Raw genomic sequence first — 113,722 nt, 5'->3', positions numbered from 1 at the left:
ACGCCCAGCCAGCTCTGACCGTTGATCGGACGGCTGACCGCCAACTCGACCAATTGGTAAAACACGTTGCGATGCACCAGGGCTTCAAGGTTGGTACGCACTCGCAGGTAAGGCGCGGGCTCCTGGGTGATCGGGTCGATCACCACCCGCAAGGGGTGTTCAAGGCCCGCGTCAATGTCTTCGTCAACATTGGTGGTAAAGCGCAGCACCTGGCTTTCGCCCTGCCCCTGGACTTCCAGCGTCACCGCGACAAACGGCGCATCATCGACGCTGATGCCGACCTTTTCCACGGGAGTGACCAGGAAATACTCATCGCCATCGCGGCGGATGATGTTGGAGAACAGCTTGACCATCGGCTTACGCCCGATCGGCGTGCCCTGGTAAAACCAGGTGCCGTCACGGGCGATGCGCATGTCGATGTTGCCGCAGAAATCCGGGTTCCATAGATGTACCGGCGCCGGCCCCTTGCCCTTGGGCAGTTGGGCCAATAGATCATTGGCCTTGGCGGAATCGGTCATAGGGTTCTCCTCTGGATTTTATTGATCACCCATCCCCAACAGGCCGCGGGCGTACTGGGCCAGCGGGCGGGCAATCAAGTCTTCTGGCTTGTTGTCGTGGAACGTCAGTAAACCGCCACGACTGCGAATGCGTGCAGTATCAATCAAATATTGGGTGCTGGTCTCGATCAACATGATCTGGATTACGCCGTTGTCCAGGCCGACACGGTCCAACGCTTGCTGGTCGGTCCACTCATCGGCATTGCCGATACGGTCATCGGCTGCCGCAAAACGGCAATACAGCAGGTAGTGAGCGCCCGCCGCACGGGCTTCGGCCATGGCCTGTTCAAGGCCTTCCGGCTTACGGGCGCGGCGCACCATCGGGAAATATTCGACAAAGCCGTTGAAGGCTTCTTCGGCCACCACATTGGGACGCGGATAGGCGCTGCCGGGCGGCACAAAGGCGCCCTGGGCGATAAACACAAAGGAGTCCGGCTGTATGCGCACCGAGGCGGTACGGCGGGTGTCACTGTGGTCCAGCAGCCCGGCGTCGCTCATCTGATAGCGGGTGCCTTCGGCCATATCGCTGACGGTCATGCAGCCACTCAGCGCCACTGACGCCAGCAACAAAACCAGACTACGCATCCTAATCCTCCAGAAGCCGGTGACGGAAAACCGGCGAATGGGCACAAGATGCAGAATCCGCGCCACTCAAGTGCAATGCAAAGCAAATGTGGGAGCTGGCTTGCCTGCGATGGCATCAACTCTGTGTGCCTGATGTACCGAGGTGCCTGCATCGCAGGCAAGCCGGCTCCCACAAAAAGCCTGCTCCCACATTCGATTGCACGCGGTTTTAGCCGCCGATGATCTTCATGACCGTGGCGCCGCCGGAGAAGGCCACTTCCTGCTTGTCGCCCAGGGCCTTCATCAACAGACCTTGCAGGGCCGGCAGTGCCTGATGGCGCGGTTGGTCCAGCAGGTCGCCCACATAGTGGCGGTTGCTCGACGACAAGCAGCCATGCAACCAACCAGTAGACGACAAGCGCAGGCGCGAACAGGTGCGGCAGAACGGCACGCTTTCGTTGGCGATCACGCCAAAGAAGCCTTTGCCGGGCACTTCATAGCGCACCGCCGTGGCATCAATCGGCGCGTTGGCTTGCAGGTATTCGTGATGTTCGCCGATCAGGCTGAGCAGTTGCTGCAGGCTGACGAACTGCTGCAGGAACGCATTGGAATCCTTGGCCAGATGGCCCATGCGCATCAGTTCGATAAACCGCAGCTCATAGCCACGCTCCAGGCAGTAGTCGAGCAGCGGCATCACCTGGTCAAGGTTCTGCCCGCGCAACGGCACCATATTGACCTTGATCTTGATGCCGGCAGCGCGGGCCTGGTCCATGCCATCGAGCACGGTGGCCAGGTCGCCACCCCGGGCGATGCTGCGGAAGGCGTCAGCATCCAGGGTATCGAGGGACACGTTGATTCGCCGAATACCCGCGTCGACCAACAGTGGCAACTTGCGCGCGAGCAGTTGGCCATTTGTCGTCAGGCTGATGTCACTCAGGCCCATGCCGCCCACAGCCCCCATGAAAGCTTCCAGCTTGGGGCTGACCAACGGTTCGCCGCCGGTGATACGCAAACGCTCGATGCCGGCCGCTTCGATCAGATAGGCAACGCCGCGCGCCATGGCCTCGGCCGAGAGTTCGTCCTGGGCAGCCACCAGCCGCTTGCCGTTTGGCACGCAGTAGGTACACGCGTAATTGCAGGCTGAGGTCAGGCTGATCCGCAAATTGCGAAATCGCCTGCCTTGACGATCAACGATCATGGAACACTCCGGCAGAGGATGGTTCAGGCGCGCTAAAAGCTGACTGAAAAATCAGCTTTTAGCAAGCGTCCTTGCCTGAGTATATTCCTGGGGTACTGCAAGCGGCAGCAAATCATTGCGCCATCACTGTCGGGAATAGCTTAAACAGCGGGAGCGTCGCCGCTCTTAGGCTCAGCGCTCGGCAGTTCAGTGCTGTGCTTGCGCTTGTTGCCCATGCGCACGCCGATGTCCATCAGGAACTGGAAGAAACCTTCCTGATCTTCCAGCACATTGCTCCAGAACGGAGAGTGGTACAGCGCAACGGCGCCATGTACCAATGCCCAGGCGGCGCAGTAATGGAAATACGGCGGCACGTCTTCCAGCTTGCCTTCGCTGATGCGACCCTTGATCAGCAGCGTGAGGCGCTCGAAGTTCGAAGCGCGGATCTTGTGCAGCTCCTCGACCATTTCCGGCACTTGATGGCCCTTGACCACCTTTTCTTCCAGGCGGTCGAACAGGCGGTAGCGTTGCGGGTCACGCATGCGGAATTCGAAATAGGCGCGTGACAGCGCCTCCTTGTCCTTGTCCACATCAGCCGAATGCAACAGCTCGTTCAAGTCGCGCTCGTAGTCGAGCATCAGCCGCAGGTAGATCTCGGCCTTGGATTTGAAGTGTTTATAGATCGTGCCTTTGCCGATACCCACGGCATCCGCAATCATCTCGACGGTGACGCTGTCTTCACCTTGTTCGAGGAATAACTTGAGTGCAGTGTCGAGAATTTCCTGCTCACGGCGGCGAAACTCACGGACCTTACGGGGTTCTTTGTGCATGAGGAAGAGGTCTGCAGAGGTCGGAATGAGGGAGGGTTACGCAGGGCCACGGATACGTGGCGATACGATTTACCCGATGCGAGGGATTATCCCGACTGAACGGTCGTTGGGCAACGCCTATGTGAACCCAGCGTGCGTTTTAGTTTCAGCGCGCCAACGATTGAGGCGTTATCAGTCAGAAATAATACGCAACAACTGCAGCCGTGCTTGCGCTCAATGAGAACTCAAGCGAAGCGCGCGTATTCCAAATCTGTTTAAAAAACGACCAATCGCGACTGGACTGAATCGGATACTGATCAATACTTGAATTGTCGGCGCGACATCTCCCCCAAGTGACGCGTCGACCTGGGTACCGACGGACTGTGTGCCCTTGTTTTACTCCTAATGGTCTTAACCCGGATTCACCCCCCAGAACCCGGGTTTTTTTTGCCTGCGATTTGACCGCCTCAGCCGGCCACGTGGGCCAGCGGGAACAGACGCTTGAAGTTCTCGGTGGTCTGCTCGGCAAAGCGCTCAAAGGATTCACCGCGCAGCATCGCCAGGTAATCGGCCACATCACGCACGTATTCCGGCAGGTTCGGCTTGCCGCGATGGGGGATCGGCGCCAGGTACGGCGAATCGGTTTCCACCAGCAGGCGGTCGGCCGGCACCTGACGCGCCACGTCGCGCAAGGCGTCGGCGTTGCGGAAGGTGACGATACCTGACAGGGAAATGTAAAAGCCCAGGTCCAGCGCGGCCTTGGCCATGTCCCAGTCTTCGGTGAAGCAATGCAGCACGCCGGCCTGGGGCAAGGCCGCTTCGCGCAATAGCGTCAAGGTGTCAGCGCGGGCGCCTCGGGTGTGGACGATCACCGGTTTGCCGGTCTGCCGGGCGGCTTGCAGGTGCAGGCGGAAGGAGGCTTGCTGCAACTCGGCGGCTTCAGGTTCGTAATGGTAATCCAGGCCGGTTTCGCCAATCGCCACCACGCGTGGGTGATTGAGCTCGCTCAATAGCCAATCCAGAGCCGGCGCTTCACCCGGCTTGAGGTCCAGCGGGTGGATGCCGACCGAACAATCGACATCGGCATAGCGATCAGCCAAGGCTTTGACGTCGGCGGCGTTGTCGGCGCTCACGCCGATGCACAGGAAGTGCCCTACCCCACGCTGGCGGGCCGCTTCCAGGGCGGCATCGAGGGAGCCGCCGTGCTGGGCAAGGTCGAGGCGATCAAGGTGGCAGTGGGAATCTACGAGCATAGGAAAGTACGACTTAATTCATGGGAAGTGTCTGGCCGACGATACACCCGTCGGCCACGAAAATTAACGCCGGCCGAGCAAACCAACCCATTGCACCAGCAGTGCTTCGAGCAACAGCACGCGGTTGAGGTTGGCTTTGCCGAGGACTTTCTGGCGCTGGGCCAGGATCCAGTCCTGAATGTTCAGCACCTTGTCCTGGGCGCTTTTTTGCGCCAGGTACTGCACCACCTTGCGCATATCCGGCAGGCCCAGGCCGTTTTCGTCCTGGGTCAGCTGGTAGCGCAGGATCAGGCTCGACCAGTCACAGAACCAGTCGAACAGCAGCAGCAACGGAATATCCTTCCAGACGCCTTCGGCCAGTTGCGTGGCGGACTGTTCCTGCTTGAGTAGCTTTTTGACGCCATCCACCACGAGTGCGCGTTGCTCACGCACGCCTTGGGCCTGCAGCTTTACCGCCGCCAAGGGTGAACCGGCAGCCAGGGTCAGCAACTCGACCCGTTCGTCGGCAGAGCATTCCGGCAGCGCCTGCGCCAGCCATTGCAGGCTCATGGCCTCGCTCGGCAGCGGGCAGGCCTGCTGCACGCAACGGCTGCGGATAGTCGGCAGCAAACGGCTGGACTGATGGCTGACCAGCAACAGCACGGTGTCGCCCGACGGCTCTTCCAGACTCTTGAGCAAAGCGTTGGCGGCGTTGATGTTCATCGCCTCCACCGGCTCGATCAGCACCACCTTGCGCCCGCCCATCTGCGCGGTCTGCACCACGAAGCTGACAAGGTCACGCACCTGGTCGACCTTGATCGCCTTGTCGGCCTCTTCAGGTTCGAGCAGGTAGTTGTCGGGGTGGCTGCCAGCCTTGAGCAGCAGGCAGGATTTGCACTCACCGCACGCTTGCAGGTTGACCGGTTGCTTGCACAGCAGGCTGGCCATCAGGCGCTCGGCCAGGGCGCGCTTGCCGATGCCAATGGGGCCGTGCAGCAAATAGGCGTGGGCATGCTGGGCGCGCCCGGCCAATTGCTGCCAGAGGCTGTCTTGCCACGGGTAGGCTTCAGCCACGGGCGCGCTCCAGAAGTTCAGGCAGCAGAGCATCGATGGCCTGCTGTACCTGCGCCAGTGGCTGGGCTGCGTCCAGTAAGGAGTAACGCGCAGGCTCAGCCTTGGCGCGCTGCAGGAACGCGCTACGGACCGCATTGAAGAATGTCGAACCTTCCAGCTCGAACCGATCCAGGCGGCCACGGGCACTGGCGCGAGCCATGCCGACTTCGATCGGCAGGTCGAACAGCAGGGTCAGGTCGGGGCGCAAGTCGCCCTGGACGAAAGCCTCCAGACTGGCGATGCGCTCAAGGGACAAGCCGCGCCCGCCGCCCTGGTAAGCATAAGTGGAATCGGTAAAACGGTCGCAAATCACCACAGCACCCCGTGCCAGGGCCGGGCGAATCACTTCGGCCAAATGCTGGGCGCGGGCGGCAAACACCAACAGCAGCTCAGTGTCCGGGTTCATCTGTTCTTCACCTGGTGCCAGCAACACTTCACGAATACGCTCGGCCAGCGGCGTACCGCCGGGCTCACGGGTCAGCAGCACCTCGATGCCTTCAGCGCGCAAACGCTCGGCCAGGTAATCGCGGTTGGTGCTTTTGCCGGCGCCTTCCGGGCCTTCCAGGGTAATAAACAAGCCAGTCACAGGCAGTCCTTAGTCAGAGTCATTGCGGGCTTTGCGGCGCAGCGGCGTCCGGCGCAGGCTCGGCGGTTTTTTCAACCGGCGCGGCATCGGTCGGTGGCGTCGCATCTTCCGGCGGTTTTACCGCCGGTGCCGGGCTGGAGCGATAATCGGCGCGGCGCTTGAGTTGGAACTCACGCACGGCGGCATTATGCGCATCCAGGTCATCGGAGAAAATATGGCTGCCATCGCCTCGGGCGACGAAGTACAGGCTACTGCCGGCCACCGGGTTCAACGCCGCATGGATCGCCTCGCGGCCGACCATGGCGATTGGCGTCGGCGGCAGGCCGGCAATCATGTAGGTGTTATAGGGATTGGCTTCCTTGAGGTGCGCGCGGGTCAGCTTGCCGGTGTAACGCTCGCCCAGGCCGTAGATCACCGTCGGGTCGGTCTGGAGCAGCATGCCGATTTTCAAGCGACGCACGAACACTCCGGCGATCTGCCCGCGCTCTTGCGGCACACCGGTTTCCTTTTCTACCAGGGAGGCCATGATCAGCGCCTGGTAAGGGTCGGTGTACGGCGCATCGGCGGCGCGCTGGCTCCATTCCTGGGCCAGTACCTCGTCCAGGCGGTTGTAGGCTTTTTTCAGGAATTCGACATCGGTCATGCCGCGCACGAAGCGATAGGTGTCAGGAAAGAACCGCCCTTCGGGAAATACGCCAGGGTGGCCGAGCTTATCCATCACTTCGCTGTCGCTCAGGCCCGACAGGGTCTGCACGATCTTTTCGTGTTTGGCCAACGCTGAACGCACCTGGCGGAAGTTCCAGCCTTCCACCAATGTCAGGCTGTATTGCACCACTTCGCCGCGCTGCCACAGGCCGATCAGGCCTTCGGCCGTCAGGCCTGGGGTCATGCGGTATTCGCCGCTGTGCAGCGGCTGGCCGTCGAGGTTGAAGCGCCAGTAGAGGCGCAACCAGAAGGCGCCCTCCAGCACGCCTTCGGTTTCAAGGCGATTGAAGGTGCCCGTCGGGGTCGCCCCAGCGGGAACATCGAGCAATTGTTCCTGGGTCAGATTCAGGGGCTGCTTCAGCGCAGAGTCGAGCTTCCAGGCCGAAAAGCCCAGTAGCAAGCCTGCCGAGACCAGGCCGATCTGCAGCAGTAAAACCAGTTTTCGTATCAACTCAAATTTCCAATAGCGCGCGAACAATGCCCTGCAGTTTACGGGTGAGCGGCCCAACCGACCAGCTCATCCCGGCGCAACCACGTACGGGCCAAATGCCATAAACGCTGTTGCACACGAAAACTTCGTCGGCCTGTTGCAACTGGTCCATGCTGATGTCGGCCACGGCCACCGGGATGCCCAGGGTTTGCGCCTGGGCCAGAATCTCAGCGCGCATGACGCCGGCAACCCCGCAACGATTCAGATCAGCGGTTACTAACAAGCCATTGCGCACCACGAACAGGTTGCTGAACACGCCTTCGATGACCCGACCGGACCTGTCCAGCATCAAGCCCTCGGCATGTTCGGCATCCTGCCATTCGGCGCGGGCGATCACTTGTTCAAGACGATTCAGGTGCTTGAGGCCCGCCAGCAACGGCTGCTCGGCCAAGCGCGTGGCGCACGCAAACAGGCGGATGCCATCGGTTGCATGGGCCAGAGGATAAGCAGCGGGCGGATTGCCCTGCAAGATACGGCGCACGGGGACGCCAGGGTTGATGCCATAACCGCGCAGGCTGTCGCCACGGGTGAGGATCAATTTGAGTACGCCATTGCCCATGGCAGCGGCGTAAGCCAGCACTTCGCTGCGGATCAGGGTTTGATCCGCAATCAAGGCGAGGCGCCTGCACCCCTCTTCAAGGCGTTGCAGGTGACGGTCGAGCAGCACCGGCTGCCCGGCCTTGACGGCGATGGTCTCAAACAGGCCATCGCCGTACGCCAGGCCACGATCTTTCAGGGGCACGCTGCCCGCTGGCTGACCGTCGACCCAGCTGTGCATCACTCGGCGAACCGGCGGAACACCAGGGAACCGTTGGTGCCACCGAAACCGAACGAGTTGGAGATCACCACGTCGATCGGCATAGGTTGCGCTTCGTGAGGCACGAAGTTGAGGTCGCAGCCCTCGTCCGGCTCATCAAGGTTGATGGTCGGCGGAGCGACCTGATCCTTGATGGCCATGACGCTGAAGATCGCCTCGACCGCGCCCGCCGCACCCAACAGGTGGCCGGTCATGGACTTGGTGGAACTGACCGCCAGCTTGTAGGCGTGCTCACCGAACACCGACTTGATGGCTTCGGCTTCCGCCAGGTCGCCCGTCGGGGTCGATGTGCCGTGTGCATTGATGTACTGCACCTGGTTGGCGTTGACCTTCGCATCGCGCAAGGCGTTGGTGATGCAACGTGCAGCACCGGCACCGTCGGACGGCGGCGAGGTCATGTGGTAGGCGTCGCCGCTCATGCCGAAGCCGATCAGCTCGGCGTAAATAGTGGCACCACGCGCCTTGGCGTGCTCCAGCTCTTCGAGTACCAGCGCACCGGCACCGTCAGCCAGTACAAAGCCATCACGGCCCTTGTCCCACGGACGGCTGGCGCGAGTCGGCTCGTCATTGCGCGTCGACAGCGCACGGGACGCGCCGAAGCCGCCCATGCCGAGGCCGCAGGCGGCCATTTCGGCGCCACCGGCGATCATCACATCGGCTTCGTCATAGGCGATATTACGCGCCGCCATGCCGATGCAGTGCGTGCCGGTGGTGCACGCCGTGGCAATGGCGTAGTTGGGGCCCTGTGCGCCCAGATGGATCGACAGGAAACCGGAAATCATATTGATGATCGAGCCCGGCACGAAGAACGGCGAAATTCGACGGGGGCCGGAATCGTGCAGCGTGCGGCTGGTTTCTTCGATATTGGTCAAACCGCCAATACCCGAACCCATGGCCACGCCGATGCGCTCACGGTTGGCGTCGGTGACTTCCAGGCCGGCATTACGCACCGCCTGAAAACCGGCTGCCAGGCCGTATTGAATGAACAGGTCGAGCTTGCGGGATTCTTTGACCGAGAGATATTCCTCGACATTGAAGCCCTTTACCGAGCCGCCAAAACGGGTGGAATAGGCAGAAAGGTCCGTGTGTTCGATCAGACCAATACCACTGTGGCCAGCCAGAATGCCCTGCCAACTGCTCGGCACATCTGTACCCAGTGGCGACAACATACCCATACCGGTGACTACGACGCGTCTACGCGACACAGCACTCTCCTTTTTCTAATGACGACACTTTGCTTCGCAGCTTATTTTTCATCACCGCTTAAAGAAAAAACCGCACGCCGTTACAGCAGTGCGGTTTTTCCCTGACAGCAAGCGACGACTACAAACTATTACGCCTGGTGGGCAGTAACGTAGTCGATAGCAGCTTGAACAGTAGTGATTTTTTCAGCTTCTTCGTCCGGGATTTCGGTCTCGAATTCCTCTTCCAGAGCCATCACCAGCTCAACGGTGTCAAGGGAATCGGCACCCAGGTCTTCAACGAAGGAAGCGGAGTTGGTCACTTCTTCTTCTTTAACGCCCAGTTGCTCGGCAACGATTTTCTTGACGCGCTCTTCGATGGTGCTCATACCTTGTTTAACTCCTAATGGACAAATTCAGGCAGCTGGCCAGTGGGTAAGTGTATAGAAAGCCTTTTCAGCTTTTCAACTGAAAGCTTCACCCTCGTACCCGACCGGCCACCTGCCTATAAATTAAGTTGCAGCTTTATAACGGATTTTAGACAGCTCGTATGACATTTTTTTGAAGCGATCCGTCACAATTTAACTCATGTACATCCCGCCGTTCACCGGGATTGTAGCCCCAGTCACGTATGCCGCACCGTCGGATGCCAGGAAAGTGACCACATTTGCGATCTCTTGAGCCTGGCCCAGACGGCCCAGCGGAATCTGGGTCAGCAACGCTTCACGCTGTGCTTCCGGCAGTTCGCGGGTCATATCGGTGTCGATGAACCCTGGGGCCACCGAGTTGACCGTAATCGAACGCGAACCGACTTCACGGGCCAATGCACGGCTGAAACCTTCCAGACCGGCCTTGGCCGCTGCATAGTTTACTTGGCCTGCGTTGCCCATGGCACCCACTACGGAGCCAATATTGATAATTCGGCCCCAACGCGCCTTGGTCATGCCGCGCAAAACACCCTTGGACAGGCGAAACAGACTGTTCAAGTTGGTATCGACCACGTCGTACCACTCGTCGTCTTTCATGCGCATCATCAGGTTGTCACGGGTGATACCGGCGTTGTTCACCAGAATAGCCGGTGCGCCGAACTGTGCAGTGATCTCGGCCAGCACAGCAGCAACAGACTCGTCGCTGGTCACATTCAGCTCAAGACCGGTGCCTTGCACGCCGTTTTCCTTCAAGGTCGCGGCAATACGCTCAGCGCCCGAAGCGGAAGTGGCGGTGCCGATCACAACGGCGCCTTGACGGCCCAGTTCCAGGGCGATCGCCTGGCCAATGCCACGGCTTGCGCCAGTAACCAGTGCAACTTTACCTTGCAGACTCATGCAGGCTTCTCCTAAAGGGGTTCAGGCCAGTGCCGCGCGCGCGGCAGCGAAGGCATCCGGGGTATTGAGGTTGGCAGTCGACACGCCATCGGCGCAACGCTTGTTCAGGCCGGCCAGGACTTTGCCCGGGCCGCACTCGACCAACTCAGTGGCACCATTGGCAGCCAGGGTCTGTACCGACTCAACCCAGCGTACCGGCTTGTAGAGCTGCTCCAGCAGGTCGCGCTTGAGGGTGTCGAGGTCGGCGGCAACAGCCGCGCTGACGTTCTGCACCAGCGGAATCTGCGGCGCCTGCCAATTGATGGCGGCAATGGACTCGGCAAAGCGCTCGGCAGCCGGGCGCATCAGCTCGCAGTGCGACGGCACGCTCACCGGCAACGGCAAGGCGCGCTTGGCACCACGGGCCTTGCAGCCCTCAATGGCGCGCTCGACAGCGGCCTTGGCGCCGGCGATGACCACCTGGCCAGGGGAGTTGAAGTTCACTGCGCTGACCACTTCGCCCTGGGCCGCTTCGGCGCAGGCTTCGATCACCACAGCGTCGTCCAGGCCGAGGATAGCGGCCATGCCGCCCTGCCCGGCTGGAACAGCTTCTTGCATCAACTGACCACGGCGCTCGACCAGCTTGACCGCTTCAGCGAGGGTCAGGCTGCCGGCGGCCACCAAGGCGCTGTACTCGCCCAGGCTGTGACCGGCCACGTAAGCCGGGCGTACACCGCCTTCGGCCAACCACAAGCGCCACAGGGCGATCGAGGCGGTCAGGATCGCCGGCTGGGTTTTATCGGTTTGATTGAGTTGCTCTTCCGGCCCTTGCTGGGTCAGTGCCCACAGGTCGTAACCCAGGGCATCGGAAGCTTCCTTGAAGGTTTCCAGGATCAGCGGATGGTGCGCGCCCAGCTCGGCCAACATGCCGAGGGACTGCGAACCCTGCCCTGGAAAGACGAATGCGAGGGATGTAGACATGTAACAAGCCCCTAATGATCTGGTCGTCAAAAATGCCCGCACCGAAGGTGGGCGCGAACGAAACTGACAGATTGGATGGTCAATTGAACTGGCCGGTCACATTTAAGCACTCCCGGGCCGATTCGCCTAAGGCAACAGATCCTCAAGACGCCCGTGCAAACGTTGCGGTAGGTTTTCCTGGATCTCGATCAACGCTCGCGCAATCGCACTTTGAAAGCCCTGCACACCGGCCGAGCCGTGGCTTTTTACCACAATGCCCTGCAGCCCCAGAAAACTCGCGCCATTATGCCGTGCCGGCGCAAGGTCGGCCTGCAGACGGCGCATCAACGGCAACGCCAGCGCGCCGACCATGCGTGAGGCCAGGTTGTGCTTGAACAAGGCTTCGATACGCGTGGCGATCATGGTCGCCAGGCCTTCGCTGGACTTGAGCAGGATATTACCGACAAACCCGTCGCACACCACCACATCCGCCTCGCCGCGGTACAAGCCGTCACCTTCGACAAAACCGATGTAGTTCAAGCCCCGCGCACCTTGCAACAAGGTGGCAGCCAGCTTGACCTGCTGGTTTCCCTTGATGTCCTCGGTGCCGATATTGAGCAACGCCACGCGTGGCCGGGCCACACCCAACGCCTCAGCGGCCACCGAGCCCATCACGGCGAACTGGAGCAGGTGTTCGGCACTGCAATCGACGTTTGCACCCAGGTCCAGCAGTTGGCAATAGCCTTTTTGCGTCGGAATCGCCGCAACCATGGCCGGCCGATCAATACCCGGCAACGTCTTGAGCACATGACGCGACAACGCCATCAACGCCCCGGTATTGCCGGCACTGACACAGGCTTGCACCTTGCCATCACGCAACAACTCAAGGGCTACCCGCATTGAAGAGTCGGGCTTGCCACGCAAGGCTGCCGCGGGCTTCTCATCCATGCCGATGGTTTCGCTGGCCGCAGTAACGGTCAGGCGCGCGCGATCCACCGCCGGATGGCCGGCAATCAGTTCTTCAAGTAGGGAATGTTGACCGACGAGGGTCAGGTGCAGCGAGGGCGTAGCAGACAGGCTGGCAACGCAAGCCTGAACAATGCTGCGGGGACCGAAGTCCCCGCCCATTGCGTCAATCGCGATGACTTGAGCAGACAAGTGATTACTCGTCAGCGCCCTTGTCGATCACTTTACGGCCACGGTATACGCCTTCTGGCGATACGTGGTGACGCAGGTGAATTTCACCGGTGGTTTTTTCTACAGACAGAGTGCTTGCCGTCAGGGCATCGTGCGAACGACGCATGTCACGGGCAGAGCGGGATTTTTTGTTCTGCTGAACAGCCATAATTGATTAACTCCTAAACGTTTGGGTCACGCTTTAACTGCGCCAATACACTGAACGGGTTGGACCGCGTTACCTCGTCCTCGCTCGGCTCGGCCTCGTCATCAAGGCCCTCCGGCTGCTGGCATTCTTCCGGATGATGAGCAGGCACAATGGGCAAGGCGAGCAAAAGCTCCTCCTCGATCAGTGCATGCAGATCCAATGGATCTTCGCCCAGTTCCAGCACGTCATAACCTTTCGGCAACGACTGGGTATTCGCACCCTCTTTCACCACAGCATAACTGCATTCGCTGTGGATCGGCAGGGTGACCAGCTCAAGACAACGCTGGCAAACCATTTTGACTTCGGTGTCGATAAAGCTGTGGATTACCACAGACTTACGTTCATCTCGTTCAAAAACGAATTTAGCCTGCACCGTACCGACAGTGTCGGAAAGCGGGTCGCAGAGTCTCTCCAAATCGGCCAGCAGCACTTCACCTTGAAGGGTGGTGCCACGATCAGCCAATTTGCGCGGGTCAACGTGAGGTGGAATCGGGTCATTCAACATAGGCGCAGCATTATAGGGATGCACCCAGCCATGTCAAAGGAAATTCAGCCCTGTGCGTCAGCTGGTCGCCCCGCTAGAATCGGCGGCTGCCTCGAGGAGACACCCATGCTGCCTTTATTACTCGCTTCCAGCTCGGTTTATCGCCGGGAATTGCTGGCCCGCCTGCACCTACCGTTCATCTGCAGCTCGCCGGATATCGACGAAAGCCATCGCGCAAATGAATCGGCCATTGAGCTGGTCAAGCGCCTGGCGCAAGAGAAAGCCCGCGCCCTCGCCGCCCGTCACCCAGGGCATTTGATTATCGGCTCCGATCAGGTGGCCGCACTCGATGGCCGCATTATCGGCAAACCCCACACCTTTGAAAACGCCCGCGAGCAATTACTGGCTGCCAGCGGCAAACGCGTGAGCTTTTTGACCGGCCTGGCGCTGCTCAACAGTGAGACGGGCCACTGCCAGGTAGACTGCGTGCCATTTACCGTGCAGATGCGCGAACTGAGTGTGGAGCGCATCGAGCGTTATTTGCGCGCGGAACAGCCTTATGACTGCGCAGGCAGCTTCAAGGCCGAAGGGCTGGGTGTGAGCCTGTTTCAGAGCACCGAAGGGCCGGATGCGACCAGCCTGGTCGGCCTGCCGCTGATTCGACTGGTGGACATGCTGCTGGCTGAAGGCGTGCAAATCCCCTAGGCCCTACTCCAAAACCAAATGTGGGAGCTGGCTTGCCTGCGATAGCGGTGGGCCAGTCACTTTCAATGTCGACTGACCGGGCGCTATCGCGGGCAAGCCCGCTCCCACATGTTGAACTGCGACAAAGCCGATATTTCAGCGCAGTGTCGGACCCTGGAAGCCCATGTAGTAGGCCAGCTTCTCCGCCACACTGGCACCCAGCTTCTTGGAGAAGCGATCAAACGGCGATTCCTGAACAGTGAAGTCCACCAGTTCCTTCTCGCCAATCACATCGCGCGCCACCGAACTGGCACTGCCCAGGCCGTCGATCAAACCCAACGGCAATGCCTGCTCACCGGACCACACCAGGCCGGAGAACAGCTCAGGATGGTCCTTGTCCTTCAGACGATCGCCACGCCCCTGTTTAACGCTGGCAATGAACTGACGATGGGTGGTGTCGAGCACGCCCTGCCAGAACTGGGTTTCATCGGCCTTTTGTGGCTGGAACGGATCGAGGAACGACTTGTGCTCACCCGAGGTGTAGGTGCGACGCTCCACCCCCAACTTCTCCATGGTACCCACAAAGCCGTAACCGGCCGCTGTCACACCAATGGAGCCGACCAGGCTGGCCTTGTCGGCATAGATCTGGTCAGCGGCGCTGGCGATGTAATAGGCCCCCGAGGCGCCCAGGTCGGAAATCACCGCGTACAACTTGATGTCAGGGTGCAGGCCGCGCAGGCGGCGAATCTCGTCATACACGTAGCCCGACTGCACAGGGCTGCCACCTGGGCTGTTGATGCGCAGGATCACGCCCTTGACCTTGGGGTCCTCGAACGCCGCACGCAGGCCGCCGACGATATTATCGGCGCTGGCGGACTCCTTGTCGGCAATCACCCCGTTCACGTCGATAAAGGCGGTGTAGTTGTTGCTACGGGTGGCGCTTTTTTCCATGTCCATCAGCGGGCTGAACAACGCCAGCATGGCGATAAGCCAGATAAACGTCAGCAACTTGAAGAAAATCCCCCAACGCCGTGCACGGCGCTGCTCCTGGACACTGGCCAGCAGGGTCTTCTCCAACAGCTTCCAGCTTTTATCATCACCGCTTTCGGCCTTTTCGGGCGCTTTCCACTCGTCACTCATGCCATTAACCCCAGCAAAGACTTATCAGGCCCGGCTGAGCCAGGCGTGCAGTTCAGAAAAATGATCAATCGTCAGCCTGGGCTCGTATGCCTGCAAGGCTTCGGCAGCCTGGGCGCCGTAGCTGACCGCCACGCTGTCCATGCCGGCATTGCGCGCCATCATCAGGTCGAAGGAAGCGTCACCCACCATCAACGCCTGACGCGGCGCTACGCCGCAATGCGCCAGGATCTGCTCCAGCATCAGAGGGTGAGGTTTGCTGGCGGTTTCATCCGCTGCACGGGTGATATCGAAATAATCTTCAAACCCGTGGGCCTTGAGCACCCGATCCAGCCCGCGACGGGCCTTGCCGGTGGCCACAGCCAAGTGATAACCCTCGGCGCGAAACGCCTCCAGGGATTGCCTTACGCCGTCAAACAGCGGCGAAGGCGTGGCCTCCAGCCCTATGTAGTGATCGGCGTAATGGTCACGAAAAGTCACCAGCTCTGTGTCGCTGATCCGGGGGTACAAGGTACGGATCGCCTCGGGCAGGCCCAGACCGATAATGCCTTTTACCGCCAGATCCGTGCACAACTCGAAACCGGAACGGGTCGAGGCCGCGTGCATTGAGTCGACGATGCGCCCAACGGAATTGCACAGCGTGCCGTCCCAATCAAAAATCAGCAGCTTGTAGTCAGGGTGCGACACTCAAACGCTCCACGGTCTTGGCCCACATCTCATCGACCGGCGCCTGCAACTTCAGCTCGCCGCCATCGGGCAGCGGCACGGTGAGCATGTAGGCGTGCAGGAACAGGCGCTTGCCGCCCAGGTCGCGAATTTCCCTGGAGAAATCCTCATCGCCGTATTTGGTGTCGCCGGCGATGCAGTGGCCCGCATGCAGGGTGTGCACACGAATCTGGTGGGTACGCCCGGTCACAGGCTTGGCCTCGACCATCGTGGCGAAGTCACCGAAGCGGCGTAGCACCTTGAACAGGGTCAGGGCTTCTTTGCCCTCCTCGTCCACTTCGACCATGCGCTCGCCGGAGCGCAGGTTGCTCTTCTGCAACGGCGCACGCACGCTCTTGATGGAGCTGGCCCAGTTGCCCCGTACCAGTGCCATGTAGCGCTTGTCCACGCCATCGCCACGCAAGGCGGTGTGCAGGTGACGCAACATGCTGCGTTTTTTGGCGATCATCAGCAGGCCGGAGGTGTCACGGTCCAAGCGGTGGACCAGCTCCAGCTCCTTGGCATCGGGGCGCAACTGACGAAAGGCTTCGATCACCCCGAACGTCAGGCCACTGCCGCCGTGAACCGCAATGCCGCAAGGCTTGTTGATCACGATCAGCTTGTTGTCTTCGAAGACAATCGACGCTTCCAGGCGCTGCAACAGGCCCTGGGCCAATGGCACCGGCTCGTCACGCTCAGGCACGCGCACTGGCGGCACACGGACGATATCGCCCGCCTGCAGCTTGTACTCGGGCTTGATCCGGCCTTTGTTCACGCGCACTTCACCTTTACGCAAGATGCGGTAAATCAAGGTCTTGGGCACGCCTTTGAGCCTGGCCAGGAGAAAATTGTCGATGCGTTGGCCGGCATATTCCGGCGAGACCTCGAGCAGCTGGACGCTGGGGGTCTGGGGGGCGGTAGTCGTCATGGCGGCGATGATAACAATTTTTTATGGAATTGAAGCACTTAATCATTGCTGCTATAGTCGCGAACGCCGCCAAAAGCGGCCTGGACAGAGGACTTGCGGCAAACTGCCGGCCCTGACCATCGCAATTCATCAGGACGCGAGGCCGTCCTACGGGGCTTTCGCCACCTTGGGAGGCTCAGGATTGTAACAAGCGCAGGTGACATGAGGCCTGAAGCGAGTGCAGAAAGCAGAGTGAATACTCGCGTTCTGCGCCGATATTTACGGCCAGTTCACAAAGTGCAGTCAGTCTTGAGCCAGACCACGGCGAATGCTTCGGAAACAACGCCTGTTAAGAGCTGAGTGAGAGCGCAGTCGCCCACACCTAGTCTTGTTTAGCCATGAGCGTGGACTCCCCATTGGAGTACACGGTAAATGCCAACCCGCTGCGGATTCTGCGCGCGGCAGCACCCGAATTATCAGGGATACGTGTAGGGTGGAGATGCACAACCGTCGGACCGTGTAGCATTAGGCTTATAAGACGCTTCATCTCGTCCACAGTCGCCGGTTGATTCCTCCTCCTGACCTTAGCTTTTGTTGAAGTGGTGCCTTTGTCACCACCGCTAACAAGCAGGACGCGTCCGTCGCGATACCGGCCCAATTGGCTCGTTATTGCTGGACACTGGAGTGGCCAACCACTCTTGACGCACCTGACACCGACCGTGAGAAGTCGTGTGTGCCGAACGCCGTTTCCGGCAGCCCGGAAACCGACGGTACAACATGAAAAGAATGCTGATTAACGCAACTCAACCCGAAGAGTTGCGTGTTGCACTGGTAGATGGCCAACGCCTCTATGACCTGGACATCGAATCCGGTGCGCGCGAGCAAAAGAAGGCCAACATCTATAAAGGCCGTATTACTCGCATCGAACCAAGCCTTGAGGCTGCCTTTGTCGATTTCGGCTCCGAGCGCCACGGCTTCCTGCCCCTCAAAGAAATCTCCCGCGAATACTTCAAGAAAGCCCCCGAAGGCCGCGTGAACATCAAGGACGTCCTGAGCGAAGGCCAGGAAGTCATCGTTCAGGTCGAAAAAGAAGAACGTGGCAACAAGGGCGCTGCCCTGACCACTTTCATCTCCCTGGCCGGCCGTTACCTGGTGCTGATGCCGAACAACCCGCGTGCCGGCGGCATTTCCCGTCGCATCGAAGGCGAAGAACGCAACGAACTGCGTGAAGCGCTGAACGGCCTGATCGCCCCTGCCGACATGGGCCTGATCGTGCGCACTGCAGGCCTGGGCCGCAGCAGCGAAGAAATGCAGTGGGACCTCGACTACCTGCTGCAACTGTGGACCGCCATCAAAGAAGCCTCCCTGGATCGTTCCGCGCCGTTCCTGATCTACCAGGAAAGCAACGTGATCATCCGCGCCATCCGCGATTACCTGCGCCAGGACATCGGCGAAGTGCTGATCGACAGCGTTGAAGCCCAGGACGAAGCCCTGACCTTCATTCGCCAGGTGATGCCGCAGTACGCCAGCAAGATCAAGCTCTACGAAGACAGCGTTCCGCTGTTCAACCGTTTCCAGATCGAAAGCCAGATCGAGACCGCCTTCCAGCGCGTGGTCGAACTGCCTTCCGGCGGCTCCATCGTGATCGACCCGACCGAAGCCCTGGTGTCCATCGACATCAACTCGGCGCGCGCCACCAAAGGCAGCGACATCGAAGAGACCGCGCTGCAGACCAACCTGGAAGCAGCCGAAGAAATCGCCCGCCAGCTGCGCCTGCGCGACATCGGCGGCCTGATCGTGATCGACTTCATCGACATGACCCCGGCCAAGAACCAGCGCGCCGTGGAAGAAAAAGTCCGCGAATGCCTGGAAGCTGACCGTGCCCGCGTACAGGTCGGCCGCATCTCGCGCTTCGGCCTGCTGGAAATGTCCCGTCAGCGCCTGCGCCCCTCCCTGGGCGAGAGCAGCGGCATCGTCTGCCCGCGTTGCAACGGCACCGGCATCATCCGTGACGTTGAATCGCTGTCCCTGGCGATCCTGCGCCTGATCGAAGAAGAAGCCCTGAAAGACCGCACCGCCGAAGTCCGCGCGCAAGTGCCGATCCCGGTGGCCGCGTTCCTGCTTAACGAAAAACGCAACTCGATCACCAAGATCGAACTGCGCACCCGTGCCCGCATCGTCATCCTGCCGAACGATCACCTCGAGACGCCGCACTTCGAAGTGCAACGCCTGCGTGATGACAGCCCCGAAGCCCACAGCGGCCAGTCCAGCTACGAAATCGCCGCTGCCGCTGCCGAAGTGGAAGAAGTCCAGCCAGCCGCTGCGACCCGTACTCTGGTTCGCCAGGAAGCCGCCGTGAAGACCGCACCGGCGCGTGCGAACGCACCGGTCCCGGCTGAAGTCGCTGCACCGGTTGCCGCACCGGCCGCCCTGCCTGAGCCAAGCCTGTTCAAAGGCCTGGTGAAGTCGCTGGTCAGCCTGTTCGCCAGCAAAGAAGAGCCTGCTGCGCCGGTTGTGGTTGAAAAGCCTGCTACCGAACGCCCGGCCCGTAACGAAGAACGTCGCAACGGCCGTCAACAGAGCCGTAACCGCAACGGTCGCCGTGACGAGGAGCGCAAGCCGCGCGAAGAACGTGCACCGCGTGAGGAACGCGCGCCACGTGAAGAGCGTGCACCTCGTGAAGAACGTGCACCTCGCGAAGCCCGTGAAGAGACCCCAACCGTAGCCCGTGAAGAACGCGCACCACGCGAAGAGCGCGCCCCCCGTACTCCGCGTGCCCCGCGTGAAGATCGCAAGCCACGTGGCGAGCGTGAAGAACGTGTGCGTGAACTGCGCGAGCCGCTGGACGCTGCACCGGCAGTAGCCGCCGTTGCTGCCGAAGCTGTCAGCGAAGAACGCCCGGCTCGCCAGCCGCGTGAAGAACGCGCCCCACGTGAAGAGCGCCAGCCGCGCCCACCGCGTGAAGAGCGTCAACCACGTGCCGAGCAAGCCGCTGCCACCAGCGAAGAAGAAGTGCTGACCGGTGAAGAGCAACTGCAGGAAGACGGTCAGGACAACGCCGAAGGCGATCGTCCACGCCGCCGCTCCCGTGGCCAGCGTCGTCGCAGCAACCGTCGTGAGCGTCAGCGTGATGCCAACGGCAATGTGATCGAAGGCTCGGAAGAGACCGGCGAGAACGGCGAAGCGGCCACCGCAGAGCCAACGGGCGCCGAACTGGCTGCCGGCCTGGCGGTGACCGCCGCCGTTGCCAGCAGCGTGATCAGCGCACCGGCTGAAGCCCAGGCGCATGAGCAAGCTGAACGCGCTACCGCTGCTGTTGAAGAAACAGCGGCTGTAGAAGCACCGGTTGCCGGGACCCCAGTGGTTGAAGCGCCGGTTGTTGAAACGCCAGTCGTCGAAGCCACTACCCCGATCGAAGCCCCAGTGGTTCCGGAAGTGGAAGTTGCCTCGCCAGTGCGTGAAGTGCGCGACGTTCAACCAGAAGTCGAAGTGGCTGCTGTCGAGCCTGCACCGGTTGCCGAGCCTCAGCCAGTGGTTGAAGCCGTGGCTGAAGCGCCGGTTGTCGAAGAAGCTGCTCCGGCAGTGCGTGAAGTTCGCGAAGAACAGACCGCCTTCCAGTGGACTGCCGAACCCGCTGCACCGGTTGAAGCGCCAGCACCTGCCCCAGTGGTAGAAGAAGCGCCTGCACCGGTTGCCGAGGTGGTTGCCGAGCCAGCCCCGGTGGTTGAGCCTGCACCCGTGGTTGAAGCGCCCGTAGTTGCTGAAGCACCAGTGGTTGCCGAAGTCGCAGCCCCCGTGGTTGAAGCGGCGCCTGCCAGCGCCCTGACCGAAAACGGCCGTGCGCCGAACGACCCACGTGAAGTGCGTCGTCGTCGCAGGGAAGCTGAAGCCGCCGCGGCTGCAGCCGCTGCCGCACCGGCTGCCGACGCGGTCGAGGCACCAGCCCCGGTTGTTGAAGCCGTGGTTGAGCACAAGGCCCTGGAAGCAGAGCACGAGCCTAAACCCCTCGTCTGATTCCATCAGCCACTAAAAAGCCCCGCCTGAGTGATCAGGCGGGGCTTTTTTATGGGCGTTCAACTTAAGCCTTGTGGAGATCAAGCCTTGTGGAGATCAACGGTGGGAGCTGGCTTGCCTGCGATAGCATCACCGCAGCGTGACTGACACACCGAGGTGCCTGCATCGCGGGCAAGCCCGGCTCCCACCGTTAGTCTGTGCTGAAACTTAGCATCTGCGGTACGTCCACATCCCACAGCACACCGGGATCCTCCACGTGCACTTGCCGCACCACCGCCTGGGAAAATAACGGCTTTGCGCCACGATCACCGCTCAATGCCATCAGTTGCGGCCCCAGCGCCCGACCAAAAGCCACCGGATGCCCGTACTTACCCGCCTGTACCGGCACACTGACGCCATCGTCCTGGACCGCGTCAATCACTCGCTCAAGGGTCGACGACTGAATAAACGGCATGTCCCCCAACACCACCAACCAACCATCGGCTTCACCACTGGCTGCGACGGCTGCCGCGATGCTGTCGCCCATACCTGGCGAGTCCAGCAACAAGACTTCACAGCCATACGCCTTGGCCAAACGAATAACGGCCAGGCGGTCCGGCGAGGTGACGAGCCAGCGCTCTACGATGCACTCTGGCAAGCTCACCAATACCTGTTCGATCACGGGGCGTGTCACACCATCGACGCCTACGCAATCGGCCAGCAACTTGTCTTGATCAGCGCCGGCCTCAGCGCGAAAACGACTGCCCTGCCCGGCTGCCAGCACAATCGCCGTGACCACTACTCAGCCACCACGGGCATTGGTTTCTTCTGCATTGGCGCAACACCGTTCTTGATCGCGACAATTTCCGCCATCAGCGACAGAGCAATTTCCGCCGGTGTATGACTACCGATATGCAACCCGATCGGCCCATGCAGACGTGCAATCGCCTCAGCCGACAACCCCAGCGCCGCCAGGGTTTCCCGGCGCTTTTGCGTATTGACCCGCGAACCGAGGGCGCCAATGTAGAACGCCGATGAGTCGAGCGCCGTCAGCAGCGCCATATCGTCCAATCGAGGGTCGTGCGTCAGGCAGACGATAGCCGTGCGCTCATCCGTCTGGATATTCAGCACCGCCTCATCCGGCATGCCGGGCACAAAGCGGCCATGCTGCTCTTCCCAGCCGTAGACGAATTCTTCGCGCGGGTCGCAGATCAGCACTTCGAAATCCAGCAGGCGCGCCATTTCAGCCACGTAGCGCGACAACTGCCCCGCACCGATGAGCAGCAACCGCCAACGCGGGCCGTAGATGGCCCGCAGGCGCTCGCCATCAAAGGTCACGACATCGGTCTTGGCCGCGCCGCTCAAGGTGACCTTGCCACTGCTCAGGTCAAGCTCACGCGCAACAATCTGGTGGTCTTCACAGCGCGCCAGCAATTGCGAGACCCAGCCGAATTCATCCACGCGTTCCTCAGTCAGGCGCAACGTGCCGCCGCACGGCAAGCCGAAACGCGCCGCCTCATCGCGGGTGACGCCGTAGGTCACCAACTGCACCGGCGGGCCACCCTCCGGCAAGCGACCATCCTGCAAGCGCGCGATCAAGTCGTCCTCGATGCAACCGCCCGACACCGAGCCGATCACCACACCATCGCCACGCAAAGCCAGCATTGCCCCCGGCGGGCGTGGCGCGCTGCCCCAGGTCTGAACCACGCTGTACAACACCACTCGGTGCCCGGCACGGCGCCATTCGAGCACGCTGCGCAGGACATTCAGATCCACACTGTCCATCAGGTCTCCTACAGCGGATAAAGTATTCACTTACTGTAAAGCAAGCAAAACCCAAAGCGCCACGTCAGAAACGCAAACGCCCCGAACCAGTCGGGGCGTTTGCAGGCTTTGGGTGTTGTTCACACCCTGGGCATTTTACTTGATGGCAGGCGCCGGGCCTTCGGCCACGCCCAGGTCATCTTCCGGACGGGTATCGGAGATACCGGTGCCGCCGGATGCCAACTCGCTGTGCAGCTTGTCGGTGTCCAGTTCTTTAACCCACTTGGCCACAACGATGGTGGCAACCGCGTTGCCCACCAGGTTGGTCAGTGCGCGGGCTTCGGACATGAAGCGGTCAATACCCAGGATCAGCGCCAGGCCGGCAACCGGCAGGTGGCCTACGGCCGACAGGGTGGCGGCCAGTACGATGAAGCCCGAACCGGTCACGCCTGCAGCGCCTTTGGAGGACAGCAGCAGCACCAGCAGCAGGGTGATCTGGTGGGTGATGTCCATGTGGGTGTCAGTCGCCTGGGCGATGAACACGGCAGCCATGGTCAGGTAGATCGAAGTACCGTCAAGGTTGAAGGAGTAGCCGGTCGGAATCACCAGGCCTACTACGGATTTCTTCGCGCCCAGACGCTCCATCTTGATCAGCATGCGTGGCAGTGCGGATTCGGAGGAGGAAGTACCCAGTACGATCAACAGCTCTTCACGGATGTAGCGAACCAGCTTCAACACGCTGAAACCGTGGGCGCGGCAGATGGCGCCCAGCACCACCACCACAAACAGGATGCAAGTGATGTAGAAGCAGATCATCAGCTGGCCCAGCTGCACCAGGGAACCTACACCGTAGGCGCCGATGGTGAACGCCATGGCGCCCAGGGCACCGATTGGCGCGAGCTTCATAATCATGTTGATGATGTTGAACATCACGTGGGCGAAGCGATCGATGAAGTCCAGCACCGGCTTGCCGTAGGCACCCAGGCGATGCAGGGCAAAACCGAAGATCACCGAGAACATCAGTACTTGCAGGATGTCGCCGTTGGCGAAAGCGCCGACGATGGTGTTCGGGATCACATTGAGGATAAAGCCAACCACGCTCTGGTCTGCACCGGCGGTCACGTAGGCCGCGACTTTGGAGGCGTCCAGGGTCGCTACGTCGATGTGCATGCCGGCGCCCGGTTGCACAACGTTGACCACGATCAGGCCGATCAGCAGGGCGATGGTGGAAACAACTTCGAAGTACAGCAGCGCGTAGCCGCCGGTTTTGCCCACCGATTTCATGCTTTGCATGCCGGCGATGCCGCTGACAACGGTGCAGAAGATGATCGGGGCAATGACCATTTTGATCAGCTTGATAAAGCCGTCACCCAGTGGCTTGAGGGCCACGCCGGTCTGCGGGTAGAAGTGACCGAGCAAAATACCGATAACGATTGCGACGATCACCTGGAAATACAGGGATTTGTAGATTGGCTGACGAGTCGTCATTGCAAAGTTCCTCAATCGCACCGTGTGGCAAAGATCCGCCATTGCCCACGACACTTCAATTGCGAACCCTCCTGCACTGGAGGGATTTGTTGTTTGCGAGGTCTGTAGGAACATTCCTGCGCTGTAATCCCTATCGCAAACGCCGTGCCACTTTGCTCTAATCGCCTGAAGGCCTTTAGACATCAGGGCCTAGGACAAACATCACGCCCTCGCCACTGTGGATGAGGTGGCGGAATTCCGCCCACTCACCCCATCTCGTCCTACAATTTGGCGGATATCCGCCTTGTCGCCCTACCCGGTGATGGCTAACATCCGCCACTCCATGGACGAGGCCCTCACATGCGTGAACGTACCATCGCCAGTCACTACGCCCGCGCCGCTCTGGGCGGTGCGCGCCGCGCGGGTTACGACTATTCGGGCCTGCTGCTGCAAGTGGGCATCACCCCGGAACTGCTGAGCGAACCCCGCGCCCGCATCGCCCCTGAGCAATTTACCCGGTTGTTACAAATGCTATGGCTGGGGCTGGACGACGAATACCTGGGGTTTGCCGAAGGCCCGAGCAAGCGCGGCACCTTCGCCATGATGTGCCACGCGCTGATTCACTGCCGCACCCTGGAGAAGGCTCTGGAACGCGGCTTATTATTTTATAGCCTATTCCCGCAGGGGCCGCGCTGGCAGTTGACCAGAGAAGGCGACTTGGCCCGTTTGAGCCTGGACGATTCGCAGCTGTGGGACCCGGACCACTTTCTCAGCGAGTGCCTGCTGGTGATCTGGCATCGCCTGGGCAGTTGGTTGATCGGCCAGCGTATCCGGCTGCAGCAGGCCACGTTCAGCTACCCGATGCCGGCCCATGCGGGCGAATACGACCTGCTGTTCCCGTGCCCTCAGGTATTTGGCGCACCGAACAGCAGCCTGGTGTTTCCCGCCCGATACCTGAGCCTGCCGTTGTTGCAGGACGAGCGCACCCTCAAGCACTTTCTCGAGCGCTCGCCCGCTGACCTGTTGTCGCGGCCCGATGAAGGCGACAGCTTAAGCAGCCAGCTGCGCCGCCTGCTCAGCCGCGACCGCACGCCCTGGCCCGACCTGGAGGCCGTCGCCCAGCACCTGCACATCAGCCCGCAAACCCTGCGCCGGCATTTGCGCGAGGAAGGCACCAGCTTTCAGGCGCTCAAGGATGAGTTGCGGCGGGACATCGCCATTTATCACTTGGGGCGTGCGGATTTGTCGTTGCAGGAGATTGCCGAGCAGTTGGGGTTTTCGGAGCCTTCGGCGTTTCATCGGGCGTTCAAGAAGTGGACCGGGCTGACGCCGGGGGCGTATCGGGCGCAAGAAAGCTAGAGGTGGATTGCCTGGGCGTGCCTCATCGCGGGCAAGCCCGGCTCCCACCGTTGATCGGGTTCACACAATCAAAGAGGTGGGAGCTGGCTTGCCTGCGATGGGGCCAGTAAGGGCAACAAGGATCAAGCCGCCGGAAAGTGAATCTTGAACGCCGCGCCACCCAACGGCGAATCCCCAAGGGTCAGCCGCGCGCTGTAGCTTTCAATGATGTCCTTGACCACCGCCAAGCCGATACCCTGCCCCGGATGCTGACGGTCCAGCCGCTCGCCCCTTTGCAGAATCCGCGCACGCTGATCGGGCGGCACGCCAGGGCCGTCATCTTCGATGCACAGCTCAGTGCCTTCAAGGTTCTCCGTCAGGCTGATGCGCACTTCACTCAGGCACAGGCGATAAGCGTTTTCCAGCAGGTTGCCGAGCATTTCAAGCAGTGCGCCCTTCTCGATCGGCACATCACACTCGGGCGGCAACTCAAGGGTCACGGTCACGCGTTTGTCGCGGTAAACCTTGTCCAGCGTGTCACACAGGCTTTGCAACACCGGTTCCAGGCGCACCTGGTGACGCACCAGGCCACTTTTACGCAGGCTGGCGCGCTGCAATTGGTAGCCGATCTGCTGGCTCATGCGTTCGATCTGCGATTGCAGCACCCAGGCCTGACCGCGCTCTTCCGGGCGCTGGGCCATGTCCTCACTCACGCCCTGCAACACCGCCAGCGGGGTTTTCAGGCTGTGGGCCAGGTCGTCGAGGGAGTCGCGGTAGCGCGCGCGCTGCTCGCGCTCGCTGTGCAGCAAACGGTTGAGCGAGCCGGTCAGGCGCAGCAGTTCGCGCGGGTGTTCTTCGGTGAGGCTTTCGCGGGTGCCGCCTTCGATCTGGTCAAGTTCCTGACTCAAGCGTCGCAAGGCTTGCAGGCCCCAGGTCAGGCCCAGCCACAACAGCGTCAGCAATACCAGCAAGGCCGCGCCGAAACCCAGGTAGAGGTTTTCCTGCAGGCCTTCGAGGGTCAGTTGGTATTCACGCACCGGTTGCAGCGCGACGATACTGAACGCCGCGCTCTTGCCGCCCAGCAGCTTGACCTCGACGTCATACACGAAGAACTCCTGGCCATTGGCTTCGCGAATCCGCGCAAATTCATTACCGCGCCCGTCGTAGCGCGGCTTGTAGTTGATGTTTTCTTCCTGGGTCGCCCGCGAGCGCCAGACCAGATGGCCTTCACGGTCGTAGATGTAACCGAGCAGGCGGCTGTCAGTGAGGTTGAAGCGTTCGTCCGGCAACTGCGCCGGCATCAACAGACGGTTGTTTTCGACCCGCGCGGCGGAAATCAGCGTAGTCACATCCGAGGCCAGGCGCTGCTCGATGGAATCCTGCAGCGCCAGGCTGAACGCGCCTTGCATGGCGGGCAACAAGCCCAGCATAAACAGCACGGCCAGGGTGGTGGCCGCGAGCATCAAGCGCACACGTAGCGAGCGAATCAACGGCAGCGCTCATTGAACAGGTAGCCCAGGCCACGCACGGTGTCGATCGGTTTGAACCCGGCCGGGCCTTCCAGCTTGCGGCGCAGGCGACCCACCAGCACTTCGATCACGTTCGGATCACGCTCGTCGTCATCGGGGTAGAGCTGTTCCATCAGGCGGTCCTTGGCGACCACTTGCTGATGATGGCGCATCAGGTATTCGAGAATCCGGTACTCGTAGGCCGTCAGCGCCAGCGGCTGCTCATCCAGCGAGGCTTGTTTGCGATTGAGGTCCAGCAGCAACGGCCCGGCGACGATGGTCGATTGGGTGAACCCGCTGGAGCGGCGCAGCAAGGCGTTCATCCGCGCCTCCAGTTCTTCGAACTGGAACGGCTTGACCACGTAATCGTCGGCACCGGCGGCCAGGCCTTCGACCTTGTCCTGCCAGTTGCCGCGCGCGGTGAGGATCAGGATAGGAAAGGTCTTGGCCTGGCTGCGCAGTTGGCGGATCAGGTCCAGGCCGCCCATGCCGGGCAGGCCCAGGTCGATAATCGCCAGGTCATGGTTGAATTGGCCGGTCTGGTACAGGGCTTCCTCGGCATTGGCCACGGCTTCGACCACATGGCCGCTGTCGGTCAGGCGGGTGAACAGGTGATGGCGCAGCAGCGCCTCATCTTCCACGACCAGCAATTTCATAAGGCTCTCCAAGGCGATTCAACTGTCCGACAGGGGGATATCATAGCGGCCCTGCAAGTCTTGCGGGCGCAGTTTAATGCCATTGTATTGGCCCGTCAGGTGTTCGTAGCCGGTACGGTAGGCAGGTTGCGGCGTGGTCATGCCCAAAGATTGGCCCCAAGGCGCGGCCTGGCCGCCTACCTCTTCGAGGCTCACACGTTGGATCAGGTTGCTGGATTTCCTGGTTTTCTCGCTGCCGAACCCGGCAAAAGCACCGTCCGAAGCCTGAACCCCAGCAGTGGCACCGAGCATGCTTAAGGCCAGAATCAGCTTTTTGATCGCAGTCATTGGGCTTACCTCTACGCGTTTTGGCTGTTAAAGCCAGACTACGCAGGCGCCCCTGAACTCCCCCTGAACGGGCTCTGAACCTGGCCTGAACCGCTGCGGGCTATGCACTGGCGTACCAACTGACGCAAAATACAGCGCATGACGCCTCTACCCGCTTGCTGCACCCCACTCGATGCCCATTGGCCACTGCCCATCCCGCTGCCGGGCACGGTGTTCTTGAGCACGCGATTCGACCCGGCCTTGTTGCTCGCCGATGACTTCCAGCGCAGCGCGGTGCCGCCGCCGGCCAGCATCCAGCGCTCGGTGGCCAAACGCCAGGCGGAGTTCCTCGCCGGTCGCCTGTGCGCCCGTGCAGCGCTGCAACAGCTTGACCAACTGGATTGCGTGCCGGCCATCGGTGATGACCGTGCGCCGGTGTGGCCTGGGCATATCAGCGGCTCCATCACCCACAGCACCGGGCATGCAGCGGCCATTGTCGGGCACAAGGCGCAATGGCGCGGGCTGGGGATGGACCTGGAGAACCTGCTGTCATTGGAGCGGGCGGAGCGTTTGGCTGGGGAAATTCTGACGCCCGACGAATTGCAGCGCATGGCACTGGGGCCACGCGAGCAGGTTGCCTTGCTGGTGACGCTGACGTTTTCGGTCAAGGAGAGCCTGTTCAAAGCGCTGTATCCGATTGTGCAAAAGCGTTTCTACTTTGAGCATGCCGAAGTGCTTGAGTGGTCGCAGGCTGGGCGCGTGCGGTTGCGGTTGCTGACGGACCTGTCTGCTGAATGGTGTTATGGCAAGGAGTTGGAGGGGCAGTTTGCGGTGGAGGGGGAGCAGTTGTTGAGTCTGGTGGCGGTCGGCGCCTGATAGATCGCTATCGCGGGCAAGCCCGGCTCCCACCTTAGGTTTGCGAATGCATTCAAAATGTGGGAGCTGGCTTGCCTGCGATGGCGGTCTTAAGTCTTGTCCTGATCCCTGGGCCAACTCAAACTGAAACACGCCCCACCCAGGTTGTTGCTCTTGCTGATCAACGCCCGCCCGCCGTGCCAATAGATAATCCGCCGCACGATCGACAAACCCAGACCATGCCCGCCTGAAGCTCGCGTGCGACTGTCGTCCAGACGCAAAAAGGGCGTGAAGATCCGCTCCCAGGCGCTTTCCGGCACGCCCGGTCCGTCATCTTCCACATCGATGCGGCAGCGCACCTGACCCACTTGATAACTGATCAATACCTGGCTTTGGGCATGGCGCATGGCATTGCTCACCAAATTTTGCAGGGCGCGGTGCAGGTAGCGCGGTTCGGCGTCGACCCAGGCGTCATCCCAATGTGCCGAGGACAGGCAGATGCCACGGGCGACACTGACCTGCGGGCGCAGTGGCGATAATTCGCCGATCACCTGATCGAGCAAGGCATTAAGGTCGACCCGCTGGAAATTCAGCTCCGGCGCGCCTTGCTCCAGGCGGGCGTAGGTGAGCATCTCGTCGACCAGGCCGTCGAGGTCCTGGATATCGCTGTCCATGCCTTCCATATATTTACGCCGCGCCTCTGGGGTGGCGGCGTCGCCGATCATCTCCAGGCCAAAGCGCAGGCGCGCCACCGGAGTGCGCAACTCGTGGGAGACCGCGCGCACCAGCTCGCGCTGGATCGCCAGCAATTGCTGCAAGTGCTCGGCCATGCCATTAAAGGCGGCGGCCAAACGCCCTACCGAATCGGCGCCACGGGCCGGCACACGCACTTCCAGGTTGCCTTTGGCGATGCGCGTGGCCGCTGCTTCCAGGCCTTTGAGGCGCCGTTCGAGCTGACGCACCAAGAGGTACACGATCAACCCGATGAGCGTGAGGCTGATCAACGCGATCAGGATCAGCCACTGCGGCGGGGACGGGGTCATTTGATACAGCGGGCCGATTTCCAGCACCCACGGCGTGCCGACCATGCCGGCGAATACGCGGATGGAATCGCCGCCCTTGCCCAGGGCCATCACCGTATCGCCTTCCGCGACGCGGCGGCGCTGGTCGTCATCCATATCCGCCTGATCCAGCGTCATCAGGTGCATCTCAAAGCCAAAACCCTTGGCCTCTTTTATGTCCGCCAGGCGTTGCGGCTGCTCGGCCACCGGGAAGCGCACCAGTTCGTCAGCCAGCAGGTAAATCGTCGCACGCGCCAGCTGCTCGCTGATCTGCTGCACTTCACCCGTGAGCACAAGCTGCGACTGTTCGCTGACCAGGCGCAGCACGCGCGCGGCATGCGGGCCGGTCTGCTCCACCAGCACCTGGCCACGTTGCAGGCGATTGCGCTGGGTCAGGTCCAACTGGGCGTCCGCCAAGGGACGCAGTTCCAGGGGAATGCCGAGCAAGCGCTCCCACACCGCCAGGGCGCGCTGGCGCTCTATCGCGCTCATCGGTTGCAGGTTGTCGCCCATCAGCGCGAAGGTGCCGTGGGCCAGACGCTCACGGTACTGGCCGCTGCGCACTTCATTGAGCAGGTGCAGGGCCAGCACGCCGAGCAACGCCACCAGGACCAGCGCCGCGCACATGCCGCCGTAGATGCGCAGGAAGATCGAGTTCACAGCGGCATGTCGGCGGCAGCTTCGGGGACGAACAAGTAGCCTTTGCTGCGAATGGTCTTGATCAGCCGCGGGTGAATCGGGTCGTCGCCGATCTTGGGCCGAATACGCGAGATGCGCACGTCGATGGAGCGGTCCTGGCCGTCGTAGCCAATCCCGCGCAAGGCAATAAAGATTTCTTCGCGGGACAGGATGCGCCCGGCATTCGCCACCAGCAGCCACAAGAGGTCGAACTCGGCGCTGGTCAGCTCGATGCTGCCCTCGTGCAGCCAGGCTTCGCGCAGGGCGTTGTCCACCACCAGCGGGCCGAACTGCAGGCGCCGCTGGTTTTCCACGGCGGCGGGTATTGCCGGCTCGCTGCGCCGCAACAACGCCTGGATTCGCGCCAGCAACAAGCGCGGGCGCACGGGTTTGCACACATAGTCGTCGGCGCCCATGTCCAGGCCCTGCACCTGGTCCATATCGTCGGTGCGCGCGGTAAGCATCAGGATCACCCCGTCGTAGCGCTCGCGGACCTTGCGGCAGATGCTCAGGCCGTCCTCGCCGGGCAGCATCAGGTCGAGGATCACCAGGTCCGGTTGTTCGGCGATGATGCGCGCCGCCGCCTGGGCACCATCACTCTCCACGGACACCTGCAAGCCGTTGCTCTCCAGGTAATCACGGGTCAACTCGGCCAATCGTTCGTCGTCTTCGACGATCAATATTTGCCAGGCTTCTTGCTCCATGCGCTACCTCGCTTCTCATTATTGTCATGTGCGGGAAACACAATGTGGCCTCTCTCTATAGGGGCCGATTGTAGCCATGGGCCAGCCCTCCAGTACACGCCTGGAAATCCATTCGGTGATCGCGTTTTTTTGTGATAGGGTTCGCGCCCTCAAAAAACCAACAGACGGTTTTTGCCTTGGAATATTCGGTGACAAACGGCGTAATCCAGCAGTACTGCGGCCTACACGGGCGTTCCACGTTTCATACACATTTTACCCACAGCGTTATCCACAGGTAGTGCGTTGCTAAGCCCCCCAAAACGCATTATCTTGTACCTCGGCGCTAAAAAAACCCTACATGTAGGGTTTTAAGCGAAAAACCAAACACAAATCAGACAAGAAACTCAAGCGCTTTCTTGCTCCTGTTTGGTTGAACCAAAGCCTTTTTTAAAAGCCCAAACCGCGCACGCGGATGGCAACCGTTTTCCCCGCCCAATTGGCAGAAAACGGTACGGGTGTTGCAGTGCTTGGAGCGAGCCACTGTCACCCGGCAGGAATACGGCCAAGGGCTCTTTGAAGCCCCGAACCGAAGACTTCGGCATGGAAGCGGCGCGATGAGCTCCCTTCCTCCTGTCCCGAAGTTGTTATGCCAGGCCCAGGCCTGTTGTAAATGCTTCAGGACGGAACGGTGGGCACCTTGATGGTGCCCAAATAAATATAGAATGTGGAGACAACCCCCCATGCAAACCGACACAACTCGCGAGAACCCGCAGGGCTCCGTGCCGCAGGCCGCCGATTCGAACCTGGATCTGTCCGCCACCGCACCTGGCCAACTGCGCGTGATCAAGCGTAACGGCACTGTCGTTCCTTACACCGATGACAAAATCACCGTCGCCATCACCAAAGCGTTTCTTGCAGTTGAAGGCGGCACCGCTGCTGCCTCGTCGCGCATCCATGACACCGTTGCCCGCCTGACCGAACAGGTTACCGCGACCTTCAAGCGTCGCATGCCGTCGGGCGGCACCATCCACATCGAAGAAATCCAGGACCAGGTTGAACTGGCCCTGATGCGTGCCGGCGAGCAGAAAGTGGCGCGCGACTACGTGATCTACCGTGACGCCCGCTCCAAGGAACGTGCCGTGCGCACCCCGGCTGAAGAAGCGGCCGTGCAAGCTCACCCGTCGATCCGCATTACCCTGGCCGACGGCAGCTTTGCTCCGCTGGACCTGGGCCGCCTGAACACCATCATCACCGAGGCCTGCGAAGGTCTGGAAGAAGTCGACGGTGACCTGATCCAGCGCGAAACCCTGAAGAACCTGTACGACGGCGTGGCCCTGACCGACGTCAACACCGCTCTGGTGATGACCGCCCGTACCCTGGTTGAACGTGAGCCGAACTACTCGTTCGTGACCGCGCGCCTGCTGATGGACACCCTGCGTGCCGAAGGCCTGGGCTTCCTGGGCGTGGCCGACAGCGCCACCCACCACGAGATGGCTGACCTGTACGCCAAGGCCCTGCCGGCCTACATCGCCAAGGGTATCGAATTCGAATTGCTGAACCCGATCCTGGCCACCTTCGACCTGGAAAAACTCGGCAAGGCGATCAACCACGAGCGCGACCAGCAGTTTACCTACCTGGGCCTGCAAACCCTGTACGACCGTTACTTCATCCACAAGGACGGTGTGCGCTTCGAACTGCCGCAAGTGTTCTTCATGCGCGTGGCCATGGGCCTGGCGATTGAAGAGAAGCACAAAGAAGACCGCGCCATCGAGTTCTACAACCTGTTGTCGTCCTTCGACTACATGTCGTCGACCCCAACCCTGTTCAACGCCGGCACCCTGCGTCCACAGCTGTCGAGTTGCTACCTGACCACCGTGCCGGATGACCTGTCGGGCATCTACCACGCGATCCACGACAACGCCATGTTGTCCAAATTCGCCGGCGGCCTGGGTAACGACTGGACGCCGGTGCGTGCACTGGGTTCTTACATCAAGGGCACCAACGGCAAATCCCAGGGCGTTGTACCGTTCCTGAAAGTGGTCAACGACACCGCCGTTGCGGTCAACCAGGGCGGCAAGCGCAAAGGCGCTGTGTGTGCGTACCTGGAAACCTGGCACATGGACATTGAAGAGTTCATCGAGCTGCGCAAGAACACCGGTGATGATCGTCGTCGTACCCACGACATGAACACCGCCAACTGGATCCCTGATCTGTTCATGAAGCGTGTCTTCGATGACGGCCCGTGGACCCTGTTCTCGCCATCCGAAGTGCCGGACCTGCACGACCTGACTGGCAAGGCCTTCGAAGAGCGTTACGAGTACTACGAAGCCCTGTCCCAGTACCCAGGCAAGATCAAGCTGTTCAAGACCATCCAGGCCAAAGACCTGTGGCGCAAAATGCTGTCCATGCTGTTTGAAACCGGCCACCCATGGCTGACCTTCAAAGACCCGTGCAACCTGCGCAGCCCGCAGCAGCACGTGGGCGTGGTCCACAGTTCGAACCTGTGCACAGAGATCACCTTGAACACCAACAAGGACGAGATCGCCGTTTGCAACCTGGGCTCGATCAACCTGCCGAACCACATCGTCAACGGCAAGCTGGACACCGCCAAGCTGGAACGCACCGTCAACACCGCCGTACGCATGCTCGATAACGTAATCGACATCAACTACTACTCGGTGCCACAGGCGCAGAACTCCAACTTCAAGCACCGTCCGGTCGGCCTGGGCATCATGGGCTTCCAGGACGCCTTGTACCTGCAGCACATTCCGTACGGTTCGGACGCTGCGGTCGAGTTCGCCGACAAGTCCATGGAAGCGGTCAGCTACTACGCGATCCAGGCTTCCTGCGACCTGGCCGACGAGCGCGGCGCCTACGAGACGTTCCAGGGTTCGCTGTGGTCCAAGGGCATCCTGCCGCTGGACTCACAACAGATCCTGATCGAGCAGCGCGGCCAGAAGTACATCGACGTTGACCTGAACGAAACTCTGGACTGGGCGCCGGTACGTGCCCGTGTGCAGAAAGGTATTCGTAACTCCAACATCATGGCCATCGCACCGACCGCAACCATCGCCAACATCACTGGCGTATCGCAGTCGATCGAACCGACTTACCAGAACCTGTACGTGAAATCGAACCTGTCGGGCGAATTCACCGTGATCAACCCGTACCTGGTTCGCGACCTCAAGGCCCGCGGTCTGTGGGACTCGGTCATGATCAACGACCTGAAGTACTACGACGGTTCGGTGCAGCAGATCGAGCGCATCCCGCAAGAACTCAAAGAGCTCTACGCGACGGCCTTCGAAGTGGACACCAAGTGGATCGTTGACGCCGCCAGCCGTCGTCAGAAGTGGATCGACCAGGCGCAGTCGCTGAACCTGTACATCGCCGGTGCCTCGGGCAAGAAGCTAGACGTGACCTACCGCATGGCCTGGTACCGTGGCCTGAAAACCACTTACTACCTCCGTGCCCTGGCCGCGACCAGCACCGAGAAGTCGACCATCAATACCGGTAAGCTCAACGCTGTTTCCAGCGGCAACCACGGTGATGATTCGGTGCTGGCTGCTCCAGCCGGCCCGGCGCCAGTGCCAAAGGCTTGCGCGATTGACGAGCCGGATTGCGAAGCTTGCCAATAAGCTGAGCGGTTGCTGAAAAGCCCGTTAACTCTTTTGGGTTAACGGGCTTTTTTATTGCAGCTTGTCTGTCACGCTATACAAATGCGTATGCCTCTCCCGGATTCTCCCTTCCAGGTCGACCACCTCGCCCGCCCCATAACTCTAAGCGGCCGCCAATAACTGCCATCGAATGGTGATCGTAGTTCACAACCCCCAACGCACCACGGGCAAGTTCGTCACTCGATGACTGCCTGTACAAGCCTTTGAGACCCAGACGATCCAGCCCCTCATTACGGTGTTCACCGTCATTCAAACTCACTAATGCATCACGGTAACTTCTTTTGGCGTTGTGATCGTTCCCATAACCAAACCCCTTATTACCTTCCATCTGCGCACGTTTGGCGCTGGCGGCGTACATAAAGTTGGCGTTGGTCATCATTTGCGGATCATTCCCCATGAACCGAGCCTGTTGCGCCGCCTGCGTTAATTCATTCCGGCTCAGATGGAGTTGAAACCCATCCTTCATCTGCACGTCCCATCCATCGCCTGCTGCTTTCACATCCCTGAACACGTCAGTAGCTTTCTTGCCAAACTTCATCATCGCGGCCTTTATGGCCGACACAGTGATGCAGTTTCCGTCTGGCCCCTGCCTGAAGCCACTCCAGATGTTGCCGAGTTCCCTGCCCATGCCAGGTTTTTCCCCGGGGTTGCTTTTGTCGGGCGTGTAGTTAGTGAATTGAGCTCCTTGAGTAAAGGGTTTGCTGCTCATGGACTCTACGGAGCCGAAATTACTGGGATTGACCGTGCCACCACCACCACCACCACCACCAACACCACCACCACCACCACCTGGTGACGGTTGAGGTGCTGGCGCAGGCGCTGGTGACGGCTCATCCGGGAACAGATCCGGAAACAGCTTCTTCAACAACGCGAGCAAATCGCTGGAGGCGTCCTTCTTCAACGCCTCAAGGATCTCCTTGAACTTCTCCTCCCCCAGCTCCTTGCGTTTTTTATTGAGCTTGTCCCGCAAGTCCTGGGCGGTTTGGTTTTTATTGCCCTTTTCGGCCTCATCCAACTGTTTGAGCATCTGGGCGATGGTTTTTTTATCGGCGTCTACGTCATCCTTTTTTTTCTCTGTACGGCTTACGTCCCACAGATTCTGCCCCGCCCCCGCGCCGCCCACGTCATAACGCACACCTGCGGCCCCATGGCCAGACATCGACGAATTCCACATACCAGCCCCCGTAAGATCCAATACCTTTAAGTCCGATAAGTGGAATGAAGGGCGTAGTCGGTTCCAGCAAAAGCATGTCGGGTCGTAATCGAGCGCAGGGTGGGAATTATTTCCAGCCAAATTGCACGCAAAAAAAAGCCCCTCGCGTGAGGGGCTTTCGTTCGCAGCAGTGTCAGGCCAACCGCATCAGGTCATCTGAATAATGGTCTGCATGATGGTGCTCTGGGTGGAGATGGTCTTGGCGTTCGCCTGGTAGTTGCTCTGGGCCTTGATCAGGTCCACCAGCTCGTTGGTCAGGTTGACGTTGGAGTTTTCCAGGGACTTGGACACGATCGACCCCAAGGTACCGGATTGCGGAGCGTCGTAACCCGGCTGGCCCGAGGCGAAGGTCTCTTTCCAGGTGGTGCCACCCGAGGGCTGCAGGCCCTGTTCATTGTTGAAGCTGGCCAGGGAGAGCTGGCCAATGGACTTGCTCTGCTGGTTGCTGAAAGTGGCGAACAGCACGCCGTTACCGTCGATGTTCAGGCCGGTGATCTGGCCGGTGGCGTAGCCATCGGTGACCGGAGGGTTACGGTAGGTGGCCGAGTTGTACTGGGTGATGTTGCCCATGTTGATGGCAATCCCGCCAGGGTTGGCATTCGCGCCGTTTTTGGTCCACACACCATTGGTCACGGTACCCGGCACCCAGCCGGTCAGCTGCAAGGTGGTGCTGGAGGTAGTGCCGGTCACAATCCCGGTGAGTTTGCCGGAGCCGTCAAAGCTCAACGTCGATGCCACCGGTGGCGTCGAGCCTGTGCCGGTAGGCGCCGAACCGTCAGGGTTACGGCCGTCGATCAGGGTGTAGGACTTCCAGGTGTTGGAGTCGGTTTTGACCAGGTACTGCACCATCGGGTGCGCGTTACCCTGCGTGTCATACAACGTGGTGTTGTACTGGGTGCTGAACGAGCTGGACTCGGTTGGATCGAACGGGTGGGCCGCCTGGTCGATCACCGGCGAGGAAGAGTTCAGGTTACTGGTGGAGTCCACTTTGGTGGACGCCTTGGGCGGCAGGTTCGACAGGTTCAATTGCAGGTCGGTCAGCGCGCCTTTGATGATGTTGCCATCGGCGTCCGCTGCGTAGCCTTGCAGGCGCGAGGTGCCGGTGTTGTTGGTGATAAAGCCGTCTTTGTCCGCACGGAAAGTGCCGCTGCGGGTGTATTCCAGCGAACCGTCACTGCCCTTCTGCACGAAGAAACCGCCGCCCTGGATCGCCATGTCCAGCAAGCCGCCGGTGTTGTTGACGTCACCCTGGGTGAACTGCTGAGACACTGCCGCCAGGTTCACGCCGCTGCCGACACTGTTCTGGCCGGTGCCCAGCTTGGACGCCGCGTAGATGTCGGAAAATTCCGCGCGGGACGCTTTGAAACCGGTGGTCGCAACGTTGGCAATGTTGTTGCCGGTCACGTCCAGTTGTTTGTTGGCCGCATAGAGGCCGCTAAGGCCGATGTTAAAAGACATGTTTCTCTCCTTCTGCCGTATTTAGCCGGCTCTATGTACCGATAGTCTGAATTTGCGACAGCTTGACGCTGCCCATGCCGCCTGCAAGGTTAAGCAGCATTTCGCCGCCGGTCTTGCTCAACGTCACGCTGGTGACCGTTGCCGGCAGCGACGTCAACAGGGCAACCGAGTCGCCTTTGTCATTCTTGGTGCTGGCCGCGAAGGTGTAAGTGCCGGCGGGGGCGACTTCGCCATTGTCGTTCTTGCCATCCCAGATAAAGCTTGAATCGCCGGCGCTTTGGGCGCCCATGTCGATGGTGCGCACCACATTGCCGTCTTTGTCGGTGATTTTCACCGAGACGTTGCCCGTCGCTGCCGTCACTGCTACCGAGCCGGTCATGCTTTTGCTGGTATCCACCATGGCCTTGTCGGTCTGGGTGATGATCGAACGCCCGACCAGCGACGACGCCTGCAGCGCTTGGGAAGAGCTGAAGTTGCTGGAGATCGCATTCACCGAGTCGTTCAGGGTGTTGATGCCTTCCAGGCTGCTGAATTGAGCCAACTGCGCCACGAAGGCGCCGTTGTCTTGAGGCGACAGCGGGTTCTGGTTTTTCAGCTGGGTCACCAGCAATTGCAGGAACGCGTCCTTGCCCAGCGCCTGGTTGCCCGTGGCCGCCTTGGCGGCACCTTCAAGGCCGCTGTTATCTGTAGCAGTCTTGACCTTGGAGTTGAACAGGTCCTGAACCGCCGAGTTGGGTGTAGAAGTGGTATCAACAATGGCCATTATTTGGCGCCCCTTATCACTGACCCAGGGTCAGGACCTTCTGCATCATGGTTTTGGCGGTGTTCATCATTTCCGCGTTGGTCTGAAACGAGCGGCTGGCGGAAATCATGTCGGCCATTTCCTCAACCACGTTGACGTTGGGGTAGTACACATAGCCCTTTTCGTTCGCGGCGGGGTGGTTCGGCTCGTAGCGGGCTTCCAGGTTGCTCTGGTCCTCAACCACGCCGAGCACCTGCACGCCTTGGCCGGCCGCATCCTGATTCTGGAACAGCGAATCACCGCTGCCGCTCTGGCCGGCCTGGCCACCCTGAAACATGGTGGCGAACACCGGGTGGCGGGCGCGGTAGGTCTGGTCAATGCTCGAAGACACGGTCTCGGCGTTGGCGATGTTACTGGCGACGGTGTTCAAACGCGTGGTCTGCGCGCTCATGCCACTGCCGGCAATATTGAAAACACTGGCGAGGGACATGGCTTACTCTCCGCGCAGGGCTGACATCAGCCCTTTGAATTTGCTGTTAAGCAGGGTGAAGCTGGCCTGAAAGTTCACCGAGTTCTCGGCGTAGGCCGATTGCTCCAGCTGGGCGTCGACGGTGTTCTGGTCGATCGATGGCTGCATCGGCGTGCGATACAGCAGCGACTCGTCCCCATTGCCCAGGCCTTGCGCTTCGATATGACGGCTGTTGGTCATGTTCAAGGCGAAGGTGCCGTTCTTGGTCTTGTCCTGCTGCGCGGCGAGCACGGCGGAAAAGTCCAAGTCCCGAGCCTTATAGTTCGGGGTGTCGGCGTTGGCAATGTTGTTGGCCAGGACTTCGGCACGCTGAGCGCGGAAGCCCAGGGCTTGTTCGTGGATACCGAGCGCTTTATCGAAGCTGATGCTCATGGCGGAAACCTTTAGGCTGACCTGCTTTTCGTATCTGGGTTATAGCAAGGCCCGTGCCAATTCGCTGCATGCCCGTAAATCAAGGGGTTGCGCGGGATTTGCCGGCGGCAATGCCAGAAAAGCGGCAATGGGCTTCCGCGTGGCGCCAGTAAAGCGGCAATGGCGGTTGCCGCTTTTACTGCCGGTGGCAAACGCTAAACAGGCTGCCCCTGCGCGCCGGCGGCTTTGACCGTTCGTCTGCACTGTCATTTCTGACAGTTGTCGCGCCTGCCCTTCTACGCGCCTTATCTCGCAACCCCCTACATGCGAAAAGCAGAGGCACAACATGCTGACTATTCCTCCCCTCCGATTCGTCCTGCAGGACAACGCGCTACCCATTCCAAACCTGCAGACCAAACTGCTGATCGGTAAAACAGTTGAAATGACTTGCGCCTTTGCCATCAAGACGGGTGATCTGATCGTCGCAAACGTGATCGGCGAAAACGGCAGAACGTACAACCTGAGCTATGAGGCAGAGGAAGACGAGGCCGAGCTCAACTTTCCGATACTCAAATCATTCATTACCCGTAAGTCAGGCACCAATGTGTTTTTATTGCTACGCATTCGGCGTGGCAGCCGCGACGTGTACTTTGCGCCGACGTCAACCGTGTCCATCGACGCAGGCGTTATTGTTGTGCCTCTGCCTGGCACAGTGTGGGATTTCGCCGATGGCACGTTCCAAGGCTGGGTAGCTCAGTCAGTTTATGCAGGCGGGGTGCTGCACGTCGTCAACGGCAGCGTGGTCGTTGACCTGCCCAGCAGCCAGGTAACCAGGGCCCACATCATCACTCGCCCCGTATCGGTCATCGCAGGGCGCACCTACGATTTCAGCTTTGATGTCTTTGGTGGTACACCCGCTGGAGATGGCTCGACGCTGTATCTGACGATTAACGGCAGCCGAATCGGTGCCAACGTACAAAACATAACCAACGCATCAACTCAAACCGGAACCGGGACATTTACCGCAGGCAGTACCGGCACTGTGCATTTGGGTATTTTCAACGAGACCATCCCCGGCAAGGACAATCTTCTCTTCCTGGGCAATATCCGAATGACACCCAGGCCCTAACCACCGCCCGTAAAAAAAACCGGCGCTCGGCGCACATAAAAACGGGAAGCCTTTGCGGGGCTTCCCGTTTTTTTTGCTCAAGCCACCGTCACTTGGCCTGATAAATGATGCCTGGGCTGCATTGCACCATCTGGTAATGGTCCGGTAGCCCGTTGAGCGCTTCGGACGCGCCAAGAAACAGGTAGCCCCCGCGCTTGAGCGTACCGTGAATGCGCAGCAGGATGTCCTTCTTCACCTCTGCCGAGAAGTAGATCAGCACATTGCGGCAGAACACCATGTCGAACTTGCCGAGGCTGGCATAGCTGTCGAGCAGGTTGAACGAGCGAAACTCCACACGGCTCTTGATCGGCGCCTTGACCGCCCAGCGCCCGGCCCCTTTGGGGTCGAAGAAGCGTTGCAGGCGCTCCTGGGACAAACCACGACCCAGGGCCAGGCTGTCGTACTCGCCGGTCTTGCAGTTGGTGAGCATGGTGCCGGACAAATCGGTGGCGACAATCTGCGCGCCGGCCTTCAAATGGCCCATGTTCGTGCGCTCGAACTCATCGATCGACATCGAGATCGAGTACGGTTCCTGCCCCGAAGAACAGGCGGCCGACCAGATGCGCAGGCGCTGGCCGGGGCTGGCCTTGATGGCCTCCGGCAGCACTTTGTTCTTGAGCACTTCAAAGGGGTAGGTATCACGAAACCACAAGGTTTCGTTGGTGGTCATGGCATCTACCACCATTTCCTTAAGCCCACTGCGCGGCTGGCCCTGGATGCGCTGCACCAACTCGCCCAGGGACTTGATGCCCTGCTGCTCCATCAGTTTGTTGAGACGGCTGGATACCAGGTACTGCTTGTTTTCACCGAGCAATATGCCACAGGCTTTTTCCAGGAAGACCCGGAACTGTTCGAAATCCAAATTACCCGTAGACAATGATACCGCCTCTTAAATCGTGTGACCGCCAGGAGGAAATCCCCCTAGCCGTGATCTGCTGCCTTGATCCGGTCGACTACCCGGGATGCCAGGTCATCAGGGCGGAATTTGGCCAGGAAGTCATCGGCACCGACCTTCTTGACCATCGCCTGATTGAATACGCCCGACAAGGAAGTATGCAGGATGATATGCAATTTTTGCATGCGTGGGTCGTTACGTATTTCGGCCGTGAGGGTGTAGCCGTCCATTTCCGGCATTTCAATGTCGGAGATCATCATCAGGAACTCTTCCTCCGGCTTCTTGCCTTCGTCCACCAGCTTGCGCAGGTAATCCAAGGCCTGGCGACCATCGTTCAAGGCCACCACTTCCACGCCGACGGTTTGCAGGCAACGGCTGACCTGCTTGCGCGCCACCGAGGAGTCGTCCACCGTCAGCACACGCAGTGACACTGCCTTGTGCGCGGTTTCGGCGTCTACCACGCCAACCGAAATGGTTTCCGAGGTGGGGGCGACTTCGGCGAGGATCTTTTCCACGTCGATGATTTCGACCAACTGGTTGTCGACCCGCGTCACCGCCGTGAGGTAGTGATCGCGCCCGGTGCCCTTGGGCGGCGGATGGATCTCCTCCCAGTTCATGTTGACGATGCGTTCCACCGAGCGCACCAGGAAACCCTGGGTCTTGGTGTTGTATTCGGTGATGATCACAAAGGGGCTTTCGCGGTCCTGCAACCCCGAAGAACCGGTGGCCATGGCCAGGTCGAGAATCGGAATGGTCGCGCCTCGGATATTCGCTACGCCGCAGACCACCGGACTGGATTTAGGCAATATGGTCAGCTTGGGGCACTGCAGCACTTCCCGCACTTTAAACACATTGATGCCGTACAGCTGCTTGCCGTCCAGGCGAAAAAGCAACAGTTCCAGGCGATTCTGCCCTACCAGCTGTGTGCGCTGGTTTACTGAGTCCATTACTCCTGCCATGCCTTGACTCCTACGCTAAAACCTTTGGCTATACCTACAAGGGCAACGACGCTCACCCAACACTAAACGGCACGGGCTTTGCTATTTATTGGTCTATGAACCTTAAAACGACAGTTTTCCGACGCATCCCACGGTATCGCAGATTGCTCTGCGCAACGATGGCTTTGCTTGCCTTGGGCTCGGGCACCACGGCTCGCGCAGATAATGTCACCTTGCCTGATCTCCTTATCGGCGTCACCCAAGGCTTTCTTGAGTTCACTGTAGAAGATTATCTGGCGACCACCCAAACCCCGGGGCGTTACGAAATCCAGGTCAACCAACTGGACCCGCGCCTGCGCATGCCTATGTGCGACAAGGAATTGACGGCCAGCCTCGAAAGTCCGGCCCAGCCCATCGGCCGCGTGACGGTAAAAGTGCGCTGCGAGGGCGCCTCACCCTGGACCGTGTTTGTGCCGGCGCAGGTTAAACTGTTCCGCGATGTGGTTGTGGTCACACGCCCGCTCAAACGCACCGGCATCATTGGTTTTGAAGACGTGGCCCTGCGTGAACGCGACATCAGCCTGATCAACCAGGGCTACCTCACCGCTGTGGACCAAGCCATCGGGCAGAAACTGACCCGACCAATGGTCACCGACCAGGTTATTACGCTGGTGCATCTGGAACAGGCTGAGGTGATTCGCAAGGGCGACCAGGTGGTGATTTCCGCCAGCAGCGGTGGGCTGACGGTAAAAATGCCGGGGGAGGCGCTGTCCAATGGCGGGATGAGCGAGCAGATCCGGGTCAAGAACCTCAATTCCAACCGTGTGATCAAGGCGCAGGTGACGGCGCCGGGCCAAGTCGAGGTGGCACTATAGATCACTGGTGTGAAACGCTAGGTTTTCCTACACTGTGCGTGGGATGTCGACCTGTACAGGTTTATTGTCAATCGGGCCTAAAGTTTATCCGGGTATGGCCGAAAACATGGCAAGCGTCCAAATACCCAGAGGTTTTTTTAACATGGTCATTGATTTCAGTCGTTTAAATAACACCCAGGCTTTGCAGGGCAATACGCGCACCAGCGGGGCAAAGGACGGCGTAGAAGCCAAGTCCCAGCCAGCACCTGCCGCCAAGGCAGAACAGGCCAGCGCCAGCCAGAGCGGGGAATCGGTACACCTGAGCAATGAGGCTCAACAGTTGCAGAAGGTCACTGACTCGCTGCGCGATCAACCCGTTGTCAATAAAGCCCGCGTGGCCGAATTGAAGCAGGCAATCGCTGATGGCAGCTATAAAGTCGACAGCAACCGTGTAGCCAGCAAGCTGCTTAACTTCGAAGCCGAGCGCTAGGCAAAGGCCTGCGCAGGGCTTGTGGACGCTTAAAACCCAAGGCCAGCCATGCACCACGACGAACATTTGCTTGAACTGATCATTGATGATCTGGCGCCGACGCAACTTCTGCTCGAGCTGCTCAAAGAAGAATCCCTGGCCCTCTATGGCCGGGATATGCGCTTGCTGGAGGAAATCCTGGCGCGCAAACAGTCGCTGATCGTGCTGCTGGAGCAGCATGGCAAGAAGCGCAGCGAAATTCTCATCAGCCTCGGCCTGCCGGCTGATCATGACGGCCTGGCACAACTGGCCAGCCACTCCTCGGTAGGCGATCAGTTGCTGGCTCAGAGCACCGCACTCAATCAATTGCTGGCCCAGTGCCAGGAAGCCAACCTGCTCAACGGCCAGTCGATCCAGCTGCAGCAGGCTACGACCGCCAACCAGTTGCGCATACTCCACGGCGGAGAGCCTCCTGCGCTGTACAACGCCCAGGGTTCCACCTCGCGACTGGTCAAGCCAAGCACCCGCAGCCAAGCCTGACACCGGTTTACAGCGCGCCCTATCCAAGGCGCGCTACATACTGGCAAAATGCCGGTTCTTGCGTGTAGTCGTATTTTGCCTGGAGATGGAAGAACCGTGTTCAACGCCCTTAATGCGGAAGATGCTCCGCAGCCACCCAAGGTGCTCACCACGCCTCTGGAAATCGCCAGCACGTTGCGGATGCTGCAAGAAAGCCATGACCCGCTGATCATCACTTTTCATGAACGCAGCCAGCGGTTTCAAAGCTATCTGGTGGATATTGATCGGGACAGCAAAACGCTCGCCCTCGACGAAATGATCCCCCGTGACGGTGAACGCTACCTTGAAAATGGCGAACCGTTCCGCATTGAAGGCTTCCATGATGGCGTGCGAATCGCCTGGGAAAGCAACGGCACGCTGACCATCAGTGAAAAAGGCGGCCACCGCATCTACACCGGCAGCATGCCCGACGAGGTGGTCTACCATCAGCGTCGCAATGCCTTTCGCGCCGCATTGAAGCTGGCCCAACTGGTCAGCATCGAGCTGGGTGGCGAAAAGCTCAAGGCACCGATCAGCGGCAAGCTGCTGGACATCTCCGCTACCGGCTGCAAGCTGCGTTTTGAAGGCGACATCGCCGATCGCCTGCAACTGGGCCAGGTGTATGACCGCTTTATCGCCGCCCTGCCCTTCGGCAGCATGACCACCTCGGTGGAACTGCGTTACCTGCACTTCGAAGACAAGATCAACACCACCTTCGCCGGCGTGCGCTTTCACAACATGAGCGGCCTGGTACAGCGCCAGGTTGAACGTTTTGTGTACCAACTGCAGCGTGAAGCGCGGCGCTTTGACAAGGACGACGACCTTTAAACCTTAAAGGCCGCGTCAATAAAAACGGGCAGATCCTGATGGGATCTGCCCGTTTTTGCTTTCAGGGGCGTGCCCTGCTCAAGTCATGAGGATGCTCGTCCGGCCCCAGAGGCTCCGGCGGCCCTTCAAAAGCGGGTTCATCCGCGGGTTGTTGCGGGTCAGTTTCGGTTTCAGGTTCCGGCTCAGGCACGATGCTCTGCATTTGCTCCTGCACCACCGCCTCATCCACCCGCGGGTCGAGGCACGCCACCAGCGGCGAACTGGACATACTGTCAGGCATCGCCACGTGATGCAGCGGCGCATCATCCACTTGGTGCAGGTTGGTTACCGCCTTCGGCCGGATACGCCATACCAGGATCAATGCACACAGGCTGAAAAACGCATACAGCATGTGGCTGCCGAACAGCTTCATCACCACGCCCGCCAACAGCGGCCCGACACTCGCGCCGATGCCGTAAGTCACCAGCAACATGGCCGTCAGCGACACGCGGCGATCACCTTCCACATGGTCATTGGAGAACGCCACCGCCAAGGGATACAGGCAGAACTGCACCAGGGAACACAGGAAGCCGGCCACGAACAGCACTTCCAGCGGCACCTGGGTCATTACGGCCAATGGCAACGCCGCCACTGCCAGGCACAAGGCAAAGCAGCGAATCAGCAGGGCGCGATCATAGCGGTCCGACAACCAGCCCAATGGCCACTGCACCAACAAACCGGCAAAAATGCAGCTACCCATAAACAAACCGACCTGCTCGGTGCTCAAGCCTTGCTGCGAGGCATACAGCGGCGCCAGGCCGTAGAAAGAGCCGACGATCAGCCCCGCGCCCAGCACTGTGCTCAGCGACTGCGGCACACGCTTGATAAAGAAGCGCGGCTCCATGGGCGCCGGGTGCAGCGGCGCCGGGTGAATGCGTCGGGTCATGGCCACCGGCACCAGGCACAAGGCAAAGCACAAGGCCACCAGCATGAGCAACTCAAGTCCAAGTTCAGGGTGCATGACCAGGATCAACTGACCCAGCACCAGCCCGAGATAGGACGCGATCATATAACCGCTGAACACCACGCCACGCTGCTTCGCGTCCGCCTGCTCATTGAGCCAGCTTTCGATGACCATGTACTGGCACATCATCCCCAGGCCCACGATCATCCGCAGCACAATCCAGGCCGGCAGCCAGTTGATCAGGCCATGGCCCAACACCGCCGCGCCGACAATCCCGGCACAGGTGGCATACGCGCGAATATGCCCGACGCGGGCGATAAGCCGATGGCCGATCTTGCCGCCCAGCACCAGGCCGAAGTAGTTGGCCGCCATCAAGGCACCCACCCACAGGCTGTCGACGTGGTCGGCTGCCAGACGCAAGGCAAGGTAAGTGCTGAGCAGGCCGGACCCGATCAACATCATCAAGGAGGCGAAATAAAGGGCTCGAAAAGATTTCCAGATCTGGCGCATCGGCGTTCCGAGCGGCTCCTTGAAGTGAGGGACAGGGCTATCAGCATGATAGTCCGGGGTTGCCGGGAGCGGACAGACGCAGCGGGCCGTTTTCCGGGGAATATTTTGCTTAATCGTTCAGACGCTGCCTGGCCGCATGCAAGGTACATATGCAACGTACAAAAGTACGCGAAACACACGGCGCCCCTGCTGTGAACCCTGATAGGCGGCAAGGTTCGACCGGTGTTGCCGGTGCGCAAAAAAAAGCCCTGCCAGGACAACCTGTGCAGGGCTTTTGAAGATGGTGTCCCAGGGCCGGTTCGAACGGCCAACCTTCCCCTTAGGAGGGGGATGCTCTATCCAATTGAGCTACTGGGACAAATGACAGCCATCGGGCACGGAGCACTGCGACGGACGGCGTGCATGTTAACGGCCGAGGTGGGTTTTGTCATGTCGTCCGTGGGCTTTTTGAGTGTAGGCCGATCCTTGTTCCGCCGATGCGCGCCTTGCCCCGCAACCACGGGGCCCGGACCCTGTCGTGCAAAATGCACTACCCCAAAATGCCATCATTGCAAATTGCAACCTGGCGACGCTTTAGATTAGACTTAAGGCGTTGATTTTATTGAAGTAATAGATTGGCACGGGACCTGCAATACTTCTCCTACAAACCCATTCAGCCACGGCGTTTAGCGGAGAACATGACCATGAACAGTGCCCTTCTGTTAGCCCTCAACACCATAGCCCTGGCTGCACTGGTGATGTTCCATTTCCAATCGACCGGCAGTAATGATCCTGCACAGATCAGCCAGGCCGTGCCGCACCACCTGCAACAACGCCCGCAATTGGCGGTGATGACGCCCAACGCGCAATCGCCGATACGCCTGACCCAAGGCACCCAGACTGCACCGGCATCCGAACATTGGGTTTTCTGAGGAAGCCATTGATGAGCAAATCCGCCTGGCTGTTTTTGTGCCTGACTATCGCCACTGGCGTTCTGGGCCTGGGCGCCACCTCTGAAGAAGGGCAAACCGCTGCAACTGTTGCTGCGGCTGTGTTCACAAGCTTCCTCCTGTTGACGCTTTTCATGGGCCGCAAAATAAAGTTCGATCCAGTTTTGCGCTGACCCCTGCACCGCACCTTCCCCCTTCGACCTTATGTCGCCCCGCGCTAGCAAATCGGCAAATTGCCACTAGTCTTAAAAATAAGGGCAAAAGGCCACTTTGCTTTAGGATGTGCGGCCTCAACCCCTGTGCCGGCCTGGACTGACGGGAAGTTCCGTTGCGGAATGACCCGTTTGAAAGTTTTCCAACCAGTCCGCAAAAATACAAATGAGTGCTGGCATTAAGCCTTTAGGCAGTTCAATATTTGTCACAGAATTGACGCCAAGGAACTGTCAAATCTGAGGCATGATGCGGCCTCTTTGCAATTCGGGTTGAACTTTGGTCGTGAGCCTTGTCTTAACACTCATCTTGCGGCCAATTCCAGAAACCGCTCCCCTGAACTAACCGGTTAAATATATGCGCCCATTGAAACAGGCAATTTATTCCAGCCGTACGGCTGACAAGTTCGTCGTACGTCTGCCAGACGGAATGCGGGAACGCATTGCCGAGGTGGCTCGCAATCATCACCGCAGCATGAACTCCGAAATCATCGCGCGCCTGGAGCAGAGCCTTATTCAGGAAGGTGCGCTGGGCGAAGAGTTGAGCATGCGCCTGGACAGCCCCGAGCTGTCACTGCACGAACGCGAACTGCTGCAGCGTTTTCGTCAGCTCTCCCACCGCCAGCAAAATGCTCTCGTCTCGCTTATCGCGCACGACGTTGAGGCGGCCGCAGAAGCCAATTGATCTGCAACTGAAAGCCGAAGCCAGCGCTACGCTGGCTTTTTTTTGCGTGAAATTTGAGGGGCACGGCAGAGGGCGGTGTGGGAGCCGGGCCCCCACTGGGATCAGAGCAGAAAGATCGTCGCCAGGCCCAGGAAGATGAAAAAGCCACCGCTGTCGGTCATGGCCGTGATCATCACACTGGCGCCCATGGCCGGGTCACGCCCCAGACGTGCCAGCGTCATGGGGATCAACACGCCCATCAGCGCCGCCAACAGCAGGTTGAGGGTCATGGCTGCCGTCATTACCACGCCCAGCGACCAACTGCCATATAGCAAGTAAGCCACCACACCGATCACGCCGCCCCACACCAAACCGTTGATCAGGCCCACGGCCAACTCTTTGCGCAACAGGCGCGAGGAATTGGCCGTACTGACCTGGTCCAGTGCCATGGCACGCACAATCATGGTGATGGTCTGGTTACCGGAGTTGCCGCCGATACCGGCCACAATCGGCATCAGGGCCGCAAGCGCTACCAGCTTCTCGATCGACCCCTCAAACAGACCGATCACGCGCGAGGCAATGAACGCCGTGATCAGGTTGACAGCCAACCACGCCCAGCGGTTATGCAGGGAGCGCCAGACTGACGCAAAAATATCTTCCTCTTCACGCAGACCCGCCATGTTGAGGACTTCGGTTTCACTCTCTTCACGAATCAGGTCGACCATTTCATCGATGGTCAAACGGCCAATCAGCTTGCCGTTCTTGTCGACCACCGGCGCCGAGATCAAGTCATAACGCTCAAATGCCTGGGCGGCCTCGTAGGCGTCTTCATCCGGGTGAAAACTCACCGTATCGCTGGCCATCAGATCCGCTACTTTCTTGTCCGGATCATTGACCAGCAAACGCTTGATCGGCAACACGCCCTTGAGAATGCCTTCGTAGTCGACTACGAACAATTTGTCGGTATGACCCGGCAGCTCTTTGAGGCGACGCAGGTAACGCAAAACCACTTCCAGGCTGACGTCTTCGCGGATGGTGACCATCTCGAAGTCCATCAGTGCGCCAACCTGATCCTCGTCATAAGACAACGCGGAGCGCACACGCTCACGCTGCTGGCTGTCGAGGGCTTCCATCAACTCATGGACAACATCACGCGGCAGCTCAGGCGCCAGGTCAGCCAGTTCGTCGGCGTCCATCTCCTTGGCGGCGGCCAGGAGCTCATGATCGTCCATGTCGGCGATCAGGGTTTCACGGACCGAGTCGGATACTTCGAGGAGGATGTCGCCGTCGCGGTCGGCCTTGACCAACTGCCACAGGGTCAGTCGATCATCCAGCGGCAAGGCTTCAAGAATATAAGCGACGTCGGCAGAGTGCAGGTCATCGAGCTTGCGTTGCAGCTCAACGAGGTTTTGCCGGTGAACCAGGTTTTCGACGCGGTCGTGGTGCGGACCTTCCTGGCGGTGCGTGAGGTCTTCGACCACGCGCTGACGCTGCAGCAGCTCGATGACTTGAGCCAGGCGATCCTGCAGGCTGTCTTGCGTTTTCTTTACTTCTACTTCGGTCATAGGCGAACTCCACTCCCAGCAGCGGGGCACGCCGGAAGGATCAATCAGTCAATTCATGATTGGTAAAGCGGGTTACTGAGCAACTACTGGGTAAGTCCATGGAGGTATTCCACAAGCCCCGGCGGGGCTGACGGGCGCAATGATACACGCTGCGCACGCTTTTAACGTTAAAAAACTGGAAAGAACAAGCGCTTGCGAGCCAAAGCTGAGCATCGGCTGCATCTATGAACTGCGACGACACAGCCCGGAAGGAAAACACATGAGGCCGGAAGAAAGAGCTGAAATCCTACACAAACCCCAGACGGCAAAAAGCCCGCACTAGGCGGGCTTTTTGTTTGTATGGTGCACTCGACAGGATTCGAACCTGTGACCGCTCGGTTCGTAGCCGAGTACTCTATCCAGCTGAGCTACGAGTGCAGATTGTGTTTTTAGACCAGATCACAACTGGTTGAAGCCAAGTCACCTGCATTGCTGCAACTGACTCTTAAATGGTGCACTCGACAGGATTCGAACCTGTGACCGCTCGGTTCGTAGCCGAGTACTCTATCCAGCTGAGCTACGAGTGCATTTGTTGCCGCGCATTATAGGCCGTTCAATCTCTATGTAAAGCTATTTTTTCGTTTAATTTCAACAACTTAGCGAAAAAACCAGATTGCAACGTACTAAGCAAATAATGGCGGAGAACGGGGGATTCGAACCCCCGACACCCTTTTGAGGTGTACTCCCTTAGCAGGGGAGCGCCTTCGGCCACTCGGCCAGCTCTCCGCAACACGGGGCGTATATTAACCACGTTCATCCCCGTTTGCAAACATAAAAAACGATAAAAATTAAAGGCTTGGTTCTTCGTCCTTCTCTTTCTTGATCCGCAGGTAGATTTCCTCGCGGTGGACCGCTACCTCTTTCGGAGCGTTAACCCCGATACGCACTTGATTGCCTTTGACGCCGAGCACAGTCACAGTGATTTCGCCATCACCGATAATCAGGCTTTCTGCGCAACGACGAGTCAGAATCAGCATACCTTTCACCTCACGCATTTCAGTTCAGGAACAACAGTCTGCAAAAAAAAGGCGTTCGACCCATGACCTGACGGCCATAGCCCTAACGGCCTAAGTATTGTCGAGCGCACGCAAAAGACCATGCGCCCCACAAAAAAATGAAAGGCGCGGTAAACCGCGCCTTCCTGGCATTGCCTTACTCGCCTTGTCGCGCCGGCGCGTCCAGCTCAAAAGCGGTGTGCAGCGCGCGTACAGCCAGCTCCAGGTACTTCTCCTCAATCACCACCGAGACTTTGATTTCCGAGGTGGAGATCATCTGGATGTTGATGCTTTCCTTGGCCAGCGCCTCGAACATGCGGCTGGCAACGCCGGCATGGGAACGCATGCCCACGCCCACGATCGACACCTTGGCAATCTTGGTGTCGCCGACCACTTCACGGGCGCCGATCTCGCTCGCAGTGTTCTGCAGGATACGCTCGGCTGCATCGTACTCGTTGCGGTGCACGGTGAAGGTGAAATCGGTGGTGTTATCGTGCGAAACGTTCTGCACGATCATGTCGACTTCAATGTTCGCGCCGCTGATAGGGCCGAGGATCTTGAAGGCCACGCCCGGGGTGTCTGGCACGCCACGGATCGTCAGCTTGGCTTCATCGCGGTTGAAAGCGATGCCGGAAATGATCGGCTGTTCCATGGATTCCTCTTCATCAATAGTAATGAGGGTGCCCGGACCCTCTTTGAAGCTGTGCAATACGCGCAGCGGAACGTTGTACTTGCCGGCGAACTCCACCGCGCGGATCTGCAACACCTTGGAACCGAGGCTGGCCATTTCCAGCATCTCTTCAAAGGTGATCTTGTCCAGGCGCTGGGCCACGGACACCACACGCGGGTCGGTGGTGTACACGCCGTCCACATCAGTATAGATCTGGCATTCATCGGCCTTGAGGGCCGCTGCCAGTGCCACACCGGTGGTATCCGAACCGCCACGCCCGAGGGTCGTGATGTTGCCCTGCTCGTCCACACCCTGGAAGCCTGCTACAACTACCACGCGGCCGGCTTTCAGATCTGTGCGGATTTTCTGATCATCGATCTGCAGGATGCGGGCCTTGGTATGCGCGCTGTCGGTGAGGATGCGCACCTGGCTGCCCGTGTAGGACACCGCCGGCACGCCACGCTTGTTCAGCGCCATGGCCAGCAAGGCGATGGTCACCTGCTCGCCGGTGGACACGATCACATCCAGCTCACGCGGCAGCGGCTGTTGGTCACCACTGATTGCCTTGGCCAGATCGATCAGGCGATTGGTCTCGCCGCTCATGGCTGACAGCACCACCACCAAGTCATCGCCGGCGTCGCGGAATTTCTTAACCTTGTCGGCGACCTGCTCGATTCTTTCGACAGAACCGACCGAGGTGCCTCCGAATTTCTGTACGATCAAAGCCATTTCTAAGCCGCCTCAGCCCGTAAAGGGGCGCCCAATAAACAAATCTTCCAGCACCCAAACGAGCCCATGACTAAACCATGGGCTCGCTAACAGTGCCTTAAATGCCAGCCTCGACAAACGGCACGGTCAGGGCCAGGGCCGCGTCCAAGGAGCCTGCGTCTACACCACCGCCTTGCGCCATGTCCGGACGACCACCGCCCTTCCCGCCCACTGCCGCAGCGGCTTGCTTCATCAAATCACCGGCCTTGAGTTGGCCAGTCAGGTCTTTGGTTACACCGGCAACCAGAACGACCTTTTCCTCATGGACACCGCCGAGCAGGATCACTGCGCGGCCGAGCTTGTTCTTCAACTGATCGACCAAGGCCAACAGCGCCTTGCCGTCCTGGCCATCCAGGCGCACAGCCAGCACTTTCACGCCCTTGACGTCCAGCGCGGAGGCCGACAGATCGTCGCCCGCTGCGCTCGCCGCCTTGGCCTGCAACTGCTCCAGCTGTTTTTCCAGTGCGCGGTTGCGCTCCAGCACGGCCGACAGCTTGTCGATCAGGTTGTCGCGGCTGCCCTTGACCAGGCCGGCCGCTTCCTTGAGTTGTTCTTCCGCCGCATTGAGGTAGGCCAGGGCCGCAGCACCGGTCACCGCTTCAATACGCCGTACACCGGAGGCCACGCCGCCTTCGCTGATGATTTTCAGCAGGCCGATATCGCCGGTACGGTTGGCGTGTATACCGCCACACAGTTCCACCGAGAAGCTGCCGCCCATGCTCAGTACGCGCACTTCGTCGCCGTACTTCTCGCCAAACAGCGCCATGGCGCCTTTCTTCCTGGCGGTCTCGATATCGGTTTCTTCGGTTTCAACCGGGGTGTTCTTGCGAATCTCGGCGTTGACGATGTCTTCCAGCGCCTTGATCTGCTCAGGCTTGATCGCTTCAAAGTGGCTGAAGTCGAAACGCAGGCGCTGGCTGTCCACCAACGACCCCTTCTGCTGCACATGCTCACCCAACACCTGGCGCAACGCAGCGTGCAGCAAGTGAGTGGCGGAATGGTTCAAAGCAGTTGCATGCCGCACGTCGGCGTCGACTTGAGTGTCAACCGGCGCACCGACCGTCAGGTTGCCCAACACCAGCACACCGTGGTGCAGGAACGCGCCGCCGGTCTTGGTGGTATCACGCACTTCAAAACGCCCGGAGGTCGAACTGAGGAAACCGCAGTCACCCACCTGGCCACCGGATTCGGCGTAGAACGGCGTCTGGTCCAGCACGACTACCGCTTCTTCGCCTTCGCTCAATACGTCGACCGACTTGCCGTCTTTGTAGATGGCCACGATCTTGGCCGCGCCCACGGTCGCCGCGTAGCCGGTGAACTCGGTGGGCACCTCAACCTTGACCAAGGTGTTGTAGTCCAGGCCAAAGGAGCTGGCGGAACGGGCACGTACGCGCTGGGCTTCCATCTCACGCTCAAAACCGGCCTCATCGACGGTCAGCTCGCGCTCGCGGGCGATGTCGGCAGTCAGGTCCATCGGGAAACCGTAGGTATCATACAGCTTGAACACCACGTCGCCCGGCACCACGGTGCCTTTAAGCTCAGCCAGATCCTGCTCGAGGATCTTCAGGCCGTGCTCCAGGGTCTTGGAGAACTGCTCTTCTTCAGCCTTGAGCACGCGCTCGATGTTGGCTTGCTGCTGCTTGAGTTCCGGGAAGGCATCGCCCATCTCGGCGACCAGCGCGGCCACGATCTTGTAGAAGAAGCTGCCGGTGGCGCCCAGCTTGTTACCGTGACGGCAGGCGCGACGGATAATACGGCGCAGCACATAGCCACGGCCTTCGTTGGACGGCAGCACACCGTCGGCGATCAGGAAACCGCACGAACGGATGTGGTCCGACACCACCTTGAGCGAAGACTGGTTGTCATTGGCGCAGCCAATGGCAGCCGCCGAGGCGCTCAGCAGGTGGGTGAACAGGTCGATTTCGTAGTTGGAATGCACGTGCTGCATCACCGCACTGATCCGCTCCAGGCCCATGCCGGTGTCCACCGACGGCGCCGGCAGCGGATGCAACACGCCATCGGCGGTGCGGTTGAACTGCATGAAGACGTTGTTCCAGATCTCGATGTAACGGTCGCCGTCTTCTTCCGGCGAGCCCGGTGGGCCGCCCCAGATGTCGGCGCCGTGATCATAGAAAATCTCGGTGCACGGGCCGCACGGGCCGGTATCGCCCATGGTCCAGAAGTTGTCGGACGCGTAAGGCGCGCCCTTGTTGTCGCCGATGCGAATCATGCGCTCGGCTGGCACACCAATTTGCTGGGTCCAGATGTCATAGGCTTCGTCGTCGGTCGCGTAGACCGTAACCCAGAGCTTTTCCTTGGGCAGCTTCAACACGCCGGTCAGGAAGGTCCAGGCGAAGGTAATCGCATCTTTCTTGAAATAGTCGCCGAAGCTGAAGTTACCCAGCATCTCGAAGAAGGTGTGGTGACGGGCGGTGTAGCCGACGTTTTCCAGGTCGCTGTTCTTGCCGCCGGCGCGTACGCACTTCTGGCTGCTGGTGGCGCGGGTGTAGGCGCGCTTTTCCTGGCCCAGGAAGCAGTCCTTGAACTGGTTCATCCCCGCGTTGGTGAACAGCAGGGTTGGGTCATTGCCTGGGATCAAGGAGCTGGAGGCTACACGGGTGTGGCCTTGCTCTTCGAAGAAGCGAAGGAAGGCTTCACGGATTTCTGCGCTTTTCATTAGGTTCTTCCACGGAGTCTGCGGCCAAAGGCCAGTGCGCAACATCATCAGACGGAGCGACGGCAAAGGGCCGCATTATATCGGCCCTTTGCCGGTGGTACAGCGTGTTTATGTGATAGAAACAGTCAATTAGACGGTCTGCACGATCATTTTCGGGAAAACTCGACAAATGTCTGCACCACGTGCTCCATCTGCGCCCGGCTGACATCCAGATGAGCGACCATGCGCAGACGCGGCGCGGCGCTCAACTTGATCCCGCGTTCGGCGGCGAAGGCCTTCAGCGCCTGGGCCTGATCGCCAATCTGCACGTACACCATATTGGTTTGTACCGGCTCCACCTCAAAGCCGGCGTCGCGCAGCGCATCCCCCAGCCATTGGGCGTTGGCATGGTCATCCGCCAGGCGCTGCACCTGATGATCCAGGGCATACAAGCCCGCCGCCGCCAGCGAGCCGGCCTGGCGCATGCCGCCACCGACCATCTTGCGCAGGCGCCGCGCCTTGGCGATCAACGCCGTGGAGCCGCACAGCACCGAGCCGATCGGCGCGCCGAGGCCTTTGGACAGGCACACCGACACCGAGTCGAAATGCTGGGCAATCTCCCGCGCATCCACGCCGAGCTTGACCGCCGCGTTGTAGAGCCGCGCGCCGTCCAAGTGCAACGCCAGGCCATGTTCACGGGTAAACGCCCGCGCTTTGGCCAGGTACGCCAGCGGCAGCACCTTGCCCTGCATGGTGTTCTCCAACGCCAACAGGCGGGTACGGGCGAAGTGGAAGTCATCCGGCTTGATCGCCGCCAGTACGTGCTCCAGGTCCAGGGAACCGTCGGCTTGCACCTCCAGCGGCTGCGGCTGGATCGAGCCGAGTACCGCCGCGCCACCGCCTTCGTATTTGTAGGTGTGGGCCTGCTGGCCGACGATGTATTCCTCGCCGCGCTCACAGTGAGCCATCAAGGCGAGCAGGTTGCTCATGGTGCCCGTTGGCACAAACAACGCCGCAGCGAAGCCCAGGCGCTTGGCCAGTTCGGCCTCCAGGAGGTTGACGCTCGGGTCTTCTCCGTAGACGTCATCACCGCTGACGGCAGTGGCCATCGCATCGAGCATGCCGGCGGTGGGTTGGGTCACGGTGTCGCTGCGCAGGTCTATGACGGTCATCCGGGGGCCTCTGAACAGGGTTGTCGTATTGATGATTACTGCGGGCAAACCCACGCAATATCAAGCCCCACGTGCATTCAATCGAATACCAACCAAACAAACCGATATAGGTTATCGATACGGCGATCGTGCAGTTTCTGAAAAACCATGTTAAAAACTCTCCGCCGCCAGGGTTCTGGCGGCAACGTTCTCAGGGCGGGGTGCAATTCCCCACCGGCGGTAATTGCACGCAATGTGCATAGCCCGCGAGCGCTTGGCGCCTCGAACTGCTCACGCAGGACGGCGACAAGGTCAGCAGACCCGGTGTGATCCCGGGGCCGACGGTCATAGTCCGGATGAAGAGAGAACGGGATTGGCACCCGAGGGCCGCGCGCTGAACTCATGCCTGCATGACGCCGCTGTTCGTACCCTCGAAATCCCATTCGATTCATAACGCCCTGTTTTTTTCTTAAACAGGAGTCAGAACATGCAACCCACCGCAATCGACAGCAAAAGCAAAAACCACCACGGCGAGCGCGTCGCGTTTATCCAGGCCTGCTGGCACAAGGATATTGTCGACCAATCGCGCAAAGGCTTCCTCGCCGAAATGATCGCCCAGGGCTACCAGGAATCGGACATCGATTTCTTCGAAGTCGGCGGCGCCTTTGAACTGCCCCTGCACGCCAAGCTGCTGGCCAAGACCGGCCGTTACGCCGGCATCGTCGCCGCCGCGCTGGTGGTGGACGGTGGCATCTACCGCCATGAATTCGTCGCCCAATCGGTGGTCAGCGGCCTGATGCAGGTTCAGCTGGAAACCGAAGTGCCGGTATTCTCCGTGTCCCTGACCCCGCACCACTTCCACGCGGGCAGCGAGCACCACACCTTCTTCTATGAGCACTTTGTGCACAAAGGCCAGGAAGCTGCGCGCACTTGCGCCGACACCCTGCACAAGGTGCGTGCGATCCGTCGCAGCGAGCCGCGTGCTTTAGCCGTTTAAGCAACAACACAAAACCCGGCCTCAGAGCCGGGTTTTTTGTGGGCGCTTGCTTGTGTGGGAGCTGGCTTGCCTGCGATGGCGGCGGCACAGGCAACAGTGATGTTGACTGACCTGCCGCTATCGCAGGCAAGCCAGCTCCCACATTTGACCTAGCCAGCCTTGGGATTAGGCCAGGCCAGCATCCGTGGTTGGCACGATCAATATCCCCGCCCGCAAACCATTCTTGACCTTCGGGTTCGGGAAAATGATGCGCGCGCCCTCCTCCTCGATCACCCAGCGGGTCTTGGCCACGTCCTCGGCCAACAGGTAACCCTTGGCCAACGGCGAGAAGTTTTCCACATCCGCCGGCAGGTGCAGCAGGAACGCATCACTGTGTTTGATCACTTCGCGGGAGACGGCAAACAGTTGCAAGCCATCGAGGCTCTCGGTTTCGGGCTCATTGCCCTCGATGATCTGCTTGAGGCGCGTTTCCAGGCGTGACACATCCACGCCCTGGTTCTGCCCGAACGGCCGGGCCTTGCCCAATTCCAGGGTGAAGGCCTCAGCGTCCAGTTGCTCGTAGGTAAACGCGGTGAAGGTGATCGAAGTTTTGTTTTGCAACAAAACCGCCTGCATACCGGCAGCGTTCAGGCGCGCCAGCTCATGACGCGAATGCTGGCGCCCTTCTTTCCACGGGTACAGCGCGAACTGCTCGATCTTCGAACCGCGAATGGCCGTGTGCAGGTCGTAATGCAGGCGCGAACGGCCCGGCAGGCTGAAGAAGCTGCGAGCCAACTGCTCAAGCTCGGCGGCGCGCATGGCCTCCGGGCCGATGTTTTGTTCGTGGCGGCCATTGAACAGCCGGTTGACGTCCAGCTCCAGGTAACGCTCGCCGCGGCGCATGGCCTCAGGGTTACCGAACAGGAACAGAATACGATGGCGGGGTTTGATCTCCCCACGGGCGATGCCATGCAACAGGCGGTCGAGCAATTCGATCGGCGCGGTTTCGTTGCCATGGATGCCGGACGACAGCAGCAGGTCGCCGCCGTTGTCCAATGCCAGCGGTGGGCGCACTTCAAGCGCGCCTTCGCTGAGCCAGCGCATCTGCACGCCGTCGACAGTCAGTTGAATTTTTTGCGCCGGTTCACGACCGGCGAGGGTCAGTTCAAGCAGTTTGCCGAGGGCGAGCATAAGCAGCTTCCTTAGTGGTTGCAGCCAGGGCCGTGAACGTGATCGTCGTCATCGCCTTCAACGTCGGCCGGTTCCATTTCCAATTGCAGGCTCATCAGGTTGGTGGCCAGCGGGCGCATCAGCAGGTTGGCGTATTCGGCGTCACCTTCTTCCACGTCTACGCCGATCAGCAGTTGGCCACGGCCGTCGTGCTGGATCCAGATTTCCTTGCCCTGCCACACCACGGCGACGCGGGTGCAGGAGGTTTCCAGCTGGGTGCCGTCGGTGTCTTCAAGGATCAGTTTCAGGGTGTCGGTGGTCATAAATTGTTCTCAGCATAGGGTGTAAAAAGAGGCAGATTTAATTGATCTGGAAAGGATAAACCGAGCCCAGTTTAAGGATTTGCGTCAGTTCATCCAGTGCCGTCCGGCACTCAAGCAGCAATTGCGGGTCAGCCAGGTCGCTTTCACGCAGGCTGTCGCGGTAGTGCTTGTCGACCCATTGGGTCAGGGTTTCGTACAACGGCGCGGTCATGATAACGCCTGGGTTCACCGCCGCCAGTTCCGTTTCATTCAAGGCCACGCGCAAGCGCAGGCATGCCGGGCCACCGCCGTTCTGCATGCTTTGCTTGAGGTCGAACACTTTCACTTCGCGGATCAGCCCGCCGGAGGCGGTCAGGCCTTGCAGGTACTGCCAGACACGCTCGTTGGCGCGGCATTCTTCCGGCACGATCAGCAGCATCGAGCCGTCTGCGCGGGTCAGCAACTGGCTGTTGAACAGGTAGGAACGCACCGCGTCCTCGACGCTGACCTGGGCACGCGGCACACACACCGACTGGAAGTTGCCCCCCAGTTTGCCCAACTTGCCTTGCAATTCGGCGAGCATCTGCTCGGTATTGAGGAACGCGTCCTCGTGATAGAACAGCACTTCGCCGTTGCCCACCGCGATCACGTCATTGTGGAACACACCGGCATCGATCACCGCCGGGTTCTGCTGGCCGTACACCACGCCGTCATCTTTCAAGCCGTGCAGGCGTGCAACCGCCTGGGAGGCTTCGAGGGTCTGGCGCGCCGGGTATTTCTGCGGGGCCGGGTAACGGGTGTCGAACGCACTGCGGCCGAACACGAAAAACTCAACCCCGGCCTCACCGTATTCACGGCAAAACCGCGTGTGGTTGGCGGCGCCCTCATCGCCGAACTGCGCCACCGCCGGCAACGCGGCGTGATGGGCGAAGTGCTTGCCATCGGCAAACATCGCCCCCAGCACACGGCTGGTGGTCGGGTGCTCAATGCTGCGGTGGTATTTGCAGTTGAGGTTGGCGGCGGTGAAATGCACGCGGCCGTCCGCGGTGTCGGCGCTCGGGCTGACCGTGGCGGCGTTGGCCACCCACATGCTCGACGCCGAGCAACTGGCCACCAGCAACGGCATGGCGTGCTTGGCGGCTTGCTCGATCACCTGGGCGTCAGTGCCGCTGAAACCGAGGCTGCGCAACGCAACCACATCCGGGCGCTCTTGCGGCGCCAGCACGCCTTGCACAAAGCCCATGTCCATCAGGGCTTTCATTTTTTGCAGGCCCTGCAACGCCGCTTCCTTGGGGTTCGAAGACTGCTGGCTGTTGCTCTGGGACGCGACGTTGCCGTAGGACAAACCGCCGTAGTTATGGGTCGGCCCCACTAGACCGTCAAAATTGACTTCACAGGATTTCATCGGCGAGGCTCCACGAACATCTGTTTTTATAGGCATCTGGTGCAGGTCTTTATCTGTCGACCCGGTCAACTGTGGGAGCTGGCTTGCCTGCGATGGCATCACTTCGGTTTTACTGAAAAACCGAGTCGGCTGCATCGCAGGCAAGCCAGCTCCCACATTAGATCAGTGTCACCTTTAGATCAGCGTAATACCGGGTGTCAGTGTTGCCGGGACCACCAAACTCGGGGTCTCCAGCGACGCCACCGGGTACGCGCAATAGTCCGCCGCGTAATAGGCGCTGGCGCGGTGGTTGCCCGAGGCGCCCACACCGCCGAACGGCGCAGTGCTGGCAGCGCCGGTCAGCTGTTTGTTCCAGTTGACGATACCGGCGCGGCTTTCCAGCCAGAACTGCTGGTAGCGCGCTTCGGAATCCGACAACAGCCCCGCCGCCAGGCCATATTGAGTGTTGTTGGCCTCGGCAATCGCACCGGCAAAATCAGCGTAGCGGATCACTTGCAGCAAGGGGCCGAACAGTTCTTCATCCTCGCGCTCGCTCACGCCAGTCACGTCGATGATGCCGGGTGTCAGCAAGGCGGCCTGCGCCTGCGGCTGAGTCATTTCCAGCAGCGCTACGGCGCCATTGGCCAGCATCAGTTCCTGGGCGTCCATCAAGGCTTTGGCCGCACCGAGGGAAATCACCGAGCCCATGAACGGCGCCGGCTGTTGATCGAATGCACCGACTGCAATCGTCGCGCTCACCGCCACCAGACGCGCCAGCAACGCATCGCCCCAGGCGCCTTGCGGCACCAGCAAACGACGGGCACAGGTGCAACGCTGGCCAGCCGAAATAAACGCCGACTGAATAATGGTGTAGACCGCCGCGTCCACGTCGGCCACTTCGTCGACCACCAGTGGGTTGTTGCCACCCATTTCCAGGGCCAGGATCTTGTCCGGGCGCCCGGAGAACTGCTGGTGCAGATGATTGCCGGTACGGCTGGAGCCGGTGAAGAACAACCCGTCAATGCCTGGGTTGGCCGCCAGGGCCATACCGGTTTCCCGCGCACCTTGCAGCAGGTTCAACACGCCCGCCGGCAAACCGGCCTCGACCCAGCATTGCACGGTCAGCTCGGCGACTTTGGGGGTCAACTCGCTCGGCTTGAACAATACCGTGTTACCCGCCAACAAGGCCGGGACGATATGCCCGTTCGGCAAATGGCCAGGGAAGTTGTAGGGGCCGAACACCGCCACCACACCGTGAGGTTTGTGGCGCAGCACGGCAGTGGCGTCGCCCAGCGGGCCGCTCTTCTCGCCGGTACGCTCGCGGTAGCTTTGCACCGAGATGGCAATCTTGTTGGCCATGCTGGTGACTTCGGTGGCCGATTCCCACAGGGGCTTGCCGGTTTCTTCACCGATGCAACGGGCGATTTCATCGGCGCGGCTTTTCAAGGTGGCGGCGAAGGTTTCCAGCATGCTGATGCGTTCTTCCAGCGGGCGCCTGGCCCACGCTGGAAACGCCTGGCGCGCGGCTTGCACGGCCGACTCAACCTGCTCGGCGGTGGCGCCGTTGCCGGCCCACAACACCTGTTGGGTCACCGGGTTGCGCGATTCAAACAGCTCACCCTGGCCAGCCAGCCAGCTTCCTGCGATATACAACGAATTCATTATTTCGACTCCCGAGCAGCAGACAACGCAACAGCGCGCACTTGATCACCCACCACCAGTTGCAGGCGTTTGGCGGTGTGCGGATCGACCACCAAAGTGCCTGCCGCCAGCCGGGCCGGAGCGGCCGTAATGCGGCACTCCTCGCGCTTGCGGTTATGGATCAGGAACGGCGTGGCGTCGTCCCCCGGCGTGCCGATGGCCAACACCAGCGACTGGCTATCGCGCACCGCACGGATTTTGCTGGTTTCACACTCCACCGCCGGGCCGGCGTCGAAAATATCGACATAGCCCTGGTAGCTGAAGCCTTCACTCTTGAGCATGCTCAGCGCCGGCTCGGTGTCCGGGTGGACCTTGCCGATCACATTGCGCGCGTCTTCCGACAGGAAGCAGCTGTACAGCGGAAACTTGGGCATCAGCTCAGCGATAAACGCCTTGTTGCCTACACCGGTGAGGTAATCCGCCTGGCTGAACTCCATCTTGAAGAAGTGCCGGCCCAGGCTTTCCCAGAACGGCGAGCGCCCGGCATCGTTGGACACGCCACGCATCTCCGCAATGATCTTGTTGCCGAACAGCTGCGGGAACTCGGCGATAAACAGCATGCGCGCCTTGGCCAGCATGCGACCGTTAAGGCCGTTGCGGTAATCGGCGTGCAGGAACAACGAGCACAATTCGGAGTTGCCGGTGAGGTCGTTGGCCAGAAACAGCGTCGGAATCTCGCGGTAAATGTTCAGTTCCTGGGAGGCGCTGACGGTCAGGCCGACCCGGAAGTTGTACCAGGGCTCACGCAGGCCGACGGCACCGGCGATGGCGGAAATGCCCACCACGCGGCCTTCGTCGTTTTCCAGCACGAACAGGTAGTCGGCATCGCCGCGCCCGGCTTCGCCACGGAAGGTTTTTTCCGCCCAGCCAACCCGGTGGGTCAGGCGCTCTTCGTTGGCCGGCAAGGTGGTGAGGCCGGTGCCGGTGCTGCGCGCCAGATCAATCAGGGCCGGTAAATCGCTGCTGCGTACGGGACGAACGATCATGCTATCTCCTCGAACGGGCCGCTGTTGTCAGCCACCCGCGAAACTCTATTTAAACCGCTACCAGGCGCACACTCGCGCCTTCGCCAACGCCCAACGCTTCGGCTGCTTCCAGGTCCAGGGTCACTGGCTTGCCCGGCGCGTAGTCCAGCTCCAGCATCACCGCACGGTAATCCTGCAATTGCGCGTTGCTCACCAAGTACTGGCGACCGACACCCTTGACCATCTCGCCGATTTTTACCGGCACCACGCGGCTCTGGGCGATCGAGCGAATGCCCGAGACCCGTGCGTGCAACGTCGGGCCACCGTCGAAGATGTCGATGTAGTGGTCGGTCTCGAAGCCTTCGCGCATAAGGATGTCGAAAGTGATCTGCGCACGCGGGTGCACCTGGCCCATGGCTTCCTGGGCTTCGTCCGGCAACAGCGGTACGTAGATCGGGTAATGCGGCATCAGCTCGGCGAGGAAGGTGCGGCTTTTGAGCCCGCACAGGCGCTCGGCGGCAGCGTAGTTGAGGTCGAAGAAGTTGCGACCGATGGCATCCCAGAACGGCGAGTCACCGTTCTCGTCGCTGTAGCCGACGATTTCGGTCACCACCGAGTCGGCAAAGCGCTCGGGGTGGCTGGCGACGAACAGCAGGCGGCCACGGGAATTGAGTTCCGACCACGGCGAACCGACCAGCGCAGGCTGCACGTAGAAACTGGTGAGCAGGCTGTTGCCGGTGAGGTCGTGGCACTGGGAAAGCACGTGGATCTTGTTGTGGATCTTCAGCTCGCGGGAAGCGTGCACGAAGGTTTCGTTACGGAAGCTGTAGAACGGCTCCGAGTAACCGGCCGAGGCGACGATGGCCGAGCAGCCGGCAAGCTTGCCGGTCTCGGTGTCTTCGAGCACGAAGAAATAGCTTTCTTCACCGTTGAAACTCACCTCGGCCGCGAAGGACGCTTCGCTGGCGGCGATTTTATCGCTCAGGCGTTCCACATCGTCCGGCAAGGAGGTGACACCAATCGGGCTGTCCGCAGCCAGACGCTGTACCTCGCCCAGATCAGCCATTTGCGCGGGGCGCATCACCAGCATGGTGTCACTCCTTAACTCGAAAAACTCACAGAGGGAAAAATGCCGGACAGGAGGCCTGCTCACCCCATTCTGATGGTGTAAGCAAATTCATGTGGGAGCCGGGCTTGCCCGCGATGGCGGTGTGTCAGTCAGCACAGAGGTTGCCTGTACCACCGCCTTCGCAGGCAAGCCAGCTCGCACATTTGACCCGGTCCGGCCTTTAGAATTTTTGTTCGGCACCCGGATCGCCAGGCGCCGAACGGTCCATCAAGCTTGCGTCAGCGTCTTCACAGCACGTTCGAAGCGGTCCAGGCCTTCGTTGATATCCGCCTCTTCCACCACCAGGCTTGGGGCGAAACGCACCACGTCGGGGCCGGCTTGCAGGATCATCAGGTTTTCTTTTTCGGCCGCGTTGAACACGTCCTTGGCACGGCCTTTGAACGCATCGCTCAGCACGCAACCGATCAGCAGGCCCAGGCCGCGCACTTCGGTGAAAATGCCATATTGCTTGCCGATCTGCGTAAGGCGCGCCTTGAACAGGTCGTGCTTGGCATTCACGCCAGCCAGCACTTGCGGGGTGTTGATCACGTCGATCACCGCCTCGGCCACCGCACACGCCAGCGGGTTGCCGCCGTAAGTGGTGCCGTGGGTGCCGACCACCAGGTGCTTGGCCAGGTCTTCACGGGTCAGCATGGCTGCGATCGGGAAACCACCGCCCAGGCTCTTGGCGCTGGTGAGGATGTCCGGCGTCACGCCGTAATGCTGGTAAGCGAACAAGTGGCCGCTGCGGCCCATGCCGGTTTGCACTTCGTCGAACACCAGCAGCGCGTTATTGGCGTCGCACAGTTCGCGGGCGCCTTGCAGGTAAGCCAGCTCGGCCGGCAATACGCCGCCTTCGCCCTGGATCGGCTCCAGCACCACGGCGCAGGTCTTGTCCGACACGGCGGCCTTGAGCGCGGCCAGGTCGTTATAAGGCACGTGGGTGATGCCGGTGATTTTAGGCCCGAAACCATCGGAATACTTGGACTGGCCACCGACGTTGACGGTGAACAGGGTACGGCCGTGGAAGCTGTTCAGCGCGGCGATGATCTCGTACTTTTCGGTGCCGAAACGGTCGAACGCGACACGACGGGCCAGCTTGAACGCGGCCTCGTTGGCTTCGGCGCCGGAGTTGCAGAAGAACACGCGCTCGGCAAAGGTGGCGTCGATCAGCTTGTGCGCCAGGCGCAGGGCCGGCTCATTGGTGAACACGTTGGAGACGTGCCACAGCTTGTTGGCCTGTTCGGTCAGTGCACCCACCAGCGCCGGGTGGGCGTGGCCCAATACGTTGACCGCGATGCCGCCGGCAAAGTCGATCAGCTCGCGACCGGCCTGGTCCCACACGCGCGAACCTGCGCCACGCACGGGGATAAAGGCGGCAGGTGCGTAGTTAGGCACCATCACCTGGTCGAAATCGGCACGTTGCACCGGGGCTTGCTCAACGGACATCGGAGTCTCCTGAAGAGGAACGCCTGCCTGGAACTGGCGGGCGATGCAGGGATTGTAAGGACAGTTTTCAGTGCGGCCTTGCCGCCAAGCGACAACTTCTTATAGCGCCAACCCGCGTTTTTGGCGGGTTTACGCCAATGCGACAAATAGCGTCGCAATGGCGCAGTTTAAACGCTGCGGCGCTTTGCGTCAGGTCATCAGGTGAAAGGACTGCCACACCCTAACTATCTAAAGTCGCTTGCCCGCAGGCGGCTGGTTTACTGCGAGCCTTCATGACTTGCACGGACCCGCTCCATGACAAATATCGATCTTACCGACACCCGCCTGCCCGATAGCCACTATCAACTGCTGACCCGCGCCCTGCCCGCCTGGCTGGGCAATGCCTCTGCCGACAAACGCCAGGCGCTCGCCAAGGCCACACCGCAACGGCTACTGCAGGGCAGCGCCGAGCAGCGCGCCGCACTCAAGCGGCTGACCGGCGCCCACTGGGCTGCACAAAACAGTGTGGACCAGACATTGCAGCACTTGCAGGACGTCAAGGCGTTTGCAACCCCCGTCCTCGAACAGGCACTGAAAGCCCGTTTTGGCCTGGAACTGGACGTCGAAACCACCTTCGTGCGCCTGTATATCCCCGACCACATTCCGTGGACCTCGATACGCTCCGGCGCCACGCGGACCTGGACGGTCTCGCTGCTCGACGCCGCCCTGCACAACTTCGAACACAAAGAAACACTGGCCGATGCCTATGAACCGGCCTCAACCTTTATCACGCGCCCCTCGGAGAGTGGGCAATTCGACACTTTGCCGCACATAAAGCGTGTGTTGTCGATCTCGGCGTTCACCAACTTGTGTCGCGACGTGGACATTGGTGCCCGCTACGCTCGTTACCTTGACGATGCATTAGCGATGGACAACCCCGTTGCCGCCGCCGTACTGCGCCATGAGGTCGACCGCAGCCACAAAACCGCACTGCGCGCAGCGCTGCAACTGGCTCGTATCCACGCAGATATCAGCGATGACTTCGCCACCTTGATCGAAGGGCTGATCGACGGTAAGCCGCATCTCAAGCTCCAGGGGCAGCCTTTGCTCTGTCAAGACTTGCAACTGATGGGGATCCCGCTCACGGGTATCCAATTGTTCGCTCCCAACCTGGAAAATCCCCGCTCGTCCCAACGCCTGGTGGCCTATGTTCCGGATGACCCACAACATCCACTCAAGGAGTATGCCTCGTCGCTGGCCTTCAAACAGGAACTGATCCGACAACTGCGTAACCCTGACTACCAAACCTTTTTCAGCCGCTTTGTGCCCCACTCCCATCGCGGGGAGTTTTTTTCCGGCCTGGGCCGGCGCCTGTCGCGCATTACCTGGCATCCCCCCGTCAAGGGCAGCAGCGAGGCACCCTGGCGCAGCACACCTACCGACGACCCCAAGTTGCAGTTTGATGCAGTGCCGATCCGGGGCGATGTCTGGTCGCATCTGTTCCAGCGCAAACTCGACAAAATGCTCAACGATGCCCGTACCCTTGCGGTCTCCACTGCCAATGTGGATCGTGAGGCGCGGTGGCGGCTTTGGGACTCGTTCGTCGAGGTGGCTGCCTCGATCTTCAACGCGGCTTTGATGGTGGTGGCGCCCTTCGTCCCCGGGCTGGGCGAGTTGATGCTTGGCTACATGGCCTATCAGCTGCTCGATGAGGTGTTCGAAGGCATTGTCGATTGGGCTGAGGGCCAGGGCAAGGAAGCCTTCGGTCATCTCATGGGCGTGCTGGAGTCTCTGGTGCAATTGGGCGCATTCGCTGCGGGCAGCCATATTGGCCCGGCCGAGTTGCGTAAAGTGCTGCCCACGGACGTACTCGCCTATATCGACACGTTCAAACCCGTCAGCCTGGCTAATGAGGCCAAGCGTTACTGGAAACCGGACCTGACGCCCTACCAGTGCCCATCCTCGTTACCTGCGCGCCTTGGCATCAACGAGTTGGGCCTGCACGAGGTGCGCGGGGAGACAATCCTGCCACTGGAAAACAAGCTCTACACCGTGGAGAAAACCTCGAGCAGCGAGGTTTACCAGATCAAACACCCGACCCGCCCTGAAGCCTACCGCCCAAGCGTGCAGCACAACCAAGCCGGCGCGTGGCATACGGAGCTCGAACAGCCCTTGCAGTGGGACAAACACACACTGTTGCGTCGGCTGGGGCACAGCGCCCAGGACTTGAGCGAAGCGGACCGCGAACTGGCCCTGCACATCAGTGGCACCACTGAACACGCGTTGCGCAAAATGCACGTCAACGGTGAGCGCCCGGCGGCGCTGCTGGACGATACCTTGAGCCGTCTGCGCATCGACCGCGACATCCAACGGCTTATCGAGCAGCTACGCAGCGACGACCCAGCGGCGTACCAACGGATTGATCCTCAAGACACCTTGCAACTATTGACCACCCACGGCTCGTGGCCGCCCACCAAAGCCTTGCGCATCGTCAATGATAAAGGGCAGACCGCCTGGGAGTTCGGGGACAAGAACATGCCGGTGGTTCAGGTATACGAAACCCAGTTGGACAACGGAGACTTGCTGAAAACCGTCTTGCGCGGCCTGACCAGTGAAGAGATCCGCACACAGTTCGGCGAGCGCGCCAGCGACCCAGAGCTGAGCCTGGTGCGTCGTGCCCAGCTATTGCGCCACACACTGGCGGATATTGCCGATCGCCAGCGCACCGCGTTGTTCGAATCGCGGTACGCGACGCTGCAAGCCTCTACCGAACCGCTTACGCAGCAATTGATCAACACCACGCCGCAGTTGCCGGCAAGCGTTGCGAAGACCCTTGTGAGCGAGGCGAGCGGCGCAGAACTTGAAGCGTTGCACGAGCGAAACACGCCCCCGCGCCTGGCCGAATTGGCACGCACGGCCTTGAATGAAGTGCGGCTCAACCGTGCCTATGAGGGCCAGCACCTGAATGCACCGCAGCCTCTGGACACTGATCACCTGGCCTTGAGTTCGTTGCGCACACTACAGGGCTGGTCGGGCGAGGTACAACTTGAGGCCCGTCACCATTCGGCCACTGGGGAGACCTGGCTGCGGGTAGGCCCGGATGACGCGCCTATACATCGCACATTGGTGCGCACCGAAGCGGGCCGCTACCAGCCTCATGATCAACAGGGCGCCCTCTCCAGCGAGACGGACCTATACTCAGCCATTTTAAGTGCCCTGCCCGATAAGCAGCGTGATCAGCTAGGCCTGGGCATACACCAGGGCGCGCAACTCAAGCAGCGTCTGCGCCAAAAGCCGCTGCCACGCAGTGAACTACGTGTACTGCTCACCCCTCAAAGTGAGCCGCGACAGGTCACTGAAACCCTGCGCCTACTGGGCAACGACAATGGCTACCACGCCCAAGCGCCCACGCCGCTGGGCGCTCCAACCCTGCATCAGCGCGCACGTACCCTCTACCCCCAACTCGCCGAACATCAATTAACTGACCTGCTGAACCACTTGCACTCACAGCCTGGTGGCGCGGTCGCCGGCCTGGAAGCGCTGCACATCGAATACCAACAACTCAAACGTGACCTCAATACCTGGCAAGGCAATATTCCCCATCAGGAAGCCGGGAACGGCCCCGTACTAAACCTGCAGCAGCGTCAGTACGAGCAACACAATCGCGCGCACATTGCCCGCGAACTCAAACGTTGCTGGCGAAGGGAATTGCCCATAGATGACTTCTTCGAAGACCCGACCCGTGACGGCCACCGCCTGAACCTCCCTTACCCCATTCGCGGTGAACTGCCCCGGTTATCCGCCAACTTCGATCACGTATCAATGCTGACCCTGGCAGGCAGCAACCACACGCAGGGGGCGCCCGCGTTCCTGGGCTACTTTCCCCGACTGCGCCATCTGGCCGTTGACAGTATCGCGCTGGGTGACGTGCCGCCGGCAGTCTTCCAGATGCCCGCGTTGAACACATTGAGCCTGAGCAACTGCGCAATCACCTTAAAGCCGTTCAGCCAAACCCGGCTCGCCTCGATGACCCGACTGCAAGTACTGGACCTGCATAACAACCCCTTGAGCCGGGTGCCCAGTGTGGAAGCAATGAACGAAATACACACCCTGGACCTGTCCAACACCGGCATCAATCGCCTCCCCCCTGGCCTGCTCAGCCGCAACGAACTGACGGCGGCCTTTCTGAACGGCAACCAAATCAGTGAATTACCTGAGGCCCTGTTCGAAATGCCTGCCCATGCCAGCGTTGCCTTCGACCTGTCTGGCAACCCGCTGTCATCGGCCACCCTTGAGCGCGTCAAAACCTATTACCAGCAGCATGGAACTTACTGGCAGGCCGATGCCCCCGCAGTAGATGTACGCGACGCAAAACTGTTATATCCCTCGCTCGACGCCAAGCAGATCAACCAGTTCATCTACAGCCTGCCGGGCGAGCTGGAGGCGGGTAAACGCGAGCTGGCACGTTTGGCCAGTGAATTGGACACCTTGCAGCACGAGCTCAACCAGTGGAAGCAACAACCGCAGTCGCAGCCACTGGAAACCGCCCGGCGGCGCGAGCTCAATACATTACTTGAGCAAAGCTGGCGCCGGGAAACACCTCAAAACACTCAATTGGTCCATGACCTGGAAATCCCTCAGGCGCTTGCGGGCGAGTTGCCCACCCTGAGCGCGCGCTTCAAGCATATTGGCTCGCTGATGATCAAAGGCAGCGGCGGCTCGATGGGATCAACCGCCTTTATCGACAGCTTCCCGGCCCTCAAGATTCTGGACATCGATAACGTTATGCTCGGCGACATCCCACCCTCAGTGCTCAACCTGCCCGAACTGGACATACTGGGGCTGCCACGTTGCTCAATCGCGCTGAGCCCCACCAGCAGGGAGGGGCTGCAAGCGATGAACAACCTCAGGTACTTGAACCTGGACCATAACCCTCTGGGACAACCGCCGGACTTGAGTCGCCTGCCCGGCTTGAGCCATGTCTCACTGAAAAATACGGGGCTGACGCAGATGCCCCTTGAGCTGCTGGGTAAACCACCCCGCCAGACGGTGAACTTGAGCGCAAACGGCATTGAGCAACTTCCCGACGAACTCTTTTCCCTGCCGAGTTCATCCACCAGCAGCCTGGACCTTTCAGCAAACCCGTTGACACCCCAGACCCTGGAGTCGATCAAACGCTACTGCCAGCGCACCGGCGAAAGCTTCGCTGCCCAGGCACCCGCAGAACAACGCATCCGAGCGCAGCAGCTTTATCCCACGTTCCTGGACACCGAGGCAGACCGGTTTATCTTTCGCCTGCCCGGCGACATGGCGTCAGTCGACCCGACATTGACGCGCCTGAAAGCCGAATACGAACAACTCAGAGACGACCTGCAACTGTGGGTACAGGATGTGCCGGATCGGCACCCAATCCTGGATGTGCCGATTGACGAGCAAACCCGTGCGCAGGACCAGCTGTCGCGGCGCAACTTCAAGACACTGCTGGAAGAAGCCTGGCGACGGGAAAGCATCGAAGACGAGGAAAGTCTGGACGATGAACTGACCCATAAAGTGAATTTGCTCACACCCATACTGGGTGATTTGCCGCAGCTGAACGCCAACTTCAGCCACGTAAGCTCGTTCCATCTGACCGGCAACGGCACCACGACCGGCGTCGACGGCACACTGCGAAGCTTTACCAACCTGCAATCGCTGACGCTCGAAAAGTGTTCCTTGGGCGTTCTGCCTGACTCGATCCAGTACATGCCCAAGCTGTCCACACTTGCAATGGAGGAGTGCGCGATCCGCTTGACACCCGACACCCGCCAGGCGCTGGCGAGCTTGAGCCAACTTGAGTTCCTTGATTTGAGTCACAACCCGTTGGGGCTCGCCCCTGACGTCAGTTCCCAGCACCAACTGACCGCTCTGCACCTGAGCAATGCGGGATTGCGCGAAGTGCCGGAAGGGGTATTCCGTCTGGATCAATTACACACACTGGATTTAAGCAATAACGGGATCAGCGAGATACCGGCGGACTTGCTGCACGCCCCGGCACCGTTCAATGAAGACAGCGACCTGAGCGCTAACCCGTTATCGGCGCCAAGCCTTGCGCGTATGCGTGAGTATTACCAACGCACAGGCATCGACTTCCAGGTTGACGCCGCCACAGTGGATGATCAAGGCAACCCGTTGCCGATGAGTTATCCCGACACGGAAGAGGACTGACGGGCTGTTGCGCCGCTGATTACAGCCTTCACGCCGGATGCCCATGGACGAGCAGAAGGGAAGAATGAAAAATGCTCACCCGCGCTCGGAAGGCACCGACGACAACTCAAACGGGCTGCTGCTGCGCCGCTGGTTGCGGTCTTCACGCGGGGTGGCGCCAAAGAAGTTGCGGTAGGCGCTGGAGAAGTGCGGCCCCGAGGAGAAGCCGCACGACAGGCCGATCTGGATGATCGACTTGCTGGTTTGCATCAGCATCTGGCGCGCCTTGTTCAGGCGCAGTTCCAGGTAATACTGGCTGGGAACGCGGTTGAGGTATTGCTTGAAGATGCGCTCGAGTTGTCGTCGCGACACGCACACATGCTGGGCGATTTCGTCGGTGGTCAGCGGCTCTTCGATATTGGCCTCCATCAGCAACACGGCCTGGGTCAGCTTCGGATGGCTGGAGCCCAGGCGGTTTTGCAAGGGGATGCGCTGGCGCTCGCCGCCTTCGCGGATGCGCTCCACCACCAGTTCTTCGGAGACCGCACCGGCCAGTTCGGCGCCATGATCACGGGCCAGCACCGCCAGCAACAGGTCGAGTACCGACATGCCACCACAGGCGGTCAGGCGGTCGCGGTCCCAGTCGAACAGGTGGCTGGTGGCGATCACCTTGGGGAAGCGCTCGGCGAAGTCATCCTGCCAGCGCCAATGCACGGCGGCGCGGTAGCCGTCGAGCAGACCCAACTGAGCCAAGGGATACACGCCCGCCGACAAGCCACCAATCACACAGCCAGCCCGCACAAGCTGCTTGAGCGCGCTGCTGAGCTGGGAGGCGATGACGGTCGGCGGCTCATCCGCCAGCAGGAACAGTTTTTGAAAGCCTTCAAGCTTGCCGGCCCAGGGCTCGCCCGGCAATTGCCAGTCGCCCTCGGTGCGCGGTTCGGCCTGTAAAAACGACAGTTCGTACACCACGTCCGGATGCACCCGCTGAGCAACGCGCAAAGCCTCCTCAGCCAGCGCAAGCGTCAGGGCTTTTGTGCTGGGCCAAATCAGGAAACCAATTTTATGGGCGGTCATTTAGGGGCTATCCGAAGCGAGTAACAGTAATGAAGACAAGGGCCAATGCTAGCCCGGAAACCAACACAAATCTCAAAACAAATGGAGATCCAATGTGGGAGCTGGCTTGCCTGCGATGGCGGTGGGTCAGATGGCACACCGGTTACTGATATATCGCTATCGCAGGCAAGCCAGCTCCCACAGGGACGGAAGTCAACTTCCGAGCTGCGAAATATGCACTATTTGAGTGCACAAAAGCAGTCTTGATTATTTCAAGCTACCCGAAAGGAACTGCTGCAACCGCTCGGACTGCGGGTTCACCAGCACTTCACGCGGGTCACCCCGTTCTTCGACGATGCCTTTGTGCAAAAACACCAACTGGTTCGACACTTCACGGGCAAAGCCCATTTCGTGAGTCACTACCACCATGGTGCGGCCTTCCTGGGCCAGGTCCTGCATCACCTTGAGCACTTCGCCGACCAGCTCCGGGTCCAGGGCCGAGGTCGGTTCGTCGAACAGCATCACCTCCGGTTCCATCGCCAGGGCACGGGCAATCGCCACGCGCTGCTGCTCACCGCCGGACATGTGGCCCGGGAACGCATCCTTACGATGGCCCACGCCGACCTTGGCCAGGTAATGCTCGGCCTTCTCACGCGCGTCTTTTTTCGACATGCCCAGCACGTGCACCGGCGCTTCCATCACGTTTTCCAGCGCCGTCATATGCGACCACAGGTTGAAATGCTGGAACACCATGGACAGACGCGAACGCATGCGCTGCAATTGTTTAGGGTCGGCGGCCTTCATGGCGCCGTCCTTGTTGGCCACCAGTTTCAGCTCTTCGTTATTGAGCAGAATCTTGCCGGCGTGGGGTTGCTCCAGCAGGTTGATGCAGCGCAAAAAGGTACTTTTGCCCGAACCACTGGAACCGATGATGCTGATCACATCACCGGCCGCGGCGGCCAGGGACACGCCTTTGAGCACTTCATGACTGCCATAGCGTTTATGCAGGTCTTGGACTTCAAGTTTGTACATGCGGTCGGTTCTCACAAAAACAGGTGGTCAGTCGTTGAGCAAGCGCCCGTGACGCAGCGCTTCGCGCCCCGCCACCTTGGCCAGCCAGAAACCCGCTTGGGCATAACGTAGCCGTTCAACGGCAAACAACACCCCGGATGTACCCGCGCAGACAATGCTGACGCGGTCGGTCAGAGGGTCAATCACTTCAAAAATCTCATCGCCCGCTTCTACCCGGTCACCGGCTTTACGCAGGTAACTGATCACACCGGCATGGGGCGCAAACAGCAACTCGGTGCCTTCGAAGGGCAAGCCTTCGCACGCGTCGTAGTGCGGCGCCGGCCATTGGCCGGTGATCAAGCCTTGCTCGGCCAGGAACGCGAGGATGCCTTCGGCGTGGAAAATCGCTTCATCACGGCCGGTGTCGGCCTGGCCGCCCAATTCCAGGGTAGTTGCCAGGCACGCCAGCGGAACCTGTGCCTCGGGGAACGCCTGGGACAGACGCAACCACGGCAGCGAGCACGCCTCATCAAACGAACTGCCGCCGGAGTCTTCCGCCAGCAGGCCGACCTTCACGTTCAAATGCGCCGACAACGAGCGCCACTGCGGCCAGTGCTGGGGCAACGCATACATATGCAACGCGGCTTCGGCGTCGCAATGCAGGTCAAGGACGATATCGGCGGTGCAGGCGTGGCTCAGCAAGATGCGCTGCATGCCTTGCAGCTGACTGCTCGGCGCGGGCAGTGCGTTGAGTGCGTCGGTCATCGCCTGGCGGATCATGCGCACATTGGCGTGCGGATCATCGCCCAGCTTGCCCCTGAGCAACTCAGCAACCGGCGCGCTCAGTTCGACGAAATCACGGTTGAAGTTCTTGCCGCTGCCCACCTCGAAACGCCCCTGGTGGCTGCCTTGCAGCAACTGGCCCAGACCCATCGGGTTGGCCACCGGCACCAGCTCGATCACGCCGTTAAGCGCGCCTTGCTGTTCCAGTTCGGTGAGGCGCTTTTTCAGCTCCCACGCCGCGCGCATGCCCGGCAATTCGTCGGCGTGCAGGCTGGCCTGGATATAGGCCTTGCGCTCGCCGCTGCCGAAACGAAATACGCTCAGTTGGCGTTCACACCCCAGGTGGCCCCAGGGCAACAGGTGATCGATACATTCCATATCAGTGCTTCCGTGGAGCCAGGTAGCTCAGCCAGCGGCGCTCGGCCAACTTGAACAGGCGCACCAGGATAAAGGTCAGGCACAGGTAGAACACGCCGGCGGTGATATAGGCTTCGAACGGCAAGTAGTACTGGGCGTTCACGGTGCGTGCAGCACCGGTGATGTCGATCAAGGTGACGATGGACGCCAGGCTGGTGGTCTGCAGCATCATGATCACTTCGTTGCTGTACTGCGGCAGCGCCCGGCGCAGGGCCGACGGCAGCAGGATGCGGCGGTACAGCTTGTAGCGCGACATGCCCATGGCCTTGGCCGCTTCGATCTCACCGTTGGGCGTGGCCTTGAGGCTGCCGGCGATGATTTCGGCGGTGTAGGCGCTGGTGTTGATCGCAAACGCCAGGCACGCGCAGAACGTGGCGCTCGACAGCAGCGGCCACAGGAAGCTTTCGCGCACGGCTTCGAATTGCGCCAGGCCGTAGTAGATCAAAAACAGCTGCACCAGCATCGGCGTGCCGCGGATCACGTAGGTGTAGAGCCAGGCCGCACCGTTGATGACCGGCTGCTTGGACACGCGCATCAAGCCCAGGGGCAAGGCGGCGAGCAGGCCGAAGAACAGCGAAATGGCCAGCAGTTTCAGGGTGGTTGCCAGGCCGCCAAGGTACAGCGGCATGGCTTCCCAGATGACGTTGTAGTCGAAGATCATAGATCAGCCGCCCTTACGCCTACCGAGTAGCGCTTCTCAAGATAACGCAGGGCCAGCAACGATACGCTGGTGATCACCAGGTACATCGCCGCCACTGCGAGGAAGAAGGTAAAAGGCTCACGGGTGGCGTCTGCCGCCTGTTTGGCCTTGAACATCATGTCTTGCAGGCCCACCACCGAGATCAGCGCGGTGGCCTTGGTGAGTACCAGCCAGTTGTTGGTGAACCCAGGGATCGCCAGCCGAATCATCTGCGGCACCATCACCCGGAAAAACACCTGGAAACTGCTCATGCCATACGCAAGGCCGGCCTCGGCCTGGCCCTTGGGAATGGCCATAAAGGCGCCACGGAAGGTTTCCGAGAGGTAGGCGCCAAAGATGAAACCCAGGGTGCCGATACCGGCGGCCAAGGGGTTCAAGTCGATATAGTCGTCATAGCCAAGCATCGGCGCGACGCGGTTTAACAAGTCCTGGCCGCCGTAGAAAATCAGCAGAATCAGCACCAGGTCGGGGATCCCGCGGATCACCGTGGAGTACAAGTCACCCAGCCAAGCCAACCAGCGCACCGGCGACAGGCGTAACGCGACCCCGATCAGACCCAGAACAATGGCCAAGGCCATGGACGACAAGGCGAGCTGAAGCGTCAACCATGCGCCATCGAGGATGACAGCCCCGTAGCCGTTCAACATGATTCAGGTCCTCGAAAAGGGGGATGAAAAAATGGCGCAAACTTCAGAATCTTCTGTTGCTTGCGCCATTCTGGACAGACAGCTGCGACGAGTTACTTAGGGTCAGCGCCGTAAATATCGAAGTCGAAGTATTTGTCCTGGATTTTCTTGTATTCGCCGTTGGCACGGATCGCAGCGATGGCCGCGTTGATCTTGTCCAGCTCGGCCTTGTCGCCTTTGCGTACCGCGATGCCGATGCCGTCACCGAAGTACTTGGCGTCGGTGAACTGTGGGCCCACAAACGCGTAGCCTTTACCGGCCGGGGTTTTCAGGAAGCCGTCTTGCAGCAGGGTGGCGTCGGCCACGGTGCCATCGAGGCGGCCGGCTTCCACGTCCAGGTAGATTTCGTTCTGCGAGCTGTAAGGCACCACCGTGACGCCTTTAGGGGCCAGGACTTCCTTGGCGAAACGATCGTGGATCGAACCGCGTTGCACGCCGATTTTCTTGCCTTTGAGTTCATCCAGGCTGTCGCTGACGGTGGTGCCTTCCTTCATCACCAGCTGCGCCGGGCTCAGGTAGTAGCGGTTGGTGAAGTCCACGGACTTCTTGCGGTCTTCAGTGATGGACATGGACGACAGAATCGCGTCGATCTTGCGCACTTTGAGCGCAGGGATCAGGCCGTCGAATTCTTGCTCAACCCATACGCACTTGACCTTCATCTCTGCGCACAGCGCGTTACCGATGTCGTAGTCAAAACCGACGATGCTGCCATCCGGCGCCTTCGAGGCAAACGGAGGGTAAGCCGCTTCGATACCAATTTTCAGAGGCTTTTCATCAGCGAAGGCCTGCATGGACAGCACGGACAGCGCCAGGGCGCCCAACAGCACAAGTTTCTTCATCTTGGGACTCCATCGGTATAGGGCAAAAAGCAGAATGAGCCGTGGCCCACGATGCGACTTAAGTGAAACCGAATAGCGGTGCTGCGTCCTACCCCGAATTGATACAGGAGACGACGAGCGAGTGATCGGCATTCTAACGACAGGCCGGAAGCCGATATTTCCTCAATGCGACAACAATTTACAGAAGCACCGAGAAAGCGGTTCCAGCTTATTGACAGCCTCTGATTTTTATGCAGAGACAAAAGATATAAAACCTGATGATGCTGCAAATTGCGGGCCTATTATTCGCAAACCCTTCTAGCACGGCAAGTCTGGCGTTTAATCTTATTTGTGAGGGTGTCTAAAACGCGGGTTTTCGGGGCATGGGCGTAGCGCATTGCCTCAGGCTTGGGCGTGAGGTTACACATTTAGGCTGGACGGTAACATTCAGAAACTTCCTGCGAGAGAAACCGATATTTATTGGCCTACACACAGATCGTTCCCACGCTCCGCGTGGGGATGCATCCTGTGACGCTCTGCGTCACGCCTCAAGAGCAGACGCGGAGCGTGGGAACGATCAGACTCCGGCCATGAAACACATTCCAAATGTGGGAGCTGGCTTGCCTGCGATAGCGGCCTGTCAGCTAACCCACCTGTGCCTGATACGCCCTCATCGCGGGCAAGCCAGCTCCCACAGTGATCCGGTTTCGCCAGTGCTATCGAAATCAAACCCCACAAAAAAGCCCCACCCGGCTCACGCCGAATGGGGCTTTATCCTACCCAGCCCGCCTTACGCGACGTTCATGGTCTTGTGCGTCTCAATCAAATGCGCCACCACACCTGGGTCGGCCAGGGTGGAGATATCCCCCAAGCCGTCATACTCGGCCGTGGCGATCTTGCGCAGAATCCGGCGCATGATTTTCCCCGAACGCGTCTTCGGCAAACCCGGTGCCCACTGGATCACATCCGGCGAGGCAATCGGGCCAATCTCTTTGCGAACCCAGTTTTTCAGCTCCAGGCGCAGCGCTTCGTTCGGTTCTTCACCATTTTTTAGCGTGACATACACATAGATGCCCTGCCCCTTGATGTCATGGGGCACCCCCACCACCGCTGCTTCAGCGACTTTCGGGTGCGCAACCATCGCGCTTTCAATCTCGGCGGTGCCCATGCGGTGCCCGGACACGTTCAGCACGTCGTCCACCCGCCCGGTGATCCACCAGTAGCCGTCTTCATCACGGCGCGCACCGTCGCCGGTGAAGTACATGCCACGGAAGGTCTTGAAGTAGGTGTCGACAAACCGGTCATGGTCGCCATACAGCGTACGCGCCTGGCCCGGCCACGAATCGAGGATCACCAGGTTGCCTTCGGCAGCACCCTCAATGATGTTACCGAGGTTGTCCACCAGCGCCGGCACCACGCCGAAGAACGGGCGTGCCGCCGAACCCGGCTTGAGGGCGTGGGCACCCGGCAGCGGGCTCATCAAGGTGGCGCCGGTTTCGGTCTGCCACCAGGTGTCGACGATCGGGCAACGGGATTGGCCGACGTTCTTGTAGTACCAGTCCCAGGCTTCCGGGTTGATCGGCTCACCCACCGAACCGAGCAGGCGCAGGCTGCTGCCATCCACACCTTCACAGGCAGCGGTGCCCGACGCCATCATCGCGCGGATCGCGGTCGGTGCGGTGTAGAGGATATTGACCTTGTGCTTGTCGACGATCTTGCCCACCCGCGTGATATCCGGGTAGTTCGGCACGCCTTCAAACAGCAGCGTGGTCGCGCCATTGGCCAGCGGGCCGTAGACAATATAGGTGTGGCCGGTGACCCAGCCGACGTCGGCGGTGCACCAGTAGATTTCGCCTGGGCGGTAGTCGAACACGCGTTCGTGGGTCAGGGCTGCGTACAGCAAGTAGCCGCCGGTGGTGTGCTGCACGCCTTTAGGCTTGCCGGTGGAGCCCGAGGTGTAAAGGATGAACAGCGCTTCTTCGGCGCCCATCTCTTTAGGCGCGCACACAGTGCCCGCCACTTTCATCAGGTCCTCGTACCAGATGTCGCGATGCTGGTTCCACTTGATGTGGCCATTGGTGCGCTTGCACACGATGACTTTCTGGATGCTGCTGGTTTCCGGGTTGGTCAGCGCGTCGTCGACGTTGGCCTTCAGCGGAATCTTCTTACCGGCGCGAATGCCTTCGTCGGCAGTGATCACCACCTTCGACTTACAGTCGATGATGCGACCGGCCAGGGCCTCCGGCGAAAAACCGCCAAACACCACGGAGTGAATCGCTCCAATGCGGGTACAGGCCAACATGGCGACCACGGCTTCGGGGATCATCGGCATATAGATAGTCACCACGTCGCCGCGGTGCACATCCTGGCCGCGCAGGGCGTTGGCGAACTTGCAGACTTCTTCATGCAGCTCGCGGTAGGTGATGGTGCGGCTTTCGGAAGGGTCATCGCCCTCCCAGATGATCGCCGCCTGATCACCACGCTCGGCGAGGTGGCGGTCCAGGCAGTTGTAGGAAACGTTGAGGGTGCCGTCGGCGAACCATTTGATGTCGACATGGTGGTCGTCGAAAGAGGTCTGCTTGACCGCGGTGAAAGGCTTGACCCAGTCAAGGCGCTTGGCTTGCTCGCGCCAGAAGCCATCGGGGTTGACCACCGACTGCTGGTACATGGCCTTGTAGGTCGCCTCGTCGGTCAGCGTGTTGGCTGCTACTTCGGGGCGAACGGGGTACAGGGAAGCCGCACTCATCTTTCTTACCTCGGTGACATAGTTGTTGTTGTATGGCCCCTGTTGTAGCCGGGGCTGCCCCATAGAACCATTCGACGATGGTAGTAACAAGCCCCTACAAAATGCCCTGCTATGCCCTTTCAGGGCTCTGGCCCACGGCCTGCGCGGCTTTGGCGCCTGATGAAAAACCTTTACCGCGGGATTGTTACAAAAACCGCCAATAGTGTTTATCAAAAGCACGGGTATATGAATATAACCCGCAGGCCTAAAATCAACTCCGCCAACAAGGCAACGTGATTAACACCGTAACAGCCCCCACCAAGGCAACGTTAATCCGAACTTCCCAATTTTATAGTTACACACGTGGCCTCATAAGGGCCCCGTGACCCCTTTCGCCCTGAAGAAGGTAAATACACAAATGAAAGCGTTAGTAGTTTTGGCCCTCAGCAGCTTGTGCGCCACCGCCGCCCTGGCCGACGAAGCCCCGACTGAGCTGGCCGGACAGAACCCACCGATCGTTGAAGACTACACTTACAGCACACACTTGGATGTGGCCAAAGTATTGTCCATGAGTAACATCCCGGATGTCTGCAACGTTGTACCGGTACAAATGGAATATGAAGACTCGCAAGGTCAGCGGCATATTCTTAATTATCAAGTGATGGGCAATGGTTGCTCTAACGGGTAATAACTTTTTCAAAAAGATTTAAACCCGGATCTTGGTCGCCGCAAGAAATCGTTCTTGCGGCCAAGAACCGCCCTCTGGCCCACCGCCCACCCAATGTGGGAGCTGGCTTGCCTGCGATGGCGATTTCGGCCTCACACACCCGCCAAAGCCCGCCACACACCCACCTCCCCCAGCCCTACAAAAACTATCCCACCGCCCGTCAAAAAATTCCTACCCCAGCAAAGCCTTGCAAACACACGCTCCGGCCGAAAACCACACCATTTTGGCGCTCCATCGTGACCATCCGCCGCAACACAAAGCCGATTTTTTCCCTATAATGCGCGGGTAAATCGGGCCTGCAATATCCCTTTACACTGGGATGAAGAGCCAGACCTGAGGCCTCCGCGCGAGCCTGTATCTGTTGCTGCGCACCTCAAGCCTCAAGCAGAACCCGTAACCCTATTCCGTTTAATTGCCTGCGCGAGCTGTTGCAACAAACGATTCCTTAAGATCCACCGCGGCCTCTGGGCCGTGTGAACACCCAACCATCCGGTTTCACACGGGCACCTTTGAGCCCTCACGCAGGAGACGACACGTCATGCTGAGCTGGGACGAATTCGACAAAGAAGAAGAAGGCGAAGTAGCCGCCAAAGGCGCCAACGCCGGCCACGCCACCGAAGCCAACATGGACCGCCTCGACGGTGCCGGCGCTGCCGCCGCCATCGAAGCCCGCGCCGTCACCGCCAGTGACTCCGCCGCCATCGTGCGCGCCAAGGCCGCCCTGGACAAACTCGACGTCGCCGAAGGCCTCGCCGAACTCGAAGGCTCCGCCGCCCGCGTCGCCGTTGACGAAAAGCGCATGATCAACTGCCGCGCCGACCTCAACCAACTCGTACCCTTCAAATACGACTGGGCCTGGCAAAAGTACCTCGACGGCTGCGCCAACCACTGGATGCCGCAAGAGGTCAACATGACCGCCGACATCGCCCTGTGGAAAAACCCAGAAGGCCTCACCGACGACGAACGCCGCATCGTCATGCGTAACCTGGGCTTCTTCTCCACCGCCGACTCCCTGGTTGCCAACAACCTGGTGCTGGCCGTGTACCGCCTGATCACCAACCCGGAGTGCCGCCAGTACATCCTGCGCCAGGCCTTCGAAGAAGCGATCCACACCCACGCCTACCAGTACTGCATCGAATCGCTGGCCATGGATGAAGGCGAGATCTTCAACATGTACCACGAGATTCCATCGGTCGCTAAGAAAGCGGCTTGGGGCTTGAAGTACACCCGTTCGATCTCCGATCCGAAGTTCGAAACCGGCACCGTCGAAACCGACAAAGAACTGCTGCGCAACCTGGTCGCCTACTACTGCGTCCTGGAAGGCATCTTCTTCTACTGCGGTTTCACCCAGATCCTGTCCATGGGCCGCCGCAACAAAATGACCGGCGTGGCCGAACAGTTCCAGTACATCCTGCGCGATGAGTCGATGCACCTGAACTTCGGTATCGATGTGATCAACCAGATCAAAATCGAAAACCCGCACTTGTGGGATGCCGAGATGAAGGAAGAAGCGACCCAGATGATTCTGCAGGGGACGCAGCTGGAGATTGAATATGCGCGCGATACCATGCCACGTGGGGTGTTGGGGATGAATGCGGCGATGATGGAGGATTATCTGAAGTTTATTGCTAACCGTCGGTTGTCGCAGATTGGGTTGAAAGAAGAATACCCAGGGACGACGAATCCGTTCCCGTGGATGAGCGAGATTATGGACTTGAAGAAAGAGAAGAATTTCTTTGAGACTCGGGTGATTGAGTATCAGACGGGTGGGGCGCTTAGCTGGGATTGATTCCTAAGCCTAGCAACATTAAGAAGCCCTGACATGTTCAGGGCTTTTTTGTGCTCCGGGCTCTGAATAGGAGTCTTCTTACACAAAGATCATCCACAGAAGGGTTGATAGGATTTTCGATGCTAAATAGTCTCGTCCATCGGTGCCTAAGAAACGCCCAACGTAGAAGCTAACCTCACTTACAGCCAAAAATCCGTCTGTCGTCTTTCATGCGGGTTTAATGTTGTATTGAGGTGCTGCAAGTTGGGGTTTCTTAATTCCGCTCTCTACGCTGGGCTCCCGCCCTTGCGACAATCATGTAGAGATCATAGGAAATGCCTAACCAATATCTGCTCGACTTGCCGGCCGCCAAGAAGGTTTTCACGACTGAGCCTTTTATTGCTGTTGTTTTCACGCGCCAGAATCTTCATTTACACACCCTTCTTTTAGAAAACCAGCCGTGGTTCTGCGCTCGCGATCTCGGGCGTTTAATGGGGTGGTTCCTAGATGAGCGCACGACTCGCAAGCTTGATGAAGACCAGCGAAGAACCGTCAAACTGCTATTCCATGGCCAGCCGGAAGAAATGCTGATGATCAGCGAATCCGGTGCTTACGCGCTGTTGGTCTATCACTACACACCGGGAAATCGCATTCTGCGTAGTTGGCTCACTCATGAAGTGGTTCCAACATTGCGGGACGAACGCCAGCCAAGGACGGTGGAACGCCCATTGTTGAGCATGCTGGATTGGCCGGAGATGTCGTTGAACCTGTTGCATTGGCAGGATGAGGGCTGGATACGGCTTCGGGACATGCCGTATTTGCTGGTTAATCGGACCTATCGTAGTAAATCAGCAAAAACTCCATGGTGGCGAAAGCTCACCCAACTTTTCCGAATAAAGCAGCGAATGTACTGACGCAAACGAACGGCAAGTCCCACCGACTCGTAGGAAATTTCGTAGACGCAATAATGGCTACTCAGTATCGTCCGAGGGTTTTCTACCCTCGGCGGCTGTATGGATACGAAAAAAAGTAATACCGGATGGAGCGATCAGGAGCTTGAAGCGTCCGTAGATGGCTACCTGAAAATGTTGAAGCTCGAAGGTCTCGGCCAGTCGCTTAACAAGAAAGCTGAACACGAGCTTCTGCGCGAGGGCGCTCTAAGCGCTCGTTCGTTGGCGTCGGTCGACTACCGCATGCGTAATATTTCTGCGGTATTTGAAACACTGAATCAAACGCCAATTGCGGGTTACACAGCTGCAAACAATGTCGGTTCGAGGATCGTCTCTCGTATTCGCCGAATGCTGGAACAGCGTGGCATTGTTGAATCTCAAGACAACGCCCCCACGTTTGATGAAGTGCTATTGGAACGGCGGGCGGCAAAGCTTCAAAGCAAACCCATCAAGACTAAGCCCGCAGGCATCGCCACGCCGCAACAGGTCAGCACCACCAGCACATCCTACGTTCGCGATCCGGAAGTACGCGCTTGGGTGCGTCAGCAGGCGGCGGGTACTTGTGAAGGTTGCGGCCTACAGGCGCCGTTTACTCTTGATAACGGCCAGCCATTTCTTGAAGTACATCACGTCAAGCACCTCGCCCAGAAGGGTTCGGATCGCACGACCAATGCTGTAGCCTTGTGCCCCAATTGCCATCAGCGTTGTCACCGGTCAAGTGACCGGGAGGCTTTCACTGAGGGGCTTTACTCCAAAGTCGGAAGATTGGCACGGGAGTAAACTCCAGTGGTCACACCTGATGAACGCTCAAAAAATACTAGATAGGACCGAGGCCAACCCGTGAACCCAGACATGCTCGAAGCCGGCCCCATCGACGCCAAAGTACTCTCCGTCTTTGACTTCGACGGCACCCTCACCCACCACGACAGTTTCGTGCCCTTCCTCAAATTCGCCTTTGGCCCCGTTGAGTTCTACGGCCGGATGGTCAAACTCGCCGTGCCGGGGCTGCGTTTTTTGCTGCAGCAGATCAGCCGGGATGAGTTGAAGGCGCAGTTGATCCGCACCTTTATGACGGGCGTGGAGAAGGCGTGGGTGCAGCAGCAGGCTGAGGCGTATTGCCAGCGCACCTGGGGCAAGTTGATGCGCCCGAGTGGTTTGCAGTCGGTGGCGGATGAGGTGAAGTCCGGGGCGGTGGTGACGTTGTGTTCGGCGTCGCCGGCGTTGGTGTTGCAGCCGTTTGCGAATCGGCTCGGCATCAAGTTGATCGGCACTGAGCTTGAGGTGGTCGACGGGGTGTTGACGGGCAAGCTCACGGGGAATAACTGCCGCTGTGAGAACAAGGTGCTACGCCTTGAGGCGGTGTATGGGGATTTGGGCGAGTATCGGCTACGGGCCTGGGGCGATACGCGCGGGGATCGGGAGTTGCTGGCGGCGGCGCAGGATGCGCATTTTCGGCATTTTCATTCGAAGAAGAAGCGCGCCAAGTTGCAGCGGTGATGCGGGTGGATGGGGTCGACGGGGAACCCGAGTCGATCCCATCGCTGCCTCGCTGGGGCTCGTGAGCTCCCACAGTGGGTCGATGTGAGGCTGGATGGCGAACTGCATCGGTGCCTGATGCTGTAATCCACGATCCAGCCATTAACGCGTTTGAACTCGCCTTCATTAGAGAGGGAGAAAACTCCCCCTCTGATTTTTACCGTGTACTAACGCTTTCTTATGGGGACGATCAGCATCGTTATTGCTTGGTACAACTGAAGGCGCGGCCGCTATACATTTCGGAAGCCTTTTTCTCTGCATCCGCTTGAGAGCTTGCCGTCACCGTAGTGAGAGGCCCTTTCGTCGCGACGGACCTGCAAGAATACGTAGCATCTGCGGCATACGCTGCACACGTAAACATCATCAGACAGGTTGCAACGCAACTGCTGAGTTTACGAACTGGCATTTTCATAATGGCGCTTCCTTGACTGAAATAATGGACCTCCATGATTGAGCCAAGAGAAACCGCTCTGGAACTGTCAGATCTGACAGTTTTTTAGAGCCGTTAGAAATCAATCCAATTTCAAATTAATAAACGGATTACACGGGAGATTTCAGGTCCACGCCCAGCGCCGTCGCAAACGCTTTCACCATCGGGCTTCTCGGCGCGTTATGGCGCAAAATCAGGTTAAACGCCGTGCTCAGGTGAACCTGTTCCGGGCACATTGGGCGCAGGCGCCCTTCCCTGACCAGTGGCGCTGCGTAGTGTTCCGGCAGGAAGCCCAGGAAGCGGCCGGTGAGGATCAGGATGGCGACGGCTTCCACCTGTGAGGCCGAGGCAGACTGACTGTCGTAGGTGACGAAGTTGGCTTTGTCGCGGTGGATCGCGTACCGGTGGTTGACCACTTCGTATTGGCGCAGCACGTCTGGGGTGATGTCGCTCGCGTGGAACAGCGGGTGTCCTACGGCGCAGTAGGCGTGGGCTTTTTCTTCGTAGAGGGGGAAGTAGTCGAATTCTTCGCGGCGCTGGTACACCGGCACGATGCCGACGATCAGCCGCCCTTCCACCACGCCGCGTTCAACTTCGTCGAGTTGCGAGGCATGCAGGCGCAATCTAATTTTTGGCGATTCGTTGTGTAGTTTCCCCAGCGCGGTAATTAGCGGGGAATTAACGTCGGACACGGTGTTATCAATTACGCCGACACTAAGGTCACCAATCAGCTCGTTTTGCGCCGAACTAAGCTTGTCGCGAAAACTGTCCACCGAGGTAAATAGCTCGATGGATGCTTGATACACCAACTTGCCTTCTTCGGTCAGACCGAACCCTTCGCGGCCCCGCGTACACAAGCGCATGCCGATGCGAATTTCAAGGTCGGAGATCTGTTTACTGATGGCCGCCAGGCCCACGTTCAGCTCGTTTTGCGCGGCGCTGAAGCCACCGGCTTCAACCACCGCCATGAACACACGCAGCAATTTGAAGTCCAGCCCGCTCAGTTGCAAGGGCGGTCGTGTGCCGGGTTTTGGCGGCACGTTTCCAGAAGTGGAAAGTGGGGTTTCCATAATACGCGTTGACCTCAAGTGCCATATTCAACAGGCTTCAACCCAATCCTTGAACATAGCCAGGCGGCGATAATGAACATAAACATCCGCCCTTGGCAACCTTGAATACGGCGCGTCAGACGCTGGTTCAGTCTAGTTGAAATCTTATTTTTACTGCCTCCGACTCTTCTAAAAACAAGCGTGAGGAATACCGATGTCCCAGCCCACCGATCGCCTTTGGGGCGCGCGTTTCAAGACCGGTCCGTCTGCTGCCTTGGCGGCGTTGTCGCGCTGCCCCGAGCGCTATTTCCGCCTGACGCCCTACGACCTGGCCGGCTCCCGTGCCCATGCCCGTGAATTGCAGCGCGCCGGTTTGCTGGATGAGTCGGAGACCTTGCGCACCCTCGAAGCCCTGGACCGTATCGGTGAGGATTTCGCCGCCGGGCGCCTGCATCCGACCCTGGATGACGAGGACGTACACACTTTTATCGAACGCGTATTGACCGAGCGCCTGGGCGCCTTGGGCGGCAAGTTGCGCGCCGGGCGTTCGCGTAACGACCAGACCGCTAATGACCTGCGCCTTTTCCTGCGCGACCATGCGCGCACCCTCACCACCGAGGTGTTGGGCTTGCAGCAGGCGCTGGTGGAGCAGGCCGAGCAACACATCGACAGCATTTGCCCAGGCTTTACCCATTTGCAGCAGGCGCAACCGATTGTGTTTGCCCATCATTTGTTGGCCCACGCCCAGTCGATGTTGCGTGATGTGCAACGGTTGGTGGATTGGGATGCGCGCACGGCGTTGTCGCCGTTGGGTGCGGCGGCGATGGCCGGTTCTGCCATTGCACGCCAGCCTGAGCATTCGGCCAAGGAAATGGGCTACACCGGGCCGTGCGAAAACTCCATCGATGCCGTCGCCAGCCGTGACCATGTGGCGGAATTCCTGTTTGTGGCGGGCATGCTCGGGGTGAATATTTCGCGGCTGTCGGAGGAGTTTTGCCTGTGGTCGTCGCGCCAGTTTCGCTGGGTGGTGCTGGACGATGCCTACGCCACCGGCAGCTCGATCATGCCGCAGAAAAAGAACCCGGACATCGCCGAATTGGCGCGGGGCAAGGCTGGGCGTTTGATTGGCAACCTGACCGGGTTGATGTCGACGCTTAAATCCTTGCCACTGTCGTACAACCGCGATTTGAGTGAAGACAAACACAGTGTGTTGGACAGCGTCGACACCTTGCTGCTGGTGCTGCCGGCGATGGCCGGGATGGTGGCAACCATGCAGGTGCAGGTGGAAGAACTGCGACGCCAGGCACCGATGGGCTTCACCTTGGCGACCGAGGTGGCGGATTGGTTGGCCACTCGCGGTGTGCCGTTTAAAGAGGCGCATGAGATTACCGGCGCGTTGGTGCAGGCCTGTGAGCAACATGAGATTGAGTTGTGGGAAGCCTCGCCGGCGATGTTGGCGCAGGTGGACGCGAGGTTGCTGCCTGAGGTGCGTGAGTGCCTGACCCTGGAGGCGGCGATTGCGGCGCGCAGTGGGTGGGGTGGCACGGCGCCGGAGCGGGTGAGAGAGCAGATTGGGCGGTTGAAGGTGGCGTTGGCTGAGCAGCAGAAGTGGGTTGAGGGTTATCAAGGGTTTCGGATTTAGGCCTGGGCAGGTGTGGTGAGCTGACTGGCGCTTTCGCAGGCAAGCCAGCTCCCACATTGGATCGGGTTTCAACCGTGGGACCGAGTACAGCGGTAGTCGTTTTTTGACGATCGTTCCCACGCTCTGCGTGGGAATGCATCCTGTGACGCTCCGCGTCGCCAAGCCACGCACTAACAGCGGGACGCGGAGCGTCCGAGGCGGCATTCCCATGCAGAGCGTGGGAACGATCAAGCAACACGTATTTTTTGGAGAAGCACCATGAACCAAACCCCGGCGGAGCGCTTGGAAGCCGAGCGCAAGTTGTCCGAGAACCAGTTCGATATCACGCAGTACGAGCACGTGCCGCGGCGGTATTACGGGCGGATGTTTTTTGCCACCTTGATCGTGATCGCCCTGGCCGCGCTGTTGCGCGCATTTGCCAATGGCCAGATCGAATGGTCCTACATCGGCCAGTTCCTCACGTCTGAAGCCATCCTCTGGGGCCTGGTCAACACCATCGTCATGTCGATCCTGGCGATGGCGCTGGGTGTGGTGATCGGGGTGATCACAGCGATCATGCGCATGTCGGCCAACCCGATCCTGCGCTATGTGGCCATCACCTACACCTGGCTGTTCCGCGGTACGCCGCTGATTTTGCAGCTGCTGTTGTGGTTCAACCTGGCGCTGATTTTCCCGGTGATCGCGATTCCCGGCCTGTTCAGCATCGACACCGTCGACCTGATGACCCCATTTGTGGCCGCCCTGCTCGGCCTCAGCATCAACCAGGGCGCGTACACCGCCGAAGTGGTGCGTGCCGGTTTGCTCTCGGTCGACACGGGCCAGTATGAAGCCGCCAAGTCCATCGGCATGCCGAGCCTGCAAGCACTGCGTAGGGTGATTCTGCCGCAGGCCATGCGGGTGATCATTCCGCCTGTAGGCAACGAGTTCATCAGCATGGTGAAAATGACCAGCCTGGCCAGTGTGATCCAGTACTCGGAGCTGCTGCACAACGCGCAAAACATCTACTACGCCAACGCGCGGGTCATGGAGCTGCTGATTGTGGCCGGCATCTGGTACCTGGCGGTGGTGACTGTTCTTTCATTTGGTCAGAGCCGCCTCGAGCGTCGTTTTGCCCGCGGCGCCGGCAAGCGTTCGTAAGTTTGGGTTGAGGAGATTTGCCCCATGAGAAGCATCGTCAAGGCCGTCAACCTGAACAAGTATTACGACCAGTATCACGCGCTGCGCGACATCAATATCGAGGTCGAGCAAGGCGAAGTGATGTGCATCATCGGCCCGTCCGGCTCGGGCAAAAGCACGCTGCTGCGTTGCGTCAATCAGCTGGAAAAAATCGACAAGGGCGGCCTGTGGGTCGACGGCGAACTGGTCGGTTACCGGGTGGTCGGCAACAAGCTGCATGAGATGAATGAATCGCAGATCGCCCGCCAGCGCCTGGCCACCGGCATGGTGTTCCAACGCTTCAATTTGTTCCCGCATATGACCGTGTTGCAGAACATCATCGAAGGCCCGGTGCAGGTGCTCAAGCGCTCGCCCAAGGAAGCCATCGAAGACGCGCTGGAGTTGCTGGCCCGCGTGGGTCTGGCGGACAAGCGCAATGCCTACCCGGTGGAATTGTCCGGCGGCCAGCAACAGCGTGTGGCCATTGCCCGTGCGTTGGCGATGCGCCCCAAGCTGATGCTGTTTGACGAACCCACGTCAGCCCTCGACCCGGAGCTGGTCGGCGAAGTGCTGTCGGTGATGCGCGACTTGGCCACCACCGGCATGACCATGATCGTGGTCACCCATGAACTGGGCTTCGCCCGCGAAGTGTCCAACCGCATGGTGTTTATGGATGCCGGCCAGATTGTGGAAGCCGGCAGCCCCGAAGAAATTCTAATAAGCCCACAAAACCCGCGTACCCAAAGCTTTATTTCTGCCGTTCGCACTTAACTAAAAAACTAACGAGAACGCCCCCATGAAAAAATTGTTTATCCCCACGTTGCTCGCAGGCCTGATGGCCTCCACGTTTGTGTTCGCGGCATTGCCGGCGGCAATCAAGGACAAGGGTGAGATCAGCGCGGCCATCGTGCCGAACTACCCGCCGATGGACTTCAAGGACACCGCCACCAACAAACTTACCGGCCTGGATTTCGACCTGGGCAATGCCCTGGCCGAGCGCCTGGGTGTGAAGATCAAGTGGCAGGAAACCGGCTTCGAGCAGATGCTCAGCGGCCTGACCACCAAGCGCGTCGACATTGTGCTGTCGGGCATGAGCGACACCGCCGAACGCCAGAAGTCCGTGACCTTCATCGACTACTTCACCAGTGGCCCGCAGCTGTACACCCTGGCCAAGCGTGAAGACCTCCAGGCATTGACTGACCTGTGCGGTAAAAAAGTCGGCACCAGCCGCCGTACTACCTGGCCGTCGGAAATTGCCGCGTGGAGCAAGGAAAACTGCGAAGCGGTCGGTAAGCCAGCCATTGTGGTGATCGGCACCGAAGGCTCGGCAGATGCGCGGGCGCAGTTGCAGCAGAACCGTCTGGATGCGGCGATGCAGGGCAGCGAGACGATTCCTTATTTGATGTCGCTGGACAAGGGCAAGTACAAGCCGGTGGGTTTGGCGATTTCCAAGCAGTTCACGGGGCTGGGGATTGAGAAGAGCAACACCGAGTTGGTCACGGCGATCAGTGAGGCGCTGCAGGGCATGATTGATGATGGCACCTACGGCAAGATCCTCAAGAAGTGGGATCTGGAGCAAGGTGCGGTGGAAAAAATCTCCATCAATGCAGGCCAGTAAACACACGATCTAGAATGTGGGAGCTGGCTTGCCTGCGATAGCGGTGGGCCAGTAAGCAATAAGCAAGCTGACCCACCGATATCGCAGGCAAGCCAGCTCCCACATTGGATCTGTGTTCAGATTTGAATTGTGTAATAACAAGGACGCTCGCCCCCACCGTGGCCACCTACTCCCTGGTAATCCGCCGCCTGATGATCTGCTCGGTGACCATTGTGGTCAGCCGCGCCATGACCAGCCCCTTGCTGGCCTTGCTCTTGAGTACCCGACTGGGCCTCAACCAGCAGGACATCGGCCTGTTGATGGGCATTGCCGTGTTCATCGCCACGTTGCTGGGCCTGTATGGCGGCTACATCATCGACCGCCTGGAAAAGCGCAAGCTGCTGATCCTGGCCATGCTCTCCAGCTCCATCGGTTTTCTGTTGCTGACGTTTGCCAGCAACCTCTATCTCACCACCCTGACCCTGGTGATTACCGAAGCCGCCTCGGCGCTGTTCCTGATCGGCTCCAAAGCCATCATCAGCGAGAACCTGCCGGTGGGTGATCGCGCCAAGGTGTTTTCCCTGCGTTACACCCTGACCAACGTCGGCTACGCCACAGGGCCGATGGTGGGCGTAGTGATTGCCGGGCATATGCCACTGGCGCCGTTTTTGATCGCCAGCGCCATTGCGTTTGGCAGCCTGTTCCTGATGATCGGCATTCCACCAACCCAGCGCGATGACAGCCACAAACCCTTGAGCTTCCTCAGCACCCTGCGCACCTTGCGCAGTGACCGCACGCTGATCCTGTTCACCAGTGGCAGCCTGTTGAGCACCATTGTCCACGGGCGCTACACCCTGTATCTGTCGCAGTTTCTGCTGGTGGCCTACAAACCCGCCGAGGCGCTGAAGATTTTGTCGGCAGTGCTGGCCTGCAACGCCATCACCGTGATTGTGATGCAGTACCAGATTGGCCGGTTTCTCAAGCGCGAACAGTTGCGCTACTGGATCGTGCTGGGCACGTTGCTGTTCATTGCCGGGTTGATCGGTTTCAGCCAGGCTCACAGTCTGCTCACGTGGTGCCTGGCGATGTTCGTGTTTACCCTGGGCGAGATGATCATTTACCCGTCGGAATTCCTGTTTATCGACACCATCGCCCCCGACGCATTGCGCGGCAGTTACTACGGCGCACAAAACCTGGCGGCGTTTGGCGGAGCGATGAGCCCGGTGATTTGCGGCTATTTGCTGATCAACGCTGCACCGACCAGCATGTTCTATGCGTTGGGTGCATTGACGGCTATCGGTGGAAGCCTGTGTTTCTTAAGCGGACGCCGTGTAGCTGGCACGCCGCTTATCTAAAGTGGGAGCTGGCTTGCCTGCTCCCACATTTTGCTCTCCGTAATCTCTGGTATTTGCGTAGTATTCAGCCATTCATCTCACGGACCCGAGCCCCATGAAATTCGACACGGCCTACAGCCTGAGTCTCGACGACAAGCTGTCGATCTACGACGTTCGAGACCTGAATTTCGACGAAACCGCCGACTTCGACTCCGACAAGGACAGCTTCCTGTGCCCCAACGATGAATGCCGCGCAGCATTCGAAACGGGCAATACGCTGAGCACGTTCAACGCGAAAAACGTCAATTATCAGCGCACGCCCCACTTCAAGAACAAGAGCAGCACCCGGCATATCGACGGCTGCCGCTATGCCAGCACGCACAAGAGCGCAACGGGTGAAAGCGACGACGAGCGCGAGGACAATTTCCCATCGGAGTTTGTACTGACCCGGCGTCAGTACCAGCGCAAGACACCGCCTGTCGTTATTGAGGGAAGCGTCCCACAAGATTCGGCAAAGGCGCCTGCAACCAGTACCCGCTCATCCCACGTCAGCAGCGACACAACCCCGGACAAAACCAGCGTCTTCGCACACCCGGTCGAGTGCTATGTGTCGAATATCGACGACAAGGACAAGCTCAAGTCCATGCCGCTGAAGGTTGGCGAGCACTCCGCTAACTACTGGACGTTTTTCAAGAAGATCGAATACCTGCAAGACAACAAAGGCCTGATCTACTGGGGCAAGATCAAAGCGATCAAGGATTACACCAGCAGCTTTCGCATCGACTTCGAAAAAAAGGTGTGGCTCGACAAAAAGCCCTACTCGGTGAACGTCTACCTGAGCAAAAAACTCATCGAGAACTACCGCAAGCGCACGGCGTTCCTGGAGCAGATCAAGGCGGCAGCCAGCAGCGAACGGGCCTTGTATTGCTTCTTTTACGGCGTGACGCCGGCGCTCAAACAGGTGCCGAGCAAGAAGAACCCCGAGCAGACATTCGGGGTGTTCAGCGCCAATATCGAGAACCTGGACCACTTGATCATTCGTGAGGCGCCAGGAATGCAGGAGCATTAGGAAAGGCGCGTGTCCGCTGAGCTAGCCGATATTGTTCGCGTGCCTCTCGGGCGGTGGCCGCGTCTATTCCGCCAAATGCCGTCAGCCAGTGAATCAGCATTTCTTCCTCTGGCCAACCATAGCCCTTTATCCCGGGAATGGTTCTGGGTGTGCGATTAATGGCTTCGTCATAACGTCGCGCACTCCACGACTGCTTCACAAAGTCTAAACCTTCAGCGTCCCATTTAAATAATCGCATAATTTCATTGATTTGGCCCTGGCTGCTGCGGTCGCTGCGATGGTAAAAGCAATAAGTGCTCCCCAAGCCACTCAACAGCGGATCACAAACCTTCGGCGCGAGTATGTCCAGCACGCCACACTTCAACGCTATATTCATCACGCCATCGGCCCAGCGATGGGTAAATGTCTTCACAAAACCCGTGTCATCGGCCTTTTTCATATCGAAAAACAGCATGCTGTAGCGCGTCTTCAAATGCGTCGCCACCAGCACATGCTTACGTTTAACTGTTGCCGCATGGACCAGCCACTGGTTAGGGTCTGCGTGCAGCACATCCCCTTCTGCGCTCGGTATCGGTGGTTTTTCAACTGGGGTAATTTTCTTACCCTTGTGAATACGGCTGAAAAAGTCGCTGCCGGCTTGTGAGCAATTAAATGTGAGCACGCTGTGTTCCTGCGCAAAGTAATCAACGCCAAGTGTGCCCTATTTATTCGCGGGGCAATCGCTCCTCAACCCACTCAAGTTCATAGGGCTGCCTGACGGCATAGCTGATTGCATCAAGCGTTTCTTCGCTGAGTATTGCCAACTCTGCGTCGGTCAACAGGTCGTGGTGCACCATTAATGCCAGGCACGAATAGGTTGATGAGCGACTGTAATAGTCGAACATAGCGGCCATATCCTTGTTGCGGGCATGGATCACGCCGTACAGCATTAGGTACCGGGCGTGAGCGGACAATGCACCGTGCTCACTGATGGTCCTGGCATCCGCGAGGACACCGAGGCAAAAGCGATCAAGGGCCAATGCCCTCAAGCCTTTGAATTTCTTCCAATCACTTTCGGAAATAGACATGGCGTCGGTCTCTCGTCAGCTCGATCAGTCTGTGGATTTTCCTATTCACCTGCGAGCGTTGCAACCTCCACAGCTCTTCTGGAGAGAGCAAGAGAGAACCCGATAAAAAATCCAGTTGATGAGCGGTACAAACAACTGTACAAAAACACAGTATAGTTTGCCTTCCCCCGTCGAACCTGGAGAAACCCCATGTCCTCTCTGGCAATGAGCTCTTTCGTAGAACAGCAGATCGTCCTGCACCAATTCACCGCCAAACACAGCGCACAGGCCCGCGTGATGCTGGGCTGGAGCCGTGAAGACCTGGCCCGTCAGGCCGGTTTGGCGGTGGAGGTGGTTCAGCGTTTTGAAAGCCTGGGTGAGGTGGAGGATCAAGCTCGGTTAGCCCTCGCGTTCCGGCTGGAGGCTGAAGGCCTGGTGTTTTTTCCAGGGTTTGCGCCGGGCTGGGGGATGAGCGCACGCAGGTTTGAGGCCGCCCCTGCCGAGCCCGCCGCACCCAGCCTCATCTCGCGGTTGATGGGCTCAGCAACGGCATCAAATGACTCACCAACGCCTCAGCCGAATGGTGCGTAGAGTCCAACCGGATCACCGGGCAGGTCAGCGGTTTCAACCAGCTCTCATGCCGACGCAGGCTGCGTAGGCTGTGGTTGCCGCCATCGTAACGAGCGGCCCAGGCCAGGAATGCGACGCTGTTGGCGTGGCGGCTGCCGCCTTCCAGAATCTGCTCGCCGTAGCGTTGCACTTCGCGCAGTTGCAGGCGTTTGAGCCGTACCTGTGGGTCAAGGCGCAGGAACACCACATGGGTGAACTGCGGGATCATGGCGTCGCCCCAGCCACAGAGTGAACCGGAAAGTACCCAGCCCTCAAGGCCGGCACTCTGTTCCTGCAACAGGCGGATGCGTTCATCCTTGGGCCGGGCGACCGTGAAAGGCTCTGGTGTTTGTTGCCAGTAGAAATAGTCGGAGTCGAAATAGGCGACGCCCAGGCGTTTGGCCAGAGCCTGGCCCAAAGTCGAGGTACCGGCCCCCGCAGCGCCGAGGATGTGAATTTTGTAGGCCATGCCTGCCCTCCATGGCAGTGAGTGTAATCGGTCAGGTTTGCAGTGCGCGGCGCATCCGTTAAAGCACAGGTTTTGTGGCCGCCTGGGCCGCCTGCTCGTACCCGTAAGCCACTGCCAGCAAGGTTGGTTCGGCCCAGCGAGTGCCGAAGAAGTAGGCACTGGTAGGCAAGCCGTCCTCACTCGTCCCAGAAGGTACGGTGATCCCTGGGTAACCTGCTGCGGCAACCCCGAAGTAGCTGTTGGTATCGTAGTCCGACACTATGGCATCCAGGTTTTGCGCCTTGATCGGCTCATCCACGCTGTTGCGAAAATCCTGGATAAGTTCGTCCCACAGCGCTTTGCGTTGCTGCGGCGTGAGGACAGCCGCGTTGACCTCCTTGAGTACAGATTGGTGATCCGTCTCAGTACCATCACGGTTTTCATTGAAGGCTATCAACTCGGCCAGTGATGTGACCGGCAGGCCCGGACGCTTGGCCAAGTAGGCATTCAGCTCTTCCTTCACATCCGAGAGCAATAGTTCGTCGTAGCGTGATGCATCTGCCAGCCGCAGGTTGACCGGTATCAATGTAGCGCCTTGCTCACGAAGTACTTGCAGTGTCTTGCTAAATTGCGGGCTGTTGTCCACCGGCAAACTTTCACCGTTGAAGGTAAATGTCGCGGGATAACCAATACGCTTGCCCTTCAACGCACCTGGCACCAGCAGTTTGGTGTAGTCGATGCCTTGAGGGGCGCCCAGGCTTTCAGGATCGCCAGGGTCACTGCCGGACATGGCATTGAGCATCAATGCAACGTCATACACCGAGCGAGCCATGGGGCCCGGAGTGTCTTGTCGGCGGCTGGCGGGAATAATCCCGTTTCGATCCAACAAGCCAACGCTGGGTTTGAGCCCCACCACACCATTGAGCGCCGCCGGTACGATGATCGAACCATTGGTTTCTGCACCGACCGCCAGGGGTGCCAACCCGGCCGCCACCGCTGCGGCAGACCCCGAACTGGAGCCGCCGACGTCGGCACCCGCACGGTGAGGGTTAAGCGTTTGCCCGCCTCGGCTACTCCAGCCATCGGGGCCACCGCGGAAGCCGGCCAGTTCGGTCATGTTGGTTTTACCCAGGATCACCACCCCTTGCTTGATGAGGTAATCGACAAACGGAGCATTCTTGCCGGCCGCCGCCCCCACAAGACCAAACGCACCTGCACTGGTTTGCATGCCAGTGGTTTCGATGGTGTCCTTGAGCAAAATGGGAATGCCATGCAAAGGGCTACGCACCTTGCCACTGGCGCGTTCACGGTCCAGCTCGCGCGCAACTTCAAGCGCCTTGGGGTTGAGCTCGATGAGAGAGCGCAATTGAGGGTCCAGTGTTCGGATACGTTCTTGCAGAAAATTGACCAGGTCAACCGACGTCAGGCCTCCTGGCCGAGCCATTTGCTCGCCAAGCTCGCGAACACTGGCGTACTCAGTGCCTGGCACGACGGGTTTCGGAACTACAGGCTGGGGCGCCTCCGTTGGCAGCGACTGCACAGCCTGCCGGATGATCGAGTACATACCGTAAGCAACACTCATAAGGCCTCTCCCGGGCTCAGAAATCATGCAGGATCCAGGTCGACCCTTGCATGATTTTATGAATCCCAGCTGCTTAACGCCTTAGGTCATGTCAACTCACATCGTAGGAGGGTTCAGCATGCTCCGTCGTTGTTCGAACGCTGACCTGGCGGTAGGCACGCAACAACAGCGGCAATGCATCACGCGACCACCGAGCAGCGTAAAACCACAGCGTCGCCCCATCGCCCAAGGGTTCGCTGAGTGAAGGATACCCACTGACGCAGGCACGATGAAACGCACCACTCTCGCTGCCGGAGACCAGCGCATCCAGGCGATGCGCGGTCACGAGGTCATCGATCTCATTGCTTTGCAGGGAGAATTGCAGGCTGTTGTCGTCACGACGCGCGTCCACCGGCACCAATTGCGCACCGGCCTGGCGCAGGCGGTCGAAGGCTGCGCATGAGGCTTTACTGTGTTCGACGGCTTCACGATGCTCGCCTTGCACATAGCGGTCAGCAAACCCGATACGCCAACCCGATAGCAACTGGGTAGCCGTAAAGCTGGTGTTATTGCGCACCAGGGGGACTTCCACCATGACCGGCCCGGTGGGGTCGATACCACTTAAAGCCGCGAGTGATAACGCGGGATCCCGCGCAGGTCTTGCCGGCAGGGCCGGTGCGTTGTAGCCGGGAATGGGCGCCGCGCCCACCACTTGCGCCGCGCCGAAGACGATACCTGCGCGGCTCAGATTCTCGGGTTCAGCATCAACGGGCTCGGCTGCGTGCCCTGCGCTGTCCGCCTTCTCCGTCACGGGCAAGGAAAGTCCCGGGCGACACGGCATCCCCATCCGCCAATGTTCCCTACAGTCTTTTTCCATCAGAACTCGCCCCCCGACAATTGATAGCGCGGGATCATCGCACTCTCATCTGGCGTTTGTCGTGCCCCTGAAACACCCTGAAAAATCCTTTTTCCAGACGGCGATGCTTCAACTCGCGGCGTGTTCTTTCACACCTTGAGTTTCCACTTCCAGCCACCACGCATGCCCGCGTTCCGGCTGATTCAGGCTGAACGCCTGCCCCATCGCGGGCGTGGTGATCGACACATTGCGTTCCCAGGCCAGGGCCATGATGCGGTCGAACGGTTCGTGCCAGGCGTGGAAGGCCAGGTCGAAGGTGCCGTTGTGGATCGGCAGCAACCAACGGCCTTTGAGGTCGATGTGCGCTTGCAGGGTTTGCTCAGGCTGCATATGCACATGGGGCCAGTCGACGTTGTAAGCACCTGTTTCCATCAGCGTCAGATCGAACGGGCCGTATTGTTCGCCGATGCGTTTGAAGCCGTCGAAATAACCGGTGTCACCGCTGAAAAAGATCCGCCGGGCGCCGTCGATCATCACCCAGGAACACCACAAGGTCTGGTTGCCATCAAACAGGCCACGCCCGGAAAAATGCTGGGCCGGGGTAGCGATAAAACGGATGCCCTCGACCTCGGTGCCTGCCCACCAATCCAGTTGCCGGACTTTGCTGGCATCTACGCCCCACTTGACCAGCGTGTCGCCCACGCCCAGCGGCGCGAGAAAATAGCGAGTTTTGTCGGCCAGTTGGATCACCGCGTTGCGGTCAAGGTGGTCGTAGTGATTGTGGGAAAGGATCACCGCTTCCAGTGGCGGCAACTCTTCAAGGCTGATCGGCGGCTGATGAAAGCGCTTTGGCCCGGCCCAACTGAAAGGCGAGGCACGTTCGGCAAACACCGGGTCGGTGACCCAGAACTTGCCGCGCATTTTCAGCAGCACGGTGGAATGCCCCAGGCGATACACACTGTGATCGGGCGCCGCCAACAGTTGCTCACGCGTCAGCGGTTGCACCGGGATCTTGCCTACCGGGCGCGTGCTGCGTGGCTTGTTGAACAGCATGTTCCAGAAAATGCGCAAGGTTTTGCCAAAGCCACCGTGCTGCACCGGAGCATCGTTGCTGAAATGCCCTGGCGCTTGCTCGGCAGCCTTTGGCGCAGCAGGCGCGGGGTCGAGACGGGTTGAAATCGTGGCCATTGCAGAGTGGCTCCAGGGTCGGCTCATAAAATACACCGCGCAGACCAATTACACTGCACAGTGTAGTTTCTAGATTGCAACAAAACCCTGAGCAAGTAAACTACCGAGTGTAATTTCCTTTTAGAGCCGACCATGACTGCACCTCTGCGCCTCACCGACCGTAAACGCGAAGCCATTGTGGCAGCCGCCATCGCCGAGTTTCGCGCGAATGGGTTCGAGGTCACCAGCATGGACAAAATCGCCGCAACCGCCGGCGTTTCCAAGCGCACGGTGTACAACCACTTCCCCAGCAAGGAAGAGTTGTTTGCCGAAATCCTCCACCAGTTGTGGGCCAGCAGCGTTGCCCAACTGGACGTGAGCTACGCTGGCGACCGCCCGCTGCGCGAGCAATTGCGCGGGCTGCTGGAGGCCAAGATGCTGATGATGTCGGACGCCAACTTCCTCGACCTGGCCCGTGTGGCGATTGCCGCCACCATCCATTCGCCGGAGCGCGCACAAGACATGGTCAACCGCCTGAGCAAGCGCGAAGAAGGCTTCACCCTGTGGGTGCGCGCTGCGCAGGAAGATGGCCGGCTGTCCTGCACCGACCCCGCCTTCGCCGCCCACCAGATACAAAGCCTGCTCAAGGCCTTCGCGTTCTGGCCGCAGATCACCCTGGGCCAACCTGTGCTGGACGCCGCGTGCCAGGCCAGCGTGATCGAGTCGGCCATCGACCTGTTCCTGGCCGGTTACGAAGTGCGCGCACCTGGGCCGCAGTAAACCCTGTTGCAGGCGCGACATTCCAAGTCGCTTTTGGCGTATTCCCACACGGTGCTACGCAAATGGCCTGGAAGGACACTGATTATTCCCACGCGAATAACTGACAATATTCACCGTTAATATCCGATCAACGGTTCTACCCGCTGACGCACGCTGTCGTACCCGCAAAACAGAGCTGACCCGGAACACTATGGAAAACAGACGAGGCAAAGGGCTTTCATTTGCCAGACGTATCTACAAGCCAAGGATCATCGGGCTGGGTATCGGTTGTATCAGTGTGGCCGGTGCCCTTTACCCCCTGGCGATGCCCGGCTGGGTGTGGGCATTCATGCTGTTCAATGGCTTTGTCTGGGCGCATGTGGCGTATCAGCTTTCAGCCCGATCACAATTTCCCTATCAGGCGGAACAGCGCAACCTGCTCTATGACTCGTTGTTCGGCGGCTTCTGGGCCGCCGCCACCCAGTTCACGCCCCTGACGGCCGTGACCGTGCTGTCGATGATGACCATGAACAATGTCGCCGCCGGCGGCATGCGCCTGTTTCTGCGCGGGCTGCTGGCGCAAGCGGCGGGTATCGCGGTGGCATGGGGCCTGTTCGGGGTCAAGTTCAACCCCACCGTCAGCCTCAGCCAGGTCTACACCTGCCTGCCGATGCTGACGCTCTACCCGATGGCCATCGGTATGGTCTGCTATCAGTTGGCAATCAAGCTCTCGGAACACAAACGCGCCCTCAGCGCGCTGAGCCGTATCGACAGCCTCACCGGCCTGCTCAACCATGGCTCGTGGAAAGACCTGCTCCACCTCAAGTTCCATAAGTGCCAGCAGCAAGGCAGCCACGCCACCATCGCGCTGATCGACATCGACCACTTCAAGCAGATCAATGACACCTACGGCCATATCGTCGGTGATGCGGTGTTGCGCCAACTCAGCCAGGAATTACGCCGGCACCTGCGGGAAAACGACTTGGCCGGCCGTTATGGCGGCGATGAGTTCTGTGTGATTTTGCCGCAAATGCCGCTGGAAGAAGCCGCGCAAGTCATGGAACGCATGCGCGAAACGTTCGGCAACTATCGCAATACCCAGATCCCAGAGCTGCGCGTGAGCCTGAGCATTGGCCTGGCCGATTTTCAACGGTTGTTCAGCGATGCCGCGATGTGGCTCAACGCGGCGGACCGTGCGCTGTACACCGCCAAGGAAACGGGGCGTAACCGGGTGAATGTCAGCGATTACGTGGTCGCCCATTCCGCCCGAGTTGTCTGATAACACCTCGTCTGAATCTTGCGCCCGCGCCGCGCAGCGATAGCATAATGCTGCCACTGGTCGCCTGCCCAATAATGGTCCTGCCCTAACGGCGAACTTCTTGGCAGGCTGATCACTCTGAACCCCTTGTTCCGCCCCCTCTGTCAGCACCAGGAAGCTGACAATGAGCAAGTCAACCGTAAGGCCCAGGGCCATACGGGGTCAGGCGCCTATTCATGGATACCTCTGACGCGTGCTTCCCCGAGCCCTCGAACATGCTATTCAACGCCCATAAAAAAACCATCAGTACCCTGCAACACACCAATGCCCAGCAGGCCAGCCTTCTCGACGCGATTGAGCGCTCCATGGCCGTGATTGAATTCGACCTGCAAGGCAGCGTGCTGCGCGCCAATGACAACTTCCTCAAGACCATGGGCTACCGCGCCGAGCAGATCCTGGGGCAGTCACATCGAATGTTCTGCACACCCGCGTTCGCCCGCAGCGCGGAGTACAACCAGTTGTGGACGCAACTGCGCAACGGCCAATTCCAGTCCGGCACCTTTGAACGGCTGGCCGGCAATGGCCAGTCAGTGTGGCTGGAAGCCAGCTACAACCCGGTGCGCGATGAGGCCGGCCAAGTGGTCAAAGTGGTGAAGTACGCCATGGACGTCACCCCACGCCTGCAAGCCGAAAGCGAAGCGAACGCCAAGCTGGGCGCCATTGACCGCGCCATGGCAGTGATTGAGTTCAACCTCGACGGCACTATCATCACGGCCAATGACAATTTCCTGCAGCGCATGGGCTACAGCCTGGCGCAGATCCAGGGCAAACATCACCGCCTGTTCTGCACGCCGGAGCTGGCCAACAGCACGGCGTACAGCGAGTTCTGGAAACGCCTGAACCAGGGTGAACTGTTCAACGGCCAGTTCGAGCGTGTCGATAAACACGGCCAGATCCTGTGGCTCGAAGCCAACTACAACCCGGTATACGACGCCAGTGGGCGCCTGTGCAAAGTGGTCAAGTTCGCCTCGGACGTCACCGCCAGGGTGCAGCAGCACGCTGCCGACGCCGCCAGCGCGGCCCAGGCTTACCATATTTCCCTGAACACCCGGGATGTGGCCGAAAAAGGCGCCGACGTGATCCAGCAAACTGCCAGCGGCATGCGCGAAATTGCCGCCGACATCGACACTTCCTCGCAACTGATCGCCAAGCTCGGTGAGCGTTCGCAGCAGATCACCGCCATCGTCAACACCATTCGCGGCATCGCCGACCAGACCAACCTGCTGGCACTCAACGCTGCCATCGAGGCGGCACGCGCGGGTGAGCAAGGCCGTGGTTTTGCCGTGGTGGCTGACGAAGTGCGGCAACTGGCAGCCCGCACCAGCGGCTCGACGGCGGAAATCTCCGGCATGATCGCGATGATCCAGGACGAAACCCGCCAAGCCATCGAGAGCATGGACAGCACCCGCGACCGCGCGGCGCTCGGGGTCGACCTGGCCAACCGTGCGGGCACGGTGATCCTGCAGATTCGCGAAGGCACCACCGAGGCGGTGCAGGCGGTGAGCGCGTTCGCTAACGAGCGCGGCAACAACTGACCGGTTCTTCATGTGTCTGTCGGGGGGCGCGGTCTATAGTGCTGGCTTGTCTTAACGCTAAGGATTCGAGCCCGCCATGACCCCCGACAAGCCAGAAGCCGTACCTGTCGATCACCTGCGCTTCCACCGCGGCCACGCCCATCTGGCGCCGACCTTTGGCAACGACACCTTTGCCCTCAAGGCCGAAGCCTTTGCACGTTTCTTTGGCACGCCGACCTTTCTCGGCGCGCAAACCGCGATCGTGGTGTTGTGGGTGGTGCTGAACATCACCGGCGTCACGCACTTTGACGTGTACCCGTTCATCCTGCTCAACCTGGCATTCAGCCTGCAGTCAGCCTACGCCGCGCCGCTGATCCTGCTGGCCCAGACACGCCAGGCCGCCCGCGACAAAGCCCAGTCCGACGCCGATGCGCAGCACCGCGAAGCCCTGGCCATCGCCAATACCGAACGCCAGGCCCAGGCCGCGCAAACCACCAAACAATTGCTGGAGTTACTGGAGCAGAACACCCGGCTGACGGAAATGACCAAGCAACTGACCGAGCGTATCGAGATGTTGACGTGCGAGATGCATGAGCAGTTTGTGCGAAAAAACTGAAACGTCTGCCCGAGGAGCTCTCCTGGGGCTGGCAGGCTTGTTGTGGCGAGCGGGCTTGCCACAACAAGCTCCCTCGCCACAGGTATCCAGTCCATCCTTGGCTGACAGCCCGGCTCAAGGCAGCCGAATATGCCGCCCCAACTCATCAAACAAGGTCACCACCGAACGCAGTGCCCGGCAGTCCGGGCGCGTCAGCAACCACAGCGCGGTCTCACGCCCTGCCAGCGCGGGGCCGAGCGGTTGCAAACCCTCTTGCAACAGAAAGTCCGGCAACGCTGCCACGCCCAACCCTGCCCGCACCAACTCGGCGACCGACAACATGCTGTTACAGCGATAACTGGGGCGCACGCCCGGCAGGTGTTCACGCCGCCAGGCCACGGTGGAGTGATCGGGCAAAAAGTCATCCGGCGCGATCCACGCCAGTTCGGCCAACTCACGCCCCTGGTTTTGGCGGGCATAACCGGCGCTGGCGCACACCTGATAAGCCACGCTGCCCAGGCGTCGGCCCACCAGGTGCTCCGGCGGCGTCCTGGTCAGGCGCAGGGCAATGTCCGCGTCGCGGCGGCTGAGGTTGGCAAAATCATTGGACGTGCTCAATTCCAGGGTCAACGCCGGGTAAGCCGGCATGAACTGCGCCAGCGCCGGCAACAGCAAACCCTGCAACACCGAGTCGGTGCAGGTCAGGCGCACGGTGCCGCTGATCACTTCGCCGCCCTGCTCCACCCCGATGCGCGCAGCTTCCAGCGCCTGCTCGGCCTGTTCGGCCTGCTGCGCCAGGTGGCTGGCCAAACTGGTGGGCAGGTAGCCGGCGCGGCTTTTTTCGAACAAGGTCTGGCCCAGCGCCGCCTCCAGCCTTCGCACCGCACGGAACACCGTGGACACGTCCACCCGCAGCAGCGCCGCCGCCCGCGCCAAGGTGCCGCCACGCACCAGGGCGAGAATCAGCGACAGGTCCGGGTAATCCAGTTGATAGTGCGCGGCTGCATTGAGCATGTGGGCAAACGCCAATTTTGATTGCGTGAGCGCCAATCTATAGTGAGCCCCAGGACACCACAAGCCATGGGATGTACACGATGAAAACCACCCTGCTGCACCTCGCCCTGATCGGTGATTACAACCCTGACGTAACGGCCCACCAGGCCATTCCCGTGGCGCTGCAACAGGCTGCCGACACCTTGGGGCTGAGCGTGCAGTTGCACTGGCTGGCGACCGACTCGATCACCCCGGCCACCGAGCTGCAGGCTTTTGACGGCTTCTGGTGCGTGCCCGCCAGCCCCTACCGTGATGCCGACGGCGCACTGCGGGCGATTCGTTTTGCCCGCGAGCAAAAACGCCCCTTCCTGGGCACCTGCGGTGGTTTTCAACACGCGGTCATCGAATATGCCCGCAACGTACTCGGGTGGACGGATGCGGAGCATGGCGAACTGGCGCCCGAGGCCCAGCGCGCGGTTATCACGCCGCTGGCGTGTTCCCTGGTCGAGGCCACCGGCAGCATCCGCCTGATGCCCTACACGCGCATCGCCGAGGCCTACGCCAGCCTGGACACCCACGAAGGTTACCGTTGCAGCTACGGCATCAACCCCGCGTTCGCCCATGCGTTGCTCGAAGGCGACCTGATCCCCAGCGGCCACGATTCGGCGGGCGATCTGCGCGCCGTCGAACTGCTGGACCACCCGTTTTTCGTCGCTACCTTGTTTCAGCCCGAACGCGCGGCACTTAAAGGGCTTACGCCGCCACTGGCGGTTGCCCTGCTCAACGCCTGCCAGGCGCAATCGGTATGATCGCCAACACGCCCGCCCCACCCTATTACGCAGTGATTTTCAGCTCGTTGCGTACCGAAGGCGATCAAGGCTATGGCCAGGCCGCCACGCGCATGCTGGAACTGGCGCGCGAGCAACCGGGGTTTCTGGGTGTTGAGTCAGCGCGGGAAGACGGCTTGGGCATCACCGTTTCCTACTGGGCCAGCGAAGCGGCGATTTTGGCCTGGAAGCTACAGGCCGAACACAGCCAAGTACGCGAACAAGGCCGCGCCCATTGGTACTCGACGTTTCACACCCGCGTGTGCAAGGTGGAGCGGGCTTACACTTTCCAGCGTTGAAACACAGCCTCACCCCCCCCTGCAAAACCCTGTGGGAGCGGGCTTGCCTGCGATGCAGACACCTCGGTGTATCAGGCACACCGAGTTGATGCCATCGCTGGCAAGCCAGCTCCCACAGGTTGACCTCCACTTGCCTGGAACTAGCTCACCAAACTGCGCAACGCGCTGATCTGCGGGATCTCCACCCGGCGCATATACGCGCGCAACGGCTCGGTGATGTTGATTCGGTCATCGATATTCTGGTCCAGCAGCAACTGCAGGCGCTCGCGCGACAGGGTCATGGTGTGGTCGGCGGCCGGCAGCCAGACAAATTCGGCGGTGGGGATGATGCCGTCATCGGCCACGTCCATGCCGAAGGCGTCTTCGCTGAAACGCACGATATAGCGGCCGGTTTTGCGGTTCAGGCCGACAAAACCCTGGAGTTGGTCGGCGGCCTGGCAGATAAGCTCGGAAGTGATGCGCATGGTAAACCTCACTGAAAAGTCCCACAGGGACTGGAAAGATGGTTTACACGCGTGGCAGAAATTACTGCCCTCTGACGGGGCAGCTTCAGCCAAGAATACTGCAACGCAGCACAAAAAAGCCCAAAATAAGCCTCGTGAGTAGCTTAATGTCGGTTTGGTGATAGCGCCTTTCGCAATCAATTGTTAAAAAGGACGCCTTCTCAAAGTTACCTCCACGAAAGGACTTCGCATATGCCTGTTACGTTTACCAAGAGCGCCCTGCTGCTCGCTCTGATGCTCGGCCTTGGTCAGGCACAGGCTGCCGACCCGATCAGCCCGGCTGAATTGGCGACAAACGAAGGCATTCCGTACCCGGCTGTCATTGCTCACCGTGGCGCATCCTACGACGCCCCCGAATCCACCGCCGCTTCCTACAAGCTCGCCCGCGACCTGGGTGCCGACTACCTGGAAATGGACCTGCAACGCAGTAAAGACGGCGTGCTGTTCGCCTTGCACGACAACAACCTGCAACGCACCACCGACGTGGCCACCAAGTTCCCCGAGCGTAAAGACGCCCCGGCCAACGAGTTCACCTGGGCCGAACTGCGCACCCTGGACGCCGGCAGCTGGTTCAACGCCGCCTACCCGGACCGCGCCCGCCCGGCGTTTGTCGGCCTGAAAATCCAGAGCCTGGACGAGATCATCAAGATCGCCGAAGGCAACCCGCAGCACAAACCTGGCCTGTACATCGAGACCAAGGAGCCCAAGCAGTTCCCGGGCATCGAAGCCGACCTGAAAAACAAGCTGCTGGATAAAGGCTGGTTGAGCTCCGCCGGTTCCAAGCTGGGCAAGAGCAACACCGGCGTGGGCCAGGGAAGAGGCCGCGTGGTGCTGCAGACGTTTGAAAAAGACAGCTTGAAAGAGCTGCAAAAAGAAATGCCCAACACCCCGAAAATCCTGTTGTTGTGGGTCGGCCCAGGCAGCATCGAGCCTAAATCGGCACAAACCTTCGCCGAATCCGGCGAAACCACCAAGGCCGCCTACTACGCCAAGCAAGAGCCAAAAGACGCCGCCGAGTTCGAAAAATGGGTGGACGAAGCCAAGAGCCTCGGCGCCATCGGCACCGGCCCTTCGGCCGAGCTGACCAACCATGGCGACCAGAGCTACACCGACCTGGTCAAGCCTGAAATGAACAAGCTGACCCACGACAAAGGCCTGCTGGTGCACGTCTACACCGTCGATGAGCCGGTGGACTTCGAAAAAGTCATGAAGGCCGGCGTTGACGGCATCTTCACCAACCGCGCCGCCGAACTGCTGAAGTTCTACAAGCGCTGGCCTTCGTCGAGCGTGCAGGACCTGCTCGAGGACAACGGCTACTGAGTAATTGGTGGGTGTCATTGCGCCATTAAGGATGAATTAAGTTGCGCTGGTTAATCTGGCGCCACTTAAACAGCTCACCGAAGAAGGACACACACTATGAAAACCCTGACCGCCCTGTTCGCCGTCACCGCCCTGACCCTGACTGCCGGGTTGGCCCAGGCGGATGTTCGCCCTGACCACATTGAAGGTTTGCTCAAGTCCGGCGCCGTGATGCCGTTCGAAAAACTCAACGCCGCCGCCGTGGCCAAACACGCCGGTGCCAGCATCACCGACACCGAGCTGGACCACAACAATGGTGTATTGGTCTACGAAGTTGACCTGACCGACACCGCCGGCAAACGCTTTGAAGTGAAGCTCGACGCCAAGACCGGCGCCGTACTGGAAGACAAACTGGACACCTGAGTCATGGTTTAAAAAAACCGCGCCACGTTTAAAGTGGCGCGGTTTTTTTATGCCTGCTCGCCAGCCATCCCGAAGGGTTAATCACATTACACCGACAAAGCGCAGGCCTGGGCCTGGAAAATCCGCTGAGCGAGTTTTCAAATTGTCACAAAATCGTCATCACGCCTTGCAATGATTCGCCCACGCGAACCTGTGAAACGTCCTACAGGCGCTTTCTCTGCGAGCCGCCATGAACCACAGCATCGACCACAGCCACCAGGATCCCGATCTGTTTGGCTTGCTTTACGGTTTTCGTTTTCGGCCCGGTGAAAAGGGCGAGCAGATTGATTCAGCGACCGCGCTGGCCGCGTTAAAAGCGCCGCAAGACCCGGAAGAATTCCTGTGGCTGCACCTGAACCTGGCCCACGCCGCCTGCGAGCGCTGGATGCAGGCCAACCTGTCATTGCCCGACGAGTTTTTCGAAGCCCTGCACGAAGGCTCGCGCTCCACGCGTATCGAACACGTCGACTCGGCCTTGCTGGCGGTGGTCAACGACGTGGTGTTCAACTTCAGCAGCATGGTTTCGTCGGATATCTCCACCCTGTGGGTGTGCGCACGCAGCCGTTTGCTGGTGAGCGCACGCCTGCAACCGTTGCACTCGGTGGATAAATTGCGCTCATCGGTAAAGGCCGGTGAACGCTTTCGCTCGCCGCTGGAACTGTTGGTGCATTTGCTGCGCGACCAGGGCGAAGTGCTCACGCAGATCGTGCGTAAAACCAGTATCAGCGTCGACCATATCGAAGACCAGTTGCTGTCCTCACGCCTGTCCACCAACCGCGCCGAACTGGGTGCTGCGCGCCGGGTGCTGGTGCGCCTGCAACGCCTGCTGGCACTGGAGCCGGGCTCGCTGCTGCGCCTGCTGAACCGCCCGCCGCAGTGGCTGCAAAAAGAGGACGTGAAGGAGTTGCGCAAATCCACCGAGGAGTTTGCGCTGATCATCAACGACCTCACGGCCCTGGGCGAACGCATCAAGCTGTTGCAGGAAGAAATCGCCGCCAACCTCAACGAACAAAGCAACCGCACGCTGTTTACCCTCACGGTGGTGACGGTGTTGGCGTTGCCGATCAATATCATCGCCGGTTTTTTCGGCATGAACGTGGGCGGCGTGCCGCTTTCCACCGACCCGGAAGGGTTCTGGATCCTGGTGGCGCTGGTGGCGACGTTTACCTTGATTGCCGGGCGCTGGGCGTTCCGTAAACGCAAAGACTATTGAATTGAAATACAGTCAAAATGTGGGAGCTGGCTTGCCTGCGATGGCTATCTACCAGCCAACTTTTTGTTGCCTGATACACCGCTATCGCAGGCAAGCCAGCTCCCACATTGATTGCACTCTGACATTAGCTTTGCGGGGTTTTATAGATCAACGGTAGGCTCAATTCCTTAAACACTGACCTGCCGCAGCATCTCTGTAACATTCTGCAATGATCATCAGGAGCATCCTCCCCACACTGGATGCTCCGGCATGGCCACCCCTTCACTGACCGCTTCCGACGTCGTCTCACCCGCAGACCCCAAACCCCGGCTGGATAAAAAACCCGGCCTGCTCACGGTGATCATTTTCTTTGCCGTGCTCGCCATGGGCTTGTTGTTCACCGCCTACAGCCTGATGCACGACATGCACGAACTGGGCACGGTGGTGACCACCTGGACGCCGTTCCTGCTGCTGGGCGTGGCGCTGTTGATCGCCCTGGGTTTCGAGTTCGTCAACGGCTTTCACGACACCGCCAACGCCGTGGCGACGGTGATCTACACCAACTCGCTGCCGCCGCATTTTGCGGTGGTGTGGTCGGGCTTTTTCAACTTCCTCGGCGTGCTGCTGTCCAGCGGCGCGGTGGCATTCGGCATCATTGCCTTGCTGCCGGTCGAGCTGATTTTGCAGGTCGGTTCCTCGGCCGGCTTCGCCATGATTTTTGCGCTGCTGATCGCGGCGATCCTGTGGAACCTCGGCACCTGGTGGCTGGGCCTGCCGGCCTCGTCGTCGCACACGTTGATCGGCTCGATCATCGGCGTCGGCGTCGCCAATGCCCTGATGCATGGGCGTGATGGGACCAGCGGTGTGGATTGGAGCCAGGCCACCAAGATCGGCTACGCCCTGCTGCTCTCGCCGCTGATCGGTTTCGCGTTTGCCGCCCTGCTGTTGCTGGCCCTGCGCGCCTTTGTCAAAAACCGCTCGCTGTACAAGGCGCCCAAGGGCGACACCCCGCCGCCGTGGTGGATTCGCGGCGCGTTGATCGCCACCTGCACCGGGGTGTCGTTCGCCCACGGCTCCAACGACGGGCAAAAAGGCATGGGCCTGATCATGCTGATTCTGGTGGGTACGCTGCCGATGGCGTACGCGCTGAACCGCACCATGCCCGCCGAACAGTCCTTGCAGTTTGCTGCGGTGGCTGAGGTGACCCAAGTGGCACTGGTGAAAAGCGCACCACAAGTATTACCGGGCGACCCACGGCCGATTCTCTCGACCTATGTGCGCACCAAGGAAGCCACCCCGGACCTGGTGCCGGCCCTCGCCGCCCTCGCCGGCCAGATTGGTGACGAAGTCAAAGGCTACGGCTCCCTGGCTAAAGTCCCCGCTGAAGCCGTCGGCAACGTGCGTAACGACATGTACCTGACCAGTGAAACCATCCGCTTGATGGACAAGGGCAAGCTCGGCAACTTCGACGCCGACACCCAAGGCAAGCTCAAACTGTTCAAAGACCAGATCGACGCGTCCACGCGCTTTATCCCGCTGTGGGTGAAGATCGCCGTGGCCATCGCGCTAGGGCTGGGCACCATGGTCGGCTGGAAGCGCATCGTGGTCACGGTGGGCGAGAAGATCGGCAAGACGCACCTGACTTACGCCCAGGGCGCTTCGGCCGAGACGGTGGCGATGCTGACCATCGGTGCGGCGGATATGTTCGGGCTACCGGTGTCGACTACCCATGTGTTGTCCTCGGGTGTGGCGGGCACCATGGTGGCCAATGGCGGTGGCTTGCAGATGAAGACCATCCGCAACCTGCTGATGGCCTGGGTGCTGACATTGCCGGCGGCGATTCTGCTGTCGGGCAGCCTGTACTGGCTGTTCACCCAATTGTTCTGACCTGACACCGTTGATCGTTCCCACGCTCTGCGTGGGAATGCAGCCCCGGACGCTCCGCGTCCCAAAGCGTGACGCAGAGCGTCACAAGAGGCATTCCCACGCAGAGCGTGGGAACGATCCCTAGTGGCTGAAAAGTCCCGCCATCGCCTTGAGCCGCTTTTTGTAGACCCGCCGCGCCTCCAAGGCTTCCTCCAATGTCACCGCGACAAACCCCGCCCGCTGGTTCGGCTGCATCTGCCCGATCAAGTCCAGGTCGGCACTGATCACCGTGCCGATCATCGCGTAGCCGCCACCCGACACCGCATCGCGGTGCAGCACAATCGGTTCCAACCCCGCCGGCACCTGGATCGAACCGATCGGGTAGCAACTGTCAACGATATTAGAAGGGTCCGACCCCGCGCCAAACGGTTGTTCGCGCGGCTGAAAACTCAATGCACTGCCGCCCTTGAAACGGTAGCCGATGCGATCCGCCTCGGAGCCCACGGTCCACGGCTCAGCGAAAAAGCTGCTTTTTGCCGCATCCGTCAGGCGTTCGTAATACAGCCCCGGCACCACGCGCAAGGTCACATCGCCACCGACCGAACGGCGTAAGGCCATGGGCAAACTATTGCCCGCGCAGCCTGTTCCACTGGCCTCGCCGATCGGCAGTTCATCGCCTTCCTGCAAGCGTCGCCCGTCAAACCCACCGAGCGCGCCGAGGGTGTAAGTCGAGCGGCTGCCAAGCACCAACGGCACATCAATGCCACCGGCCACCGCCAGGTACGTGCGCGCGCCGGCCTTGGGAAACTCAAAGCGCAGCACCTGCCCGGCGCGCACTTGGAAAGCGGTGTCCTGATGCACCACTTCACCGTCCAGACGCGGCGACATCAGCGCGCCACTGAGCGCCACCAATGCGTCCTGGCGAAACTCCAGTTCAGGGCCGATCAACGTGCATTCCAGACCCGCCGCACCAGCTGGGTTGCCGACCAGATGGTTGGCCGCACTCAACGCGTACTGATCCAACGCGCCCGAAGGCGGAATGCCCAAGTGGTAATACCCTTCACGGCCCAGGTCCTGCACAGAGGTGGCGAGGCCGGGTTTGAGCACCTTGATCATGCCAACGCCTCCTGCAGGGTTTTCGGGTAGCCGATGGGGTCGGCGAGAAACGCGTCGAGGGAAAATTCCACCGGGCGGATACGCAGGTCGAAACGCCCCGCCTCCACTTCGGCCACCGCCAGGTCGTAGGCGTCGCGGTCCATCGGTTTGAACTGCACGATGTCACCGGGGCGGAAGAACACCATGTGTTCCTTGAGATACGCCAACTGCTGCGCCGGGTCGTAGATCGGCGCCGGGGTTACGCCAAACATCTGGTAGCCACCCGCGCCGCGTACCGAGTAAATGCAACCGAAACAGCCGCCATGGCCGAGGGTCAGTTTGGGCGTGTCGGTGCGCGGGCGCAGGTACTTGGGCACCTGCAATTGCCGCTCGCGCTCGACCATCTGGAACATGAACGGCAGGCCCGCCACAAAGCCGACCATCGACACAAACCACGGCGCGCCGCTGTGGGCGGCGATAAACGCGTCCACATCGGCCAGGCCGTTGATGCGTGCGGCGTATTCCAGGTCGGTGCCGCTGGGGTCTTGATGGCGGTCGCGAAAGCGCATCAGGGTTTCGTGGGTCCAGGGGTCGTTGTAGAGCACCGGGATTTCGATGATGCGCGTGTGCAAGGTGCGTTCGGCCACGGCCTGGGCTTCGGCGCTTTGCACGGCGTCGAGCAGTACATGGGGCGCGATGCGGTCGGGGTCGAAGCGAATCTGGAACGACGCATTGGCCAGGCACACATCCAGCACGCCCTCCAACGCCAGGCGCTCTACGGCGCGGGTCACGGCCATGCCTTTGAAAAAGGCTTGCAGGGACATACTGTCGCTGACCTCGGCAAACAGGTGTTCATCACCGCCGAAGCTGTAGCGGATGGGGGTGGTTTCAGCCATGTCTGTTCCTCTTGGAATCATTGTAGAAAGGCAGGCAAAAAGTGCTGTTTCGATCTTTTTATTGGGGTGCTTATTGAGGTGATCTGACTTCAATCCCAGCCTGGTCCAGGGCTTCGCGAGTGGCTTCCACCAACTCCAGCGCGCCGGGCGTGTCGCTGTGCAGGCAGATCGAATCGAATTCGATCAACAGGTCTTCGCCTTCTACGGTTCGCACCCGGCCGGTCTGACACGCACGCAGAACGCGCGCCGCAACGGTTGCGGGGTCAAGTGCGCGCACATTGCGGGTAAACACGATGGAGCCGCTCAGGTCGTACTCTCGGTCAGCATAAAACTCGCGCACCACCGGTTGCCCGAGTTCCTTGGCCACGCGCCAGATCACCGAGTTGGGCATGCAATAGAGCAACAGCGTCGGCTCGATGATTTGCAGGTTCTGCACCAGCAGCCGCGCCGCTTCTTCATCGCGGGCCAGGTGCATATAGAGCGCGCCGTGGGGCTTGATGTGTTGCAAGACCAAACCTTGGGCGCGGGCGATTTCGCGCAGGGCGCCGAGTTGGTAGAGGATGTCGTCCACCAGTTCCTGGGCCGGTGCATTGATGTGCCGACGGCCGAAACCCACCAGGTCACGAAAGCCCGGATGCGCGCCGATGCCTACGCCCAGTTGCCTGGCGCGTTCGACAGTGCGGCGCATGGTGCCGGGGTCGCCGGCGTGGAAGCCGGTAGCGATATTGGCTGAGCTGATATAGGCCATCAGGTCAAAGTCGACGCCATCGCCGATGGTCCAGGGGCCGAAGCCTTCGCCCATGTCCGAATTGAAATCCACTGCCTGCATCGAGGTTGCTCCGCCAAAAGGTGATGGCTGAAAGTAGGCTGGGGCTTGACCCCTTGGGAAGATCTATTATCAGATGGCCCATCTTCTGAAAATCAGATACCCAAAGATCGTTCCCACGCTCCGCGTGGGAATGCAGCCCAGGACGCTCCGCGTCCCAAAGCGTGACGCGGAGCGTCACAACAGGCGTTACCACGCAGAGCGTGGGAACGATCGGAGACCCAAAGAGCGTTCCACAAAGATCGTTCCCGCGCTCCGCGTGGGAATGCAGCCCAGGACGCTCCGCGTCCCAAAGCGTGACGCGGAGCGTCACAAGAGGCGTTACCACGCAGAGCGTGGGAACGATCGGAGACCCAAAGAGCGTTCCACAAAGATCGTTCCCGCGCTCCGCGTGGGAATGCAGCCCAGGACGCTCCGCGTCCCAAAGCGTGACGCGGAGCGTCACAAGAGGCGTTACCACGCAGAGCGTGGGAACGATCGGAGAAAGCCATGTCCCTGACCTTGCGCCAAGTGCGCTACTTCGTCGCCACTGCCGAAATCGGCCAGATTTCCCAGGCGGCGATCCACCTGAACATCTCCCAGTCGGCGGTGACCACCGCGATCAAGGAGCTGGAAGCGATGCTTGGCGTGCAACTGTTCGTGCGCTCGGCCCAGGGCATGAACCTCACAGACGCCGGGCGGCATTTTCTCAACCGCGCCTATGTGATCGTGCGCAGCGTGGATGACGCCCTCAACAGCCCGCTGCCCGACTACCGCGCCAGCGGCGTATTGCGCGTAGCGGCCAGCTACACGGTGTTGGGTTACTTCCTGCCGCATCACTTGCAACGCATGCAACACTGGCACCCGGACGTGACCATCGACGTCTTCGAGCAGGAGCGCCAGGCCATCGAACACGGCCTGCTCGACGGCCAGTTCGACATGGCCGTGGTGCTCACCGCCAACCTGACTCATGCGGATATCGTCTCGGAAATCCTGTTCAACTCCGAACGCCGACTGTGGCTGCCCAGCCATCACCCGTTGTGCGAACGCGGTGCAGTGAG

General features: G+C 59.9%; 104 protein-coding genes, 4 tRNA genes, 1 pseudogene and 1 riboswitch (2 of these 110 cut by a window edge). Of the genes and pseudogenes, 39 read left to right on the top strand and 70 right to left on the bottom strand.

Features of this window, described 5'->3' with window-relative positions; genetic code table 11:
- The 16 genes from AOA59_RS07320 to AOA59_RS07245 form a co-directional block, all read right to left on the bottom strand.
- Positions 1 to 518, bottom strand: the 5' portion of a protein-coding gene (locus tag AOA59_RS07320; RefSeq protein WP_099486629.1) for a DUF1285 domain-containing protein. Its footprint begins 43 nt before the window's first position; only the first 518 of its 561 coding nucleotides appear in the window; it begins with the start codon at positions 516 to 518; the stop codon falls past the left edge of the window.
- Positions 519 to 536: 18 nt separating this feature from the next.
- A complete protein-coding gene (locus AOA59_RS07315) occupies positions 537 to 1,142 on the bottom strand; it encodes a DUF4823 domain-containing protein (RefSeq protein ID WP_056861633.1) in 606 nt (201 codons plus the stop codon).
- A 208-nt stretch (positions 1,143 to 1,350) separates the two neighbouring features.
- Complete coding sequence (locus tag AOA59_RS07310) at positions 1,351 to 2,319, bottom strand: GTP 3',8-cyclase MoaA (RefSeq protein WP_017138359.1); 969 nt, start codon at positions 2,317 to 2,319, stop codon at positions 1,351 to 1,353.
- 140 nt (positions 2,320 to 2,459) lie between these two features.
- A complete protein-coding gene (locus AOA59_RS07305) occupies positions 2,460 to 3,128 on the bottom strand; it encodes a TetR/AcrR family transcriptional regulator (RefSeq protein WP_017138360.1) in 669 nt (222 codons plus the stop codon).
- Positions 3,129 to 3,574: 446 nt separating this feature from the next.
- A complete protein-coding gene (locus AOA59_RS07300; RefSeq protein ID WP_065929313.1) occupies positions 3,575 to 4,360 on the bottom strand; it encodes a TatD family hydrolase in 786 nt (261 codons plus the stop codon).
- 63 nt (positions 4,361 to 4,423) lie between these two features.
- Positions 4,424 to 5,413, bottom strand: a complete 990-nt coding sequence (locus AOA59_RS07295; RefSeq protein WP_099486627.1) for a DNA polymerase III subunit delta' — start codon at positions 5,411 to 5,413, stop codon at positions 4,424 to 4,426.
- Entirely contained in the window at positions 5,406 to 6,038 is a 633-nt protein-coding gene (gene tmk, locus AOA59_RS07290) for a dTMP kinase (RefSeq protein WP_058420777.1), read from the bottom strand. The genes AOA59_RS07295 and tmk overlap by 8 nt, the downstream gene beginning before the upstream one ends.
- Before the next feature lie 19 nt (positions 6,039 to 6,057).
- Positions 6,058 to 7,194 (bottom strand): endolytic transglycosylase MltG, encoded by a 1,137-nt coding sequence (mltG, locus tag AOA59_RS07285; RefSeq protein WP_099486625.1) that lies wholly within the window; start codon positions 7,192 to 7,194, stop codon positions 6,058 to 6,060.
- A 1-nt stretch (position 7,195) separates the two neighbouring features.
- On the bottom strand, positions 7,196 to 8,011 hold the full coding sequence (gene pabC, locus AOA59_RS07280) for an aminodeoxychorismate lyase (protein WP_099486623.1): 816 nt from the start codon (positions 8,009 to 8,011) through the stop codon (positions 7,196 to 7,198).
- On the bottom strand, positions 8,011 to 9,255 hold the full coding sequence (gene fabF, locus AOA59_RS07275) for a beta-ketoacyl-ACP synthase II (protein WP_056861643.1): 1,245 nt from the start codon (positions 9,253 to 9,255) through the stop codon (positions 8,011 to 8,013). Before fabF ends, pabC begins: the two co-directional genes overlap by 1 nt.
- A 128-nt stretch (positions 9,256 to 9,383) precedes the next feature.
- Complete coding sequence (acpP, locus tag AOA59_RS07270; RefSeq protein WP_016973676.1) at positions 9,384 to 9,620, bottom strand: acyl carrier protein; 237 nt, start codon at positions 9,618 to 9,620, stop codon at positions 9,384 to 9,386.
- 192 nt (positions 9,621 to 9,812) lie between these two features.
- On the bottom strand, positions 9,813 to 10,556 hold the full coding sequence (fabG, locus tag AOA59_RS07265) for a 3-oxoacyl-ACP reductase FabG (RefSeq protein WP_015885432.1): 744 nt from the start codon (positions 10,554 to 10,556) through the stop codon (positions 9,813 to 9,815).
- Positions 10,557 to 10,577: 21 nt separating this feature from the next.
- The gene (gene fabD / locus AOA59_RS07260) at positions 10,578 to 11,516 is read right to left on the bottom strand and encodes an ACP S-malonyltransferase (RefSeq protein WP_099486621.1); all 939 of its coding nucleotides are present in this window, start codon (positions 11,514 to 11,516) and stop codon (positions 10,578 to 10,580) included.
- Between the two features lie 126 nt (positions 11,517 to 11,642).
- Positions 11,643 to 12,653: a phosphate acyltransferase PlsX gene (plsX, locus tag AOA59_RS07255; RefSeq protein ID WP_099486619.1), complete on the bottom strand. Its 1,011-nt coding sequence runs from the start codon at positions 12,651 to 12,653 to the stop codon at positions 11,643 to 11,645.
- Between the two features lie 4 nt (positions 12,654 to 12,657).
- Positions 12,658 to 12,840 (bottom strand): 50S ribosomal protein L32, encoded by a 183-nt coding sequence (rpmF, locus tag AOA59_RS07250; RefSeq protein WP_008152339.1) that lies wholly within the window; start codon positions 12,838 to 12,840, stop codon positions 12,658 to 12,660.
- 13 nt (positions 12,841 to 12,853) lie between these two features.
- Entirely contained in the window at positions 12,854 to 13,384 is a 531-nt protein-coding gene (locus tag AOA59_RS07245; RefSeq protein ID WP_005790551.1) for a YceD family protein, read from the bottom strand.
- Between the two features lie 105 nt (positions 13,385 to 13,489).
- Between AOA59_RS07245 and AOA59_RS07240 the strand changes: the two genes are divergently transcribed.
- Positions 13,490 to 14,068 (top strand): nucleoside triphosphate pyrophosphatase, encoded by a 579-nt coding sequence (locus tag AOA59_RS07240; protein ID WP_065929320.1) that lies wholly within the window; start codon positions 13,490 to 13,492, stop codon positions 14,066 to 14,068.
- Between the two features lie 135 nt (positions 14,069 to 14,203).
- Here the strand turns inward: AOA59_RS07240 and AOA59_RS07235 are convergent, their stop codons facing one another.
- From AOA59_RS07235 to rluC, 3 genes are read right to left on the bottom strand one after another with little or no spacing between them, the layout of a single operon-like run.
- A complete protein-coding gene (locus tag AOA59_RS07235) occupies positions 14,204 to 15,187 on the bottom strand; it encodes a S49 family peptidase (RefSeq protein ID WP_065929321.1) in 984 nt (327 codons plus the stop codon).
- A gap of 24 nt (positions 15,188 to 15,211) precedes the next feature.
- Positions 15,212 to 15,871: an HAD-IA family hydrolase gene (locus AOA59_RS07230; protein ID WP_099486617.1), complete on the bottom strand. Its 660-nt coding sequence runs from the start codon at positions 15,869 to 15,871 to the stop codon at positions 15,212 to 15,214.
- Entirely contained in the window at positions 15,858 to 16,817 is a 960-nt protein-coding gene (gene rluC / locus AOA59_RS07225; protein ID WP_056861649.1) for a 23S rRNA pseudouridine(955/2504/2580) synthase RluC, read from the bottom strand. Before rluC ends, AOA59_RS07230 begins: the two co-directional genes overlap by 14 nt.
- Positions 16,818 to 17,573: 756 nt before the next feature.
- Between rluC and rne the strand changes: the two genes are divergently transcribed.
- The gene (rne, locus tag AOA59_RS07215) at positions 17,574 to 20,810 is read left to right on the top strand and encodes a ribonuclease E (RefSeq protein WP_099486615.1); all 3,237 of its coding nucleotides are present in this window, start codon (positions 17,574 to 17,576) and stop codon (positions 20,808 to 20,810) included.
- A gap of 190 nt (positions 20,811 to 21,000) precedes the next feature.
- On the opposite strand, the gene AOA59_RS07210 is transcribed toward rne, so the two are convergent.
- The 3 genes from AOA59_RS07210 to AOA59_RS07200 form a co-directional block, all read right to left on the bottom strand.
- Complete coding sequence (locus AOA59_RS07210) at positions 21,001 to 21,588, bottom strand: NTP transferase domain-containing protein (protein WP_099486613.1); 588 nt, start codon at positions 21,586 to 21,588, stop codon at positions 21,001 to 21,003.
- Positions 21,588 to 22,574 carry an XdhC family protein gene (locus AOA59_RS07205; RefSeq protein WP_099486612.1) on the bottom strand — a complete coding sequence of 329 codons (987 nt, stop codon included), beginning with the start codon at positions 22,572 to 22,574 and terminating at the stop codon, positions 21,588 to 21,590. The genes AOA59_RS07210 and AOA59_RS07205 overlap by 1 nt, the downstream gene beginning before the upstream one ends.
- 135 nt (positions 22,575 to 22,709) lie before the next feature.
- Positions 22,710 to 24,041, bottom strand: coding sequence for a dicarboxylate/amino acid:cation symporter (locus AOA59_RS07200; RefSeq protein WP_017138374.1), 1,332 nt, complete (start codon positions 24,039 to 24,041; stop codon positions 22,710 to 22,712).
- Between the two features lie 339 nt (positions 24,042 to 24,380).
- Between AOA59_RS07200 and AOA59_RS07195 the strand changes: the two genes are divergently transcribed.
- Positions 24,381 to 25,379 (top strand): AraC family transcriptional regulator, encoded by a 999-nt coding sequence (locus AOA59_RS07195; protein WP_017138375.1) that lies wholly within the window; start codon positions 24,381 to 24,383, stop codon positions 25,377 to 25,379.
- Positions 25,380 to 25,501: 122 nt separating this feature from the next.
- On the opposite strand, the gene AOA59_RS07190 is transcribed toward AOA59_RS07195, so the two are convergent.
- The 3 genes from AOA59_RS07190 to AOA59_RS07180 are packed head-to-tail and all read right to left on the bottom strand — an operon-like array spanning position 25,502 to position 27,849.
- Positions 25,502 to 26,848, bottom strand: coding sequence for an ATP-binding protein (locus AOA59_RS07190; RefSeq protein WP_065929327.1), 1,347 nt, complete (start codon positions 26,846 to 26,848; stop codon positions 25,502 to 25,504).
- Positions 26,845 to 27,522: a response regulator gene (locus tag AOA59_RS07185; protein ID WP_017138377.1), complete on the bottom strand. Its 678-nt coding sequence runs from the start codon at positions 27,520 to 27,522 to the stop codon at positions 26,845 to 26,847. Before AOA59_RS07185 ends, AOA59_RS07190 begins: the two co-directional genes overlap by 4 nt.
- An 18-nt stretch (positions 27,523 to 27,540) precedes the next feature.
- Positions 27,541 to 27,849 (bottom strand): hypothetical protein, encoded by a 309-nt coding sequence (locus tag AOA59_RS07180; protein WP_065929328.1) that lies wholly within the window; start codon positions 27,847 to 27,849, stop codon positions 27,541 to 27,543.
- Positions 27,850 to 27,987: 138 nt separating this feature from the next.
- On the opposite strand from AOA59_RS07180, the gene AOA59_RS07175 reads away from it, so the two are divergent.
- Positions 27,988 to 28,704, top strand: a complete 717-nt coding sequence (locus AOA59_RS07175) for a 4'-phosphopantetheinyl transferase (protein ID WP_065929329.1) — start codon at positions 27,988 to 27,990, stop codon at positions 28,702 to 28,704.
- An 89-nt stretch (positions 28,705 to 28,793) separates the two neighbouring features.
- Here the strand turns inward: AOA59_RS07175 and AOA59_RS07170 are convergent, their stop codons facing one another.
- Together AOA59_RS07170 and AOA59_RS07165 are read right to left on the bottom strand one after the other, a co-directional pair.
- Positions 28,794 to 30,404, bottom strand: a complete 1,611-nt coding sequence (locus AOA59_RS07170; RefSeq protein WP_099486610.1) for an ATP-binding protein — start codon at positions 30,402 to 30,404, stop codon at positions 28,794 to 28,796.
- Entirely contained in the window at positions 30,401 to 31,126 is a 726-nt protein-coding gene (locus AOA59_RS07165) for a response regulator (RefSeq protein WP_065929331.1), read from the bottom strand. Before AOA59_RS07165 ends, AOA59_RS07170 begins: the two co-directional genes overlap by 4 nt.
- A gap of 719 nt (positions 31,127 to 31,845) precedes the next feature.
- Here AOA59_RS07165 and AOA59_RS07160 point away from each other — a divergent pair.
- The gene (locus tag AOA59_RS07160; protein ID WP_065929332.1) at positions 31,846 to 34,740 is read left to right on the top strand and encodes a ribonucleoside-diphosphate reductase subunit alpha; all 2,895 of its coding nucleotides are present in this window, start codon (positions 31,846 to 31,848) and stop codon (positions 34,738 to 34,740) included.
- Positions 34,741 to 34,813: 73 nt separating this feature from the next.
- Here AOA59_RS07160 and AOA59_RS07155 read toward each other — a convergent pair whose 3' ends face one another.
- The 5 genes from AOA59_RS07155 to flgB form a co-directional block, all read right to left on the bottom strand.
- Entirely contained in the window at positions 34,814 to 35,914 is a 1,101-nt protein-coding gene (locus tag AOA59_RS07155; RefSeq protein ID WP_371919060.1) for a hypothetical protein, read from the bottom strand.
- Between the two features lie 225 nt (positions 35,915 to 36,139).
- The gene (flgE, locus tag AOA59_RS07150; RefSeq protein WP_056861661.1) at positions 36,140 to 37,450 is read right to left on the bottom strand and encodes a flagellar hook protein FlgE; all 1,311 of its coding nucleotides are present in this window, start codon (positions 37,448 to 37,450) and stop codon (positions 36,140 to 36,142) included.
- 31 nt (positions 37,451 to 37,481) lie between these two features.
- Entirely contained in the window at positions 37,482 to 38,213 is a 732-nt protein-coding gene (gene flgD, locus AOA59_RS07145) for a flagellar hook assembly protein FlgD (RefSeq protein ID WP_065929334.1), read from the bottom strand.
- Positions 38,214 to 38,229: 16 nt separating this feature from the next.
- On the bottom strand, positions 38,230 to 38,682 hold the full coding sequence (flgC, locus tag AOA59_RS07140) for a flagellar basal body rod protein FlgC (RefSeq protein ID WP_017138385.1): 453 nt from the start codon (positions 38,680 to 38,682) through the stop codon (positions 38,230 to 38,232).
- Between the two features lie 3 nt (positions 38,683 to 38,685).
- Positions 38,686 to 39,093 (bottom strand): flagellar basal body rod protein FlgB, encoded by a 408-nt coding sequence (gene flgB / locus AOA59_RS07135; RefSeq protein WP_003214246.1) that lies wholly within the window; start codon positions 39,091 to 39,093, stop codon positions 38,686 to 38,688.
- A gap of 325 nt (positions 39,094 to 39,418) precedes the next feature.
- Between flgB and AOA59_RS07130 the strand changes: the two genes are divergently transcribed.
- The gene (locus AOA59_RS07130) at positions 39,419 to 40,201 is read left to right on the top strand and encodes a hypothetical protein (protein ID WP_099486609.1); all 783 of its coding nucleotides are present in this window, start codon (positions 39,419 to 39,421) and stop codon (positions 40,199 to 40,201) included.
- A gap of 88 nt (positions 40,202 to 40,289) precedes the next feature.
- Here AOA59_RS07130 and cheR read toward each other — a convergent pair whose 3' ends face one another.
- Together cheR and AOA59_RS07120 are read right to left on the bottom strand one after the other, a co-directional pair.
- A complete protein-coding gene (cheR, locus tag AOA59_RS07125) occupies positions 40,290 to 41,117 on the bottom strand; it encodes a protein-glutamate O-methyltransferase CheR (protein ID WP_099486607.1) in 828 nt (275 codons plus the stop codon).
- Positions 41,118 to 41,161: 44 nt separating this feature from the next.
- Positions 41,162 to 42,094, bottom strand: a complete 933-nt coding sequence (locus tag AOA59_RS07120) for a chemotaxis protein CheV (protein ID WP_017138388.1) — start codon at positions 42,092 to 42,094, stop codon at positions 41,162 to 41,164.
- A gap of 95 nt (positions 42,095 to 42,189) precedes the next feature.
- Between AOA59_RS07120 and flgA the strand changes: the two genes are divergently transcribed.
- The 4 genes from flgA to AOA59_RS07100 all read left to right on the top strand — a co-directional run bounded on the left by flgA (position 42,190) and on the right by AOA59_RS07100 (position 44,782).
- Complete coding sequence (gene flgA / locus AOA59_RS07115) at positions 42,190 to 42,948, top strand: flagellar basal body P-ring formation chaperone FlgA (RefSeq protein ID WP_065929336.1); 759 nt, start codon at positions 42,190 to 42,192, stop codon at positions 42,946 to 42,948.
- A gap of 142 nt (positions 42,949 to 43,090) precedes the next feature.
- On the top strand, positions 43,091 to 43,417 hold the full coding sequence (flgM, locus tag AOA59_RS07110) for a flagellar biosynthesis anti-sigma factor FlgM (protein WP_099486606.1): 327 nt from the start codon (positions 43,091 to 43,093) through the stop codon (positions 43,415 to 43,417).
- Positions 43,418 to 43,465: 48 nt separating this feature from the next.
- Positions 43,466 to 43,936: a flagella synthesis protein FlgN gene (locus tag AOA59_RS07105; RefSeq protein ID WP_017138391.1), complete on the top strand. Its 471-nt coding sequence runs from the start codon at positions 43,466 to 43,468 to the stop codon at positions 43,934 to 43,936.
- Between the two features lie 96 nt (positions 43,937 to 44,032).
- The gene (locus tag AOA59_RS07100) at positions 44,033 to 44,782 is read left to right on the top strand and encodes a flagellar brake protein (protein WP_099486604.1); all 750 of its coding nucleotides are present in this window, start codon (positions 44,033 to 44,035) and stop codon (positions 44,780 to 44,782) included.
- 61 nt (positions 44,783 to 44,843) lie between these two features.
- Here AOA59_RS07100 and AOA59_RS07095 read toward each other — a convergent pair whose 3' ends face one another.
- Both AOA59_RS07095 and AOA59_RS07090 read right to left on the bottom strand, forming a co-directional pair.
- Entirely contained in the window at positions 44,844 to 46,235 is a 1,392-nt protein-coding gene (locus AOA59_RS07095; RefSeq protein WP_099486603.1) for an MFS transporter, read from the bottom strand.
- 281 nt (positions 46,236 to 46,516) lie between these two features.
- Positions 46,517 to 46,593 (bottom strand) — tRNA-Arg (locus AOA59_RS07090).
- A gap of 325 nt (positions 46,594 to 46,918) precedes the next feature.
- On the opposite strand from AOA59_RS07090, the gene AOA59_RS07080 reads away from it, so the two are divergent.
- The 3 genes from AOA59_RS07080 (at position 46,919) to AOA59_RS07070 (ending at position 48,058) form a co-directional block, all read left to right on the top strand.
- On the top strand, positions 46,919 to 47,146 hold the full coding sequence (locus AOA59_RS07080) for a hypothetical protein (RefSeq protein WP_065929351.1): 228 nt from the start codon (positions 46,919 to 46,921) through the stop codon (positions 47,144 to 47,146).
- An 11-nt stretch (positions 47,147 to 47,157) separates the two neighbouring features.
- The gene (locus AOA59_RS07075) at positions 47,158 to 47,337 is read left to right on the top strand and encodes a PA3371 family protein (RefSeq protein ID WP_069787952.1); all 180 of its coding nucleotides are present in this window, start codon (positions 47,158 to 47,160) and stop codon (positions 47,335 to 47,337) included.
- Positions 47,338 to 47,731: 394 nt separating this feature from the next.
- Positions 47,732 to 48,058: an Arc family DNA-binding protein gene (locus AOA59_RS07070; RefSeq protein WP_003193592.1), complete on the top strand. Its 327-nt coding sequence runs from the start codon at positions 47,732 to 47,734 to the stop codon at positions 48,056 to 48,058.
- A 101-nt stretch (positions 48,059 to 48,159) separates the two neighbouring features.
- Here AOA59_RS07070 and mgtE read toward each other — a convergent pair whose 3' ends face one another.
- The 8 genes from mgtE to ltaE form a co-directional block, all read right to left on the bottom strand.
- Positions 48,160 to 49,602, bottom strand: coding sequence for a magnesium transporter (gene mgtE / locus AOA59_RS07065; RefSeq protein ID WP_065929353.1), 1,443 nt, complete (start codon positions 49,600 to 49,602; stop codon positions 48,160 to 48,162).
- Positions 49,603 to 49,942: 340 nt separating this feature from the next.
- A tRNA-Arg gene (locus tag AOA59_RS07060) sits at positions 49,943 to 50,019 on the bottom strand.
- 72 nt (positions 50,020 to 50,091) lie between these two features.
- Positions 50,092 to 50,168 (bottom strand) — tRNA-Arg (locus AOA59_RS07055).
- Between the two features lie 108 nt (positions 50,169 to 50,276).
- Positions 50,277 to 50,367: transfer RNA gene (locus tag AOA59_RS07050), tRNA-Ser, on the bottom strand.
- Between the two features lie 62 nt (positions 50,368 to 50,429).
- Positions 50,430 to 50,618, bottom strand: a complete 189-nt coding sequence (gene csrA, locus AOA59_RS07045) for a carbon storage regulator CsrA (RefSeq protein WP_003175645.1) — start codon at positions 50,616 to 50,618, stop codon at positions 50,430 to 50,432.
- A 175-nt stretch (positions 50,619 to 50,793) separates the two neighbouring features.
- Positions 50,794 to 52,035, bottom strand: coding sequence for an aspartate kinase (locus AOA59_RS07040; RefSeq protein ID WP_056861669.1), 1,242 nt, complete (start codon positions 52,033 to 52,035; stop codon positions 50,794 to 50,796).
- A 97-nt stretch (positions 52,036 to 52,132) separates the two neighbouring features.
- Positions 52,133 to 54,751 carry an alanine--tRNA ligase gene (gene alaS / locus AOA59_RS07035; protein ID WP_099486599.1) on the bottom strand — a complete coding sequence of 873 codons (2,619 nt, stop codon included), beginning with the start codon at positions 54,749 to 54,751 and terminating at the stop codon, positions 52,133 to 52,135.
- Between the two features lie 146 nt (positions 54,752 to 54,897).
- A complete protein-coding gene (gene ltaE / locus AOA59_RS07030; RefSeq protein ID WP_069787950.1) occupies positions 54,898 to 55,902 on the bottom strand; it encodes a low-specificity L-threonine aldolase in 1,005 nt (334 codons plus the stop codon).
- Positions 55,903 to 56,084: 182 nt separating this feature from the next.
- A riboswitch (FMN riboswitch) is annotated at positions 56,085 to 56,254 on the top strand.
- 114 nt (positions 56,255 to 56,368) lie between these two features.
- Here ltaE and AOA59_RS07025 point away from each other — a divergent pair.
- Positions 56,369 to 56,878, top strand: a complete 510-nt coding sequence (locus AOA59_RS07025) for a 6,7-dimethyl-8-ribityllumazine synthase (RefSeq protein WP_099486597.1) — start codon at positions 56,369 to 56,371, stop codon at positions 56,876 to 56,878.
- 165 nt (positions 56,879 to 57,043) lie between these two features.
- Here the strand turns inward: AOA59_RS07025 and astE are convergent, their stop codons facing one another.
- The 7 genes from astE to AOA59_RS06990 form a co-directional block, all read right to left on the bottom strand.
- Complete coding sequence (astE, locus tag AOA59_RS07020; protein WP_099486595.1) at positions 57,044 to 58,048, bottom strand: succinylglutamate desuccinylase; 1,005 nt, start codon at positions 58,046 to 58,048, stop codon at positions 57,044 to 57,046.
- A gap of 11 nt (positions 58,049 to 58,059) precedes the next feature.
- The gene (locus AOA59_RS07015; protein WP_003214319.1) at positions 58,060 to 58,350 is read right to left on the bottom strand and encodes a hypothetical protein; all 291 of its coding nucleotides are present in this window, start codon (positions 58,348 to 58,350) and stop codon (positions 58,060 to 58,062) included.
- Positions 58,351 to 58,387: 37 nt separating this feature from the next.
- Positions 58,388 to 59,734: an N-succinylarginine dihydrolase gene (gene astB, locus AOA59_RS07010; RefSeq protein WP_099486594.1), complete on the bottom strand. Its 1,347-nt coding sequence runs from the start codon at positions 59,732 to 59,734 to the stop codon at positions 58,388 to 58,390.
- Between the two features lie 174 nt (positions 59,735 to 59,908).
- Positions 59,909 to 61,378, bottom strand: coding sequence for a succinylglutamate-semialdehyde dehydrogenase (gene astD, locus AOA59_RS07005; protein ID WP_178076248.1), 1,470 nt, complete (start codon positions 61,376 to 61,378; stop codon positions 59,909 to 59,911).
- A complete protein-coding gene (astA, locus tag AOA59_RS07000) occupies positions 61,375 to 62,400 on the bottom strand; it encodes an arginine N-succinyltransferase (RefSeq protein ID WP_065929360.1) in 1,026 nt (341 codons plus the stop codon). Before astA ends, astD begins: the two co-directional genes overlap by 4 nt.
- Positions 62,401 to 62,449: 49 nt before the next feature.
- Positions 62,450 to 63,469 (bottom strand): arginine/ornithine succinyltransferase subunit alpha, encoded by a 1,020-nt coding sequence (gene aruF, locus AOA59_RS06995; RefSeq protein ID WP_017138424.1) that lies wholly within the window; start codon positions 63,467 to 63,469, stop codon positions 62,450 to 62,452.
- Between the two features lie 246 nt (positions 63,470 to 63,715).
- On the bottom strand, positions 63,716 to 64,936 hold the full coding sequence (locus AOA59_RS06990; RefSeq protein WP_099486590.1) for an aspartate aminotransferase family protein: 1,221 nt from the start codon (positions 64,934 to 64,936) through the stop codon (positions 63,716 to 63,718).
- A 294-nt stretch (positions 64,937 to 65,230) separates the two neighbouring features.
- On the opposite strand from AOA59_RS06990, the gene AOA59_RS06985 reads away from it, so the two are divergent.
- Complete coding sequence (locus AOA59_RS06985) at positions 65,231 to 71,119, top strand: dermonecrotic toxin domain-containing protein (RefSeq protein WP_099486588.1); 5,889 nt, start codon at positions 65,231 to 65,233, stop codon at positions 71,117 to 71,119.
- A 75-nt stretch (positions 71,120 to 71,194) separates the two neighbouring features.
- On the opposite strand, the gene AOA59_RS06980 is transcribed toward AOA59_RS06985, so the two are convergent.
- The 7 genes from AOA59_RS06980 to acs all read right to left on the bottom strand — a co-directional run bounded on the left by AOA59_RS06980 (position 71,195) and on the right by acs (position 79,315).
- Positions 71,195 to 72,175: a GlxA family transcriptional regulator gene (locus AOA59_RS06980; protein WP_056861681.1), complete on the bottom strand. Its 981-nt coding sequence runs from the start codon at positions 72,173 to 72,175 to the stop codon at positions 71,195 to 71,197.
- A gap of 246 nt (positions 72,176 to 72,421) precedes the next feature.
- Positions 72,422 to 73,186, bottom strand: a complete 765-nt coding sequence (locus AOA59_RS06975) for an ABC transporter ATP-binding protein (RefSeq protein ID WP_065929363.1) — start codon at positions 73,184 to 73,186, stop codon at positions 72,422 to 72,424.
- Between the two features lie 27 nt (positions 73,187 to 73,213).
- Positions 73,214 to 74,326 carry a succinylglutamate desuccinylase/aspartoacylase family protein gene (locus tag AOA59_RS06970; RefSeq protein WP_099486587.1) on the bottom strand — a complete coding sequence of 371 codons (1,113 nt, stop codon included), beginning with the start codon at positions 74,324 to 74,326 and terminating at the stop codon, positions 73,214 to 73,216.
- A 1-nt stretch (position 74,327) separates the two neighbouring features.
- The gene (locus tag AOA59_RS06965) at positions 74,328 to 75,026 is read right to left on the bottom strand and encodes an ABC transporter permease (protein ID WP_058422264.1); all 699 of its coding nucleotides are present in this window, start codon (positions 75,024 to 75,026) and stop codon (positions 74,328 to 74,330) included.
- A complete protein-coding gene (locus AOA59_RS06960; protein ID WP_017138431.1) occupies positions 75,023 to 75,712 on the bottom strand; it encodes an ABC transporter permease in 690 nt (229 codons plus the stop codon). Before AOA59_RS06960 ends, AOA59_RS06965 begins: the two co-directional genes overlap by 4 nt.
- A gap of 92 nt (positions 75,713 to 75,804) precedes the next feature.
- Positions 75,805 to 76,590 (bottom strand): ABC transporter substrate-binding protein, encoded by a 786-nt coding sequence (locus tag AOA59_RS06955; protein WP_017138432.1) that lies wholly within the window; start codon positions 76,588 to 76,590, stop codon positions 75,805 to 75,807.
- Positions 76,591 to 77,359: 769 nt separating this feature from the next.
- Positions 77,360 to 79,315, bottom strand: a complete 1,956-nt coding sequence (gene acs / locus AOA59_RS06950; RefSeq protein WP_065929366.1) for an acetate--CoA ligase — start codon at positions 79,313 to 79,315, stop codon at positions 77,360 to 77,362.
- A 397-nt stretch (positions 79,316 to 79,712) separates the two neighbouring features.
- On the opposite strand from acs, the gene AOA59_RS06945 reads away from it, so the two are divergent.
- The 5 genes from AOA59_RS06945 (at position 79,713) to AOA59_RS06925 (ending at position 84,236) form a co-directional block, all read left to right on the top strand.
- On the top strand, positions 79,713 to 79,982 hold the full coding sequence (locus tag AOA59_RS06945; RefSeq protein ID WP_058422476.1) for a DUF2790 domain-containing protein: 270 nt from the start codon (positions 79,713 to 79,715) through the stop codon (positions 79,980 to 79,982).
- A gap of 577 nt (positions 79,983 to 80,559) precedes the next feature.
- On the top strand, positions 80,560 to 81,810 hold the full coding sequence (locus AOA59_RS06940; protein ID WP_032879817.1) for a ribonucleotide-diphosphate reductase subunit beta: 1,251 nt from the start codon (positions 80,560 to 80,562) through the stop codon (positions 81,808 to 81,810).
- A gap of 314 nt (positions 81,811 to 82,124) precedes the next feature.
- The gene (locus AOA59_RS06935) at positions 82,125 to 82,703 is read left to right on the top strand and encodes a Bro-N domain-containing protein (RefSeq protein WP_099486585.1); all 579 of its coding nucleotides are present in this window, start codon (positions 82,125 to 82,127) and stop codon (positions 82,701 to 82,703) included.
- Between the two features lie 99 nt (positions 82,704 to 82,802).
- Positions 82,803 to 83,519, top strand: a complete 717-nt coding sequence (locus AOA59_RS06930; RefSeq protein ID WP_099486583.1) for an HNH endonuclease — start codon at positions 82,803 to 82,805, stop codon at positions 83,517 to 83,519.
- Positions 83,520 to 83,591: 72 nt separating this feature from the next.
- Positions 83,592 to 84,236: an HAD-IB family hydrolase gene (locus AOA59_RS06925; protein ID WP_069787038.1), complete on the top strand. Its 645-nt coding sequence runs from the start codon at positions 83,592 to 83,594 to the stop codon at positions 84,234 to 84,236.
- Between the two features lie 579 nt (positions 84,237 to 84,815).
- On the opposite strand, the gene AOA59_RS06920 is transcribed toward AOA59_RS06925, so the two are convergent.
- The gene (locus AOA59_RS06920) at positions 84,816 to 85,775 is read right to left on the bottom strand and encodes a LysR family transcriptional regulator (RefSeq protein WP_099486581.1); all 960 of its coding nucleotides are present in this window, start codon (positions 85,773 to 85,775) and stop codon (positions 84,816 to 84,818) included.
- Positions 85,776 to 85,968: 193 nt separating this feature from the next.
- On the opposite strand from AOA59_RS06920, the gene argH reads away from it, so the two are divergent.
- The 6 genes from argH to AOA59_RS06890 all read left to right on the top strand — a co-directional run bounded on the left by argH (position 85,969) and on the right by AOA59_RS06890 (position 92,551).
- The gene (gene argH / locus AOA59_RS06915) at positions 85,969 to 87,396 is read left to right on the top strand and encodes an argininosuccinate lyase (RefSeq protein WP_099486579.1); all 1,428 of its coding nucleotides are present in this window, start codon (positions 85,969 to 85,971) and stop codon (positions 87,394 to 87,396) included.
- Positions 87,397 to 87,654: 258 nt separating this feature from the next.
- Positions 87,655 to 88,533, top strand: coding sequence for an amino acid ABC transporter permease (locus tag AOA59_RS06910; RefSeq protein WP_017134649.1), 879 nt, complete (start codon positions 87,655 to 87,657; stop codon positions 88,531 to 88,533).
- A 24-nt stretch (positions 88,534 to 88,557) separates the two neighbouring features.
- Positions 88,558 to 89,322: an amino acid ABC transporter ATP-binding protein gene (locus AOA59_RS06905; RefSeq protein WP_017134648.1), complete on the top strand. Its 765-nt coding sequence runs from the start codon at positions 88,558 to 88,560 to the stop codon at positions 89,320 to 89,322.
- 25 nt (positions 89,323 to 89,347) lie between these two features.
- Positions 89,348 to 90,169 carry an ABC transporter substrate-binding protein gene (locus AOA59_RS06900; protein ID WP_099486577.1) on the top strand — a complete coding sequence of 274 codons (822 nt, stop codon included), beginning with the start codon at positions 89,348 to 89,350 and terminating at the stop codon, positions 90,167 to 90,169.
- A gap of 158 nt (positions 90,170 to 90,327) precedes the next feature.
- Complete coding sequence (locus AOA59_RS06895; protein WP_099486576.1) at positions 90,328 to 91,503, top strand: MFS transporter; 1,176 nt, start codon at positions 90,328 to 90,330, stop codon at positions 91,501 to 91,503.
- Positions 91,504 to 91,597: 94 nt separating this feature from the next.
- Positions 91,598 to 92,551 carry a hypothetical protein gene (locus AOA59_RS06890; protein WP_099486574.1) on the top strand — a complete coding sequence of 318 codons (954 nt, stop codon included), beginning with the start codon at positions 91,598 to 91,600 and terminating at the stop codon, positions 92,549 to 92,551.
- Here AOA59_RS06890 and AOA59_RS06885 read toward each other — a convergent pair.
- A complete protein-coding gene (locus AOA59_RS06885) occupies positions 92,517 to 93,212 on the bottom strand; it encodes a hypothetical protein (RefSeq protein ID WP_099486572.1) in 696 nt (231 codons plus the stop codon). The two genes, AOA59_RS06890 and AOA59_RS06885, sit on opposite strands and share 35 nt — an antisense overlap.
- A gap of 43 nt (positions 93,213 to 93,255) precedes the next feature.
- A complete protein-coding gene (locus AOA59_RS06880; RefSeq protein WP_099486570.1) occupies positions 93,256 to 93,618 on the bottom strand; it encodes a hypothetical protein in 363 nt (120 codons plus the stop codon).
- A 189-nt stretch (positions 93,619 to 93,807) separates the two neighbouring features.
- Between AOA59_RS06880 and AOA59_RS06875 the strand changes: the two genes are divergently transcribed.
- Complete coding sequence (locus AOA59_RS06875) at positions 93,808 to 94,188, top strand: transcriptional regulator (RefSeq protein ID WP_074854579.1); 381 nt, start codon at positions 93,808 to 93,810, stop codon at positions 94,186 to 94,188.
- Here the strand turns inward: AOA59_RS06875 and AOA59_RS06870 are convergent.
- From AOA59_RS06870 to AOA59_RS06855, 4 genes are all read right to left on the bottom strand, one after another.
- On the bottom strand, positions 94,118 to 94,675 hold the full coding sequence (locus AOA59_RS06870) for an AAA family ATPase (RefSeq protein WP_069787047.1): 558 nt from the start codon (positions 94,673 to 94,675) through the stop codon (positions 94,118 to 94,120). The two genes, AOA59_RS06875 and AOA59_RS06870, sit on opposite strands and share 71 nt — an antisense overlap.
- A 58-nt stretch (positions 94,676 to 94,733) precedes the next feature.
- Positions 94,734 to 96,236, bottom strand: coding sequence for an amidase family protein (locus AOA59_RS06865; protein WP_099486568.1), 1,503 nt, complete (start codon positions 96,234 to 96,236; stop codon positions 94,734 to 94,736).
- A gap of 91 nt (positions 96,237 to 96,327) precedes the next feature.
- Positions 96,328 to 97,026, bottom strand: coding sequence for a hypothetical protein (locus AOA59_RS06860; RefSeq protein ID WP_256593033.1), 699 nt, complete (start codon positions 97,024 to 97,026; stop codon positions 96,328 to 96,330).
- 174 nt (positions 97,027 to 97,200) lie between these two features.
- Positions 97,201 to 98,259, bottom strand: coding sequence for an MBL fold metallo-hydrolase (locus AOA59_RS06855; protein ID WP_099486567.1), 1,059 nt, complete (start codon positions 98,257 to 98,259; stop codon positions 97,201 to 97,203).
- 132 nt (positions 98,260 to 98,391) lie between these two features.
- Here AOA59_RS06855 and AOA59_RS06850 point away from each other — a divergent pair, with 132 nt between their 5' ends.
- The 5 genes and pseudogenes from AOA59_RS06850 to AOA59_RS06835 all read left to right on the top strand — a co-directional run bounded on the left by AOA59_RS06850 (position 98,392) and on the right by AOA59_RS06835 (position 102,445).
- Complete coding sequence (locus AOA59_RS06850) at positions 98,392 to 99,018, top strand: TetR/AcrR family transcriptional regulator (protein WP_099486565.1); 627 nt, start codon at positions 98,392 to 98,394, stop codon at positions 99,016 to 99,018.
- Between the two features lie 190 nt (positions 99,019 to 99,208).
- Entirely contained in the window at positions 99,209 to 100,276 is a 1,068-nt protein-coding gene (locus AOA59_RS06845) for a diguanylate cyclase (RefSeq protein WP_065932217.1), read from the top strand.
- Positions 100,277 to 100,491: 215 nt separating this feature from the next.
- Positions 100,492 to 101,301, top strand: a pseudogene (locus AOA59_RS33495) (PAS domain-containing protein); the annotation flags it as partial.
- A 114-nt stretch (positions 101,302 to 101,415) separates the two neighbouring features.
- Positions 101,416 to 101,850: a methyl-accepting chemotaxis protein gene (locus tag AOA59_RS33490; protein ID WP_371919061.1), complete on the top strand. Its 435-nt coding sequence runs from the start codon at positions 101,416 to 101,418 to the stop codon at positions 101,848 to 101,850.
- Positions 101,851 to 101,926: 76 nt separating this feature from the next.
- The gene (locus AOA59_RS06835) at positions 101,927 to 102,445 is read left to right on the top strand and encodes a DUF1003 domain-containing protein (RefSeq protein ID WP_069787049.1); all 519 of its coding nucleotides are present in this window, start codon (positions 101,927 to 101,929) and stop codon (positions 102,443 to 102,445) included.
- A 114-nt stretch (positions 102,446 to 102,559) separates the two neighbouring features.
- On the opposite strand, the gene AOA59_RS06830 is transcribed toward AOA59_RS06835, so the two are convergent.
- On the bottom strand, positions 102,560 to 103,438 hold the full coding sequence (locus AOA59_RS06830; RefSeq protein ID WP_069787050.1) for a LysR family transcriptional regulator: 879 nt from the start codon (positions 103,436 to 103,438) through the stop codon (positions 102,560 to 102,562).
- An 80-nt stretch (positions 103,439 to 103,518) separates the two neighbouring features.
- Between AOA59_RS06830 and AOA59_RS06825 the strand changes: the two genes are divergently transcribed.
- Together AOA59_RS06825 and AOA59_RS06820 are read left to right on the top strand one after the other, a co-directional pair.
- The gene (locus tag AOA59_RS06825) at positions 103,519 to 104,226 is read left to right on the top strand and encodes a CTP synthase (RefSeq protein ID WP_177024266.1); all 708 of its coding nucleotides are present in this window, start codon (positions 103,519 to 103,521) and stop codon (positions 104,224 to 104,226) included.
- A complete protein-coding gene (locus AOA59_RS06820; protein ID WP_099486562.1) occupies positions 104,223 to 104,543 on the top strand; it encodes an antibiotic biosynthesis monooxygenase in 321 nt (106 codons plus the stop codon). The genes AOA59_RS06825 and AOA59_RS06820 overlap by 4 nt, the downstream gene beginning before the upstream one ends.
- A 140-nt stretch (positions 104,544 to 104,683) precedes the next feature.
- Here the strand turns inward: AOA59_RS06820 and AOA59_RS06815 are convergent, their stop codons facing one another.
- The gene (locus AOA59_RS06815; protein WP_099486560.1) at positions 104,684 to 105,007 is read right to left on the bottom strand and encodes a DUF2025 family protein; all 324 of its coding nucleotides are present in this window, start codon (positions 105,005 to 105,007) and stop codon (positions 104,684 to 104,686) included.
- Between the two features lie 231 nt (positions 105,008 to 105,238).
- Between AOA59_RS06815 and AOA59_RS06810 the strand changes: the two genes are divergently transcribed.
- The 4 genes from AOA59_RS06810 (at position 105,239) to AOA59_RS06795 (ending at position 109,886) form a co-directional block, all read left to right on the top strand.
- Positions 105,239 to 106,366 carry a glycerophosphodiester phosphodiesterase gene (locus AOA59_RS06810; protein ID WP_099486558.1) on the top strand — a complete coding sequence of 376 codons (1,128 nt, stop codon included), beginning with the start codon at positions 105,239 to 105,241 and terminating at the stop codon, positions 106,364 to 106,366.
- Between the two features lie 96 nt (positions 106,367 to 106,462).
- Entirely contained in the window at positions 106,463 to 106,768 is a 306-nt protein-coding gene (locus tag AOA59_RS06805) for a PepSY domain-containing protein (RefSeq protein WP_099486556.1), read from the top strand.
- 229 nt (positions 106,769 to 106,997) lie between these two features.
- Positions 106,998 to 108,020, top strand: coding sequence for a transporter (locus AOA59_RS06800; protein WP_017137881.1), 1,023 nt, complete (start codon positions 106,998 to 107,000; stop codon positions 108,018 to 108,020).
- Between the two features lie 249 nt (positions 108,021 to 108,269).
- Positions 108,270 to 109,886, top strand: coding sequence for an inorganic phosphate transporter (locus tag AOA59_RS06795; protein ID WP_099486554.1), 1,617 nt, complete (start codon positions 108,270 to 108,272; stop codon positions 109,884 to 109,886).
- A gap of 120 nt (positions 109,887 to 110,006) precedes the next feature.
- On the opposite strand, the gene AOA59_RS06790 is transcribed toward AOA59_RS06795, so the two are convergent.
- The 3 genes from AOA59_RS06790 to AOA59_RS06780 form a co-directional block, all read right to left on the bottom strand.
- On the bottom strand, positions 110,007 to 110,981 hold the full coding sequence (locus tag AOA59_RS06790; protein WP_099486552.1) for a biotin-dependent carboxyltransferase family protein: 975 nt from the start codon (positions 110,979 to 110,981) through the stop codon (positions 110,007 to 110,009).
- Positions 110,978 to 111,856 (bottom strand): allophanate hydrolase subunit 1, encoded by an 879-nt coding sequence (locus tag AOA59_RS06785; RefSeq protein ID WP_069788111.1) that lies wholly within the window; start codon positions 111,854 to 111,856, stop codon positions 110,978 to 110,980. Before AOA59_RS06785 ends, AOA59_RS06790 begins: the two co-directional genes overlap by 4 nt.
- A 70-nt stretch (positions 111,857 to 111,926) precedes the next feature.
- Positions 111,927 to 112,685, bottom strand: coding sequence for a 5-oxoprolinase subunit PxpA (locus tag AOA59_RS06780; protein ID WP_099486550.1), 759 nt, complete (start codon positions 112,683 to 112,685; stop codon positions 111,927 to 111,929).
- A gap of 486 nt (positions 112,686 to 113,171) precedes the next feature.
- On the opposite strand from AOA59_RS06780, the gene AOA59_RS06770 reads away from it, so the two are divergent.
- Positions 113,172 to 113,722: the 5' portion of a LysR family transcriptional regulator gene (locus tag AOA59_RS06770; RefSeq protein ID WP_017137886.1), read on the top strand. It continues 367 nt past the right edge of the window; 551 of the gene's 918 nt are visible here — the first part of the coding sequence; it begins with the start codon at positions 113,172 to 113,174; its stop codon lies beyond the right edge, outside the window.

Origin of the sequence: Pseudomonas sp. 2822-15, from assembly GCF_002742515.1 — a bacterium.
In the GTDB taxonomy this organism is placed as follows: Bacteria; Pseudomonadota; Gammaproteobacteria; order Pseudomonadales; family Pseudomonadaceae; genus Aquipseudomonas; species Aquipseudomonas salomonii.
The sequence above is the reverse complement of the archived record's forward strand: the minus strand, read 5'-3'. Positions and strand labels throughout refer to the sequence as shown.

What these genes read in the sequence shown, in the direction of transcription:
- AOA59_RS07315 (WP_056861633.1), bottom strand. Translation starts at nt 1,142, where the DNA reads ATGCGTAGTCTGGTTTTGTTGCTGGCGTCAGTGGCGCTGAGTGGCTGC.
- AOA59_RS07310 (WP_017138359.1), bottom strand. Translation starts at nt 2,319, where the DNA reads ATGATCGTTGATCGTCAAGGCAGGCGATTTCGCAATTTGCGGATCAGC.
- AOA59_RS07305 (WP_017138360.1), bottom strand. Translation starts at nt 3,128, where the DNA reads ATGCACAAAGAACCCCGTAAGGTCCGTGAGTTTCGCCGCCGTGAGCAG.
- AOA59_RS07300 (WP_065929313.1), bottom strand. Translation starts at nt 4,360, where the DNA reads ATGCTCGTAGATTCCCACTGCCACCTTGATCGCCTCGACCTTGCCCAG.
- pabC (WP_099486623.1), bottom strand. Translation starts at nt 8,011, where the DNA reads ATGCACAGCTGGGTCGACGGTCAGCCAGCGGGCAGCGTGCCCCTGAAA.
- acpP (WP_016973676.1), bottom strand. Translation starts at nt 9,620, where the DNA reads ATGAGCACCATCGAAGAGCGCGTCAAGAAAATCGTTGCCGAGCAACTG.
- fabG (WP_015885432.1), bottom strand. Translation starts at nt 10,556, where the DNA reads ATGAGTCTGCAAGGTAAAGTTGCACTGGTTACTGGCGCAAGCCGTGGC.
- fabD (WP_099486621.1), bottom strand. Translation starts at nt 11,516, where the DNA reads ATGTCTACATCCCTCGCATTCGTCTTTCCAGGGCAGGGTTCGCAGTCC.
- rpmF (WP_008152339.1), bottom strand. Translation starts at nt 12,840, where the DNA reads ATGGCTGTTCAGCAGAACAAAAAATCCCGCTCTGCCCGTGACATGCGT.
- AOA59_RS07245 (WP_005790551.1), bottom strand. Translation starts at nt 13,384, where the DNA reads ATGTTGAATGACCCGATTCCACCTCACGTTGACCCGCGCAAATTGGCT.
- AOA59_RS07240 (WP_065929320.1), top strand. Translation starts at nt 13,490, where the DNA reads ATGCTGCCTTTATTACTCGCTTCCAGCTCGGTTTATCGCCGGGAATTG.
- AOA59_RS07235 (WP_065929321.1), bottom strand. Translation starts at nt 15,187, where the DNA reads ATGAGTGACGAGTGGAAAGCGCCCGAAAAGGCCGAAAGCGGTGATGAT.
- rluC (WP_056861649.1), bottom strand. Translation starts at nt 16,817, where the DNA reads ATGACGACTACCGCCCCCCAGACCCCCAGCGTCCAGCTGCTCGAGGTC.
- rne (WP_099486615.1), top strand. Translation starts at nt 17,574, where the DNA reads ATGAAAAGAATGCTGATTAACGCAACTCAACCCGAAGAGTTGCGTGTT.
- AOA59_RS07205 (WP_099486612.1), bottom strand. Translation starts at nt 22,574, where the DNA reads ATGGACAGTGTGGATCTGAATGTCCTGCGCAGCGTGCTCGAATGGCGC.
- AOA59_RS07200 (WP_017138374.1), bottom strand. Translation starts at nt 24,041, where the DNA reads ATGACGACTCGTCAGCCAATCTACAAATCCCTGTATTTCCAGGTGATC.
- AOA59_RS07195 (WP_017138375.1), top strand. Translation starts at nt 24,381, where the DNA reads ATGCGTGAACGTACCATCGCCAGTCACTACGCCCGCGCCGCTCTGGGC.
- AOA59_RS07185 (WP_017138377.1), bottom strand. Translation starts at nt 27,522, where the DNA reads ATGAAATTGCTGGTCGTGGAAGATGAGGCGCTGCTGCGCCATCACCTG.
- AOA59_RS07180 (WP_065929328.1), bottom strand. Translation starts at nt 27,849, where the DNA reads ATGACTGCGATCAAAAAGCTGATTCTGGCCTTAAGCATGCTCGGTGCC.
- AOA59_RS07175 (WP_065929329.1), top strand. Translation starts at nt 27,988, where the DNA reads ATGACGCCTCTACCCGCTTGCTGCACCCCACTCGATGCCCATTGGCCA.
- AOA59_RS07165 (WP_065929331.1), bottom strand. Translation starts at nt 31,126, where the DNA reads ATGGAGCAAGAAGCCTGGCAAATATTGATCGTCGAAGACGACGAACGA.
- AOA59_RS07160 (WP_065929332.1), top strand. Translation starts at nt 31,846, where the DNA reads ATGCAAACCGACACAACTCGCGAGAACCCGCAGGGCTCCGTGCCGCAG.
- flgE (WP_056861661.1), bottom strand. Translation starts at nt 37,450, where the DNA reads ATGTCTTTTAACATCGGCCTTAGCGGCCTCTATGCGGCCAACAAACAA.
- flgD (WP_065929334.1), bottom strand. Translation starts at nt 38,213, where the DNA reads ATGGCCATTGTTGATACCACTTCTACACCCAACTCGGCGGTTCAGGAC.
- flgC (WP_017138385.1), bottom strand. Translation starts at nt 38,682, where the DNA reads ATGTCCCTCGCCAGTGTTTTCAATATTGCCGGCAGTGGCATGAGCGCG.
- flgB (WP_003214246.1), bottom strand. Translation starts at nt 39,093, where the DNA reads ATGAGCATCAGCTTCGATAAAGCGCTCGGTATCCACGAACAAGCCCTG.
- AOA59_RS07130 (WP_099486609.1), top strand. Translation starts at nt 39,419, where the DNA reads ATGCTGACTATTCCTCCCCTCCGATTCGTCCTGCAGGACAACGCGCTA.
- AOA59_RS07120 (WP_017138388.1), bottom strand. Translation starts at nt 42,094, where the DNA reads ATGGCAGGAGTAATGGACTCAGTAAACCAGCGCACACAGCTGGTAGGG.
- flgA (WP_065929336.1), top strand. Translation starts at nt 42,190, where the DNA reads ATGAACCTTAAAACGACAGTTTTCCGACGCATCCCACGGTATCGCAGA.
- flgM (WP_099486606.1), top strand. Translation starts at nt 43,091, where the DNA reads ATGGTCATTGATTTCAGTCGTTTAAATAACACCCAGGCTTTGCAGGGC.
- AOA59_RS07105 (WP_017138391.1), top strand. Translation starts at nt 43,466, where the DNA reads ATGCACCACGACGAACATTTGCTTGAACTGATCATTGATGATCTGGCG.
- AOA59_RS07095 (WP_099486603.1), bottom strand. Translation starts at nt 46,235, where the DNA reads ATGCGCCAGATCTGGAAATCTTTTCGAGCCCTTTATTTCGCCTCCTTG.
- AOA59_RS07080 (WP_065929351.1), top strand. Translation starts at nt 46,919, where the DNA reads ATGAACAGTGCCCTTCTGTTAGCCCTCAACACCATAGCCCTGGCTGCA.
- AOA59_RS07075 (WP_069787952.1), top strand. Translation starts at nt 47,158, where the DNA reads ATGAGCAAATCCGCCTGGCTGTTTTTGTGCCTGACTATCGCCACTGGC.
- AOA59_RS07070 (WP_003193592.1), top strand. Translation starts at nt 47,732, where the DNA reads ATGCGCCCATTGAAACAGGCAATTTATTCCAGCCGTACGGCTGACAAG.
- mgtE (WP_065929353.1), bottom strand. Translation starts at nt 49,602, where the DNA reads ATGACCGAAGTAGAAGTAAAGAAAACGCAAGACAGCCTGCAGGATCGC.
- csrA (WP_003175645.1), bottom strand. Translation starts at nt 50,618, where the DNA reads ATGCTGATTCTGACTCGTCGTTGCGCAGAAAGCCTGATTATCGGTGAT.
- AOA59_RS07040 (WP_056861669.1), bottom strand. Translation starts at nt 52,035, where the DNA reads ATGGCTTTGATCGTACAGAAATTCGGAGGCACCTCGGTCGGTTCTGTC.
- alaS (WP_099486599.1), bottom strand. Translation starts at nt 54,751, where the DNA reads ATGAAAAGCGCAGAAATCCGTGAAGCCTTCCTTCGCTTCTTCGAAGAG.
- ltaE (WP_069787950.1), bottom strand. Translation starts at nt 55,902, where the DNA reads ATGACCGTCATAGACCTGCGCAGCGACACCGTGACCCAACCCACCGCC.
- AOA59_RS07025 (WP_099486597.1), top strand. Translation starts at nt 56,369, where the DNA reads ATGCAACCCACCGCAATCGACAGCAAAAGCAAAAACCACCACGGCGAG.
- astE (WP_099486595.1), bottom strand. Translation starts at nt 58,048, where the DNA reads ATGCTCGCCCTCGGCAAACTGCTTGAACTGACCCTCGCCGGTCGTGAA.
- AOA59_RS07015 (WP_003214319.1), bottom strand. Translation starts at nt 58,350, where the DNA reads ATGACCACCGACACCCTGAAACTGATCCTTGAAGACACCGACGGCACC.
- astB (WP_099486594.1), bottom strand. Translation starts at nt 59,734, where the DNA reads ATGAAATCCTGTGAAGTCAATTTTGACGGTCTAGTGGGGCCGACCCAT.
- astA (WP_065929360.1), bottom strand. Translation starts at nt 62,400, where the DNA reads ATGATCGTTCGTCCCGTACGCAGCAGCGATTTACCGGCCCTGATTGAT.
- aruF (WP_017138424.1), bottom strand. Translation starts at nt 63,469, where the DNA reads ATGCTGGTGATGCGCCCCGCGCAAATGGCTGATCTGGGCGAGGTACAG.
- AOA59_RS06990 (WP_099486590.1), bottom strand. Translation starts at nt 64,936, where the DNA reads ATGTCCGTTGAGCAAGCCCCGGTGCAACGTGCCGATTTCGACCAGGTG.
- AOA59_RS06985 (WP_099486588.1), top strand. Translation starts at nt 65,231, where the DNA reads ATGACAAATATCGATCTTACCGACACCCGCCTGCCCGATAGCCACTAT.
- AOA59_RS06980 (WP_056861681.1), bottom strand. Translation starts at nt 72,175, where the DNA reads ATGACCGCCCATAAAATTGGTTTCCTGATTTGGCCCAGCACAAAAGCC.
- AOA59_RS06975 (WP_065929363.1), bottom strand. Translation starts at nt 73,186, where the DNA reads ATGTACAAACTTGAAGTCCAAGACCTGCATAAACGCTATGGCAGTCAT.
- AOA59_RS06970 (WP_099486587.1), bottom strand. Translation starts at nt 74,326, where the DNA reads ATGGAATGTATCGATCACCTGTTGCCCTGGGGCCACCTGGGGTGTGAA.
- AOA59_RS06965 (WP_058422264.1), bottom strand. Translation starts at nt 75,026, where the DNA reads ATGATCTTCGACTACAACGTCATCTGGGAAGCCATGCCGCTGTACCTT.
- AOA59_RS06960 (WP_017138431.1), bottom strand. Translation starts at nt 75,712, where the DNA reads ATGTTGAACGGCTACGGGGCTGTCATCCTCGATGGCGCATGGTTGACG.
- AOA59_RS06955 (WP_017138432.1), bottom strand. Translation starts at nt 76,590, where the DNA reads ATGAAGAAACTTGTGCTGTTGGGCGCCCTGGCGCTGTCCGTGCTGTCC.
- acs (WP_065929366.1), bottom strand. Translation starts at nt 79,315, where the DNA reads ATGAGTGCGGCTTCCCTGTACCCCGTTCGCCCCGAAGTAGCAGCCAAC.
- AOA59_RS06945 (WP_058422476.1), top strand. Translation starts at nt 79,713, where the DNA reads ATGAAAGCGTTAGTAGTTTTGGCCCTCAGCAGCTTGTGCGCCACCGCC.
- AOA59_RS06940 (WP_032879817.1), top strand. Translation starts at nt 80,560, where the DNA reads ATGCTGAGCTGGGACGAATTCGACAAAGAAGAAGAAGGCGAAGTAGCC.
- AOA59_RS06935 (WP_099486585.1), top strand. Translation starts at nt 82,125, where the DNA reads ATGCCTAACCAATATCTGCTCGACTTGCCGGCCGCCAAGAAGGTTTTC.
- AOA59_RS06930 (WP_099486583.1), top strand. Translation starts at nt 82,803, where the DNA reads ATGGATACGAAAAAAAGTAATACCGGATGGAGCGATCAGGAGCTTGAA.
- AOA59_RS06925 (WP_069787038.1), top strand. Translation starts at nt 83,592, where the DNA reads ATGCTCGAAGCCGGCCCCATCGACGCCAAAGTACTCTCCGTCTTTGAC.
- AOA59_RS06920 (WP_099486581.1), bottom strand. Translation starts at nt 85,775, where the DNA reads ATGGAAACCCCACTTTCCACTTCTGGAAACGTGCCGCCAAAACCCGGC.
- argH (WP_099486579.1), top strand. Translation starts at nt 85,969, where the DNA reads ATGTCCCAGCCCACCGATCGCCTTTGGGGCGCGCGTTTCAAGACCGGT.
- AOA59_RS06910 (WP_017134649.1), top strand. Translation starts at nt 87,655, where the DNA reads ATGAACCAAACCCCGGCGGAGCGCTTGGAAGCCGAGCGCAAGTTGTCC.
- AOA59_RS06905 (WP_017134648.1), top strand. Translation starts at nt 88,558, where the DNA reads ATGAGAAGCATCGTCAAGGCCGTCAACCTGAACAAGTATTACGACCAG.
- AOA59_RS06900 (WP_099486577.1), top strand. Translation starts at nt 89,348, where the DNA reads ATGAAAAAATTGTTTATCCCCACGTTGCTCGCAGGCCTGATGGCCTCC.
- AOA59_RS06890 (WP_099486574.1), top strand. Translation starts at nt 91,598, where the DNA reads ATGAAATTCGACACGGCCTACAGCCTGAGTCTCGACGACAAGCTGTCG.
- AOA59_RS06880 (WP_099486570.1), bottom strand. Translation starts at nt 93,618, where the DNA reads ATGTCTATTTCCGAAAGTGATTGGAAGAAATTCAAAGGCTTGAGGGCA.
- AOA59_RS06875 (WP_074854579.1), top strand. Translation starts at nt 93,808, where the DNA reads ATGTCCTCTCTGGCAATGAGCTCTTTCGTAGAACAGCAGATCGTCCTG.
- AOA59_RS06870 (WP_069787047.1), bottom strand. Translation starts at nt 94,675, where the DNA reads ATGGCCTACAAAATTCACATCCTCGGCGCTGCGGGGGCCGGTACCTCG.
- AOA59_RS06865 (WP_099486568.1), bottom strand. Translation starts at nt 96,236, where the DNA reads ATGAGTGTTGCTTACGGTATGTACTCGATCATCCGGCAGGCTGTGCAG.
- AOA59_RS06855 (WP_099486567.1), bottom strand. Translation starts at nt 98,259, where the DNA reads ATGGCCACGATTTCAACCCGTCTCGACCCCGCGCCTGCTGCGCCAAAG.
- AOA59_RS06850 (WP_099486565.1), top strand. Translation starts at nt 98,392, where the DNA reads ATGACTGCACCTCTGCGCCTCACCGACCGTAAACGCGAAGCCATTGTG.
- AOA59_RS06845 (WP_065932217.1), top strand. Translation starts at nt 99,209, where the DNA reads ATGGAAAACAGACGAGGCAAAGGGCTTTCATTTGCCAGACGTATCTAC.
- AOA59_RS33490 (WP_371919061.1), top strand. Translation starts at nt 101,416, where the DNA reads ATGCGCGAAATTGCCGCCGACATCGACACTTCCTCGCAACTGATCGCC.
- AOA59_RS06835 (WP_069787049.1), top strand. Translation starts at nt 101,927, where the DNA reads ATGACCCCCGACAAGCCAGAAGCCGTACCTGTCGATCACCTGCGCTTC.
- AOA59_RS06830 (WP_069787050.1), bottom strand. Translation starts at nt 103,438, where the DNA reads ATGCTCAATGCAGCCGCGCACTATCAACTGGATTACCCGGACCTGTCG.
- AOA59_RS06825 (WP_177024266.1), top strand. Translation starts at nt 103,519, where the DNA reads ATGAAAACCACCCTGCTGCACCTCGCCCTGATCGGTGATTACAACCCT.
- AOA59_RS06820 (WP_099486562.1), top strand. Translation starts at nt 104,223, where the DNA reads ATGATCGCCAACACGCCCGCCCCACCCTATTACGCAGTGATTTTCAGC.
- AOA59_RS06815 (WP_099486560.1), bottom strand. Translation starts at nt 105,007, where the DNA reads ATGCGCATCACTTCCGAGCTTATCTGCCAGGCCGCCGACCAACTCCAG.
- AOA59_RS06810 (WP_099486558.1), top strand. Translation starts at nt 105,239, where the DNA reads ATGCCTGTTACGTTTACCAAGAGCGCCCTGCTGCTCGCTCTGATGCTC.
- AOA59_RS06805 (WP_099486556.1), top strand. Translation starts at nt 106,463, where the DNA reads ATGAAAACCCTGACCGCCCTGTTCGCCGTCACCGCCCTGACCCTGACT.
- AOA59_RS06800 (WP_017137881.1), top strand. Translation starts at nt 106,998, where the DNA reads ATGAACCACAGCATCGACCACAGCCACCAGGATCCCGATCTGTTTGGC.
- AOA59_RS06795 (WP_099486554.1), top strand. Translation starts at nt 108,270, where the DNA reads ATGGCCACCCCTTCACTGACCGCTTCCGACGTCGTCTCACCCGCAGAC.
- AOA59_RS06790 (WP_099486552.1), bottom strand. Translation starts at nt 110,981, where the DNA reads ATGATCAAGGTGCTCAAACCCGGCCTCGCCACCTCTGTGCAGGACCTG.
- AOA59_RS06785 (WP_069788111.1), bottom strand. Translation starts at nt 111,856, where the DNA reads ATGGCTGAAACCACCCCCATCCGCTACAGCTTCGGCGGTGATGAACAC.
- AOA59_RS06780 (WP_099486550.1), bottom strand. Translation starts at nt 112,685, where the DNA reads ATGCAGGCAGTGGATTTCAATTCGGACATGGGCGAAGGCTTCGGCCCC.